The organism is Salinicola endophyticus, from assembly GCF_003206575.1.
In the GTDB taxonomy this organism is placed as follows: Bacteria; Pseudomonadota; Gammaproteobacteria; order Pseudomonadales; family Halomonadaceae; genus Salinicola; species Salinicola endophyticus.
Genome location: NZ_PZJO01000001.1, coordinates 452,301 through 563,446, shown reverse-complemented (window position 1 = coordinate 563,446; position 111,146 = coordinate 452,301). Strand labels below are relative to the sequence as shown.

Below are 111,146 nucleotides of genomic sequence, written 5' to 3'. Positions count from 1 at the left end.
CTGCCTTCATGCTCGCGAGTGCGGAAGTAGCTGCCCTCGGGGCCGAGCTTGATCACCACCGCCTGGGCACCGCTGTCGAGATAGACCCCGGCGATGTCATGGGCGCTGTCACGCCCGGTGAGCAGCCGTCCCTCGGCGAGCCCGGGCATCACGATGTCGGCCTTGGCCGCCAGCGCGTTGAGCGTCTGCTTCATCTCCGCCTCACTGGACCACAGGCTGGGGCGCAGGTTGGGATCGAAGGAGATCGACAGCCCCGCGGCGCGGGCGCGGGTGAGCAGCTCGAACGAGAGCTCGCGGGTGGTGGCGGAGAGCGCCGGGGGAATGCCGGTGGCGTGCAGATGGCGAGCGGTCTCCAGCGCTACCTCGCGGCAGTCGTCGAGGCACAGATGGCTGGCGGCGCTGCCGCGGCGGACATACTCCACGTGGGGGTCGGCGCCACCCTCGGCGCGTGCCTTGAACAGCAGCCCGGTGGCGTGCGCCGGGTCCTCGATCAGATGGCGGCAGTCGAGGCCCTCGGCTTCCAGTGCCCGGCGCAGGAAAGTGCCGTTGTGGTCGCGCCCGACCCGGGATAGCCAGCGCACGTCGAAGCCCAGCCGGGCCAGGCCGATGGCGACATTGGTGTCGGCCCCGGCGGTGCGCCGGTGGAAGCGGCCGACCGTATCCAGCGGCCCGGCCTCGTCGGCCACGAACATCGCCATGGCTTCGCCGAAGGTGAGAACATCGAAAGCGGATGCAGCGGGCATGACATCTCCTGAGTAACGGGCTGCCGTCAGCGTGCGGCCGCCTTGCGTTGACATTGTTGTTGGCGTCGGTCGAGCGACTCCACCAGGCGCTGGCGCTGCTCGTCGTCGATCTTTTCATCGCCGTCGATACCCAACTGGGCGGCGAGATCGGCGCCGTCGATCACCTGCACCTCGCGATCGCCGCCCAGGTGCTGGGTCTCGTCGTCGATGGTCCAGCCAGGCAGCACCAGCACGCCCTTCACCGGCACGTTCAACTGGGTATGACGGGTCAGCCACTGGCGCAGCCATACCGTGGCCATGCGCACCTTGCGCAGCATGCTGCGCTGGCTGCCATCGGGGAAGCGCAGTCGCTCTGACTCCACCGCCACGACCTGGTTGGGATGGCCCTCCAGATCGAGGGGGAAGTCCCGCGCCATGGTCTGAATCACGAACACGCCCTGGGGCGTGACCAGTACGTTATCAATGCTGTAGCTGTCGGCGGGGAAGTCGTGGAAGACGAAGAAGGGCTTCGCCACCGGGCGGATCAGATGATCCAGCGCCTGACCGATGGCCAGTTCCGAGGCCAGGCTGCGGGTGAGCCGGCGCACCCGCTGCACGTCGCGCAGGATCAGGAAGCCGAACAGCATCGCCAGCAGGGTGCTGAAGACGCCGTAGAGCGACCACTCGAGCCAGCTCTGCTCGTCGGCGAACAGCATGCGCCCCATGCCGTAGACCAGCGGCATCAGGGTCAGGGTCGGTGCCAGCGCGGCATCGAGAAAGAACGCCACCCGCGCACGCTCGAGGCGATCGCGGTGCAGTTGGGCGATTTCGCGGATCGGCTTGCCGTCATGGGGCGAGCGCAGGCCGACGTTCTGCAGATCCCGCAGGGTGATCGCCACCAGTGCGGCCGCCCCCAGCGGGGCGAGAAAGATCAGCGGTAGCAGGTACTCCAACCAGGCCATGGGCAGATGTCCTTGCGGCGGCGGCGAAAAGGCTATTCTAGCCGAGGTCGAGCAGGCTCTGCGATGCCGCACTGCGCGCCACCTCGAGGCGGTCACGGCCGGCGTCCTTGGCCGCGTAGAGTGCCTGGTCGGCTAGCAGTAGCCACTTTTCGTGGCTGATCATGTGGGGGGCCTTGGCGGCGAGGCCGATGCTGCAGGTTGGCATGCGCGCCAGCGGCGCCGGCGGAGCGTGTCGGTGCAGACGCTGCTGGAAGGCGTGCAGCGCGGCCTCGGCCTGCGCCAGCTTGGTCGCCGGCATCAGAACACCGAACTCCTCACCGCCATAACGCCCGAGCAGGAAGTGTGGCGGGAGCGACTGGCGCAGCAGTGTCGCCAGTTCGCGCAGCGTCTCGTCCCCGACGCCATGACCGTGCTCGTCATTGATGTGCTTGAACAGGTCGATATCGATCAGTGCGATCACGGCAGGCGATGAGGCCAGCAGCTCGGCGGCGATCTGGGCCTCCCAGAAGCGTCGATTGTAGAGCCCGGTCAGACCGTCGGTGCGACTCAGGTCGGTCAGGTTACGCTTCTGGCGGCTGAGCTGACGCGCCTGCAGGTAGGTGATATAGCCGATCGCCAGCGGGTAGGTGATCAGCATCGGTAGACTGCACAGCAGTACCCCGGTGGTGGGGATGATCGGCGGTGCGCCGGGCGCGATCAGCCACATGCCGAGCAGGCCGCCCAGTGCCAGCAGTCCGACACCACGCAACAACAAACGGGGGCCTCCGACGGCGATGTTGTTGAGGCTGATCATGGTCAGCACGATGATCGTCGGCAGCAGGTTGAAGTGCATGGCGGCGAGCCAGAAGCCCCCCAGCAGACTGTCGATGCCGAGGTTCTGGCGCTCGGCGTGGTAGGGTGAGGCGTGCCGCTTGGCGCGCCAGTAGGCGACGTGTGACCAGGTGGCGATCTGCAGCACCCACATCATCCAGACCCATCCCGGGGTCGCCAGCGTCAGTAGCGCACTGCCGATGCACAGGCCGCCGGCCGCCAGACCCAGCGTGCGTGGCGGATAGATGCGTCGCGCCAGGCGCAGGCCGCGCAGCCGCTGTTCGACCAGGGGATCCAGAAGCGTATTGGGCATCGGTCAGCCGTGCTGCGTCTCCGTGGGACACAGTTCATTAGAAATGGATTGTCTCCCTTTCTACCATCGATCGAGGAATAAAAGCATGCCCGACGCGTCGCCTGAAGGCATTGAGGCGCTGGGCGCCTTTCTCGCCCGCTATTCGGACCTGTTCGTGCTCACCGGCGCGGGGGTGAGCACCGCCAGCGGCATCCCCGACTATCGGGACGCCAGCGGGGCGTGGAAGCGACCGCCGCCGGTCAGCCATCAGGCGTTCATGGCCAGTCGGGCGGTGCGCCAGCGCTACTGGGCGCGCAGCCTGGTCGGGTTCCGCGCGCTCGCCGCGGCGCGACCGGGGGAGGCGCATCGTGCACTGGCGGCCCTGGAGGCCGGAGGCGGTATCTCGCAACTGGTGACCCAGAACGTCGATGGCCTGCATCAGCGCGCCGGCTCGCAGCGGGTGATCGATCTCCACGGTCAGGCCGATCTGGTGGTCTGCATGCAGTGCGGCGCGACGCTGATGCGCCATGCGCTGCACGATGAGCTGGCGCGGCGCAATCCGAGCTGGCTCGACCTGCCGGCGGCAGTGGCGCCGGATGGTGATGCCGATCTCGAGGGCGTCGATTTCACTGACTTCGTGCTACCCGACTGCCAACGCTGTGGCGTCGGCATCCTCAAACCGGACGTGGTGTTCTTCGGCGACAACGTACCCCGGGCGCGGGTGCAGGCCGCCTTCGACGCCCTCGAACGGGCGCCTGCCATGCTGGTGGTGGGGTCGTCGCTGATGGTCTATTCGGGCTACCGCTTCGCCCGCCATGCCGCGCAGCAGGGCAAGCCGATCGCCTGCCTCAACCTGGGGCGGACCCGGGCCGACGAGCTCTACGCGCTCAAGGTCTCGGCGCCGATCGGGCCCGCGTTGATCGCCGCGACGGCGGCCCTGAGGCCGCCCGCGGTCGCGTTCAGCGGCGCGTCGGCGGCGCCATGAACTCGGGGCCGACCGGGTCCTTGATGTGCTCGGCGAGCAGCGCATCGATATCCGCCAGGTCGCGATCGCTCAATTGCCAGCCGCTGATGTCGCCGACCGGGTCGACCTGGGCCGGCTTGCGCGCTCCCCACAGCGCCACGATATTGGGCGAACGGTCGAGAATCCAGCGCACCGCCAGTGCCAGCACCGACTTGTCGTGACGCTCGCGGGCCAGGGCTTCCAGGTCCTTCACCGCGGCCAGGTACTGCGCGAAGCGCGGCGACTGGAACTTGGGATCCTTGTTACGCAGGTCGTCGCCACCGAAGGTGGAGTCGCTGTGCATCTTGCCGCTGAGCAGGCCGCGGCAGAGCGCGCCATAGGTAAGCAGGGTCAGGTCGTTGTCTTCGGCGTAGGGCAGGATCTGATCGTCGATATCGCGTTCGAACAGGTTGTACGGGGGCTGCAGGGTGTGCAGCGGTGCGAACTCGCGGAAGGTCTCGCACTGCTCGGGGGAGAAGTTACTGACCCCGATGGCGCGGATCTTGCCCGCCTGATGAAAGCGTGCCATCGCCTCCGCGGTTTCGGCGATCTCCACCAGCGGATCGGGCCAGTGGATCTGGTAGATGTCGATGGTGTCGGTCTGGAGCCGCCGCAGCGAGTCGTCGAGCTCCTTCTCCAGCCGCTTGGCGGTGGCGTTACGGGCCAGGCTGTCGTCGTCGTACCACTCCAGCCCCGCCTTGGTCGCCAGTACCAGTCGCTCGCGCTGGCCGCTCTCGGCGACCGCCTTGCCCACCACCTCTTCGGAGTGACCGAAGCCGTAGGCCGGGGCGGTATCGATCAGGGTGATGCCCTTGTCGATGGCGGCATGAATGGTGCGGATGGCGTTGGGGTCGTCGGTGCCGCCCCACATGCGCCCGCCCATGGCCCAGGTGCCCAGCCCCACGCGGGACATCTCGATATCGGTACCGGGTAGCTTACGCGTTTCCATGCTCGTCTCCATGCGGGAATGACAGTCGAATCAGCGTGGTCGGTTTTCGCCCGGGCATCAAGCGGATGGCGGTATCACCCGCGTCATCGCGGCGGCGATCGGCCCGTTGTGCTGCCGGCGACGCGGGCCTTTCAGGGCGCTGCGGGGGCGAGCGCGTCGGCCCCGGTGGGCACCACGGGAATGTCGGGTTCCGCCGGGTCGTGGCGACCGAACACCGCCACCGGTGTCTGGCTCAAGTAGATGATGCGCCCATGGCTGCGAATCTGGGCACTGAGCTGGTAGATATCGTCACGCGCGATGGCGTCGGGCAGGTACTGCAGCGTGACCGGCAGCGGCAGCTGGCCGAGCTGCTCGTAACGGCTGCTGGCCACTACGTCGCCTTGGGTGACGTCTTCGAGCTGCACTTCCAGGGTGGCATCGGCGGGCAGGGTGACCGGGTTCTCGGAGACCACCCGGGCGGCGAGGGTCTCGAACTGCGGACCCCCGGCGCAGCCGGCGAGCGCGGCGACGGCGAGCAGGGCGGCGGCCAGACGGACGCGGCGCGAAAGGGCGGGCAACGGCATGGAACGCGATCTCCTGACGGGGCGAACGAACGGCTTGCGTTGAGACAGGCGCGGCGGCGATAAATTCCTCAGCCGCCGGCCAGCTTGACCGTATAGCCGCGGGTTTCGAGCTCGCGCTTGAGCACCTCGCGGTGGTCGCCCTGGATCTCGATCACGCCCGCCTTGAGCGCGCCGCCGGTGCCACAGCGCTTCTTCAACGCCTTGGCCAACGCCTTCAACTCCTCCTCGGCGAGGGGGACGCCTTCGATCGTGGTCACGCCCTTGCCCTTGCGGCCGCTGGTTTCGCGGCGGATGCGCACGATCCCGTCGAGCGCAGCAAGACGCTCGGCCTCGGCTTGCGCCTGACAGCGACACTCGGCGAGCGGTTGGCGGCACGCGGGGCAGGTCTCTCCATGCTCGGTGGAGTAGACCAGACCGCGCAACTGATCCTGTAGGGAGGGCATGAGGGGCTCCGCTGCAATGACTGAGGCGCCATGATAGCGCGCTCGGCCAGGGGCGGACGAGCGGCGCCCGCCGGCGCCTTGCCCGTGTCAGGAGTGGCTGGCGGCCAGCATGGGCAGCAACCGGTCGACGGCGCCGGGCAGCTCACGCATGTGGCCGATGGCGATGGCGCCTGCCGGCGTGGCTTCGCGCTCGGGGAAGCGGTTGATGTGTATCACCCGCATGCCGGCGGCCAGCGCGGCGCGAACGCCGACCTGGGCATCGTCGATCACCACGCAGTGTGCCGGGGCGAAGCCCATGTCGCGGCCGGCGTGCAGGAACAGGCCGGGGTCGGGCTTCCAGCTGCCCACGCTGTAGGCGCTGTAGATATGATCGCCGAAGAAGCCGCGCAGCCCGGTGCTGTCCAGCGCACGGCGAATCTTGTGCTCGGGGCCGTTGGAGGCGACACAGCGCGGCAGCCCGCCTAGCGCATCGAGGGCACCGGCGGCGCCCTCGATCGGCGCGAGCTCGGTGGCCATGCGTTCGTTCATTTCACGGCGCATGTCGCGCTCCGTCTCCTCGCGCAGCGTGGGGTCGATCTCGCCGTAGGCGCGTTCGAGATGCGCCACGATGCTCGCGAAACGCGTGCCGCGAAAATCGTTCATGTAGTCGAGGGGGCGAAACGGAAGGCCGGCCCGATTGAGGTACTTGGCCATGATCTCGGCCAGCAGCGGTTCGCTGTCGACCAGGGTGCCGTCGCAATCGAAGAGCAAGCAGAGCGGGTCGGGCATGATGGGTCGCCTCGAGGGCGCTGTCAGTGAAAGGGGGTGACCCGAGCGGCCGCGGCCGGTGAGTCGGTGGCTGTCGCGCCAATATCCCGGTTATCGGCACCGCAGCCTCATTGTTTAGATAAGGTTACGGAACACTGTTTTCAATGACGCTTCCCAACTCTAGTCGCCCCGATTCGGCTTGACAAGTCGGGGCGTGCCACGGGGCGTGAATTGCACACTTTTTGACCGGTGAAGTCGGTCCAGCCGGATGGCGTGCGCTTGCTCCTGCCTGGCCGCGGCTCTCAGCCAAGCCGCTCAGGCCACGCTTCGGGATTGAACGGGCTGAGCGGGCGCTCGCCATCCAGCGCCAGCAACAGATTGTCGACGGCGCGCTGGGCCATGGCGGTGCGCGTCTCGTGGGTCGCAGAGCCGATGTGCGGCAGGGCGACCACGTTGGCCATGCGCGGTAGCGGCGAGTCGGCCGGCAGCGGCTCCTGCGCGAACACGTCGAGACCGGCGCCGCGAATCTCGCCATGTTCGAGGGCATCGATCATCGCGGCTTCGTCGACCACTTCGCCGCGGGCCAGGTTGATGAAGATCGCGCTCGACTTCATGCGCGCGAACTCGGGAGCGCCGATCAGATGCCGGGTCTCGGCGTTGAGCGGCACGATGGCGCAGACGAAGTCGGACTCGCGCAGCAGTTCGTCCAGCTCGCAGTGGCGTGCGCCCAGCGCCTGCTCCAGCTCGGGTTTGGGCGAGGCCTTGGCGTAGAGCACGCGCATGCCGAAGCCCAGTGCACCGCGGCGGGCGATGGCCTGGCCGATGCGACCGAAGCCGATCATGCCCAGGGTCTTGCCGTGGACGTCGGTGCCGAACTGCTCCGCGCCGATACTCTCCTGCCACTCGCCCCGCTTGACGTACTCGGCCAGCTCCACCACGCGCCGGGCGCTCGCCATGATCAGCGCGAAGCCGGTGTCGGCAGTGGTCTCGGTGAGCACGTCCGGGGTGTGGCTGAGCAGGATGCCACGGCGGCTCAGCTCCGCCACCGGATAGCTGTCCACGCCCACCGAAATGCTCGAGATGGTCTCCAGCTGCGGCGCCGCGTCGAGCAGTTCGGGAGTGATCTTCAGCCCGGCGCCGATCAGCCCGTGGGCCTCGCCCAGCGCCTCCCGGAAGGCCGGATCGTCGGCGGAGGAGAGCTTGCCGAAGTAATCGACCTGATAGCGCTCGCGGAGCTGGTCGAGCTGCTGCTCGTCGAGACGGCGATAGGCCAGGATACGTTTGGGCATGGGGACTCTCCTGTTGACGACCTTGATGACGACAATGGCCAACTGACCACGTCTCGGAGTGGCCGAGGCACTGCCGGTGTGGCTGGCGAAAGACGCAAAAACCCGCATCGGCATGGCGCCGAGCGGTGGACCAACGACTACCGCATCATGGCGAGTCGGCCGGCCTAAAGTCCAGGCCGCGGCGCTTGGTTGCGCCGAGGTTACTGGTATCATCGCCTTTCAGGGGTGGCGCAGGGTTTGGCACAGAGTTTGACCCCTGGGCTGTCGCCGCCCGGTGCGGGGCCGCCCGCCATCGTCGATAGGGCCGCGTCGCGGGGGGAGCGTTCCCGTCGTGCCGGCGTGGCTGTTGCTGGTGTTCAAGGGCTGAGGAGTGGCTATGCAAGCGGATGTCGTGGTGCTGGGTGCCGGCATGATCGGAGTGTCGACCGCGCTGCAGTTGCAGCGGCGGGGGCGCAACGTGGTGCTGGTGGATCGCCGGGCCCCGGGAGAGGAGACCTCCTACGGCAACGCCGGCCTGATCCAGCGCGAGGCGGTGGAACCCTATCCCTTCCCGCATGACAGCCGCATGATCTTCAAGGTCGCGCGCAAGGGCGGCATCGACGTCAACTACCACCCCTCGGCACTGCCGCACCTGGCCTCGCCGCTGGCGCAGTACTGGTGGTGGTCCTCGCCGTCGCGTTACGCCCAGGTGGCGCGTGAGTACAGCCGGCTGATCGCCCACTGTCTGAGCGAGCACGACAGCCTGATCACCGAGGCCGGCGCCGAGGCGCTGGTACGCAAGAGCGGTTGGCGCACCGCCTACCGCAGCCAGGCGGCGCTGGAGAAGGGGGTGGCCAACGCCGAGCGGCTGGCCCAGGAGTACGGGGTCGAGCATGCACCGGTCAGCGGCGACGAGCTGGCGCGGCTGGAACCCGGGCTGACCCAGCGCATGGCGGGGGCGGTGCACTGGACCCAGCCGTGGTCGGTGCGCGACCCCGGCGCGCTGGTGGCGAGCTACGCCAGCCTGTTCCAGGCCCGCGGCGGCGCCTTCGTCAGCGGCGACGCCGCGACCCTCGAACGCCAGGGCGCCGGTTGGCGCGTGACCACCAGCGAAGGCCCGGTCGAGGCCGCCGAAGCGGTGGTGGCGCTGGGCCCGTGGTCCGACGAACTGCTGCGGCGTTTCGGCTACCACCTGCCGCTGTTCGTCAAACGTGGCTACCACCGCCACTATGTCATGCCGACGCCGCTGAGCATGGCAATGCTGGATGCCGAGAACGGCATCATGCTGGCGCCGATGAATCGCGGTCTGCGTATCACCACCGGCGCCGAATTCGCACGTCTCGACGCCCGCGCCACCCCGCTGCAGTCGAGCAAGGCCGAAAAGGTCGCACGCGAGCTGCTGGCGATCGGCGACGCGGTCGAGCAGACTCCGTGGCTGGGCGCGCGGCCGTGCACGCCGGACATGAAGCCGGTGATCGGCCCGGCACCCAAGCATGACGGGCTCTGGTTCCATTTCGGCCATGCCCATCAGGGCTTCACCCTGGGGCCGGCTTCGGGGCGGCTGCTGGCGGAGATGATGTGCGGCGAGACGCCCTATATCGAGCCGGCGCCCTATTCAGCCACCCGCTTCTGAGCCGACGCCCTATTCAGCCACCCGCTGCTGAGCCGGTGCCCTACTCAGCCACTCGCTGCTGAGCCGACGCCCTCAGTGCTCTGGGCGTCGAGACCCAGGGCGTGCATCACGCGCTGGCGTGATGCCGCCTCGCGCCGGGCGTAGAGCGCTAGCTCGTCGATGACCTCTGCCCCCAGCGCCTGCTCGAAGTCGTCACGATTGGCGTGGCCGGCGTAGCCGTCGCTGCGCGCATCGCCGAGGTTGGACTGGAAGATGCCGGCCGCACTCACCGGCAGGAAGTCCTCGTAGGTGATCGGCTGGGCGCTGACCCAGCCGCGGGCGATTGCTGCTTCCAGGTCCACTGTGGCCAGATCCACGGCTGCCAGGTCCGCTCTCTCCCCACTCACCGCCGCCTCTCTGACCGCCTCGCCTGCCGGGGTCAGCCGGTAATCGAAGTAGGCCAGGCCGTGGCGGCGTAGCTGAGCGGCATCATCGGGAAACGCCGAGAAGACGTCGTCGAGCACCTGCTGGTGGGCGGCGTTGTCGAGGCCCTGGCTGCGCTCGCGGGCGGTCGCCAGCAGGCGGTCGTAGCGCTCGCGGCCGGCCGGTGTCAGCGCCATGCCGCGCTGCTCGATCTCACCGAAGCGCGCGCTGTGCGAGCCCTGCTGGCGGTCGGCGAAACGAATCTCCTCCTCCAGCGCCTTGAAGCTGGTCTGACGCAGCAGAATCGGACAGGCGCGCCGGGGTGGACCCTCGATCACCGCCTTGGGCGTGATACCGGCCTGCGGCATGCGGCGCTGAACCGCGTCGATGTCGAGGGTGCGCGGGGTCAGGTGATTGATATGCGGGCCGCGGAAGCAGACCACGTCGGCGATCAGCCTGTGCTGGTCGTGCAGGGCGCAATAGGTGGGCCAGTCGACGGTCGCCTCGCGGTGCCAGCGGAAGGTCTCCAGCGCGGCGGCGACGAAGCGCTCGGCGTCCTCTTCGCTCAGCCCGCCCTGGGCTTCGTGGCGCTCGATCAGCGCCAGCGCCTCCGGGGTGAAGATCTGGCGTGACGCGAGGATATCTGCGGCGCGCTCGCGCAGCTGGGTATCCTCGATCAACTCCAGGCGCAACAACGAGGTGAAGACACGGAAGGGGTTGCGCGCCAGCGCGGCATCGTCCACCGGACGGAAGGCGGTGGAATGGACCGGCACCCCCGCTGCGGCGAGATCGTAGTAGCCCACCGGCTGCATGCCCATCACCGCGAACAGCCGGCGCAGGCCGGCCAGCTCTGCCGCTGTGCCCACGCGAATGGCGCCGTGGCGCTCGACACCGAGTCGCGCCAGGTCATCGTGGGCCTCGAGTCTGGCAGCCAGCTCGGGGTCGCCCTCGAGGGCCTCGCGGTTGACGGTCTCGACCAGTTCGAGAAGCGTGCCGTACTGGGGCACCTCGGCCTGGTACATCGCCGACATGGCGCGCGAGAAGCGGTCGCGGATCGCGTCGGGGGAGAGAAAAGACGGCATGGCAAGTCTCCTGCGTATGAGGGTGCGTCAAAGGGGGGCGGCGCGTCAGGGGATAACGGGGCGAAAACGTGGACGTGACGCGCTCAGGCGCGCAGCGTGGCCAGAGCCTCGCCGAGTCGTGTCAGGCCCTCATCGAGAATCTCGGGCTCGCTGGTCAGCGGCGGCAGCAGGCGCAGCACGTTACGTTTGCGCCCGCTGGGCATCAGCAGCAGGCCGCGCTCGCGCGCCGCGGCGAGCAGCGCGCTCAGGTGTTCAGCGCCACTGGCGTTGGGGGTGTCCTCGAGCACGATGCCGCGCATTGCGCCGATCCCGGTGAGTGCGCCGACCATGGGGTGGCGGCCGCTGGCTTGCCACTCGCGGTGATGGGCCAGCACGCGCGACTCGATCGCCTGTGACCAGCGCGCCAGATGGTTGTCGCTCATCTCCTCGATCACCGCCAGGGCTGCCGCGCAGGCCAGGGCGTTACCCGAGTAGGTGCCGCCCAGCCCGCCCCGGGGCAGGGCGTTCATCACCGCCGCGCGGCCCGCCACCGCCGCCAGCGGCAGCCCCGCGGCCATGCTCTTGCCCAGCAGCAGCAGGTCGGGTTCGACCTCCAGCTGCGAGAACGCGAAGCGCGCCCCGGTACGCCCGAAGCCGGACTGGATCTCGTCGAAGATCAGCAGGATGCCGAGAGCCTGGCAGCGCTCTCGCAGGCGGCGGGCGAACTCGGGGCAGAGCCGGCGGAAGCCGCCTTCGCCCTGTACCGGTTCGACGATGATCGCGGCGACCTCCTCGGCGTCGACCTCGACCGCGAACAGCCGCTCCAGGGCGGCCAGGGCGGTGGCGGCGTCGACCCCGCTGTCCGGCCCCGGGAACGGCAGGTGATGTACCGGGCCGGGCAGGCTGCCCAGACGCTGCTTGTAGGGGGCGACCTTGCCACCCAGGTTGAGCGCCGCCAGGGTGCGCCCGTGGAAGGCATCGTCGAAGGCGATCACCGCCGTGCGACCGGTATGGGCGCGGGCGAGCTTGAGCGCGTTCTCGGTCGCCTCGGCGCCGCTGTTGGTGAGCATGCAGCTGAGGGGATAGCTGACCGGCACGAACTCATCGAGCGCCTGGGCCAGATCGAGATAGCCGCGGTGGGGCAGGGCGTTGAAGGCCGAGTGGGTCAGCTTGCCCAACTGCGCCTGGATGGCCGTCAGGACGCGGGGGTGACCGTGACCCAGGTTGAGCACGCCGATGCCGGCGATGAAGTCGATATAGCGCTGGCCTTGCTCGTCCCAGACCTCGGCGTTGGCGCCGCGCTCCAGACAGATCGGGTGCACCACCCCGAGGGCGTGGCTGACGTGGGGAAACTCCATGGGCGGCTACCTGCGGTGGCGACGATGACGGTTCGGGGTCATCAAAGCAGCCCGGCAGGCGGCGCTTCAAACGAAAAAAAGCCGCGGTATCATTCCAAAAATTCTGGATTCGCCCAGCGTACATCGACTCAGCGCGGGGCGGGCGCCTAGCGCTCAGTTGGCGCGGACTCTTGAACCGGACCCAGCGTGGGGCGGTCGCGATGTTCGCGCATCCAGTCGAGAAAGCCGCGCACCTTGGCCACCTCACCCTTGTGTTCGGGATAGGCGAGGTAATAGGCATCGCGGCTCGCAAGCGCGTGGGGCCAGGCCTGCACCAGCAGCCCCTGATCGAGCTCCTCGGCGGCGAGCACCCGCGGCACCAGCGCTACCCCGCAGCCTACCCGCGCCGCGCGCAGCAGCATCTCGAAGGTATCGAAGCGCGGCCCGTGGTAGCTGTGCTGGGTGTAGAGCTTCTGATCGGCGAACCAGGCATGCCACGCCTCCGGGCGCGAGTCGCTCTGCAGCAGCACCTGACCGGTGAGCGCGAGCGGGTCGTCGAAGCCGCCGGTGGGCACCAGCGAGGGCGCGCATACCGCCACCATCTCCTCGTCGAGCATATGGATGCACTCCGCCTTGGGCCACACGCCGCGACCGTAGAAGAAGGCGGCGTCGACTCGCTCCTGTTCGAGATCGAACGGCTGCGTGCGGATACCGATGTTGAGATAGACGCTGGGTTGCCGCAGGCGGAAGCCGTTGAGACGCGGCACCAGCCAGCGCGCGCCGAAGGTCGGCAGGGTGGTGACGTTGAGCACCTCGCTCTCGCCGCCGTAGGACTGCATGTAGCGGGTCGACATCTCCACCTGGGCCAGTACCTTGCGTACCTCGGTGAGATAGAGCGACCCCTCCGGGGTGACCTGCAGTCGGCGCCGGACGCGGCGGAACAGCGGGTGCTCGAGAATCGCCTCGAGCTGGGCGACCTGCTTGCTCACGGCGCTCTGGGTCAGGCTCAGTTCGTCGGCGGCGCGGGTGAAGCTGAGATGGCGTGCCGCGGCCTCGAAGCACTGCATGGCGGTGAGGGTGGGGAGATGACGACGATTCATGACAGCCTGCTGGCAGGAAAAAAAGGAATGACGTTGGTATAAAACGTCGTTTGTGGCGCGTCAATGCCCGGCGCAATACTGCCGCGACACCTTATTTCGTTCCGGCAGCAGGAGAACAACATGATCGACGAGATCCTCGGACGCCTCGGCGTGGCGCCTTCGACCTACCGCGAGGGCGACTATGTGGTCACCTCGCCCACCGACGGTGGCGAGCTGGGCCGGGTCAGCAACGAATCCGCGGCGGCGGTGACCGCGCGCATCGATCGTGCCGAGCGCGCCTTTGCCGCCTGGCGTCAGGTGCCGGCGCCGCGGCGCGGCGAGCTGGTACGGCTGTTCGGCGAACAGCTGCGCCAGCACAAGGAGGATCTCGGGGCACTGGTCACGCTGGAGTGCGGCAAGATCCTGCAGGAGGGGCTGGGCGAGGTCCAGGAGATGATCGATATCTGCGATCTCGCCGTGGGCCAGTCGCGCCAGCTCTACGGTCTCACCATCGCCTCCGAGCGCCCCGGCCACCACATGCGCGAGAGCTGGCATCCGTTGGGGCCGATCGGTCTGATCACCGCCTTCAACTTCCCGGTCGCGCCCTGGGCCTGGAATGCCGCGCTGGCGCTGGTGTGCGGCAACAGCCTGCTGTGGAAGCCCTCCGAGAAGACGCCGCTGTGTGCACTTGCCTGTCAGGCGCTGCTGGAGCGTGCCATGCAGGCTTTCGGTGACGACGCCCCGCAGGATCTGAGCCAGGTGATCATCGGCGAGCGCGAGGCCGGTGAAGCCCTCACCGACGATCCGCGGGTGCCGCTGATCAGCGCCACCGGCAGCACCCGCATGGGGCGTGAAGTCGCGCCCCGGGTCGCCGCGCGCTTCGGCCGCAGCATTCTCGAACTGGGCGGCAACAACGCCATGATCCTGGCCCCCAGCGCCGATCTCGACATGGCCGTGCGTGGCATTCTGTTCTCGGCAGTCGGCACCGCTGGCCAGCGCTGCACCACCCTGCGTCGTCTGATCGTCCACGAGTCGGTGCGCGACGAGGTGGTCGAGCGGATCAAGAAGGCCTACGCCAACGTCACCATCGGCGATCCGATGCAGGGTCATCTGGTCGGCCCGCTGATCGATGCCCAGGCCTTCGATCAGATGCAGTCGGTGCTGGAGAAAGCACGCCAGCAGGGGGCCAAGGTCTTCGGCGGCGAGCGCCAACTGGCCGAGACCTACCCCAATGGCTACTACGTCTCGCCGGCGATCGTCGAGGTCGCCGAGCAGGACGAGCTGGTCAAGCACGAGACCTTCGCGCCGATCCTCTATGTGCTCACCTACCGCGACTTCGACCAGGCGCTGGCGCTCAACAACGACGTGCCGCAGGGACTGTCGTCGTGCATCTTCACCACCGACGTACGCGAGGCCGAAGCCTTCGTCTCCGACCAGGGCAGCGACTGTGGCATCGCCAACGTCAACATCGGCCCCAGCGGCGCCGAGATCGGCGGTGCCTTCGGCGGCGAGAAGGAGACCGGTGGCGGACGTGAGTCCGGCTCCGATGTCTGGAAGAGCTACATGCGCCGCCAGACCAATACCGTCAACTACTCGCGCGAGCTGCCGCTGGCCCAGGGCATCAAGTTCGACTGATGCCTCACCGGGGCGCGCGCCGCGCCCCGGCCCCACCCCTTCTGGCGCGTCTCCGACGCGATTCCCGATCCGTGCTCCAAGAATAACTCCGGGAGAAGGTCGATGAGTGACAATGTCCGCGTGGGCGGCATTCCCAGCCTGCCGCTGGCCCTGGCGCCGCTGCTGCTCACGGTGGCGCTGCTGATGACGCAGTTCTTCGTCTTCGGCGACTTCACGCCGCATATCCCGCTCGCCTGCGGCATCCTGATCTGCGCTCTCTTCGCGCGTCTGCGTGGCATCCCCTGGACGCGCATGGAGGCGTCGATGCTGCAGGTGATCAAGCTCGGCCTGCCGGCGATCCTGATCCTGCTCGCGGTGGGTATGCTGATCGGTACCTGGATTCTCTCGGGGACCGTGCCGACGCTGATCTATTACGGGATCAATCTGGTCTCGCCGGGAATGTTCCTGGTCGCCACCTGCCTGATCAGCTCGCTGATCTCGCTCGCCGTGGGGACCTCCTGGGGCACGGTGGGTACCGTCGGCCTGGCGCTGATGGGGATCGGCCACGGCCTCGGCATCCCGGTCTACCTGACCGCGGGCGCGCTGGTCTCCGGGGCCTTCTTCGGTGACAAGATGTCGCCGCTCTCCGATACCACCAACCTCACGCCGGCGGTCTGCGAGACCGACCTGTGGTCGCATATCAAGAGCATGATGGCGACCACGGTGCCGGCAATGACACTGGCACTGCTGATCTATGCCTGGCTCGGCGCCGGTTACGCCGATCAGCTGGTCGATGTCGGCAGTATCGACACGCTGCGCCGCACGCTGGCCGAGCACTTCACCCTGAGCTGGATCACGCTGATTCCGCCGCTGGTGGTGGTCTCGCTGTCGATGGCCAAGATGCCGCCGTTTCCCACCATCTTCGGCGGCGCCGCGCTCGGCGGGGTGATCGCGATACTGCTGCAGGGCAGCGATGTCCAGGCGGTCTTCGGCGTGATGCAGAACGGCTACGCCGCGGATACCGGCAATGCGGCGATGGATACGCTGCTTTCCAAAGGCGGCGTGATGTCGATGACCTGGGTGGTGACGCTGACCCTGTTCGCGCTCGGCTTCACCGGTATGCTCGAAGCCTACGGCACCATCGATGCGATCATGCTGCACCTGGCCAAGCTGATGCGCGGGCGCTTCAGCATGGTGCTGACCAGCTCGGTCACCACCGCTTCGGTGGGAACCGTGGTTGGCGACGTCTATACCACCCTGGTGCTGCCGGGGCGGCTACTGCACGGGCAGTACCGGCAGATGGGCTACCGCACCTCGGTGCTGTCACGCACCATCGAGGACAACGGCACGCTGCTGTCGCCGCTGATCCCGTGGAACATGGGCGGGAGTTTCGTCGCCGCCACCACCGGCGTGCCCACCCTGCTCTATGCGCCTTTCGCCTTTGCCTGCTGGCTGTCGCCGCTGTTCGGCCTGCTGTGGGCGCTGCTCGGCTGCTTTGTCCCGCGGGAGTCCGCGCCAGCGCGCCAGGCCACTCAGGCGGGCCGGGTAGCGTCGTCGTCCGGGAGTGCGGCGCCGGCGGACGCCTGAGCGGGCAAGGCGCGATCGGTGGTGGTCGAGAGAGGGGAAAAACGGGGCATGACCAGCGTGACAGTGGCCGTGTCCCCGTGAGTCAGGCGGAAAGCAGCGAGCGACAAGCGTTCAGGCGAGGAGCGGTCATGCAAGAGCAATGTCTATGGACCCAGGGTGCGCAGGAGCCGGCGCCCGTCACCGAGACGCTGGACACCGCGTTGCGCACCCGCGTGTGCGTCGTCGGCGGCGGGATCACCGGTCTCTCCACAGCGCTGCATCTGAGCGCCGGCGGCACCGAGGTGTGCGTGCTGGAGGCGGGGGATATTCCCACCGGGGGGTCCGGACGCAACGTCGGGTTGGTCAACGCCGGCCTGTGGGTGCCGCCGGACGATATCGTCAAGGCGCTCGGCGAGGCCGACGGCGAGCGCGCCAACCGGGTACTCGGCGGCGCCCCGGCCAAGGTGTTCGCACTGATCGAACGCCATGGTATCCAGTGTCATCCTACGCGCACCGGGACCCTGCACCTGGGTCACAACGCCAAGGGCTGCGACGAGCTGGCCCGGCGGCGGGACCAGCTCGTCGCACGCGGGGCACCGGTCGAGTTGATCGAAGGCGAGGCGTGCGAACGGCTCACCGGGACCCGGCGCATTCGCGCCGCGCTGTGCGACCGCCGTGCCGGTACGATCAACCCCGCCGAGTACACCCGTGGGCTGGCCCGCGTCGCCCAGGCCCAGGGCACCCGGCTATTTACCCACAGCCCGGTGTCGAGCATACAGCGCGAGGGTGACGGCTGGCGCCTGAGCACCCCCCGCGGCAGTGTCACCGCCGATCGGGTGGTGATCGCCACCAATGCCTACGCCCAGGACAGCTGGAACCAGACGCGCCAGCACTTCTTCGCCGGCCACTATATGCAGGTCGCCTCGCGCCCACTCTCCGGGGCCGCGGCGGATGCGATCCTGCCCGAGCGCCAGGGCGCCTGGGATACCCGCACGGTGCTCTCGAGCATTCGCCGCGATGCCGCCGGGCGGCTGGTGCTGGGCAGCCTGGGGCGTGGCGAAGGGCGGCCACGGGTCTACCTGAAGAGCTGGGCCGATCGCATCGCCGGCCACTACTTCCCCGAGCTGGGCCCGGTCGAGTGGGAGTGCACCTGGAGCGGCCGCGTCGCCTTCACCCCGGATCACACGCTGCGCCTGTTCGAACCGCTGCCCGGGATCGTCGCCGCCTGCGGCTACAACGGCCGTGGCAACACCACCGGCACGGTGGTGGGCGAGGGCTTCGCCGAGTATCTCAGCCGTGGCGACGACAGCATGCTGCCGCTACCACTCAAGTCCTACCGCGCCGTGCGCGGGCGCGGGCTATGGAGTGCGGCCTACGAAAGCGGCTTTTCGCTCTACCACCTGGGGCAGTGTCTGCGCCTGTTGGCCTGAGCGTGACTCGCTGCCAGCGCTCGCGTCAGCCGTCTGCGCGTCAGTCGTTGCCAGGTCAGGCCGCAGGCGGATACAGCGGCCAGTGGCGTGAGCGGATCAGCGTCAGACAGTGGCGCAGCTCGCCATCCAGGGCGCGATCCTCGCCCACCGGGGCGAAGTGCTCACGCAGGCGTTCGACCATCGCCGCCAGCGGCGCGGGCAGCGGATCGCCGCGCAGGTGCACGCCCTGCAGCGCCGCCAGCAGGGTGGCGGCGGCGACCTGCTCACTGAGTTCGAGCACGCGCAGGGCGTCACGGGCGGCGATGGTCCCCATGCTCACCTTGTCCTGATTGTGGCACTCGGTGGAGCGCGAGAAGACGCTGGCGGGCAGGGTGCCCTTGAGCGCCTCGGCGGCCCAGGCGGAGGCGCCGATCTGCACCGCCTTGAAGCCGTGATTGATCATCGCCTTCGCCGCCGGCGCGCCGGAGAGATTGCCCGGTAGCCCGTGGTTGTAGCGGCTGTCGACCAGCAGCGCGAGCTGGCGGTCGAGCAGGTCGGCGACATTGGCGGTGAGGGTCTTGAGGCTATCCATGGCGAAGGCGATATGGCCACCGTAGAAGTGGCCGCCGTGCATCACCTCGCCCGAGTCGGGGTCGATCAGCGGGTTGTCGTTGGCGCTGTTGAGTTCGGTCTCGATGAAACCGCGCAGCCAGCCGAGGCTGTCGGCCAGTACCCCCAGCACGTGGGGCGCGCAGCGCAGCGAGTAGCGATCCTGCAGGCGCTGCTGCGGTGCGGCGGACTCGCTCTCCAGATCCGCGCGCAGCCAGGCGGCGACCTGGCCCTGACCGGGGTGCGGCTTGGCCGCGAACAGGCGCGCGCCGAAATGGTCCGGATTGCCGCGCAGTGCGGCCACATTGAGGGCGGTGATGCGGGTGGCGAGCATCAGCAGGTACTCGGCGCGGACGAAGGCCTGGCACGCCAGCGCGGTCATCACCGCGGTGCCGTTCATCAGCGCCAGTGCCTCCTTGGGGCGCAGGGTCAGCGGTTCCCAGCCCAGCTCCGCGTGGACATCGGCCGCCATTCGGACGTCGCCGCGCCAGATCACCTCGCGCTCGCCGCAGAGCATGGCGGCGACGTAGGAGAGCGGTGTCAGGTCGCCGCTGGCTCCCACCGAGCCCTCTTCGGGGATTCTTGGCAGCAGATCTTCCTGTAGACAGGCGTGAAGCCGCTCGAGCAGCTCGAATCGCACCCCGGAGACGCCATGACACAGCGACTGCAGGCGTGCCGCGAGCACCGCCCGTGCCGCCTCGGGCTCGAGAAAGCGGCCCAGGCCGCAGCCGTGAAAGGTGTAGAGCTGACGCGGCAGCGCCGCCACCTGGGCCAGGGGAATCGCGGTGACGCAGGAGTCGCCGTAGCCGGTGGTGATGCCGTAGATCTGCCCCTCGCGGTCGAGCAGCCCCTCGACCGCCTGGGCGCCGCGGGCGATACGCGCGCGCCACGCCGGGTCGTCGTCCAGCCGTGAGGCGGCGCGGCGTTCGGCCAGCGCGACCACCGCCTCCAGGGTCAGCGGGGTGGGGCCGAAGGTGATCGGCGCAGGGGCATGAGGCATGGCTCGGCATCCACTGGGTTCGGGAAGGTGCCGAGTGTAGCCGGGCCATGCATTCGGCGGCCAGCGCCGCTGGGTGCGGGGAGTGAACCCTAGCGCTAAGGACTCAGGTCGATGGGCGTTCGGCGGTGAGGAAGAAGCGCACCTTGGGCTCGGCGGCCAGCAGCGGGGTCGAGCCCGCCTTGAACGGGGCGTAGTGCGGCATGGTGGTGTGGTGCTCGAAGGCGGCACGGTCGCGGTAGACCTCGTGCAGCACCACCAGATCCTCGCTGCCTTCCGGGGTCAGCACGTCGAAGGTGTAACAGCCCTCCTCGTTGGCCAGCGACTCGCTGGCATCGTTGTGCGCCAGCGCCAGAAAGGCCGGCACCTGGCCCGGTTTGATCTGAAATTCGGCAATGACCACGAAGTGGGTGTCAGCGGTCATGAAGACCTCCCTGTTGGATGAAAGAGTGGTGTCGTAAAAGCTAAGTGTAGGTGCAACGTCGGACGTCTGCTGACGGCTACGTCATAGCTCCCGAGAACCCCGGCGGAACCAGGCGTGGCAGGCGGCGCTCGAGCAGCCGGGCGGCATCCATCACCCGCATATCGTCGAAACGCGCCGCGACCAGGTGCAGGCCGACCGGCAGGCCGCCATCATCGAGGCCGCAGGGCAGCGACGCTGCCGGCTGCTGGGTGAGGTTGAACGGGTAGCTGAACGGGGTCCAGTCCATCCATTGCAGGTAGCGACCGCCCTCGGGCACGTTGCTGCCGACGGCAAAGGGGGCCAGCGGCAGCGTCGGCGTCACCAGCAGGTCGTAGTGGTGATGGAACTCGGCCATTTGCGCGGTCAGCGCGGCGCGCGCCTCGCCGGCACGCTGATAGTCGCCCAGCGAAATGCGCGCACCGCGCTCGGCGATGGCCCGCAGACCGGGGTCGAGGCGTTCGCGCTGGGCCTCGTTCAGACCGCCCACCAGTCGCGCGGCGCCTGCGAACCACAGGGTGTTGAAGGTTGCCTGGGGGTCGGTGAAACCGGGGTCGATCTCTTCGACCTCGGCGCCCAGCCCGCGCAGCACGGCGACGGCCTCATCCACCACCCGGGCGATGTCCGGCGCGACTTCGACATAGCCCAGGTCGCGGCTGTAGGCGATCCGCCAGCCCCGCAGGTCGTCCGGCGGTGAGCGGCGCCAGTCGAGCGGGCAGGGCGGGCCGGCGTAACCGTCACGCGGATCGGGCTGGGCGATCGCGCTCATCATCAGCGCGGCGTCCTCGGCGCTGCGGGTCATCGGGCCGAGGTGGGAGAGTGTGGTCATGGCGCTGGCCGGCCACTGGGGCACCCAGCCGAAGGTTGGCTTGAGCCCGAAGGTGCCGGTAAAGGCGCAGGGGATACGGATCGAGCCGCCGGCATCGCTGCCTTGATGCAGCAGGCCCAGATTGAGCGCCGCGGCGGCGCCGGCTCCACCGGACGAGCCGCCCGGGGTCAGGTTCGGATTCCAGGGGTTGCGGGTGATGCCGTGGAGGGGGTTGTCGGTCACCCCCTTCCAACCGAACTCGGGGGAGGTGGTCTTGCCGAGCAGCACGCTGCCGGCCTCGCGCAGGCGGGCGGCGAACGGGGCGTCGGTGTCCCATGGCCCGGCCGCCGAGGTGGTTGCCGAGCCCTTGCGGGTCGGCATGCCGCGGGTCGGGGTCAGGTCCTTGATGGTCACCGGGATGCCGTCGAGCGGCCCCAGCGCCGTGCCGCGGCGGTAGCGCGCTTCGGCGGCGCGGGCGGCCTCCAGCGCGCCTTCGGCGTCGACGTGACAGAAGGCGTTGACGGTGGGGTTGTGGTGCTCGATGCGGGCCAGGCAGTCTTGCGCCAGTTCCACCGGCGAGATCTCGCCGGCGGCCAGCAGGGCCCCGGCATCGACGGCGCTCAGGCTGGCCAGGTCGGTGTCGCTCTTTGTCATGATCAGGCTCCTTGTTGCGCCAGTTCTAGGGTGGCATGCAGCAGCACGTCGGCGCCGGCGGCCACGTCTGCGGGGCTGGCGTATTCGGCTTCGTTGTGGCTGATGCCCTTCTCGCAGGGAATGAAGATCATCGCGGTCGGTGCCACGCCGGCGACGAGCACCGCGTCGTGCCCGGCCCCGCTGACGATGTCGCGATGGGCATGGCCGCCCGCCTGCGCCGCCCGGCGCACCGCGGCGATACAGTCGGGATGGAAGTGCTGCGGCGGGTTGTTCGCCGTCTGGGTCACCGCGAGCGCCAGGTCGCTGGCGCTGGCGATCTTCTCCAGCGTCTGGCGGAACTCGGCGACCATGGCGTCGAGCACGTCGCCGTCGCTGTGGCGCAGGTCGACGCTGAGGGTGACCTCGCCGGGAATCACGTTGCGCGAGTTGGGCAGTACCTGGCAGGCGCCGACGGTGCCACGGCCGTCGGGCTGGTGAGCCATGGCGATGGCATCGACGGCCTCGATCACGCGGGTGGCGCCGAGCAGCGCATTGCGGCGCAGGTGCATCGGTGTGGAGCCGGAGTGGGCGGCCATGCCGGTCAAGGTGACATCGAACCACTGGATGCCCAGCGCGCCGGTGACCACGCCGATGGTGTCGCCCTCCTCCTCGAGGATCGGCCCCTGCTCGATGTGCGCCTCGAGATAGCCGGCGAAGCGGGCCGGGCGATGGGCGTCGTCACCGACGTAACCGATCGCCGCGAGTGCCTCGCCGGCGCTGATGCCTTCGGCATCGCGCCGCGACAGGGCGTCGTCGAGTGTCAGTTGGCCGACGAAGACACCGGAGCCCATCATGCAGGGGGCGAAGCGGCACCCCTCCTCGTTGGTCCAGGCCACCAGCTCCAGTGGCCGTTGGGTTTCGATGCCCTGGGCGTTCAGCGTGCGGATCACCTCCAGCGCGGCCAGCACGCCGAAGCAGCCGTCGAACTTGCCACCGGTGGGCTGGGTATCGATATGGCTGCCGATCACCACCGGGTCGGCGGTGTCGTCGCGCCCCGGACGGCGCGCGAAGAGGTTGCCGATGGCGTCGAAGCGCACCGTCAGACCTTCCGCCTCGCACCAGCGAGTCAGCAGATCGCGACCCTGCCGGTCGAGCTCGGTCAACGCCTGGCGGTTGCAGCCCCCCTTGGGGGTGGCGCCGATCTTGGCCAGTGTCATCAGGCTCTGCCATAGGCGCTCGCCGTCGATGGTCAGCCGGGTCGCGTGAGAAGAGGAAGTGGTGGTCATGGTGTTGTCCTTATCCTTGTCGAGGGCACCCTGATCGGCGCCGTTCAGGCACTCAGCGCCAGGAAGCGGTCGCGGATCGCGGGGTCGTCGCGGAACGCCTGGGCGCTACCGTGATAGACCACCCGGCCCTGTTCGAGCACATAGTGGCGGTCGGCGAGCTGTTCGCAGACCCGCAGGTTCTGTTCGACCAGCAGCACCGGCAGCCCCAGGCCGCGGATATCTTTGAGGATGCGCACGATCTCGTCGACGATCACCGGTGCGAGTCCTTCGGTGGGCTCGTCGAGCAGCAGGATGCGCGGATCGTTGATCAACGCCCGGGCGATGGCGAGCATCTGCTGTTCGCCCCCCGAGAGAGCGTTGCCGCCGTTGCGGCGACGCTCCTCGAGTCGCGGGAAGAGGCGGTAGATGTCGGCGAGTTGCCAGCGGCTGCGGCGCCGGGCGGCGATCTTGAGGTTCTCCTCGACGCTGAGCAGGCCGAAGATACCGCGATGCTCGGGTACCAGGGCGACCCCCTGGCGGGCGATGCGGAACGGCTCCTGACCGTTGATGACTCGCCCCTCGAAACGCACCGCTCCTTGCCGCGGCGGTACCAGTCCGACGATGCTCTTGAGGGTGGTGGTCTTGCCGGCGCCGTTGCGTCCCAGCAGGGTGACCAGCTCGCCGGCCTCGACGTGGAGCGAGACGCCTTCGAGCACATGGCTCTTGTCGTAGTAGCTGTGGATGTCGTCGACCTCGAGCATCAGGCGGCCTCCCCCAGATAGGCGGTGCGCACCCGCGCATCCTCGCGCACCGCTTGTGGCGTTCCCTCGACCAGGATCTGGCCGCGGTTCATGACGGTGATGGTGTCGCTGATCGACATCACGATGCTCATGTTGTGCTCGATCAACAGCACGGTGTGATCGCGCCCCAGCTCGGCGATCAGCCGGGTCATGGTGGGGATGTCGTCGACCCCCATGCCCGAGGTCGGCTCGTCGAGCAGCAGCAGGCGGGGCCTGGCGCATATCGCCATGCCCACTTCCAGAATGCGCTGCTGACCATGTGACAGGGTGCCGGCGGGCAGCTCGGCGCGCGCGGTGAGCGCCAGGCGTTCGAGCATCTCGTCGGCGGTGGCGGCATGGCGGCGGTGGCTGTCCAGGCGGCGCCAGAAGTCCAGCGCCCGCCAACCGGCCGTGCCCTGGGCGGCCAGACGGAGATTCTCGCGAACGCTCAGGTTCTGGAACAGGCTGGTGATCTGGAACGAGCGCGCCATGCCCAGCGCCACTCGCCCATGGGCGGGGCGGCGGGTGATATCGCGACCGTCGAACAGGATCTGCCCGCCACTGATACGGCGCTCGCCGGTCAGACAGTGGAACAGGCTGGTCTTGCCGGCGCCGTTGGGGCCGATGACGCTGTGGATGGTCCCGGGTTGGATACACAGGCCGACCCCGTCGACGGCGTGGAAGGCACCATAGGCCAGTGTCAGGTCGCGGGTTTCCAGCAGTGGCGAAGTCATGCGTCCTCCTGCGTCTTGCGCGCGGCGCCGGCGCGCCGGCGTCCCAGGGATTCGAGGCCGCCCCACAGGCCGCCGCGCATGAACATCACCACCGCGATCAAGGCCACCCCGAGCAGCAGCATCCAGCGCGGCCACAGGGCGGAGAGCAGGTCGCCGAGGATGACGATGGTACCGGCGCCCAGCAGCGAGCCGAACAGCGATCCGGTGCCGCCGATGATGGTCATGATCAGGATCTGCTCGGACATCGGTAGCTCGATGTTCGATAGCGGCGCGAAGTTGAGCAGCATGGCGTAGAGCGCCCCGGCGAGTCCGGTGACGGCGCCCGACAGCGCGAAGGCGAGAATCTTGAAGTGGCGGGTGTCGTAGCCCACGGCGGCGGCACGCGCCTCGTTCTCGCGAATGGCCAAGAGGGTACTGCCGAAAGCCGAGTCGATGACCCGACGCGCCCCCAGATATAGGAACACGAACAGCACCGCCACCAGGCCGTAGAAGGCCAGCGGCGACTCGAGATCGAACAGGGTGAAACCGCCGATGGCCACGGGAGGCCGCGGCACGTCGAGCAGACCGTTGTCGCCGCCCGTCCAGTCGCTCAGGGTATAGGCGATGAAGTAGGCCATCTGGGTCAGGGCCAGGGTCAGCATGACGAAGTAGATCCCCGTGCGGCGAATCGCCAGGGCGCCGACCAGCAGCGCCAGCAGGCCCCCGGCGGCGGCCGCCAGCAGCAGTGCCGTGAACAGCCCGACCTGCCAGTGGATCATGGCCAGGGCCGCCACGTAGGCACCGCTGCCGAAGAAGATCGCCTGGCCGAAGGAGAGCAGGCCGGTGTAACCGAGCAGCAGGTTGCAGCCCAGCACGGCCATGGCGAAGATCAGGATCTCGCAGGCCAGCGTGGCCGAAGGCACCACCAGGGGCAGGGCGATGACCACCGCCAGCATGGCCAGGGTCGTCGCCGCCGGCCGCCGCCGGAAGATGGCGTTGGCGGGGCGGCTGTCGCCGCGCGCCGGTGTCGTGAGCTTGGGGTTCATCTCAGGCCCTCCCGAACAGGCCGTAGGGCCGTAGCAGAATGACCACGGCCATCGCGGCATAAATCATCAGACTCGATCCCTGCGGCCACAGGCTGGCCATCAGGCTCTGCACCACGCCCACCATCAGGCCGGCGGCCAGGGCGCCGCCAAATGAGCCCATGCCGCCGATCACCACCACCACGAACGCCACACCGAGGATCTCCGGGCCGAGAAAGGGATTGGCACCGCGCAGCGGCGCGGAGAGCACCCCGGCCAGGCCGGCCAGTGCCACCCCCAGGGCAAAGGTGATCGAGAACAGGCGGAAGATATTAGTGCCGAGCAGCGATACCGTTTCGGTGGATTCGCTGCCGGCGCGTACCAGGGCGCCGAAGCGGGTGCGCTCCAGCAGTAGCCAGAGGGCCACGGCCACCAGGGCGGCGAAGCCGATCAGGAACAGCCGGTACTGCGGGTAGGCGAAGTGACCCAGTCGCACGATGCCGCGCAGCAGCTCCGGCGTCGGCACGCTCTTGCCCACCGGCCCCCAGAGCATGATCGAGACTTCCTGGATGATCAGCGCAATGCCCAGGGTGACCAGGATCTGGAAGGTGTGCGGCAGATGATAGATACGCCGAATCAGGCTGCGCTCCAGCAGCCACGCCAGCAGCCCCACCGCGAGTGGCGCCAGCAGCAGCGACAGCCAGAAGTTGCCGGTCAGGGTGACCGTGGTGTAGCAGAGGTACGAGCCGAGCAGGAAGAAGGCGCCGTGGGCGAAGTTGACGAAGTTGAGCAGACCGAAGATCAGAGTCAGACCGACCGAGATCAGGAAATAGATCATCCCCAGTCCCAGCCCGTTCAGGATCTGGAAGAGATAGACGTTGAGCATGATGGCACCTCGCCGGGAGCGGAAGTGGTTGATGCCAGGCCGCGGAGGTGACGCTCGTCGCCCCCGCGGCAACGGTCACAGGTGGCAGCCGCTCTGCGCCGGCGACAGGAAGGATTGGCCCGAACTGACGATGTCGGCGTAATCGCTGGCGTCGGTCATCTCGGCGGCACCCTTGCCCTCGAGCAGGTAGTAGTCCTTGAGCACCTGATGGTCGGCGGCGCGAATCGTCTCCTCGCCGGTGGGGCCCTGGTAGGTGCGCCCCTCGAGGGCGTGGATCAGTGTCTCGCCCTGGGTCGCGCCGCTGTCGGCCACCGCCTGCAGCAGCGTCTTGGTCATGGTGTAATCGGCGGCCAGCGGGTAGTTGGGGGTGACGCCGTAGGCTTCCTTGACCTTCTTCACCAGCTCACGGTTGGCGGGGGTGTCGACCTCATGCCAGTACTGGGCACCGAAATAGATGCCATCGATGTTGTCGTTGCCCAGCTCCTGCAGCTGCTCCAGGCCGGAGGACCACACCATGATGATATCCATCTGCTGGTTGAGCCCGAAGTTGACCGCCTGACGCAGGGCATTCGAGGATTGCGAGCCGAAGTTGAGCAGCACCAGAACGTCGGGGTTGGCGGCCATGGCATTGGTCAGATAGCCGGAGAACTCCTGCTCCTGCAGCGAGTGGTAGCTGTTGCCGACATGTTCCACACCCTTGTCCGCGAAGACCTTCTCGGCATTGCGCAGCAGCGCTTCGCCGAAGACGTACTGGGGGGTGATGGTATAGAAGCGCTTGGCGTCGGGGTGACTGTCGATATAGGGCACCAGGGTCTGCTGGATCGCCCCGTAGGTGGGCACCGACCAGCGGAAGGTGGCGGAGTTGCACTCGCTGCCGGTGATCTCGTCGGCGCCGGCCGGGGTCATGAAGACGCCGCCGGCCGAGTTGACCTCCTTGCCCACCGCCAGCGCGGTCGAGGAGAGCGTCGCGCCGTTGAACAGGCGCGCACCGTTCTGCGCGATCGCTTCCTGGACCTTGCGCACGGCACGCCCGGCATTGCCTTCGGTATCGATGGAGACATAGTCGATCTGGCGGCCCAGCGTGGCGGACATCTCGTCCACCGCCAGCTTGGAGCCCATCTCGGCGTACTTGCCGTAACTGGCATTACTGCCGGAGAGGGATTTGACACCGTAGACGGTGATCGGTGTCTCGTCCTGGGCCTGGCTCGGGCCCGCCGCCAGGCCGAGACCCAGGGTAGCGGCCAGCAGGGTGGCGGGAAGCAGCCGGGTGGAGACCCGCGGGGTGGTAAACCGGTTGGTGGAAGACAGCATGTCGCGTCGCATCATGAACCTCGCAATGATTGTCGTTGTTGTTGCAGAGATTGACCGGGGTGTCGGCCCCCTAGTCGGAGGCCGGAAACCCCTGGCGGGGGTTGACCAGAAACTGGTCGGCGACCTGGCCCTCGAGGGCCGTCATGTGGTGTTCGGCATCGCACATGTGGTCGTGCATCAACTCGCGTACCCGCAGCACGTCCCGCTCGCGCAGGGCCGCGACCAGCTCGACGTGATAGTCGATGTTGGCCTGGTCGAACTGCTTGCGCTCCGGCTTGTAGGCCTTCTTCAGCACCACCAGGTCGCGCAGCAGATCGTTGAGGAAACCGCACAAAAAGCGCAGCAGGGGATTGGGGCAGGCACGCGCCAGGATGTTGTGGAACTCGAGCTCCAGCATGCGGTGGTGGCGATGCCCTTCGTCGCCATCGTGAGGCTGGCGGCAGCGCTCGATGTTGGCCTCCAGAGCGACGAAGTCCTCGGGGGCTAGATGGTCGATGACCGAGACGGCCATCTCGACCTCGGCCAGACGTCGCAACTGATAGACCTGGCTGCCATCGAGGTGCTGGAAATGCAGGAAGTTGCGCAGGGCACGGCTGGCGGGGTCGGTGGTGGGGGCCTTGATCAGGGCGCCCCCGCCGGGGCCGGTCTTCAGCGTGATCAACCCCTCCACCTCGAGCACCTTGAGGGTCTCGCGAATGGTCGCCTTGGCGCAGCCATAGTGGGTCATCAGCGCCTTTTCGTTGGGCAGCTTGTCGCCCGGCTGCAACTGGGCGGTGACGATCTCACGCTTGATGTCCTCGCCGATGATGTCGGCCAGCTTGCGACGGCGCGTCGGTTCCGCGGTCATGGGGTGCCTGTCTTTGTATTTATGCGAATAAATATATTAATTCGCGCAAAAGGAGCGGCACGTCAAGACGTCGTTTCCCTGGGAGGCGGCGCACGAGTGCACGTGTCTTGCACCGGCGTGGTGCCGGTGGAGTCGTCGGCATGCTGAAGGCTGTCACTAATCGCTTGTTCGGTAACGGGAAGCGGGGTGCTACGTGGCAGTGCGAGGAGGGCGGGGGTGCACCAGAGGGATGAGTCGAGGGATTTTTCGATAGTCGAAAGTTTTCAGGGAGACGTGATCGATGAATATTTTTGTGGCCTGCGGATGCCGGGAGGTGACCCTGAGCCACCCCGCCTGCCATACACGTCATCTTCGCGACAGCGCCCCTGTTGCCGCCCCGCCAGCGCCAGGTCGTGGCATATCGACCGCACCCCCTCGCACCCGGTACCGCGAGCCCTGGCGATCGCCGCTAATGAATGCGGACGGCGCTAGTGAATGCGCGGTGCCTCGCCCATGCCCAGCCGCTCCTGGAACTCGGCCACCGCACTCTTGAGCAGCTCCATCAGTCCGGGGATCAGCGCCGCCCCCTGCTCGGGGCCGCTGACGAACTGCTCGACGCTGACATGTACCGCCTCCTGATGGACCACCAGTTTGGCCGCCTTGATCGTGTTCATCACGTCGTTGGCGGTCTCCAGCAGCCGCAGGCGGTTGCTCGCGGCGGCGGCCTGCCACACCCCGGGCAGCATCAGCTGGAAGAAGGCCGGCTCGTCGGCAGCCACGACCAGCACGAACTCCAGATGATCCTGACGCAGGCGTGCTGCCTGTTCGTCCATGGCTTCGATATCGATCTCTTGGGCGCGCAGCCGCTCGATGTAGTGCGCCAGTGGCGTCTGTTCGGATGACATGGTGGCGCTCCGCTAATGAAGTCAATCAGGCTTCGAACGGCAGGCGGCGACGCGCTCGGCGACGCGGCCCGGTTCGAATGCGATCCCCACAGTGTAAGCGAGATTGCCGGCCGGAACCTGACCGTATGCGTCGGTGACTTGCTGTCACGGCAGGCGTGGCTGCCCGGTGGCGGTGCGCATGCTACCCTCGCGCCATGTCTGCCAACGCCCCCCAACTCCGCCCCTATCAGACCCAGGCCGTCGACAACGTCATCGTCCACTTTCGCGGCAGTGACGACCCGGCGGTGGTGGTGCTGCCCACGGGGAGCGGCAAGTCGCTGGTGATCGCCGAGCTGGCGCGGCGTGCGCGGGGGCGCGTACTGGTGCTGGCGCACGTGCGTGAGCTGGTCGAGCAGAATCACGCCAAGTACCTCGCCTACGGGCTAGAGGCGGATATCTTCAGCGCTGGCCTCAAGCGCAAGGAGAGCGCACGCCAGGTGGTGTTCGGCTCGGTGCAGTCGGTGGTCAACGGCCTCGAGGCGTTTGCGGCCGGTGACTTCACCCTGCTGGTGATCGACGAGTGCCACCGGGTCGCGCTGCGCCACGGCGGGATAGAGAGCGAGGCGCAGACGAGCGCCGCGGCCCGGGCGCGGGCATCCTCGAGCTATGCCCAGGTGATCGCTCGGCTGCGCCAGGCACGGCCCAATCTCAAGATTCTGGGGCTGACCGCGACGCCCTACCGGCTGGGGGAGGGCTTTCTTTACTATCGCCACTACCACGGCATGGTGAAGGGGCCGGAGGACGCCTTCTTCCGCGACTGCGTGTTCGAGCAGCCGCTGCGGGTGATGGTGCGCCAGGGCTATCTCGCCGAACCCCGGCGCCTCGACGCCGCTCTGGCGTTCTACGACTTCTCGCACCTCGTGGCGCAGCGCAATGGCCAGTTCGCCGAGCGCGATCTGAACGGCGTGGTGCAGGGCAACCGCGCCACGCCGCAGATCGTGGCCGACGTGATCGAGCGGGCCCGCGATCGCGAGGGCGTGATGATCTTCGCCGCCACCGTGGCCCACGCCGAGGAGGTGCTGGGGCTGCTTCCGGCGGAGGCCAGCGCGCTGGTCACCGGGGCGACGCCGGGGCCGGAGCGCGAGCGTCTGATCGCCGCCTTCAAGGCGCGCGAGCTCAAGTACCTGGTCAACGTGGCGGTACTCACCACCGGTTTCGACGCCCCCCATGTCGATGTGATCGCGATCCTGCGGCCGACCGAGTCGGTGGGGCTCTATCAGCAGATCGTCGGCCGCGGCTTGCGGCTATCGCCCGGCAAGCGCGACTGTCTGGTGCTCGACTATGCCGGCAACCCATGGGATCTCTACGCCCCCGAGATCGACCAGGCGCGCCCGGACAGCGAGAGCGAGCCGGTCCAGGTCGAGTGCCCCGAGTGCGGCTTCGCCAACACCTTCTGGGGCAAGCGCGACGGTGATCTGGTGATCGAACACCACGGCCGCCGCTGCCAGGGGCTGCTATCCACACGCGACGCTGTCGATCGCGCCCAACCCGGCGCGCAAGACGACAGATCGAACCCGGAAACGTCAGCCAGTGCCGGCGTGGGGGCGGGCGCCAATGAAAGCCGAAGCGCGGCTTCGGGCGCCAATAAAGGCAAAGGCGCGGCTTCGGGCGCCAATAAAGGCAAAGGCACGGCTTCGGGCGCCAGTAATAAGGTGCAGTGCACCTTTCGCTTCCGCTTCAAGGTGTGCGAGCAGTGCGGCGGCGAGAACGACATCGCTGCACGCGCCTGTGGCCACTGCGGCGAGCGCCTGGTCGACCCCGACGACAAGCTGCGCGATGCGCTCAAGCTCAAGCACGCCAAGGTGCTGAGGGTCAGCGGCATGCAGTTGCAGGCGACCACCAACGGCCGCGGCGTGCCGCGTCTCAAGGTGACTTACCACGATGAGGATGGTGACACCCTGGACGAGTGGTTCGGCCTCGAGACCCGGGGGCAGCGCCATGTCTTCGCGCGGCTCTTCCTGCGCCAGCATCTGCGAGCTCCGGGCAGTGACTGGCAGCCCGCCTCGGCCGAGGAGGCCGCTGCCGAGGCGCATCGCCTGCGGGCACCTGACTTCGTCATCGCGCGCAAGAGCGGGCGCTACTGGCGTCTGGGCGAGAAGCTGTTCGACTATGCCGGGCGCTATCGCACCGCCGAGGCAGCGGATGGCTGAGTGGAGAGAACCGTTCACCGGCTAATTGTTTCACGGAGTCGGGTCGGATTGGCTAGAATGTACAGGCGTTCGTTGGAGCGCCACGCCACTCGATTCAAGGAGCTCGCCATGAGCTGGACGACCCCGGAAGTGAAGGAAATCTGCGTCGGCATGGAAATCAACGACTACATGCCCGCCGAGTTTTGAGCCCGGCAGCAGGTGCACGCGAAGCCGCAGGCCTGCGGCTTCGCGTGCTGGGGGCGGCCGCCGGAGGCGGCTCCCCGCAGTGGAACTGTCGTTGCGAGGTGTGCCGCCTGGCCTGGGCCGGTGACCCGCGCATCACCCCGCGCACGCAATCCTCGATTGCCATCAGTCGCGACGGCGAGCAGTGGGCGCTGATCAACTGCGCCCCCGAGATTCTCGCCCAGATTAGACAAAACCCGGTGCTGCAGCCGCAGCACGGTGACCGCCATACCCCGATTCGCAGCGTGCTGCTGACCAACGCCGACGTCGACCATATCGGCGGGCTGCTCAATCTGCGCGAGCGTTCGCCGTTCCGGCTCCTGGCCACACCGTCGATCCAGGCGGTGCTCAAGGCCAACCCGATCTTCGAGGTGCTCAACGCCGAGTGCGTGACGCGCGCGCCGGTGGCGCTCGAAACCGCCTTCGAACTGCTCGACGGCGTCAGCGCACGGCTGTTCGCGGTGCCGGGCAAGACCGCGCTCTACCTGGAAGGCGACACGGTCGAGATCGGCGTCGAGGGCGAGGATACCGTCGGCGTGGAGTTCATCGGCGCCGGCTCGCGGGTCTATTACATCCCCGGCTGCGCAGCGATGACGCCGAGCCTCGCCGCGCGTCTGCAGGGCGCCGATCTGGTGCTGTTCGATGGCACCCTGTGGCGCGACGACGAGATGATCACCGCCGGTGTCGGCGTCAAGACCGGGGCACGCATGGGGCATATGTCGATGTCGGGCGACGCGGGCAGTATTGCTGCCTTCGCCGAATTGGCGGTGCGGCGACGCGTCTTCGTGCATATCAACAACACCAACCCGGTGCTGATCGAGGGTTCGCTGGAGCGCGCCCAGGTCGAGCGCGCGGGTTGGGAAATCGCCTACGACGGCATGGAGCTTGCGTGTCGCAGCTGACGGTCGAAAACCATCCCGATCTGGTCGAACCCCTGAGCATGGCAGCGTTGGAAGCGCGCCTGCGCGAGGTGGGCGAGACCCGCTATCACCATCGTCATCCGTTCCAGCTGATGCTGCAGAACGGCGAGCTGGACAAGCGCCAGGTGCAGGCCTGGGCGCTCAACCGCTACTACTATCAGGCGATGATTCCGATCAAGGATGCCTCCTTGATCGCACGTCTCGACGATCCCGAGCTGCGTCGTATCTGGCGCGCCCGGCTGGTCGACCATGACGGAGAGGCGCCGGGCGAGGGCGGCATCGCGCGCTGGCTGAAGCTGACCGATGGCCTGGGACTGGGGCGTGAACTAGTGGTCTCGACCCGCGGCATCCTGCCGGCCACACGCTTCGCGGTGGAGGCTTACACCCACTTCGTGCGCGATCGCACGCTGCTGGAAGCGGTGGCCTCCTCGCTCACCGAGCTGTTTTCACCGATGGTGATCGGCCAGCGGGTGCGCGGCATGCTGGCGCACTACGATTTCGTCTCGGCCGAGACCCTGGCCTACTTCGAGCCGCGCCTGACCCAGGCCCCGCGGGATGCCGAGATGGCGCTGGATTACGTCAAGCGCCATGCCCAGCGGGCCGACCAGCAGCAGGCGGTGATCGATGCGCTGCGCTTCAAGTGCAGCGTGCTGTGGGCCATGCTCGATGCGCTCCAGCACGCCTACGTGACGCCAGGTCAAGTCCCGCCGGGCGCCTGGAACGGCGAGCCGGAAATGGGAGGGCAGCCGACATGAATCCATCAGCGCCAGCACTCGCGGAGGACGCGATCGTGCGTCTGCCGCGCGGCGTGAGACTGCGGGAAGACAAGGCCCGCGGCGGCTGGGTGCTGCTCGCCCCGGAGCGCGTGTTCCAGCTCGACCCGGTGGCCCGTGAAGTCCTCGCACGGGTCGACGGCGAGCGCGATATCGGCGCCATCGTCGATGATCTGGCCGCTGCCTTCGCGGCCCCGCGCGAACGCATTCTCGGCGACGTGCGTGCCATGCTCGCCGATCTGATCCTCAAGCAAGTGCTGGAAGTGGCATGAGCCATCTCGATGACCCGGCCCGTCCCGCGCCGCCGCTCGGCATGCTGGCGGAGCTGACCCATCGCTGCCCGCTGCAGTGTCCCTACTGCTCCAATCCGCTCGAGCTGACGCGCAAGCGCGACGAACTCGACACGGCGACCTGGCAGCGTGTCTTCGCCGAAGCCGCCGAGCTGGGTGTGCTGCAGGTGCATCTCTCCGGCGGCGAGCCGGCGGCACGGCCGGATCTCGAAGCGCTGGTGGCGAGCTGCGTCGAACACGGGCTCTACACCAATCTGATCACCGCCGGGGTCAATCTCCCGCGGGCGCGACTCGAGGCCCTGGCCGAGGCCGGGCTCGACCATGTGCAGCTCTCGATTCAGGGCGCCAGCGCCGAGGTCAACGACCGCATCGCCAATTTGCCCGGTGCCTTTGCCAAGAAGATGGCCTTCGCCCGCGATGTCACCGCGGTGGGCCTGCCGCTGACCCTCAACAGCGTGATCCACCGCCACAATCTGCACCAGTTGCCCGAGTTGGTGGAGCTCGCGCTCGACCTGGGGGCCCGGCGCCTGGAGATCGCCCACGCCCAGTACTATGGCTGGGCGCTGGAGAACCGCGCCGCGCTGATGCCGCCGCGGGAGCAGGTGATGGATGCGCTCGCGCTGGTCGAGGCGGCGCGTGAACGGCTCGCGGGCAAGCTGGTGATCGATGCCGTGGTGCCGGACTACTATGCGCGCCTGCCCAAGCCATGCATGAACGGCTGGGGGCGGCAGTCGCTCAACGTCACCCCGGCGGGCCGCGTGCTGCCGTGCCACGCGGCGGAGACGATTCCCGGCCTCGCGTTCTGGGACGTGCGCGAGCACGGTCTCGGCGAGATCTGGTACGACAGCCCGGCCTTCAATGCCTATCGCGGTACGGCGTGGATGCCGGATACCTGCCAGCGTTGCGAGCGGCACGAGATCGACTGGGGCGGCTGTCGCTGTCAGGCGCTCGCGCTCACCGGGGAGGCCAGCCAGATGGACCCGGTGTGCGAGCGTTCGCCCTATCACGACGAGGTCCAGACGCTGGCGATCGTCGATTCTAGCCGAGACGAAGAATTTACTTATCGGCGGTTTACCAACAATATCATCCGGGTGTAAAACTAGGGGCTGGTTTTTGCGCTCAGGAGGATAAAGTGAAAATAAGGCTTTATTTTTTATTTGTTCTTCTGTTGATTGTGTCTGTTGTGTTTTTGGTTGTGACGGCTTACATGTTGTGTGTTCCAGGCGGGTTGGTGCCAAATTCCGAGTCCTGGGCTCAGTTCGGGACTTATTTTAGCGGGGTTTTGACTCCGATCTTTTCATTGTTTACGCTTTTGGGACTCTTGCTAAATATTGCAATTCAGAGGAGGGAGCTTGGGAACTCGGAGCGGCAGCTTGAAGTTGTGAAAGCTGAATTAGAACGATCTCGAGAAGCGCAGGTAGAGTCCAGGAATGATCGACAGAGAGAACTAGAAAAAAGCGATCTTATTTCTATGATGCAGTTTGTTCACGGAGAAATTCAAAATCTTTATTCATGCGAAGTAGAGTTTGCGAGTGGGCAAGATCTTGGTTATTACTTTTCGAGTTCTGCCCCCAGCAAAGGAGAGGAGGTGATTCCATCGAATGGTGATGATGTGTCGCCTTCTGATCGTTCACTGTTGATTGACTTGATTGAACGTGTGGATGAGCTAAACGGGTATTTGGCAGAGTATGATGCTAAGTTTGGAATGTCAGTTGTGACATATTTTTATAAAAAGAGGCACGGAGTGGCTTACAGTAGGCTGGTGAAAAAAGGTTTTATGCTGCCAAGCCCTCCTCCAAATGATCCGTTTGAGAATGTCGGGTACATGTGGTCAGTGTCAGTGGGTCGGGAAAGTTCTCGTGGTTAAGGGTGGTTTTTAATGTGAGAGGTAAGCAGGCCTGCTAAATCAGGTTCTGCCGAATCTGCTCTGATAGACTTGCCACATTCCATTAACCAGCTTCAGAGAGGCGACATGGGCGTGATCGATTCCGAGCAGGAACCCGATGCCGCCGACGCGGCGTCACCCGAGCAGCTGCCGCTGGATTTCGTGGTACGGGTCAACGGCGAGACGCTGACCCAGCTGCCCGAGGATCTCTATATTCCCCCGGAGGCGCTCAAGGTCTTCCTCGAGACCTTCGAGGGGCCGCTGGATCTGCTGCTCTATCTGATCCGGCGCCATAACCTGGATATCCTGGCGATCAACGTCGCTGCGATCACCCATCAGTACGTCGAGTATGTCGAGCTGATGCAGGCGATGGAGATCGATCTCGCCGGCGAGTATCTGGTGATGGCGGCGATGCTCACCGAGATCAAATCGCGCAGCCTGTTGCCACGACCGCCCAGGGCGGACGCGGACGACGACGAGGAGGACCCCCGCGCCGAGCTGATCCGCCGGCTGCAGGAGTACGAGCAGCTCAAGCTCGCCGCCGAGGAACTCGACGCGCTGCCGCGCCTGGGGCGTGACTGGCATCCGGCCCAGGCGGCGCTGCCCACGCTCACGCCGCGGGTGGTGCATCCGGACGTCGAACTGGGCGAGCTGCTCGGCGCCCTGGGGCAGATGCTCAAGCGTGCCGACCTGCGCCAGTCGCACCGTATCAGCCGCGAGGCGCTGTCGACCCGCGATCGCATGCAGGCGATCATGCAGCGGCTCAGCGCCGATCAATTCACCCCGTTCGAGGCGCTGTTCACCCCCCGCGAAGGGCGCGCCGGGGTGATCGTCACCTTCATGGCGATTCTCGAATTAGCGCGTGAGTCGATGATCGAAATCGTGCAGAATGCGCCGCTCTCGCCGATCCACGTGCGTGCGCGGCTGGCGCTTGAGGCGGGGGTCGAGGCCGCCTTCGACGCCGACGGAATCACGGACGAGGCGGCGGACGAGCCGGTCTTCGCCACCGATACCGAGACGGGCGCGACTGATCCCGGCGCGCCGCCGGGCCGACAGCAGCGATAGCGAAGCGATACCATGAACCGTCTGACCGATCCCTACGTGACGCCGGCGCTCGACGAGATTCTCGAGGCCGTGCTGCTGGCCGCGGGCGAGCCGCTGTCGCTGGAGCGGATCGAAGCGGTGTTCGACGAGGGCAAGCCGCCCTCGCGGGCGGCGATTCGAGAGTCGCTCAACAAGCTCTCCGAGCGCCTGCTCGCGGGGAGTGCGCTGGAGCTGATGGAGTCCGCCTCCGGCTATCAGGTGCGTATTCGTCAGCGCTACTCGCCGTGGGTCTCGCGACTGTGGGACGAGCGTCCGCAGCGCTACTCGCGGGCGCTGCTGGAGACGCTGGCGCTGATCGCCTATCGTCAACCGGTGACCCGCGGCGACATCGAGGAGGTGCGCGGCGTGGCGGTGTCGAGCTCGATCATGCGGACCCTGGTCGAGCGCGGCTGGATTCGTGCCGTGGGCCAGCGTGACGTCCCCGGGCGCCCGGCAGTGTATGCCACCACCCGGGCGTTTCTCGATGCCCTGGGGCTTAAGAGTCTCGATGCGCTACCGCCGATGCACGAGCTGAAGCACTTCGAGACCTTCGAGACCGCGCTGTCCACGGAGGATGCCGCGAGCGCTGACAGCGCACCCGGAGCAGAGACCGAGAGCCCCGGGGCGGAGAGCGAGATGCCCGCGGTGGAGAGTGATACGCCGAGCGGCGATGAACAGACAGTATCTTCGGCAGCGTCGGCACTCTCCGACGCAGGCGAGCACGCCGAGACGGCGTCCCCCGGCCAGTCGTTGAGTTTTGCCGAGCTCGACGCACGACTGGCCGAACGCGCCCGCCAGCGCCAGGCCGCGGAGCCAGACTCCACGGCCGACGTCACGGACGCGGACACCCCGGAAGCCTCGGACGAACAGGATCCCTGAGCCTGGCTTCCCGCAGCCGATGAGGCATCGATAGACCCATGACAGACACCAATACCGAAAAACTGCAGAAAGTGCTGGCCCGGGCCGGCTACGGCTCGCGCCGTGAGATGGAGACCGCGATCGGCGCCGGGCGCGTCAAGGTCAATGGCAGTGTCGCCACCCTGGGCGACCGGGTCGGCGCGCGTGACCGGGTTACCCTCGACGACCGCCCGGTCAACCTGCGCGCCACCGACGAGGTGCCGCGCCGGGTGATCATGTACAACAAGCCGGAAGGCGAGCTGTGCACGCGCAAGGACCCGGAAGGGCGACGCACCGTGTTCGAGCGGCTGCCGCGTCTGAAGGGCGAGCGCTGGATCGCGATCGGTCGTCTCGACATCAACACCAGCGGGTTGCTGCTGTTCACCACCGACGGCGAGCTGGCCAACCGGCTGATGCACCCGTCGCACCAGATCGAGCGTGAGTACGCCGTGCGCGTCATGGGCGAGGTGCAGCGCGAGCACGTGGTCAACATGGTCGAGGGTGTGATGCTCGAGGATGGCCCGGCGCGCTTCACCGACGTTCAGGAGTTCGGCGGCGAAGGCATCAACACCTGGTTCCACGTGGTGATCCTCGAAGGGCGCAACCGAGAGGTGCGCCGGCTGTGGGAGTCCCAGGGGCTGACCGTGAGCCGGCTCAAGCGCGTGCGCTACGGCAATATCTTTCTCGACAAGCGCGCCAAGGCTGGCGAGTGGCTCGAACTCTCCCAGGACGAGATCGACGAACTCTCCAACATGGCCGGGCTGGAGCCGCGCAAGGTGCCGGAGCTGACCCCGGATGAGAAGAATCGCTGGAGCCGCGACAAGAACAAGCGGCGCCCGGTCACGGCGATGAAAAAACCGCGGCGGCCGCGGCGCGACGCCTGACGTCTTGGCGGCTTGACCGATGCCGGGCCAGCGTCTCCTCGACGCTGGTTCGTCTCGTCGCCTTGGCGTGTGCTTGGCATCAGCGGCGTGGTGCAGAGTCGGTGCAGGTGGGTGAGAAAAAACGCTTGCCTGCTCCGGGGCTTACCAGTAATATGTGCGCCCAGTCGGTAAGGGTCGTTAGCTCAGTTGGTAGAGCAGTTGGCTTTTAACCAATTGGTCGTAGGTTCGAATCCTACACGACCCACCACCGCCGACGGGTCGATGCAGTTTGCAAGTTTTGGGTCGTTAGCTCAGTTGGTAGAGCAGTTGGCTTTTAACCAATTGGTCGTAGGTTCGAATCCTACACGACCCACCATCGATCTCCCCCCTCGCCGTTTTTCGGCAAGCGACTCGACACCTTCGTCGGTCGTGTGCAATGGGTCGTTAGCTCAGTTGGTAGAGCAGTTGGCTTTTAACCAATTGGTCGTAGGTTCGAATCCTACACGACCCACCATTGCTTCTTTGTTTTCGCGCTCCCTCGCACGTCGTTCCGTTTCCAGTTGCCCACTTCCCATTGCCCGTTTCCTATTGACCCACGGCCTGCGGTGTCTGCGTTGTCGCTTCTGTCGATACGGCAGGTGAGCGCGCGGCGCCACGTGGCATGTAACTGTGATAGAGATGGGGGATTCGCCGAGGAGAATCGCCATGCCCCCAGGGTCACTCGACCACACCGCTTCCCGTGCCGCCGGCTACCGCCACGCCGAGGAGCCGATCGGTAGCGTCACCGATGCCTACTCGGGTCACCTGACTCCGGATCTGGCGGTGGCGACCTATCGCAATATCCAGCGGCTGTTTCCGTCGCGCACCATCGCCGCTGGCGGGCCGGTGCGTGAGTTGTCGCGCTCGCCCAGGGGGCTGGGCGAGATCAGCGTGGCGGTGGCCGATGAGCGCTACGACCTCTACGACTATCTGGCGCTGAACAGCGTCACCGGCCTGCTGGTGCTGCACCGTGGGCAGATCCGCTACGAGACCTATCAGCGTGGCAACGGCCCCGATACCCGCTGGATGTCGATGTCGGTGGCCAAGTCGGTGACGTCGACGCTCGCCGGTATGGCGATCCACGACGGTGCCATCGCCGAGGGGCTGGCTGCGCGGGTGGGCGACTACGTTCCGGCGCTGGCCGGCAGTGCCTATACCGAGGTGACCCTGCGCGAGCTGCTGATGATGGCTTCCGGGGTGGGCTGGAACGAGACCTACACCGACCCTGGCTCAGACCGTCGAGCGCTGCTGGCGGCCCAGCTCGAACAGCGCCCTGGAGCGGCGATGGCGGTAATGGCGAAGCTGCCGCGGGTGGCACCGCCGGGCACGCGGCACAACTACAGTACCGGCGAGACCCAGATCCTGGCGGAGATGGTCAGCCGCGCCGTGGGGTGCCCGCTGGCCGACTACCTGGCCCAGAAACTGTGGCAACCCTTCGGCATGGAGGCGGATGCCACCTGGTGGCTGGCATCGCCCCAGGGTATCGAGATCGGCGGCAGCGGTATCGCCGCGACCCTGCGCGACTACGCCCGCTTCGGCCAGTTCCTGCTCGAAGGCGGCTGCGTGGCGGGGACGTCTCTGCTGCCGGCGGGCTGGATCGCCGAAGCCACGCAACCGAGCGTTCTCGTCGGCGGCGAGTCGGTCGACTACGGCTACATGTGGTGGAGCGGCTGGACCGAGCCTTCGCGCCGCGACCGCGCCTTCGCCGCGCGCGGCATCCATGGTCAGTATCTCTACGTCAATCCGCGCCGCGAGCTGGTGATCGTGCAGCACGCCGCGGCCCCCAAGCCGATGGGGCGGATGGTGATCGAACCGATGCGGCTGTTCGATGCGGTCGCTGCCGCGCTGACGGATGGGTAGATCGAGCAGCGGCTGCTGATGGCACTGCGTCGAGGCGTTGTCAGAAGTTCTGCATCGCGTCGCGATAGTCGAGAAAATCCTTGCGACGCTGCTCGATCCGGCTCGCCATGGCGTAGTCGCCGCTGCGCTTGGCACTCTTGCTGGCCGAGTCGAGCTGGCGGATCGCGGTGTCGATCTGCCCCTCCAGCTGCAGCTGTTCGGCCCGTGCCAGCTGGCCCCAGACCTCGCGCCCGCTGCGACCGGCGGCTTCGGCCAGCAGGCCGAACACGTTGGGGTCTTCGGGGTACTGTTCGCTCATGCTGCGTAGCACGTCGAAGGCCTGGTCCGGCTGCATCTGCAAAAGCGCTTCCGCCTCGACCCACTGCGCCGGGAAGTAGCCTGGGGAGAGCCGCAGGATGCGCCGCGCGCGCGCCAGGGCGCCGGGGCGGTCGTTGGCCTCGAAGGCGATCTGTGCCGCGGTGGCGGGAATCATCGATAGATCCGGGTGGGTCTTGGCCAGTGCATCGAGTGTCGCCAGCGCTTCGCTGTAGTGGGCTTGCCGGGCCGCCAGCAGCGCCTTCAGGTAGCGCACCGCCGCCTCGGGCGGGTGATCCTGCTCGAGTTCGGTGAGCGCCTGGGAGGGCGTGTTCTGGTTGAGCAGCACCAGCGCGCGGGCGCGCACCATGGCGTAGGCCGTGTCGTCGTGGGCGGGCGGCGAGGGCAGTTGGTCGGCACGCGCCTGGGTGTCGCTGATGCGCGATTCGGTGACCGGGTGGGTGAGCAGAAACTCCGGTGGGTTGCCGCCCTGCAGCGTGGCCAGCTTCTGCAGCGAGCGGAACATCTTCGGCATCGCCTGCGGGTCGAAGCCGGCCTTGGCCATGGCGTTGAGCCCTACGCGGTCGGCCTCCTGCTCGAAGCGCCGCGAGTAGGCCAGCTGGTCCTGGGCGAAGGCGGCGGTGGAGCCGACCATGGTCGCCAGACCGGCGCCACCGCCGCCGCCAGCGGCGATGATCATCCCCGCGAGCATGGCGGCCATGGTCGGTAGCTGGGTCTGCTCGATGCGTGCCATGCGCCGGGCATAGTGGCGCTGGGCCAGGTGGCCCAGCTCGTGGGCCAGTACCGCGGCGAACTCGTCCTCGTCCGGGGCCGAGGCGAATAGGCCGGCGTTGACCCCGACGATACCGCCGGGCACGGCGAAGGCGTTGAGCAGGCGGCTATCGATCAGCGTGACAACCAGTTGGTCGTCGACGCCGCTGTAGGGCACCAGCCGAGCGAGTAGCGACTGGATGTAGGTCTGGGCGATGGGGTCCTGCCAGGGGTCGGTATGGGCGCGGAACTGGCGTAGCCAGGCGCGGCCGAGGCGATGCTCGTCGCTGGTGGTGACGGTGGCGCTGGTACTGCCCATGTCCGGCAGCTGATAGCTGCCCATGCCAGGCAGCTGAGGGTTCTGCTGTGCTTGGACTGGCGCCCCGGTGAGCCAGAGAGCGGCGGCGGCCAGCGAGCCCAGCAGCAGTCTGCGCGATGCGCGCGCATGCAATCTCTTGATCATCGACCTTCTCGTATGGACGTCGACGAAAGCGACGGAAGTCGTTGTCGGTTCTGCGCTATGATGCCTTCGACCGCAGCCTGTGGCAGACGTTGCCTGCAAACCCCAGGGTATGCAACTGTCGCCACGGTGCCCACTCAACCGATGCAGGAAGTGTCATGTCTCACGCCCCCGATCATCGGCTCGACGCCTCGGGTCTGAGCTGTCCGTTACCACTGCTCAAGGCCAAGCAGGCGCTTGCCGGCATGCAGCCGGGGGAGCTGCTCGAGGTGGTCGCGACCGACGCCGGCTCGTGGCAGGATTTTGCCAGTTTCGCCGCACACAGCCGACATACGCTGGTCGACCGCACGGCCGAGGCGGGCAGCTACCGTTACTGGCTGCGCAAGATGGGTAAGGATAGCGAGGCATGAGTTTGAAAGGCGTATTGCGGCAGTGGTTCGAGCGCTACCTCTCCGACGAACAGGCGATCGTCCTGCTGGCGCTGCTGATCGGCGGTTTCGCCGTGGTGATCTGGATGGGGCAGGCGCTGGCGCCCTTTTTCACCGCGCTGGTCGTGGCCTTTCTGCTGCAGGGGGTGGTGGGCTGGCTCGAACGTCGCGGGCTGCCGCGCCTGCTGGCGGTGGGGCTGGTGTTCCTGCTCTTCCTCGGTGCGCTGCTGGCGCTGGCGCTGGTCGTGCTGCCGCTGGTGTGGAATCAGCTGATGGAGCTTGTACAGGAGGCGCCGCGCATGTTCGCCAGCAGCCAGCTCTGGCTCGACGAGCTGCAGGCGCGCTATCCCACGGTGGTGACGCCGGATCAGATCCAGGGCTGGATCGCCTCCGCCGGGCGCCAGGCTTCCACCCTGGGCCAGCGTGCGCTGACCCTGTCGCTCGCCTCGCTGGGCAGTCTGATGGCGCTGATCATCTATCTGGTGCTGGTGCCGATCCTGGTCTTCTTCATGCTCAAGGATCGCGAACGCCTGGTCGCCTTCCTGCTTTCGCTGCTGCCGCGCCAGCGCACCCTGATGACCCGGGTGTGGCAGGAGATGGACGACCAGATCGCCAACTACGTGCGTGGCAAGACCATCGAGATCATCATCGTCGGCAGCGTTGCCTTCATCACCTTCTGGGCCTTCGGGCTGCCCTACGCGGCGCTGCTCGGGCTGATGGTGGGGCTATCGGTACTGGTGCCCTATATCGGCGCCGCGGTGGCCACGCTACCGGTCGCCGCGGTAGCGGGCTTTCACTTCGGCATGGGCGAGCAGTTCTTCTACGTGCTGCTGGCCTACGCCATTCTGCAGGCGCTGGACGGCAACGTGCTGGTGCCGATCCTGTTCTCGGAAGCGGTCGATCTGCACCCGGTCTCGATCATCCTGGCGGTGCTCTTCTTCGGCGGGCTGTGGGGCTTCTGGGGCATCTTCTTCGCCATCCCCCTGGCGACCTTGATCAAGGCGCTGGTCCAGGCCTGGCCGCGCGGTATCGCCAGCCAGGCCGAGATCAATTCCCAATGAGGGTGTTCAGCCGTTGAGTTCCTGGGCCGCGGCGAGCACCTCGTCGACGTGGCCCGGTACCTTGACCCCGCGCCACTCGCGGGCGAGCTTGCCCTCGGCGTCGATCAGGAAGGTGCTGCGCTCCACGCCCAGGTGCTCCTTGCCATACATCTTCTTGAGCTTGATCACGTCGAACTGACGGCACAGCGCTTCGTCGCGATCCGAGATCAGCTCGAACGGAAAGCCCTGCTTGGCCTTGAAGTTCTCGTGCGCCTTGAGACCGTCCCGGGAGACCCCGACCACTACGGTATTGGCGGCGCGGAAGGCGTCGATGTTGTCGCGGAAGTCGCCCCCTTCGGTGGTACAGCCGGGGGTGCTGTCCTTGGGATAGAAGTAGATCACCACCTGTTGGCCGCGATAGTCGCTGAGGCGGAAGGTGGTGTCGCTGGTGGCGTCGGCGGTGAAGTCCTCGACCGGTTGTCCGATGCTGAGTGTCATGCTGGCCTCCCATGAGCTGTGACGACGTGGAAACAGGGGCAGGCGTCGACCGGTCATGCGAGTCGGCGTGCCACTGGCATCGAACGATAGCCGATCTCGGCGGTCAATGCTCGGTGGCGCTGCCGTGGCATCGGCGCTGGCTCCGCAATGGGCAGCAGGGGCGGCGGCGCGGCTGTACAGGCCGCGGTAGCCTGAGTACCATTCGGTGTTTGCGAAATTTGCGTAGCGCGGGCAGTGCCGCGGGCGTCCGTAGCGGCCTATCGGGCCTGGCGATGGTCTCCATTCTCGGCCCGCGTCTTGGAATCCTGTGTCAGGCCCATGCGCCCGTCAGGTCATAAGGGAGAGAACCGCAACATGATCACAGGCAGCATCGTCGCCTTGGCGACACCGATGAAGGCCGGAGGCGAGATCGACTGGGAGGCGCTGCGTCGTCTGGTGAATTTCCATCTCGATCAGGGGACCGACGCCATCGTCGCCGCCGGCACCACCGGTGAGCCGACCACCATGTCGTTCGCCGAGCACTTCGACGTGATCCGCACCGTGGTGGAAGAGGTCGGCGGGCGCATTCCGGTGATCGCCGGGACCGGGGCCAACAACACCGCCGAGGCGGTGGAGCTGGCGCGCTACGCCAGCGAGGTCGGTGCCGACTGCTGCCTGTCCGTGGCGCCCTACTACAACAAGCCGACCCAGGAAGGTTTGTACCAGCACTTCAAGGCGGTCGCCGAGGCCAGCGAGCTGCCGATCATTCTCTACAACGTGCCGGGGCGCACCTGCTCGGATATCTACAACGAGACCGTCTTCCGTCTCGCCGAGCTGGAGCGCATCGTCGGGCTCAAGGATGCCACCGGCAACCTGGAGCGCGCCGAGGAGCTGATCGAGCGTCTCAAGGGCAGCGACTTCGCGCTCTACTCCGGCGATGATCCCACCGCCTGTGACTTCATGCTGATGGGCGGCCATGGCGACATCTCGGTGACCGCCAATGTCGCGCCCAAGGCGATGCACGAGCTGTGCGTGGCCGCCGCCGGCGGCAACCACGAGCGAGCCCACCAGATCAACGCGCGCCTGGCGCCGCTGCACACCGCGCTGGGAATCGAGTCCAACCCGATCCCGGTGAAGTGGGCGCTCAACCGCATGGGCTACGCCGACAAGGGCATTCGCCTGCCGCTGACCTGGCTCTCCGAGCGCTACCACGGCAGCGTCGGCGAGGCGCTGCAGCTGGCCGGGATCGAGACCGCGTGAGCCGGCCCGAGCCGCATGCCGGATGCCGAATAGACTTGCTTCGAACAAAGGTGGATGCATGAAGCCCATCCTCAAAGGGATGCCCCTGGTGCTGTGCGCGACGCTGACGCTGTCGGGCTGTGGCCTGTTCCAGGATGGTTACTACTACAATCGTGACGACGAGTATCGCGATGCCAAGATGAGCCAGCCGCTGCAGCTGCCGTCGTCGAGCAACCCGATCCGCTACCAGGACTCGATGCCGGTGCCCCAGGCGGACAGCGACTTCATGGCGTCCGAGGATAGCGATGCGCCGCGGCCGCAGCCGCTGGCCGCGGGGCCGAGCGAGGATCAGCCGTTCGTCGAGGCGCGCCAGGCGGGCAACGAGCGTTGGCTGCTGGTCAACGCCGCGCCGGCCAGCGTGTGGCCGCGTCTGCAGGGCTTCGCCGTCGACCATGGCGTGCGTGCCACCAACATCGACGCCGCCAAGGGCCGCATCCAGACCGAGCAGGGCGCGATCAGCCTGCGTCAGGGCTTGCGTAGCGGTACCAGTGAGGTGCGCTGTGACATCGGTGATGCCGGCCGCTGCCTGAGCGGGATCAAGGCCTATCTGGACGCCAGCGGCGCCAGCGACAGCGGCGTTTCCCTGGCGGCCCAACCGCTCGACCAGAGCGAGCGGGTCAAGCTGGTCAACCGTGACGGCACCTGGCAGCTCAATCTCGCCCTGGACACCAACCGCGCCTGGTCCGAGCTCTACTATCAGCTCCAGAACGGCTTCGACTCGCAGCGACTCAAGCTGGTCGACCAGAACCGCAGCGCCGGCGAATTCTTCGTCGACTATCGCCCTGCGGATCAGGGCGGCGGCTGGTTCGACTGGTTCGGCGGCGGTGGCGACGACTATCGCTCGTATCGCTTGAAACTGGTCTCCCAGGCGGCGCTCACCTCGGTGACCGTGACCGATCCCAAAGGCAAGCCGGTGCCGCCGGTCCAGGCGCGCGACCTGCTCGACGCCATCGCCGCGACCCTGCGCTGATGGCGGGCGAGTCGCCGCTGGCGCCGGGGGCTGCGCCCGGGCTCTACTTCGCCTCGCTGGGCAGTGGCAGCAAGGGCAACGCCACCCTGGTCAGCGACGGCGAGACGCTGATTCTGGTCGACTGCGGCTTCGGCATGCGCGAGGCCGAGCGGCGCATGGCGCGGCTCGGCGTGCATCCGCGCCAGCTCTCGGCGTTGCTGGTGACCCATGAGCACAGCGACCATATCACCGGTGTCGGGGCCCTGGCGCGGCGCTATCGCCTGCCGGTGCACCTCAGCGCCGGTAGCTGGCTCTCGGGCAAGCTCGGTGAGGTGCCCCAGCTCGATCTGCTCACGCCCCAGGCGCGCTTCGCCATCGGCGGGCTGGAGATCGATCCGGTGACCGTGCCCCACGACGCCCGCGAACCGATCCAGTTCCGGATCCGCGCCCAGGCGCGCAGCCTGGGGCTGCTGACCGATCTCGGCCACCCCACGGCCCATGTGGTCGAGGCGTTTCGCCACTGCGACGCGCTCTTTCTCGAATGCAACCATGACCCGCGCATGCTCGCCGAGGGGCCCTATCCGCCCCACCTGAAGCGCCGTGTCGCCGGGCGCTGGGGGCATCTGGCCAACGCCCAGGCGGCGACGCTGCTGCAGCGGCTGGGCCTGGATCGGCTGGAGCGGATTGTGTGCTCGCACCTCTCGGCGCAAAATAATCACCCCGAACGCGTCCTGGAAGCGCTGACGCCGCTGCTCGACGGCGACGAGTCGCGGCTGATGATCTCGACCCAGGACCACGGCACCGACTGGCAGCGGGTGGCCTGAACAGGCCGTCCGTTGCGGCGTTGCGCGACCCCAACCCCAAGACAGCCGCCCGACGGCGGCGACGCGGAGACAGCTCCATGCAAAAACGCGATCTTCTCTATGCCGGCAAGGCCAAGTCGGTCTATCTGAGCGACGACCCCCAGCGGCTGGTGCTGCACTTCCGCGACGACACCAGCGCCTTCGACGGCAAGAAGAAGGAAGCGCTGGCGCGCAAGGGCATGGTCAACAACCGTTTCAACGCCTTCATCATGGGCAAGCTGGCCGAGGCGGGCATTCCCACCCACTTCGATCAGCTGCTCTCCGATACCGAGTGCGTGGTCAAGAAACTCGAGATGATCCCGGTGGAGTGCGTGGTGCGCAATCTGGCCGCGGGTGGCCTGGTGCGGCGTCTCGGCGTCGAGGAAGGAATCGCCCTGGCGCCGCCCACCTTCGAACTGTTCCTCAAGAACGACGAGAAGGGCGACCCGATGATCAACGAGTCGCTGGCCGAGACCTTCGGCTGGGCGACGCCGGAGCAGCTGGCGACCATGAAGTCGCTCACCTTCCGCGTCAACGACGTGCTCAAGCAGCTGTTCCTGGATGGCGGCATGCTGCTGGTCGACTACAAGCTCGAGTTCGGCGTGTTCGACGGCGAGATCATGCTCGGTGACGAGTTCTCGCCCGATGGCTGCCGCCTGTGGGACGCCGAGACCCGTGAGAAGATGGACAAGGATCGCTTCCGCCAGGGTCTGGGCGGGGTGATCGAGGCCTACGAAGAGGTCGGCCGTCGTCTGGGCATGAGCTTCGACTGAGCGCGGCTGCCCGCCGCCAGCATAGCCCTGCGGCGCGATAGCCCAGATGGCCTGAATGAACAGAGCCCCGGCACCCAAGTGCCGGGGCTCTCGTCGTTATGAGCACTCATTGTCAAACCCGCTAACGATGGGCGCCGGGGGCAGGGCAAAGCGAGGGTCCTTTGCCATGGATGGCAAAGGTAGCGCCCAGGGAGGGGGTCATAGCGCCCTCGCGACGCCCTGCCGCTGGATAAGCCCACGTCGTCCGCTGGTTCGGAAGGTTCGCGCGGATGCGGTGTGAGAGCCGCGCGTCAGTCGATCCGCTCGGCGCCGACGATGGTGATCGGCTGGGTCGGTACATCGGCGTGCGGCCCGCGGCGGCCGGTGGGCGTCTCGGCGATCTTGTCGACGACGTTCATGCCCGAGACCACATGCCCGAACACGGTGTAGCCGGGGTTGTAGAGATCGCGATAGTTCAGCGCGTCGTTGTCGACCAGATTGATGAAGAACTGGCTGGTGGCAGAGTCCGGATTAGCGGTGCGCGCCATGGCGATGGTGCCACGGGTGTTCTTCAGGCCGCTCTTCTCCAGCGGGATCGGATCATGGGTCGGCTTGGGTTCGAGATCCGCATCCAGCCCGCCGCCCTGGATCATGAAGTCCGGTATGACCCGGTGGAACACCGTACCCTGGTAGTGACCCTCGTCGACATAGCGCAGGAAGTTGGCCACCGTGCGCGGCGCCGCCTTGGCGTCGAGTTCGAGCTCGATATTGCCCTGGCTGGTCTCCAGGCGCACGTGGGGATGATCGGCATCGGCCAGCGCCGAGGTCGAGAGCAGCGGCAGGGCGACGAGCCCGGCCGCCAGAATCGATTTCAACATGTAGAAGAGACTCCGGTATCACGGTGAAGTAAGCACCCTAGCGGGGGCGGCCCCACTAGGCCAGCCCAAAACGCTGGTGTCTCAGAGGGTGTTTACAAATTCGGCGAGCGAAGGCAAGACAAGGCAAAATCGGTCGAGAAAGCGGAGCTTACACGGGGGTAAATGAGCATTTTGAGGCCGATTTTAACGCCGTATTGTCGAGCGCAGGCATTTTGTAAACATCCTCCTCAGACCGCTCCGTCGGCGCGCGGTTCGATAGCGACCACCTGCAGGCTGTCGGCGCCATCGTCGGATGCCGCCCGGAAGCGCACATTGACGTCACGCAGGCAGACGCCGTACTCGCGCCCGGCCCCCGCGCCCGGTTTGGCGTGATAGGCCGGTCGCGGGTCCTGGGCCAGCACCTCTTCGATCAGCGCGGTCAGTCCGGCGCCGTCGGCATGCGCGGCGAGGGTGTGCCGGGCGCTGTCACTGAAGCGGACCGCCATGGGCGCGGGGGCAGCCGGGGCGAAGCCGGCCCGGGCCTGCGGTTGCGATTCCGCCCACGGCAGATAGGGCCGGATATCGACGATCGGGGTGGCGTCGCACAGGTCGTGGCCGCGCAGATGCAGTTTCACCCGGCTGCGCCGGGCGGCCAGCGGCGAGCCGGCGATGGGATGCGCGGCCGGCGTGGGGCGAGTGCTGAGTTCGACCTCCACCAGCTCCACCAGCGAGAGCCCCAGGCGGTTGGGGCGGTGGGTGCTGCGGCTGGCGAAGACCCCTACGCGCTGGTTGCCGCCCAGGCGCGGCGGACGCACCCGCGGCGACCAGGTGGTCGGGCTGCGGTCGAACACGAAACTCAGCCACAGGTGGCTGAAGGCCTCGAGTCCCTCCACCGCCAGCGGGTCGTCGAACGCTGCCTCCAGATAGAGGATGGCGCGAGCGCTGGGGGCCAGCCCCGGCTGGCGCGGAATGCCGAACTTGTCGGGGTAGTCGCTGGCGAGGGTGCCGATCGGGGTCAGCGAGAGCGGCCCTGGGCGATCGTCGAGTCTGGTGTCTGGGGTGGTCAAGGCGGGCATGTCCGAAGCCGATGGTAGCGCCACCCTGCGCGGCAACGGCAGCGTGGGGCAAGAAAGCGTCATGGTGGCGGCTGAGGCGGGCGCGCGCAATGCGTGGCTTGCCCGCCACTCAGCGCTGGCGCCGCGTGCCGAGCTGGCCGGATGCGCAGGCGGTGCCATACTGTCAGCGGAATAGGCCGGGCCTGCGATCATCATCGTGCCCGGCCCCGAGTGGTGGGGTACTTCCGCGAGTTGGCCTGACGGAACGGGCCACACGCGTATCGACGGCGCCGAGAGCGGTGCCATACCAGGGAGAGGTTCGATGAGTTTCCTACGCGTCTATCATGAGGCCGACGGCGAGCAGCCGCTGCTGACGACCCACGAGCCCGAGCGTCTGCGCCTCGAGCTGGAAGCCAACGCGATCCTCTATCGCCATCACCCACTGCCGGCGATGCCGGAGTGCGCGCCGAGCGAGGCGCTGCTGGCGCGCTACACGCCGATCATCGACGAGGTCGGTCAGCTCAGCGGCTGCCGTCGGGTCGAGCTGCGGGGGATGAGCCCGCGCTATCTGGATGACGGCGGCGCCGGCGCGCTCGAGCGCGAGCGTCTCTCCAACGAGTCGCGCAGCGACAGCGATAACTGGCACCTGCTGCTCCACGGGCAGGCGGTGTTCTATCTTCATCTCAACGGCCGGGTCTATGTCATCGGCTGCGAGCGTGGCGATCTGCTGATGATCCCGGCCGGTGTGCCGCACTGGTTCGACATGGGGCCCAGCCCCGACTTCGTGGCCTTGAGTTGGAGCGATGAGACGGCGCATCATCTGCTGGAAACCACCAGCGACATTGCGCTGCGTTTTCCGCGCTTCGAGGCGCTCTACGCCGAAGTCGCCTAGGCCCGACGTCGACCCGACCATGGCGCGGCTCGCAACCCATCCCGACCCTGGAGAGACCGTGATGCTGGAACGTACCCGCTTTCGAGAAGCGCTGCCGCGGGATGCGGCGGACCAGGCCGAGGTCTTCCATCATGCGGTCATGGAGGGGGCATCGAGCCGCTACACCCTGTCCCAGCGCGAGGCGTGGTCGGCGGCGCTGCCGCGTACCGCCGAAGCGTGGATGGCCCGCCAGACGCTCTATCCCACCCTGGTCGCCGAGTGCGACGGCCACTGTGTCGGTTTCTGCGAGCGCGACGCCAGCGACGGGCGCATCGAGACGCTCTATGTGTGGCCCGCGATCACCCGTCAGGGTGTCGGCTCGCGTCTGCTCGAACTGTCGCTGGAGGCGCTGCTCGCCGCCGGGCACAGCCGTGTGCTGATCGACGCCAGCCTGATGCTGGCACCGGCGCTGGAGGCGCGCGGCTGGACCCGTCTGGCCGAGGAGACGGTGGAGCGCTTTGGCGAAGCGTTGCCCCGGGTGCGGTTGGCCTTTAGCCGCTCGCAGGCGCTCTGACCCCCGTATCGGTGGTCGCCAGGTGCGGCGCGCGCACTCTCCAAGGCTTGCACGGCGATGATCCTGGGCCGCGGCCCCGTCTTTCCCTGTCGCAGGGAATCCGGTACAGTCGCTTGCATTATGAAAGTGAGCGAAGAGCCCGACCTCTGTCCCATTGCCCGCGCGCTGGCCTGCGTGGGCGATAGCTGGACGCTGCTGATCCTGCGCGACGCCTTCCAGGGGGCGACGCGCTTCGATCAGTTCCAGCGCGGTCTCGGCATTGCTTCCAACATGCTCACCCGGCGTCTCGAGCGCATGGTCGACAATGGCCTGCTCGAAAAGTACCGCTATCAGACTCGCCCGCCGCGCTTCGAGTACCGCCTGACCGACAAGGGGCGGGGCCTGGCGCCGGTGCTGTTGACGCTCTACGCCTGGGGCGAACACCACCTGCCGATTGCCGCCCGTGGTGTCGAACTGGTGCATCGCGATAGTGGCGAGCCGATCGTGCCGGTCATCTACGACCGCCACCAGGGTACGCCGCTGGTACCGCGCGATGTGGTGATGGTCGCCGGTCCCGACGCCACGCCGGCGATGCGTCAGCGCGCCGAACGGGCCCGGGCCCAGGGGGAGATCCTGTTGACCTCTGTCATGGAGGACACCGCCGCGGCGGATCCACTGGCCGAGGCCGCCGTCGCCCCATCCGCCGAGATCACCGGCCAGCGGCGGCGCTAGCGACATTCGATCAACGAACAGTAAGGACAACGTCATGCGACGTATCGTAGTGACAGGTATGGGCATTCTTTCGCCGCTGGGCTGCCAGCTGGAGACCGTCTGGCAGCGCCTGCTGTCCGGGGCTTCCGGGCTGCGTCGTTTGCCCGCGGAGACCGTCGAAGGTCTCGCCGTCGGCGTCGGCGGGCCGGTGCCCAGCATCGAAGAGGATAGCGCCGGGTTCGATCTCGACCGTGCCATCGACCCCAAGGAGCGGCGCAAGATGGACCGCTTCATCCAGATGGCGGTGGTCGCGGCCGACGATGCCCTCCGGCAGGCCAACTGGTACCCCCAGAGCGAAGATGAGAAGACCCGCACTGCGACCCTGATCGGCTCGGGGATCGGTGGCTTCCCGGCGATCGCCGATGCGGTACGCACCACCGACAGCCGCGGTCCGCGGCGGCTGTCGCCGTTCACCATTCCGTCGTTCCTGGCCAACCTGGCGTGCGGCCATATCTCGATCCGCCACGGCTTCAAGGGGCCGCTGGGCGCTCCGGTGACCGCCTGTGCGGCCGGCCTGCAGGCGATCGGCGACGCCGCGCGCATGATCCATGCCGGTGAGGCAGAGATCGCCGTGTGTGGCGGCAGTGAAGCGTGCATCGACCGCGTCAGCCTGGGTGGCTTCGCCGCGGCCAAGGCGCTCTCCAGCCACTACAACGAGACCCCCGAAGCGGCCTCGCGGCCGTTCGACCAGGGGCGTGATGGCTTCGTCATGGGTGAGGGCGCCGGGGTGATCGTGATCGAGACCCTGGAGCATGCCCAGGCCCGTGGCGCCACGCCGATCGCCGAGCTGGTCGGCTACGGCACCACCTCGGATGCCTACCATCTGACCGCTGGGCCGGAGGATGGCGAGGGTGCCGCGCGAGCGATGGCGATCGCACTGCGTCAGGCCGGCCTGGCGCCCAGCGATATCGCTCACCTCAACGCCCACGCGACCTCGACCCCGGTGGGTGATCGCGGCGAGCTGGCGGCGGTCAAGCGCGTCTTCGGCGAACACCGCCCGGCGATCAGCGCGACCAAGGCCGCCACTGGGCACCTGCTCGGCGCCGCCGGCGGGGTCGAGGCGATCTTCACCCTGCTGGCACTGCGCGATCAGATCGCGCCGGTGACGCGCAACTATCTCGATCCCGACCCGCTGGCAGCGGAGATGGACGTGGTCCACGGCGAGTCGCGCCCAATGGCGATGGAGCACGCGATCTGTAACGCCTTCGGCTTCGGCGGGGTGAATGCGAGCGTGATCTTCAAGCGCTTCGAGGGCTGAAACGGGCGGAGCTTGCCAGCGTGGAAGCGGGCTCGACGAAAGACGCGTGCCAGCGGTGATGCCGCTGGCACGCGTCGTTTGAGGTGCTCAGCTCAAGACGCCAAGCCTGCAACGCCAGAGCCGGCGCCGAGCGTCAGGCCATGGTATCGACGATACCGCCTTCGACCCGCATCGCTGCACCGGTGGTGGCGCTGGCCTGCTCGGAGGCCAGATAGACACTCAGGTTGGCGACCTCCTCGACTTCGGCCACCCGCTGGATGATCGAGGAGGGACGGTTGTCCTTGACGAAGTTGGCTTCCGCTTCGGCCTCGCTCACGCCCTGCTCAGCGGCCATCTTGGCGATCATCTTGCCCACGCCTTCCGATTTGGTCGGCCCCGGCAGCACCGCGTTGACGGTGACCCGGGTACCTGCCAGCACCTTGGCCAGCCCCCGCGAGATCGACTGCACCGCGCTCTTGGTCATGCCGTAGTGGACCATCTCGGCGGGAATATTGAGCGCCGATTCGCTGGAGAGGAACTGGATGCGGCCCCAGTCGCGCTGCTTCATGCCCTGGGCATAGTGGCGCGACAGGCGCACCGCGCTCATCACGTTGACGTCGAAGAACTGCTGCCACTCGGCGTCCTCGATCTCGAAAAAGTCCTTGGGCCCGAAGATGCCGACGTTGTTGATCAGGATGTCGCACTCGGGGCGCGCCGTGATCAGCGTCTGGCAGCCGTCGGCGCTGCCGAGATCGGCGGCCACGCCGTCGACGCTGGCGCCGGGCACCTCGCGGGTGAGAGTAGCGATCGCCTGGTCGACGCGCGCCTGGGTACGCCCGGTCACGGTGACGCTGGCGCCGGCCTGGGCCAGCCCCTTGGCGATGGCCAGGCCGATACCGGCGGTGGAGCCGGTGACGATGGCGTGCTTGGCAGTGAGATCGATCTGCATGCAAATCTCCTTGAGTCCGGATATCGAAGCCGGCGGCACGCGTGGCCCTGAGACAGGCGCCTGAGGCGGCTCTGACATGGCCCTGGGGGGCGCCGCGCAGGTAGACTGAAGGCTGGCAGGGGCGCGCCCTGGTGCCGCCGATCATCGCCTTGGGGCGCGTGCCGCGGTGGCTTCACGTGACTCTCAAGCGTAGGACGCTTTTCGCAATTTGCCGTCCCATCGCTGAAAGCCGCGGGCGAAGCGCCTGCTTATACTCGATTCCAGATCCTATCGGATGCCGGGCGCCAAGCGCCCGAGTCCGGCCTGGCCCGGCGTGTACGCCCGCCCGCCGCCAGGGATGCCGCGTCCAACCTTGAGGAGACCACGATGGCCGCAAGCCCGACGAGAGACGATTTCGACAGCTACATGACGCCCAACTACTCGCCGCAGCAGGCGATTCCGGTGCGTGGCGAGGGCAGCCGCCTGTGGGATCAGGCGGGCAAGGAGTACATCGACTTCGCCGGGGGCATTGCGGTCAACGCGCTGGGCCACTGCCACCCCAAGCTGGTCGATGCCCTGACCACCCAGGGCAACAAGCTGTGGCACCTCTCCAACGTCTATACCAACGAGCCGGCGCTGGCACTGGCGCGCGAGCTGGTCACGCGGACCTTCGCCGACAAGGTCTACTTCTGCTCCTCCGGCGGCGAGGCCAATGAGGCGGCGTTCAAGCTGGCGCGGCGCTGGGCGTTCGACAACTTCGGCGAGCGCAAGCACAAGATCATCTCGTTCAAGCAGGCGTTCCACGGGCGCACTCTGTTCACCGTCAGCGTTGGCGGTCAGCCCAAGTACTCCGAAGGCTTCGGCCCGGTGCCCGGTGGCATTCAGCACGCCCGCTTCAACGATCTCGACAGCGTGCGCGAGCTGATCGACGACGACACCTGCGCGGTGGTGGTCGAGCCGATCCAGGGCGAGGGCGGCGTGATGCCGGCCACGCCTGAGTTCCTGCAGGGGCTGCGCGAGCTGTGCGATCGTCACCAGGCGCTGCTGGTGGTCGACGAGGTGCAGTCGGGCGTCGGCCGTAGCGGCAAGCTCTACGCCTACATGCACTACGGTGTGACCCCGGACATCCTGACCTCGGCCAAGGCCCTGGGCGGTGGCTTCCCGATCGGCGCCATGCTCACCACCGACCGCGTCGCACCGTCGCTGGCGGTGGGCACCCACGGTTCCACCTATGGCGGCAACGCGCTGGCCTGCGCGGTGGGGCTGGCGGCACTGACCACCATCGATACCCCCGAGGTGCTCGAAGGCGTCGAGCGCCGGCATGCGCTGTTCCGCGAGCATCTCGAAGTGATCAACCGCAAGTACGGCGTGTTCAAGGAGATCCGCGGCATGGGGCTGCTGATCGGCGCCGAGATGAGCGATGCCTACGAGGGCAAGGCGCGGGACATCCTGCCGCTGGCGCTCGAACAGGGGCTGATGGCGCTGGTCGCCGGGCCCGGCGTGCTGCGCATGGCACCCTCGCTGGTGATTCCCGAGGCGGATATCCAGGAGGGCATGGCGCGCCTGGAACTGGCCATCGAACGTCTCGTCTCAGCCAGTGAGTGAGTCGACCGGCATGCGTGGCATCGACCACTCTTCCCGCGTGGCCGAGAGTGTGCGGGAAGCTGGTCAGCTGCTGGTGCGTCCGGCCCAGGCTGCCGATATTGGCGCCATCGAGCGCCTGGCCAGCAGTGCCACGCCGCGGCTGACCAACCTGCCGGCCCACCGTGATCGTCTCGAGGAGCGCATTGCGCGCTCCTGCCGGGCGCTCTCCCACAACGTCGACTTCCCCGGTGACGAGGTCTACACCTTCGTGCTCGAGGACCGCGAGATCGGCGAGATCGTGGGGACCGCGAGCATTCGTGCCCAGGCCGGGGCCCAGGACGTCTACTACACCTATCGACAGGAAACCCTGATCCACGCCTCGCAGCAGCTCAACCTGCGTCACGAGGTGCAGACGCTGTCGCTCTCCCACGAGATGTCCGAAGTGTCGCTGCTGTGTGCGCTATCGCTGGACGCGCGCTATCGCGGCACCAGCGCCGCCTCGCTGCTGCGTCGCGCACGGCTGATGTTCATCGCCCAGTACCCGGAGCGCTTCGCCGACACCCTGGGGGTGGCCTTCCCCGGCTATCTCGACGAGAGCGGGGCGTCGCCGTTCTGGGATAGCGTCGGGCGCCACTTCTTCAACCGCGGCTACCACGAGATCAATCAGCTCGCCGGGGTGCGCTCGAAGAGCTTCATCGCCGAGGTGATGCCGCAGTTCCCGCTATACCTGCCGCTGCTGACGCCCCAGGCGCGTTCGGCGATCGGGCGTGAGCATCCCGCCCATGAGCCGGCGCTGGGCGAGATGCTGGCAGAGGGCTTCGTGCGCTCGCGTCACGTGGATATCTTCGATGCCGGGCCGGTTCTACGTGGTGAACGCGCACGCCTGCGTACGCTCAACCACTGCGGCTGGCATCCGGTGCGTATTCGCCCGGCGGCCTCGCTGCCGGACGCCGAGCCGGCGATGGTGGCCAACCAGCGTCTGGCCGATTTTCGCTGCACCGTGGCCCGCTACGCGCTGACCCCGACCGGTCAGCTACTGCTCTCCGAGGCTCAGGCCGAGCTGCTCGGCGTGGAGGAGGGGCGGGCGGTTCTGGTCGCGCCGCTGGCGCTGCCGGACGTCGAGGATGCATTGGACGAGGGAGACCTGTAATGCGTCTGAGACCCATCAGCCATCACGATATCGACGAACTCAAGTCGCTGGCCCAGGAGACCGGGGTCGGGTTCACCTCGCTGCCCAACGATCACGACTTCCTCGTCGCCAAGATCGACAAGGCGGTAGCGGCCTTCGAGGGCCGTGTACCCGCCTGCGAGCGGCTCTACTTCTTCGTGCTCGAAGACGAGCAGAGCGGCGAGTTGGCCGGCTGCTGCGCCATCGAAGCGGAGGTCGGGCGCGAGACGCCCTTCTATCACTACCGGGTGGGCAAGCTCGCCCACTCCTCGGTCCAGCTCGATCTGCATCGCACCATCGATACGCTGTTCTTGAGCTCCGACCATACCGGCGATGCCGAGGTCGCCTCGCTGTTCCTGCGCCCGGCCTATCGTCGCGACCGCAACGGTACGCTGCTCTCCAAGGCGCGCTGGCTGTTCATGGCGGAGTTCCGCGACGGTTTCCCGGACAAGGTGCTGGCGGAGATGCGCGGGGTGATCGATGCCGACGGCATCAGCCCGTTCTGGCAGTGTCTGGGTAGCCACTTCTTTCCCATGGAGTTCAAGCAGGCGGATCAGCTCACCGGGCTGGGCCAGAAGAGCTTCATCGGCGAACTGATGCCCAAGTATCCGATCTACACCCCGTTTCTGCCCGAGGCGGCGCGGGCGTGCATCGGCCAGGTCCATGAGCAGACTCGTCCGGCGCTGGAGATGCTCAAGAAAGAGGGGCTGCGCTGGGAAGGCTATATCGACATCTTCGATGGCGGCCCCACCGTGGAGGCCTATATCGATGACGTGGGCGCCATTCGCCACTCCCAGCGGGTACAGGTCGAGGTGAGCGGCGACGCGCTCGCCCAGGCCGAACGCCCCAGCTGGCTGGCGGCGACCACCGGCATGGCGGATTTCCGCTGCAGCTTCATCGGTCGCGGTCCCGACGCCGACGGCGTGGTCCACCTGAGTGAGGCGGAGGCGCGGCGCCTGAACGTGACCAGCGGCGACACTCTGCGCCTGCTGCAGACCTGAGCTGCTCTGAGCACCGGGCCCTGAACACCGAGCCCAGGGCATCGAGTTCGGGGCTCCGAGCTCGATGCCGGGCCCGAATCAGAGCGCCGGCGCGGCGGCCACCTCAGGCGCCCGCGCTGCAGCGAGCCGGGCCGACTTTTCAGAACCCAATCGGAGGGAAGCATGGACGCCACACAACAACTGCTGATCGACGGCCAGTGGCAAGCGGGCGAGGCGGCGGCCTTCACCAAGCACGACCCGGTCTCTGGCGCTCGTCTATGGCAGGCCAACGCCGCCTCCGCGGACCAGGTCGGTGCGGCGGTGAGCGCGGCGCGACACGCTTTTGCTGGCTGGGCGCGGTTGCCGCTGGCCGAGCGTCAGGCGGTGGTCGAGCGCTTCCGCGACCAGCTCGAGGCGCAGCGCGAGCCGCTGGCCGAGAGCATCGCCCGTGAGACCGGCAAGCCGCTGTGGGAAGCCCGCACCGAGGTCGGGGCGATGATCGGCAAGATTGCCATCTCGGTGAACGCCTACCATGAGCGCACCGGCGAGCGCGCCCGCGATGCCAACGGCACCCGCGCGGTGCTGCGCCATCGCCCCCACGGCGTGCTGGCGGTGTTCGGCCCCTACAACTTCCCCGGCCATCTGCCCAACGGGCATATGGTGCCGGCGCTGCTGGCGGGCAACTGCGTGGTGTTCAAGCCCAGCGAGCAGACCCCGATGAGCGCCGATCTGACCCTTCAGTGCTGGGTCGCGGCCGGCTTGCCCCCCGGGGTGATCAATCTCGTCCAGGGCGCCGCCGAAGTGGGCCAGGCGCTGGCCGGCCACGCCGATATCGACGGCCTGCTGTTCACCGGCAGCGCCAAGATCGGCGGCCTGCTGCACCGCCAGTTCGGTGGCCAGGTCGGCAAGATCCTGGCGCTCGAACTGGGCGGCAACAACCCGCTGGTGGTGCGTGACGTGCGCGACCCGGCGGCGGTGGTGCTGACCATCCTGCAGTCGGCGTTCCTCTCCGGCGGCCAGCGCTGCACCTGCGCCCGCCGCCTGATCGTGCCCGAGGGCGAGCGTGGCGATCAGTTGCTCGAGCAGCTGGCCGAGGCGATGCAGCAGCTGCGCGTGGCGGCGCCGTTCAGCGAACCGGCGCCGTTCTACTCAGGGCTCGTCAGCCCTGCGGCGGCGGAGGGGCTGCTCGCCGCCCAGGCCGATCTCGAGGCGCGCGGCGGCCGGGTGATCGTGCGCATGGCCTCGCTCGAAGCCGGCACCAGCCTGCTCTCGCCGGGGCTGGTGGACGTCACCGGCTGCGAGGTACCCGACGAGGAGCACTTCGGCCCGCTGCTCAAGGTCTACCGCTACCGCGACTGGGACCACGCTATCGAACTGGCCAACGATACCCGCTACGGCCTCGCCGCCGGGCTGATCGGCGGCGATCAGCCGGAGTGGGACGACTTCCTGCTGCGCATTCGCGCTGGCATCGTCAACTGGAACCGCCAAACCACCGGTGCCTCCGGTGATGCGCCCTTCGGGGGGATCGGCGATAGCGGCAATCATCGCCCCAGTGCCTACTACGCCGCCGACTACTGCGCCTACCCGGTGGCCTCGATGGAGTCCGAGACTCTGACGCTGCCCGGCGAACTGCCGCCTGGGGTCACGTTATGAGCGACGCGATGAGCGACGTGCGCGAGGTCAATTTCGATGGCCTGGTCGGGCCGACCCACAACTACGCCGGTCTGGCCCACGGCAACGTGGCCTCGATGCGCCACGGCGGTCTCGCCTCCAATCCGCGCGAGGCGGCGCTGCAGGGGCTGGCCAAGATGAAGTCGCTGATGGACGCCGGCTACGCCCAGGGCGTACTGCCGCCGCAGCAGCGCCCCGATCTCGGTGCGCTGCGTGCGCTGGGCTTCACCGGCAGCAATGCCGAGGTGCTGGCCCGGGCCGCCGGTGAGGCACCTCAGCTGCTGCGCGCGGTCTGTTCGGCCTCGAGCATGTGGACCGCTAACGCCGCCACGGTGACACCCAGCCGTGATGCGCCGGATGGTCGGGTGCACTTCACCCCGGCCAATCTGCAGTCGAGCTTTCACCGCTATCTGGAGCCGGAGACCACCGCCCGCGTGCTGGCGGCGATCTTCCGCGAGCCGGCGCATTTCGCCCACCATCCGGCGCTGCCGGCGACCCCGGCGTTCTCCGACGAGGGCGCGGCCAACCACACCCGGCTTTGCGGCGACCACGGCGAGTCGGGGGTGCACCTCTACGTCTACGGGCGCCAGGCGTTCGGCGGCGAGCGCGGCCCACAGCGTTACCCCGCCCGTCAGACCCTCGAGGCCAGTCAGGCGGTGGCGCGTCAGCACGGCCTGGGTGAGGCGCAGACCGTGTTCGCCCAGCAGCACCCCGAGGCGATCGATGCCGGGGTGTTCCACAACGACGTGATCGCGGTGGGCAACGGCCCGGTGCTGCTCTATCACGAGATGGCGTTCCTCGACGAGGAGGAGACCCTGGATGCGCTGCGCAGCCGGATGGCCACGCCGCTGATCCCGGTGCGCGTCCCCGGCGAGGCGATCAGTCTGGCGGAGGCCGTCTCGACCTATCTGTTCAACTCCCAGCTGCTCACCAATCCCGGCGGCGACATGACGCTGGTGGTACCGGGCGAGTGCCAGGAGAACGAGACCGTGTGGCGGGCGATCCAGGATCTGCTGCTGGCGGGGCACAACCCGATCGGTGAGATTCTGGTCAAGGACGTCAAGCAGAGCATGCGTAACGGCGGCGGGCCGGCGTGTCTGCGCCTGCGGGTGGCGCTCTCCGCGCAGGAGCGCGGCGCGCTGGGTGGGCGTGTGCTGCTCGATGAGCGTCTGCACGCCGACCTGGTGGGGTGGGTCGAGCGTCACTACCGTGACCGGCTGACGCCCGACGATCTGGCCGATCCCCAGCTGGCGGAGGAGACGCTCGGTGCGCTCGACGAGCTCACGCGGCTGCTCGGCATCGGCAATGTCTATCCGTTCCAGCTCGGCTGAGATGGGCCGGTTCAATCTGTCTGATTAGCGGCCCGGGCGCCCGCCCGGGCCCGTCTCTCAACTCTGACTGGCGGCGCCACCGACCATGCCGCGCTGCAGGTCGTTGTCGCGCAGGTGCTTGGCGACGGTATCTTCCGGAGAGCCGGCCATCTCGCGGAACATGCCCATCGAGCCCAGCAGGGCGGAGGACTCGTAGGGCACGAACACGCGCTCGCCATCCTTGGCCATGGTCGGCAGGATCTTGATGTAGCTCTGGCCGAGCAGATAACCCACCACGGTGCGCTTGTTCTCTTCCGTCTCGCCGATGGCGTTGAGCACCAGTTTGATCGACTCCTGCTCACCCTGGGCACGCAGAATGGCGGACTGTTTGTCGCCTTCGGCATTGAGGATCGATGATTCTCGCTGACCCTGGGCCATGGCGATGGCGGCGGACTTCTCGCCCTCGGCTTCGGTCACCGTGGCGCGGCGTTTACGCTCGGCGGCCATCTGCAGGCGCATGGCGCTCTCCACCTCTTCCGGCATGGCGATGTCCTGCACCTCCACGCGCGAGATCTTGACCCCCCACTTCGAGGCCGGCTCCTCCATGGCGGACTGAATGGCGTTGTTGACCTCGGCGCGGGATTCGAACAGCTTGTCCAGCTCCATCTTGCCCACCACCGAACGCAGCGTGGTCTTGGCCAGTACCTCGACCGCCTGGCTCATGTTGGCGACTTCATACACCGCCCGCTTGGGATCGATGATCTGGTAGTAGAGCGCGCCGTTGATGGTGACGGTGACGTTGTCGGTGGTCACCACCGGCTGGCCCGGAAAGTCCATCACCGTCTCGCGGCGGTCGATGCGCACCTCCTCGGTGGCGATCGGATAGTACTCCTCGCCCTGCTTTCGGTAGCGGATCATGCTGATCGCCCGCGGCTGCTCGATGAACGGTATGATCACGTTGATGCCGCTTTCCAGCAGCCGATTGAAGGAGCCGAGACGCTCGACCACCATCACCTCCGACTGGCGCACGATGACCAGTCCCTTGATGATGAGGATCACGCCCAGCGCGACGATGATCAGGCTGATCAGCAGCCCGGGCCCGATGAAATTCATGATGATGACTCCGTGTGGTGGGGAAGCGTGACGATGGCGACGGTGCCATCGAAGCGCTGGAAGATGACCTCGCTGTTGGCGGGCAGCTCGGTCGTGTCGCTGTCGGCGACGCGTAGCCGATAGAAGTCGCCGTTGATCTTGAGGCCGCTGGCGCCATCGAAGTCGCGCTTCAGCGTGCGGTAGTGCTTGCCACGTTCGGTGCCGGTGCCGGTGGTGCCATAGGCAACACCGCGTGGCGAGAAGCGTGGGCGGATCACCTTGATCACCAGCGGCAGCATCACCCCGGCGGCCAGGCCCAGCCCCAGCAGCTGCCAGCTGAACGAGGCGCCGAGCGCGGCCAGCAGCACCGCGGCCAGGGTCGCCACCGCCAGCCCCAGTAGCACCAGCGCGCCGGAGAGCAGCTCGGCCAGCCCCAGCAGCAGGGCCGCCACCAGCCAGACATAGGCCATGTTCCAGTCCATCGTGTCTCCACCGATCGGGTCACAAGAAAGAGGGGCGCCGGGGGCGCTGTCTGAAAAGTCGACGCGCGCAGTACTTTTCGGAAAGTGCCTAGTGTGCCCGTTGGTACGACGGCTGGATATCAGCGATTGCCGTCACCTCGTGTAAGCCTTCGACCATGATCGAGGCCGCGCAGGTCAGGCTAGTCATCACCGAGTCTGACCATCTTCGGCCGCCCCAACAGCATCCCGGCCACGCACTGGCCGGCCAGCAGCACCAGCAGGAAGCCCAGCGAGAGCTGCCAGCTGCCGCTCAGGCCGTGCAGGGCGCCGAACAGCAGCGGGCCACAGGCGGCCAGCAGATAGCCCAGGCTCTGCGACATGCCGGAGAGCATGGCGGCGTGCTGCGGTTGGCGCGTGCGCAGCACGATCATGGTCAGGGCGAAGCTGAAGCAGCCGCCCTGGCCGGCGCCGAGCAGCAGCGCCCAGCCGATCGGCGCCGCGGTGGGGGCCAGTATCAGCCCCAGCAGGGCGACCGCGATCAGCGCACACAGGCCGAGTACCAGCAGGCTGTGGTGGGTCAGGCGCGAGGCCAGGCGGGCGATGAAGTAGCTGGCGGGGATGCTGGTGAGGTTGATCATCGACAGCATCAGCCCGGCGGTGGCTTCGGGAACGCCGGCCTGGATCGCCACCGCCGGTACCCAGGTCTGCAGGGTATAGAAGCCCAGCGACTGGGCGCCCATGAACAGGGTCAGGGTCCAGGCCACCGGGCTGCGGAACAGGCGCGACATCGGCGGGCGTTTGGCAGCGGCGCCGTCGCCCGCGGGCAGACGCAGCGCCAGACGCCACCACAACAGCGCCGAGAGCACGCCGACACCCGCCCACAGCCAGATCGGGGTCGACCAGCTGCCCGAGGCGCGCATCAGCGGGACCGCGCTGCCGGCGCTGATCGTCGCCCCCACGCCCATCATCACCGTGTAGAGACCCATGGTGCGGCCCAGACGGTCGCCGCGGTCGCGCTTGACCAGGCTCGGCATGAAGACGTTGCCGAAGGCGATGCCCAGGCCCGCGCAGAGCGTGCCCGCCAGCATCAGGGTCACACTCTCCATGCCCCGCAGCAGCCCACCGAGGGCGATCAGGCTGAGCGCCCAGGCGATCGCACGGTCGAGCCCGACGCGTGCGGCGAAGCCCGGCGCCAGCGGCGACAGCAGCCCGAAGCAGAGGATCATGCCGGTGGTGAACAGGCTTGCGGTGCCGGCGCCGATGGAGAGCGTCGACATGATCGGTTCGAGCACCGGCCCCACCACCACGATCGGCGCGCGCAGATTGATTGCGGCGAGGCCGAAGGCCACGAGCCACAGCCAGGCAGGCAGCGGAGCGCGGTTGAGCGATGTCGACATGGCAAAAGTCCGGGAAAATCGAGGCGCTAGCTTAACATCGATAAGCGATGACCTGGCGCGGCAACGGACGATTGGCGCCGAGATGTCGCCTCGACGTCGGCTGGTGTCGATCGCATCCCGGTGCGGGGCCGGGTTGGCGCACGCCGCCGAGCCAACGAGGAGGAAGCGCGGCCAGGAGGAGCGCTGGCCAGGGTCACAATGTCTGGGCAAGCACGGTACGATTTAGACATTGCTTAACGATCCGCTGGCCTGCGCTACGCTGAGAGTCGAGGTGCGAACGATACGAGGAGCCCCCGTTGGCGACACCCCCAGATGAAGTATCCGCCAAGGAGCAGGTCGCGCGTCTGACACGCCGGCTGAAGCGTTCCGAAAAGGCGCGAGAAGAGGCGGAGGCGATTCTCGAGCGACGCAGCCGGGAGCTGCTGCAGGCCAACGAACAGCTGATGGAGCGCGAGTCCGAGCTGCGCGCAAGGCTCGAGCGCGAGACTCAGCATCTGATCCGCGCGCAGCGCACGGCAAGAATGGCGACCTTTCATCGCTATCGCGGCAGCCGGATGGCGGCGTCGCCCGCCTTCAACAGTCTCCTGGGGATCGATACGCAGGCCAAGGCCAGCGAGCAGGCGCTATGGGAGTCCATCCATCCGTTCGATCGCGACAAGATACAGCGCGCGGAAACGGCGTTCTATCAATCCGCGGAAGCGGGGATAGACCACGAGTACGACTGCCGGATTCTGCGTGACGGCGAGATCCGCTGGATCCGCTGGATCATTCGCAAGGAGGTTGACGAGCAGGGCCGTTTCGTCTCGTTCATCGGTGCCATACAGGACATCACAGAGCAGCGCGCCTCCGAGCGCAGGGCACGGGCCCTGGCGCTGGTCGCCGAGCGGCGGGTGAAGCAGTTGACCCGGCTCAGCGAGGCGCTGCGCGAGAGCCGCCATGCCGCCGAAGCGGCGCTGCGGGTCAAGGCCGACTTCCTCGCCGCCGTCAGTCATGACATCCGCACGCCGTTGAACGGCATCATGGGCATGCTGCACCTGCTCTCTCTGGATACCTTGCGTGTCGACCAGCACGAACGGCTCGGGATTGCGCAGGATGCCGCCAACCAGTTGCATCGCTATATCGAAGATGTCATCGACATGGCGCAGACCGACGAAGGTGCCCTGGAGTACTGGCCGCAGGCGGTGGACATCCGTGTGCAACTCGAAGCGGTCATCCGCTTCTGGCAGGGGGGCGGGCGCCAGGAGCCGACGCCATCGCTCGATCTGGACATCGACCCGTCACTGGGGGGCACGCTGGTCACCGATCCGGTGCGCTTGCGACAGATCCTCAATGTCTGTATCGAGCGGTTGGCGGAACGGGGCGTGCCGATCCGGCTCCGCGTCGAGCGGCAACCGGAGGGGATCGACATCCTCCTCTCCTGCCGCGGTGAGGAACAGGCCCGCCTGGTGGCGGATCCGCGTCAGCGTGCACTGCTGAAGCGCTTGGCGGCGACGATCGGCGCGCAGATACGGCCGCTGAACGCGAAGGCGCGGGTAGGCATCGTGCTCTCGCTGGCGGCCGCCGAGGCGTCCCCAGGGGTCCAGCCCGAGTTCTCTGCGCCGGAAGAGACGCCACACCCCTGGCCCGAAGGCGACACGCTTCGCGTACTCGTTGTCGACGACATCGAGACCAATCGTGTCGTGTTGACGCAACTGCTGCAGGTCATGGGCTACGCCAGCGATGTCGCCTGTGATGGTGATGAAGCCGTGGAGAAGGTGCTACACGGGGGAGAGGCGTACGCTGTCGTGCTGATGGATCTGCGTATGCCACGCATGTCCGGGGAGGAGGCGGTGGCGTGCATTCGGGCAGCGGCGGATCCGAAATGTCAGCGCCTGCCCATTGTCGCGGTGACGGCGCATGCCGGCCGGGAAGGGTTGGCGGCCTTGAGTGCACAGGGTTTCACCGAGGCGATGACCAAACCGGTCGATCATCAGCGGCTCTCGGCGGTGCTGCGGCGGGTACTCGATGCAGGCGCCCTCGACGATGCCACTCTCGACGTACCCGACGACGATGCGCTGAGCGACGAGACGACACTGGCGCCGGACCTTTCACCGTCGATGCCCATCGAGCCTGACTATTTCCGCACGCTCTTCAAACCGTTGGCCGCGTCGCGGCGGGAGTTGCTGCTGAAAGTGGCAATCGATGATCTCGACAGGCTGATCCAGGAATTGGAGGCAGGTCACGCGCGCAATAGCGCCGAGGATATCGAGCGCGCTGCGCATAGTCTCAAGGGGGTATCGGGCAACTTCGGCGCCTTCTCGTTGATGGCGGCAGTCGAGGCCTATCGGGCACTGCCGACAGACGAGGCCGCGGCACGCCTGCCGGCCCTGCGCAAACAGGTCGCGGNNCCGCGACCTGTTTGCCGATCTGGATTCGAAGTGAGCCCCTGCGACTCCGGCCGGCGCGTCAGTAGGCGCCGCGACGGCTGAGGACAGCGGGGACCGTGCGCAGCATCAGCGCGAAGTCGCGGAGGATACTGCGGCTGTTCAGGTAATCGATGTCCATGACGACCTGCTGTTCGAAGGGGATGTCGGCGCGGCCCGAGACCTGCCAGGTGCAGGTGATGCCGGGTTTGCCACCCAGACGCTGCCAGCTGGCATCGCGGTAGGTGATGACTTCGTCCGGCAGGGCGGGGCGCGGTCCGACGATCGACATGTCACCGCGCAGCACGTTGATCAGCTGGGGCAGCTCGTCGAGTGACGTCTTGCGCAGCCAGGCCCCCACACGGGTGATGCGCGGGTCACGCTTCATCTTGAAACAGACGCCATCCCGCTCGCTGCTGGCGAGCAGCTCGGCGCGACGGGCTTCGGCATCCCGCACCATGGAGCGGAACTTCAGCATCATGAAGGGTTTGCCGTTGGCGCCGATGCGGCGTTGGCGAAACAGTGCCGGGCCCCGGTCCTCGGTGCGGATGGCCAGTGAGATGAGCGCGAACAGCGGGGCGAGGACCAGCAGCGCGGAACCGGCGATCGTCACATCCACCAGGCGCTTGAGCGCCGCGTGATAAGGGGTTCGGTCCAGGCGTGCCTTCAGTCCCGCCAGCGTGGCGTGTGCCAGGAAGGTCACGTTGCCGATGAGATAGCGCTGGGCCAGACGCCGGGGTTCCTGGGCCAGACGCCACATCCACTCGCAGCCGCAGCGTCGCACCCAGGCCGGGGCGCGGCTGACATTGTCGGCGTAGTAGTCGAACAGGCCCCCGACACCCAGCACCACAGGCACCTGCAGGCGATGACGGTTCTCGGCGATCCAGTTCTCCTGGATCGGCACGCCGAAGCCCACGAACAGCAGATCCGGTTTTGCCCGGTTGATGCGCGAGATCAGCAGCTCCGTCTCCTCCGCGGCGAAGAAACCGTGTTGGGTACCGGCGATGTCCAGGGTCGGATAGCGCTGCTGCATGGCGTCGGCGGCTTTGGCCGCGGTGCCCGGGCTGCCGCCCAGCAGGTAGATCGAGAGTCCTCGGGTGGCGGCGCGGTCGCACAGAGCCGGGAACAGATCGGTGCCGTTGAGATTGTCGCCCAGCGGCGAGCCGGCCAGCTTGGAGGCGATGCGAATGCCCGACCCATCCGGGAGCAGCAGGTCGGTTTGCGCCAGGCTCTGGCGATATTGCGCATCGCGGCGGGTCACATTCACACAGTGTGCGTTGATGAAGTTGATCGTCGTCGGCGTGCGCTGAGCGGCGCGTTCGGTGATGGCGTCAACGGCCGCCTCAAGCGTGGCCGACACCAGAGAAAGGCCGAACAGGGGAACCGTGGCCAGCGCCTGTTCAGGTGCCGGTGAGACGAAGGCAGTCGAGGTGTGGGTGTCGAGATGGGCAGTGTTCATGGTGACTCTCCAGTGGCGATCGAATGAGCTGTCTGGAGAAGGTGTTTCATAAATCGTGCCAACTTTTATTTTTTTTTAATAAACAATTATCTATGTTTATTTTTGCGGAGGAGAATGGCGTTGGGACAAGGCTTGGCAGGCGCTCGGGTTGCAGCCTGCATCGTCGAATGCAAATGGCATTTCAATTTGCGACTAAGTCGCTGGAAAGCGCCCTGTGGCGGTGGAGATATCTAGCTAATTGATTGTCATGTAAAAGGTTTTTGGAGTTGGCCCGATTATTGAATGATATGGGCAAATACTATTGACCGGTGCCGGACATGAACCCATTCGCTTTTCGCTTTCGCCATGCCCGCCAGGACGTCAGCCCACTGATGCGTGGCCTGGTCGCCTTCGGCAGTGCCGAGATGATCAATCGTGTCGTGCGTATCCTGGCGATCGTGGTGATCGCCCGGCAGGTGTCCCCCACCATCATGGGCGTGGCGGCGCTGGCCCTGAGCCTGTTCGAAGTGGTCAGAGCCTTGGCCAATGCCGGGATCGGCCAGCGGATCATCGCTGCCGACGTGGATGCATTGGCGGCGACCTGCAACACAGCCCTCAGGCTGTTCTGGTGCTGGTGCCTCGGCGTGGCTGCGATTCAACTCGTCCTGGCCGCTGGGCTGCATCTCTTCGGCATGCAAGAGATTCCGCTGATGCTGGCCCTGCTCTCCGGTGTCTATCTGTTCATGCCGGCGGGGCTGGTGCAGGTGTTTCTGCTCATGCGCGAGGAGCGCTTCGGTACGATCGCGCGGATCGCGACCGTGCAGAACGTCAGCGATCATCTGCTGACCCTGCTCTTCGTGCTGCTGTGGCCGAGTGCCTGGGCCATCGTGCTGCCCAAGCTGGTCACTGCGCCGGTGTGGCTGGTACTGGTGCGTCGGGCCAAGCGGTGGGTGCCGCAGCACGAGGCGGGGTATGTGCCCTGGCGTACCTTCATGGGCTTCGCCGTCGGTGTCCTGATCACCGAAATGGTCAATGTCGCGCGCACGCAACTCGATAAGCTGATCGTCGGGGCCGTCTTTGGTGTCAAGGCGCTGGGTATCTACTATTTTGCGTTCAACGCAGGCCTTGGTATCACCACCTCCTTCGTGATGGCGCTGGGTCAGATACTGTTCCCCTACATCTGCCGCGCGGACGGCTTGGCCGATCGCCGACGCCGGTGTCGCAAGGGGCTGATGCTGGCGTTGGTGGTGTTCATGCCGGTGTTGCTGCTGCAGGTCTGCCTGGCGCCCTGGTACGTACCGTTCATCTTCGGTGCCCAGTGGACGCCGTCGGCCCCGCTGGTCTCGATTCTGGGGCTCGGGGCGATGCCGATGATCTTCGCCGCGGTGGCCAGCGCCTGGTTGCGAGCACTCGACCAGCCGGGCGTCGAAGCCATGATGAGCAGCATGGCGACGGCGGCGGCCCTGGGTGGCCTGGCGGCCTTTGCCGGCTGGGGGCTGCTGGTGGCTGCGGGTGCCTACGTGGCGGGGCTCGCGCTGATCCTGATTCCCGGCTCGATCTGGTGCCTGAGGCAAGATGCTGGCATCGTCCAACGGATGCCGTTCAAGAGGGCCTGTGCATGACTCGACCGAGGTTTTCCGTCGTGATTCCGGTATACAACGCCGCGGACAGTATCGAGGAGACGGTCGCGAGCGTGCTGCGACAGACGGAGCCTCACTTCGAACTCTGGCTCATCGACGATGGCTCCACCGATGACTCTCTGGCGCGTCTACACGCCCTGGAGGCGCGCGATGCGCGTATTCGCGTGGTCTCCATGGCCAATGGCGGTGTCGCCGCAGCGCGCAACGCTGGGGCGGACCGTGCCGAAGGGGAGTGGATCGCGTTTCTCGACGCCGATGACGTATGGCATCCCACCAAGCTCGAGCGACATTGGCAGCATCATGGCCAGGATCCACTGCTCGACATGAGTTTCGCCAAGATCGCCTTTCTGCTCGGCGAGGGGGACGACCTGGCACGCGCGCAGACAATCTCCACCGTTCCGCCGGACGCGCTGACGCTCGGGGATGTGCTGGGGGAGAATCCGGTCTGCACCAGCTCCAATCTGGTCGTCAGTCGCGAATGCTGGCAGGCCAGTGGCGGATTTCGTCGAGGCATGCAGTACGCCGAGGATCAGGAGTGGCTGGCGCGTGCCGTCAACCAGGGGCGGCGTATTCGCGGCATGGATGTGCTGCTGGTCGGATATCGACTGTCGGCCGACGGGCTGTCGGCCAATCTGCGCGCCATGTATGACGGCTGGCAGACGCTGACACAGGACTACGCGGCGGATTTCGATGCCTCCTCCGCGCGGGCGCTGTATTGCCGTTACCTGGCGCGCCGGGCGCTTCGCGCGGGCAGTTCGCCATGGCTGGCACCGCGCTTCGCGCTGGTCGGGGTGGCCAGTTCGCCACGGGCGTTCTTCCGCGATCGACGCCGGGGCCTGATGACCCTGGCGGGAGCGATGGTCAGCCCGCTGCTGCCTCGCACCCTGCGTATGCGGCTATTCGCCTAGTCTCTGCAATACAGCCCCTTCAAGACACTCCTTCGTCAAGTGCTTGTCACGATCCCTTTCTCGAGACGGTTTCCACGACAGCATGTCGTCGTCTGGCCGCTCCGCACGCTCTTGTTCCGCTGTTCTTTATCTCGCTGTTCCGTATGTCGCTGGTTCTTCTCGCCGCCGTCGCTCCCGAGCAAATTGCGAAACCGCAAAAGGCGCGCGTTGCAATTTGCGGTCATTGGCATAAAACATCGACATGATGACAGCGGATTTTTTACAAGTCTTTGATTTATATTGTAAATAAAAGTTGGCATGGTTTTTGATACTCAAAGGGCAGGACACCATCTTCTGACCACGCTTGGAGTAACCGCCATGACCCTGCCCATCTTCTCCGTCATCATGCCCGTCTACAATGTGGAAGCTTTCGTCGGTGAGGCGATCCAGTCCGTGCTCGATCAGACGTTCCAGGATTTCGAGCTCATCATCGTCGACGATGGCTCCCTCGATCACAGCATGCAGGTATGCCGAGCGTTTTCGGATGAGCGCATTCGCATCGTGACCCAGCGCAATCGGGGGCTCGCGGGAGCCCGTAACAGTGGCATCGCGGTGGCACGCGGGCGCTATATCGCGCTGCTGGACTCCGATGATCGTTGGGACCCGACCAAGCTCGCGCTGCACTTCATCCATCTCAATGCCGATGAGTCGGTCGACGTCAGTTATTCCGGCTCCCGCCTGATCGACGCCCAGGGGCGTCCGCTCGGCGTCAGCCAGCAGCCCCGGTTGACCGGTGTCGAGGCCCGTCACGTCCTCACGCGTAACCCGGTGGGCAATGGGTCAGCGCCAGTGATTCGGCGCCGTGCCCTGGATCGCGTCGCCTTCGTACATCCGCAGGAGCCCGGACGCCTGTGCTGGTTCGACGAGAGCTTCCGCCAGTCAGAGGACATCGAACTGTGGTTGCGCATGATCGCGGGGTACGGCTGCCGTTTCGAGGGCATCGAAGGCCTGCTCACCGACTATCGCATCGTCATCGGCGGGCTCTCCTCCAATGTGATCCGCCAGTACGAGAGCTGGGAGCGGGCGATCTCCAAGGCACAGGATTACGCGCCTGCGCTGCTGGCCCGTCACGGGGCGCGTGCCCGGGCCTATCAACTTCGCTATCTGGCCAGACGGGCGGTGCAACTGGGGGATGGCTCCTTCGCCGTGGCGCTGATGCGTCAGGCGCTGGCGGCCAGCCCGTGGATCGCGCTGCAGGAGCCCTTCAAGACGCTCGAGACCAGCCTCGGCGCGATGGCAGCACGCTGGCTGTCACGTGAACGCTTTGCCATGCTGTTGAGTCGTCGTCTGGGTACCGAGGTCGCCGCATGAAAACGCTCAAGATCGTTCATCTGGTGGACGATGTGTCACCCGGTGGCGTCATGCAGGCTCTGGCCATCTTCGAGCATCCTGCCTGGGTCGGTCGTCTGCGCTGCCGGGTGGTGACGGTGAAACCGGATCATGAGCTGGCGCCGAGGCTGGATGCGGATGTGATCATGACGCATTTTCCGCCGCGCTGGCGGGCGCTGCCCTTCCTGGCGTCACTGCGACTGCGCCATCGTCACGCCCGTCTGATCCATATCGAACACAGCTATACACGTGCCTGGGCGGCGCATCACGTCGCGCACGCCGGCCGGTTTCGGATGATGTTGAACATCGCCTCTCGCCTGTTCGACAAGATCGTCTCGGTGTCGCAGGGGCAGTCGCAGTGGTTGACCGAAGCTGTTGGGATCGCGCCGCAGCGAGTGCAGGTGGTATCGCCCTGGAGCGATGTGCCCGCGCTACAGGAGATACCGCCCTCGGACTGGCAGGGGCAGCGCCCGCTGGTGGTGGGAGCCTATGGCCGATTCGTCTGGCTGAAAGGATTCGATCGGTTGATCGCCCGGTTCCTGGCCCTGGACCCCGAGCGCTATCAGCTGCGGCTGGGCGGTAGCGGGCCGGAGGAGCAGGCGCTGCGCGCGTTGGCGGGAGATGCCCCGCATATCCATTTCGTTGGTCAGGTCGATGACCGCGCCGATTTTCTGGCCGCGTGTGATCTCATCGCCGTGCCGTCGCGCTGGGAGTCCTTCGGCCTGGTGGCGACCGAGGCTCGACAGGCGGCCAGGCCGGTCCTGGTCGCGGGCGTGGATGGCCTGCCCGAGCAGGCGGCCAAGGCCGGGTGGGAAGTGGATTTCGATAGCGAACAGGGGCTGAGCACCTGTCTTCACGATCTGACGCCGCCGGGGCTGGTGGCCATGGGGTTGTCTGCGCGGGCCTCCACGCAGAGTCTCGTCGATGATCGACTGCTGCGCTGGCGTGAGTTACTGCCTCTCGACTGAGTCCCCCTCCGGCGTGGGCACATCGCGTTGCCGTCGTTTTTCTGGCGTCTCCTCCCCAGTCGTCGCCACACCGGTGCCTTGCTGGCTCCGCCAGGCAGCCTGTCTGGCCGCGATACCGACGATGACCAGGGCCGGCCAGTAGAGATAGCTCAGGATCTCCAGGTTTTCACCGAAGCTGTAGAGGGTGAGCAGCAGCAACATGGCCAGGGCGACGCGACCGATGGGTTGGTAGAGTGCCAGCCGGCCCGCCATCCAGAAGCTCGCCGCCAGCGGAATGGCCAGGGCGATCGCCCCCAGTAAGCCTTTGACGAACAGCAGACCATACCAGCTATGGTGGCTCCCGATCGGCATGTACTCGACCAGGTGGGGGCCGTTTTCCACGATGCCATGGCCGAACCAGGGCGCCTCGTTGTGCCAGCGTTCGACGGCGATGCGGCCCAGGGCGGCGCGTACCCGGCTGGAGTCGGCGCGAGCGCTGGTGAAGCGCTGCACGGCTTGATCCAGCAAGCCCTGTATCTGGGGCGACAGCAGTCCCAGGAGCAAGATGGCGGGGGCCGCGGTGAACCAGGTCCAGGGTTGGCGCAGGCGGCTGACACCGAACGACACCGGCCAGACGATCGCCAGTGCCACCAGCGCCAGTCGCGACTGGCAAAGTAGCGCGATCAGCAGGCCCGCCGACACCCCGATGACTTTCCAGCCAAGCTGCTTCTCCTCCAGCGCGCAGAGGATGTGCACGACCGCGATCATCCCGGCCGCCGGCGACCAGGGTGCGAAGAACTGCCAGCGCGGCACGCCGGTCCCCGGTTCCAGCGTATATAGAATCACCGCAAAGTACTCCGGCCCCGACCCGCCGACGATCTTGAGTGGCGAGACATACAGCTGGCTCGGTAGCCCCACGAACGGCGCGACCAGAAAGAGAGGGATCAAGATCAGCGTCTGCAGCCCCAGGCGACAGACGGCTCGATAGATCACTTCAGGGCGCACGGGCAGCAAGGCGCCGGCCAGTGGGAACAGCGCCAGCAGTGCCCAGCCCTTGGCCCAGCCGATCGAGGACTTGATGGTCTTGCCCATGCCCAGTTCATTGAGCAGATGCCCGACGATCAAAATCACCAGCATCGCCAGCATCCCCAGCATCCAGATGAGGATCACCGGATGGGGCGGTGGTGGGCGCCATGACGCGGAGTCTGCCGGCGTCAGGTACAACGTGACTGCTGCCATCGCCGTCAGAATCCAGGCCATGGCTGGCCCGGCGATGTATAAACCGCCGAGCAGCCAGAGCAGCCAGGTGCTCTGAATGGCGACCGATATCAGCCTTTCGGCAGTAGTAGTTTGATGATCGGCTGGCGTAGCCATAGCAGCAGGAAGCCCATGATGACGAAGATGCTGGCGACCACGCCGCCAGCCACCGCGAGGACCGTCGAGGGTGATGACGGGGCGTTGGGCAGCGAGGGCGACTCGAAGGTCTGGACGAGTGGGTAGGAGGCGAAGGGGTCCGACTTGTTGGTATCCAGCCGCGCCAGAGCCGAGGAGAACACCGCTTCGGAGATACGCTGCTCCCTGAGTCGATCCGACAGTTCGGCGGCCATCTGCACCAGTTCACCATGCTCCTGGTTCTGGCGCCGAATCTGGTGGCGAATCTCGGCCAGTTCCGCGTCTAGCCCGGCCACCGTGCCTTCCGCGCCCAACAACTCGTCGAACAGTCGGGCGCGACCTTCGCTCACCGAGAGGTCGATGAAGCGCTGCAGGGTCCGGGGCGGTAATCCCGTGAGCGTCGCGCCGCGTGCCAGCATCGCCTGTTGCAGGGTGTCTTTCTGGGCCTTGAGCTCGGTCAAGCGCAGATGGCGGTCGCCCAGGGTGGCACGATCCTGATTCCAGTCGGTCAGCGCAATGGCGTAGCGCGACAGCAGCGATTGAAAGATCGGATCGGCTTTCAACAGCAGTGCGCTGCGAGCCTCTGCCAGGGACACCTGCAATAATTGACTCAGGCGCTTGGCCGTTGCCTTGTATCGCTCCAGGTCGAGCTGAACGCTGCGCTGCTGTCCTTCCAGATCGTCGACGACCCCCAGGCGCTGATTGAACTGATCCAGCGTGGCCAGTCTCGCCTCCCCCTGGAACTCGAGCACCCGCCGCTGGGCTTGCTGCAACTTCTGCTCCAGCTCCTGAAGCCTGCCGAGGTCGGCGTTCTCGCGCTTCTCCGCTTCGTCCTGTCGCAGGCGCTCCAGGCTGGCCAGGAAGCTCTGGCGCAGTGCTTCGAGACGTGCCTGTGCCTGCTCGGGCGTCGGACCGGCCATGGCGACCATGATCAGGTTGGTCTGATCGACCAGTTTCACACTCGGGTTGGGGAGCCTGTCCCCGCCATCGTCGAGGCGCTTGGCGCCGCGTTGGAGCACGAGGTCCGAACCCAGCAGACGCTTGTAATTCTCCGTTGGGCTCAGCGAGGGCGTGGCAAAGGCGGAGCTGGTCTGTGATGACGCCTGGCCGATGGACTCCAGGTTGATCGAACCGCCGACACCCGAGCCGGGCAGAATCAGGGTCATCGAACTCTTGTAGCTGACCGGTGCCAGCAGCAGATAGGCTGCCAGCAATCCCCATATCATCAGCATGAAGGGGGCGATGGCAAAGATATAGCGGCGATAGCGACCCGCCGACGGTAGCCCATCTCGGACGAGCCACCAGAGACGCAGTAACCGGCGTGGTGGGGTTGAGTTGTTATCGGTCATGGTGCGGCATCATGAATGAGGATAACGGTGGCTGCTGGCCCCAGGGCCTCGCCTACCATCGACACGGCGTCCCTGACGTTCATCCAGCGGCTGTCGTAACAGGCGAGGGCGTCACCGGGCATCAGGTAGGGATTGATACGATCCCGGTCCTGGCGCTCCAGCATGTTCTCGATATCGCGGTCGATGACCACGGTGGTGTCATCGAACGGATTGGTGGAGATCAGAATGGCCTGGCGATGCGCATTCATCGCCGAGCCACCGACGCAGTTCGCGGTGACCAAGCCCTGCAGCAGACGAGTGCCATAGGGCAGGCTGGTCGACTCCTTGCCGATCGCCGAGGTGGCATTGCTGGGGGCGGGCCGCGACAGGTTGGACATGAATACGCGTATCCCGGGGGGCGTGACCGGCGTCGGGCGCACGAGCGCTGCATCGAAGCAGTGTGTGCTGGGCACCTCGACGCGATCTCCGGGCGCCAGTCGCATGTTAGTGGCGCTCGTGCCCTGGATCAGCCCGGAGAGATCGACGCTCGTCCATTGGTCGCCACGAATGACTCGGACGTCGCCCAGGTTGGCATCCGGTCGCGCGCCGGCGGCAGCCATGATCGCCGACGACAGGTTGCGTCCCAGATTGGCATCCCCCGCTGTCGGGCCGTCGCGCTGGCCGATTCGACTCTCGACCGGGCGCTCCCCGATGCGAACGGTGCCCTCGTTGAAAATCGCCCCCCTGACCGAAATCGAGATACCGGCGCGCTCCACCAACGAGACCGCGGCGACACGCGGTAGCGGCCTGACCAGCTGCTCCGCGACGAGCACATCGCTCAAGCGTGCCTCGACCTCGGCGATGGAGCGTCCCGTCGTGTCGATCACCGGGAGGCCTGGCAGTGCCAGGCGACCGAGTTCATCGATGACGTACATCCTGGAGAGGTCGCCCGGGTCACCCAGCACGTCGACACTGAGGCGGTCCCCGGGCGCGAGACTGGCGGGTTCGGCGCGCATTTGCGCCATCGGCACATACGTTTTGCCCTCGGGAGGCGGCGGCGTCATGTCAGGCGTACATTGGCGCTGGTAGGACTCGGCGTCCCACTGTTGTGGCATCCACAAGGCTCCATCCCGATTTTCGGGCGTGGGGGCGGAGGCGCAGCCTCCCAGTGCCATTGCGGCGGTGATGATCCACGCCGTGGTGCGTGTACGGTAAGGGGCTTTCTGCATGCGCACCTCTCTACATGATCAATCATTGTAGAGAAGTCGGTGCGTAAGGGAATCGATGTTTTGTTATGTGTGGGACGATAACCCAACGGAATATTCGCAAGTTGCAAAGTCATCACTGCCATTTGCCACTGGCCCTCTCCCAAATTGCAAAAGAGAAGGTGTTTTTTGTCGCTATTCTCGCGCCTGAACGTTGGCATCGATATTGCAATGCTTCTGATAACAGCGTCGGCTCAAAGTCTACTTAGCGTGCAAGAGGGCCCATCATGAAGGGATTGATCTTTGTCGAGCTGATGAACTTTCTCGACGAACAGTTGGGAGAGGACATCACCGAGAGGGTAGTGGCAGCGGCATCGCTACCCAACGAGGCTGCATTCACGGCGGTCGGTAATTACCCCAGTCACTATGCCTCGGCCCTCGTCGCTGCAGCGGCCAGGCTGACCGGTTCCGACGCCACGACGATGTGCGAAGATTTCGGCCGTTTTATCTTTCTACGTTTCGAGAAGCGATTTCCGCATCTGCTGGAGCGTTACCGCAGCGCGCGCGAGCTTCTCGAACACGTGCAGGGGCATATCCACGAGGAGGTCAAGGTCATTTACCCTGATGCTTCGCCACCGCAGGTGGAAACGCATAGTGATATAGAGGGCTATACCGTGACTTATCGTTCACATCGCGGCTTTGCCCATATTGCCTATGGTCTGGTCGCGCAGTGCATCTCATTCTATAGTGAAGAGAGCGACGTTTATTGGAAGTCCGATAGCACTGCGCATGACGCGTGTTTCATCATCCGGCCCAGAAAAGGTATCTATCCCCTATGACGGAAAGCACTCGGGTCTTGATCGTCGAAGACATCGTGTCTCTTGCGCTTACCTATGCCAGTCAGCTGGAGGCCGCCGGGTGCCAGGTCGAAATCGCCGACAATGGAGAGAAAGCCCGATACTACATCGAGGCTGGCCAGCGCGAGCAGCAGGCATTCGATGTCATTCTGCTCGACCTGAAATTGCCGGATGTCGACGGTCTGGACTTTCTGGAGGCTGCCCCGGAGCTGACCAAGAGCGCCAGCGTCGTCGTCATCACCGCGGATGGCTCCATCAACCGCGCCATTCAGGCCATGCGTCTGGGCGCATACGACTTTCTGGTCAAACCGGTCTCGGTCGAACGGTTGACCACGACCGTGAAACGCGCCGGCGAGCGACTGCGCCTGGAGCAGGAAGTGCAGGTGGCGAGAAGTCTGCAGCGACGTGAGCAGTTCCAGGGGTTCATTGGCGGCTCCGATGTCATGCAGGTCGTGTATCGCGCCATCGAGAACGTCGCCAACTCCAAAGCCACCGTGTTCATCACTGGCGAGAGCGGGACGGGCAAGGAAGTGGCGGCCGAGGCCATTCATGAACTCAGTCAACGGCGATCGGGACGTTTCGTCGCGATCAACTGCGGTGCCATACCGGAAAATCTGCTCGAGTCCGAACTCTTCGGTCATGTCAAAGGCGCCTTTACCGGTGCCTTGGAGAACCGCACGGGCGCTGCCAGAGAGGCCAGTGGCGGTACGCTGTTTCTGGATGAAATCTGCGAGATGGAGCTGAAGCTGCAGGTCAAATTATTGCGCTTTCTGCAGACCGGCATGGTGCAGCCGGTCGGGAGCAATCGTGCCGTGCCGGTGGATGTACGCGTGGTCTGTGCCACCAACCGTGATCCCTTGACAGAAATGAGCGAGGGGCGTTTCCGCGAGGATCTCTTCTATCGGCTCTCGGTGCTGCCCATCGATCTGCCACCGCTACGCCAGCGCGGTGACGATGTGGTGCTGCTGGCTCAGGCGTTCATGGCGCGTTTCTCTGCTGAGGAGGGCAAGGCGTTCGAGGGTCTCGATGATGAGACGCAGCAAACGCTGCATCGCTATAATTGGCCGGGTAATGTCCGAGAGCTGCAAAACGAAATTCGCAGGGCCGTGGTGATGAGCGCCGGCAACAAGCTCTCTCTGGCGCATCTGGGAGCTGTCGCCACGGTCCCGACAGCCAGCGCGGAGCCGACGGAAAGAGAGTCCAGCCGGACAGATCTTTCGCTAGACGCTGACGAGGCTCTGCCGGGACTCTCTTTCCAGGGGCTGACGCTCGAGCAGATCGAAAAAATGGCCATCGAAAAGGCCATCGCCAACAATGGCGGCAGTGTTCCCGGTGCCGCACGTGATCTCGCCGTCAGTCCCTCCACGATCTACCGCAAGCTGGAAAAATGGTCGTTGACCGGAGCCTCCTCCTAGGCTGGGTCTGAAATATCGAAGAAGTCAGCCCAGATCGAGGCGCGAGGTGTAAATGTCGAAGGGTGAGATTCTGGTCGTTGGTGGCGCCGGTTATATCGGCTCGCATATGGTCGAGCATCTGCATCGCTCGGGATATCGGGTGACTGTCCTGGACAATCTCTCCACGGGACATGCCGATGCCGTCGTCAACGCTGAGCTGGTCGTCGGTGACCTGGGCGATAGAGAGGTGCTGGGGCGCCTCTTTCGGTCGCGTGCCTTCGATGCCGTCATGCATTTCGCTGCTCTGAGTGAAGTCGGTGCTTCCATGACGCAGCCCGAGGCCTATTATCAGAACAATGTGGCCAAGACCATGTCGCTGCTGGCGGAGATGCGTTCTCAGGGCGTGGATAAGTTCGTTTTCTCGTCGACGGCTGCGGTCTACGGTGATGCTCAAGAGAGCGCCATCGGGGAATCGAGCGATACCTCGCCGATCAATCCGTATGGATGGACGAAGCGCTTCGTCGAGCAGGTTCTACGTGACTACGCTCACAGCTACGCTTTTCGCTCCATGATCTTTCGCTATTTCAATGCAGCCGGTGCCGATCCCGGGGGGCGGTTGGGCGAACGTCACGATCCCGAGACACACCTCATTCCCCTGCTGCTCCAGGCCGCTTCCGGCCGTCGAGCGGACTTTACGCTGTTCGGCCGAGACTACCTTACGCCGGATGGCTCCTGCGTCAGGGACTTCATCCATGTCGACGATCTGTGTCGCGCACACCGTCTGGGGCTGGAGGCGCTGTTGCGGGGAGAGCAGGGCGACGTCTTCAATCTGGGTAGCGGTGTCGGCTACAGCGTTCTGCAGGTCATTGAATCGGTCAGGCGCGTGACCGGGTGTGAGGTTTCCGTCAAGACAGCTGACCGCCGTGCTGGTGACCCGGGGTATCTCGTCGCCGACGTGGCGAAGGTCGAGCGCGCGCTTGGGTGGCGGCCACACTACTCCTTGGACGAGATGGTGGCACACGCCTGGCACTTCGAAACCGGCCGGCGATGAGGTAGCGACGGCGGTTGTCGGCTGGCACCTTAGGCAAGCGCGACACGACGGCGGGGCTCGATGAGCCCCGCCGTCTTGCGTCTGGGGCTCTGTTCGACGGGGGAGGGGCCATTGGCTCTGCCGCCACCTTTACCAGTCGCGACGCGCAGCTCAACGGCGCGATGAGGGAGAGCGGAGATGGACGACATCCGCTAAATCGGAGCTTGCACAAGTAAAGTGATCGTTTTACATTGAGGTCATGGATATTCGCACACGACTGATCGACACCGCCGAGCAGCTTTTCGATCGCCATGGCTTCACCGCCACGGGAATGGATCGGCTGACCCACAGTGCCGGTATTTCCAGCCGCACGCTCTACAAGCATGTCGGCAGCAAGAACCGCCTGCTGGCGATCGTCCTCGACGAGCGCGACCGCCGTTTCATGCGCTCGCTGGCGAGCGCTGTCAGCGTGGATGAGCTGTTCGGGGCGCTGGGCGTGTGGTTCGCCGATCAGGGCGCGCGGGGCTGTCTGTTTCTGCGCAGCTGGGCCGAGACCGGCGGCGACGTACCGGAAGTCGTCGAGGCCATGGAGCGTCACAAGGCACGACTGCGGCAGCGCATCGAAGAGATCGTCGAAGCGGAGACCGGGCGTCGCGACGATGAGCTGGCCGACTCGATTCTGCTGCTGGTCGAAGGCGCGACGCACGCCGCGACCTACCGGGGTAGAGCGACCGTAGACGTGGCCCTCCGAGCGGCGCGGCGGTTGATCGACGGCGCGCGCGGCTAGGTGCTGCCTGACACGTCGACGAGCGATGGCCGGATCGGGACATGTCGCTAGGCCAAAAAACGGCGACAGATCGTCAGGATTGACGATGTGAACAGCGCTGCTGCACGGAGTGCGAGCGACAAGGGTCTCGCGATTCAGAAGCGGACCGGACTGGCGCACGGATTGACGCGGTAGCGACACGCCTGTGACTCGTTCCGCTCACCCATCGTGCTGTTCCGAACGCCGTTCAATGAGCCGATTGGCCACGCTGTATTGCCGAGCCCAGTACTTCTCAGGAGGTGCCTCTCGGGCGGGACTTCTCAGGCAGCACTTTTCATTCAGGACTTTTCGTTCAGGACTTTTCATTCAGGACTTTGTAGCCAGGCAGTACTCCCTGGAGAGTGAACAGGGCTGAACTAGAGAGTGACCCGGGCTCCAACGATCACTGCCTAGCGGGTGGTCGAGGACGCTTTCCTCTGACGGCAGGAGATTGCCCTCTCCGGCGCTATGTCGGCGGATGTGTCAGGCACGTAAGGAAAACGATCACTTTACATCAGTGGCGTCGTCTCAAGGTCGTCACTCTAGCCCGATTCGGTAGCCAGGGAGGATTGCAGCATGACTCACCAGGAACGTCGACTCATCGTCGCGGGAACGCTATTGATCGGCGTGAGCTACGGCTTGGCACGCTTTGCCTACGGCCTGTTCTTGCCCAGCATGCGCGAGGATGTCGGGTTGAATTCGACGATGGCGGGGGCCATCGGCAGCGGTGCCTACGTGGGCTACTGCTTCGCTATCGTGATCAGTGCGCTACTGGTGGAGCGACTCGGTGCTCGATCCATGGCCGTTGCCGCGGCCCTGGTCGCCGCGACGGGTATGGCGATCATCTCCGCCAGCACCAGCGCGCTGTGGCTTGCCGGCGCCATCTTGCTGGCGGGGGCCAGCACCGGGCTGGCCTCGCCCCCCATGGCCGAGGCCGTCTCGAGGGCGATCGCAACCGAGCGCCAGGGCCGTGCCAATACCGTCGTCAATGCCGGCACCAGTCTCGGCGTCGCCATCTCCGGTCCGGTGGCGTTCATCGCCACGGGGCAGTGGCGAATCGCCTATGCCGCTTTTGCGGTGATCGCTCTGCTCAACGCTGTGCTGCTGTTCGTCAGCGTACCGCGTGCCGGGACGAGCGAAGCGTGTGGCGACACTGCCTCGGAGACAGCCGGCCGGCGGAACCTGGGCGGACTGTGGCGGGCTTCGGCCTGGCGAGTGATGGTGGCCTCGGTGGGCATGGGCATTGCCAGCGCCGCCTACTGGACGTTTTCGAGCGAGGCGCTACTCACGCAAGGGCAGTTATCCCAGGCGTTGGCCAACAGCGTCTGGATTCTGATTGGCATCTCCGGCCTGGTCGGCGGCCTTGCCGGGGATCTCGTCAACCGCTTCGGCATCAACGGGGTGCATCGGGCAACGCTGGCCGCGCTGGCACTTGCACTGCTGCTGCTCGCGCTGATGCCCTCGAGCCTGTCAGCCGCCCTGGGTTCAGGCGCTCTGTTCGGGGCGAGCTATATCATGCTCACGGGTATCTATCTGGTCTGGGGCGTGCGCCTCTACAGTGACCGTCCCGCCATCGGGCTCGGTTTACCGTTCTTGATGATCGCGGCAGGCCAGATCGTCGGTTCGCCACTGGCGGGCTATCTGATCGGCCACCACGGCTACGCCTTCTGTTTCATCGCCTTTGCTTCGATCGCGTTGGTGACGATGCTGATCGGTTACATGCCCGCCCGCGGCGAGCAGGCCGATGTCGGGTCGAAAACGACGGTATCGAGCCAGTCGGCCACGCCGCTGCAACGCTTCTATCTGCCCGCCATGCCGCCGCTCGGGTTGATCGACAAGATCGGCCGTCTCGCTCGTCGTAGGTCCGGACGTTGATGACGTGATTGAGGCCGAGTCCCGAGAATGCGAACTTGCTCATGTTGATGTGCCCTGTCAGCAGCTCCCCCGGCAGGGCGCGCCCAGAATGCGCGTGCGGCATCCTGTGGCGTCTCTGGCGAACTCATTGCGCGACCTCGAGCTCGATGATGGTGTAGCGGTGGCTCAGGCGACGGTTCAGCACGGGGTCGGTGAGCGTCATCGAGAAGCGCGGGCTGGGCCGGATACCGCCGATGGCCGGCACCGTGCCGCACAGCAGCAGCGTGTTGGGGGCCAGCGATTCGCCCTGCTTGAGTGCGTCCGGCAGCTTGGCCAGCAGCGTCTCGATATCCAGCAGCTCGGCCAGCGTGCCCTGCTGATAGGAGACGACCTGGCCGTTCTCTGCGATCTCACTGGCCAGTGCCAGCGCATCCCAATGCTCGCGTACGGCTTCTAGTGGCCAGGCATGTCGGGCGACCGGCTTGGCGCAGATCTGCTTGGACTCGGCAACCCCCACGACTTCCAGCTTGCGGTCGGTATGGTCGGAGGCGAGCGTCACCCACAGTCGGCCATTTTCGTCGCTGACAAGGCAGACCTCGGCTTCGCCGGAGCCTTCGCCACCGAGCATCTCGACGTGCTCCGCCTGGGTCAGCAGCTGCGCACTGGCGCGATAGAACAGCGGCACGCGGGAGGGCGGCTTGACCCCGATGGCGACCAGCTCGTCGATATGGTGTTGCACGCCCGCCTGATCGCGGCCGGCCCAGCCGGCGATCGCCAGCCGTTGCGGTGTGACGGTGAGCGTGCCTCCGGGGGTATCGAAAGTCAGCATTGGCGGTTCCTGAGTTGTCTTTGTCGATGACGCGGCGGATCAGAGCGAGTTCGGCAGCCACAGGGCGATGCCGGGGAACAGGATCAGCAGTACGGCCATCACCACCATGGCGGCGATGAACGGCAGCGTGCCGATCACCACGTCGGAGAACGGCTTGCCGCGCCGGGCTGCCTGCACGATGTAGAGATTGAGCCCGACCGGTGGGGTGATCAGCGCCATCTCGACGAACAGGATCATCACCACGCCGAACCACACCTTGTCGAAGCCCGCGGCGAACAGCAGGGGCGCGATGATCGGCAGCGTGATCACCATCATCGACAGCGTCTCGATGAAGAAGCCGAGGATCACCAGCAGGGCCAGCACGCAGAGCAGCAGCGCCATCGGCGACAGCTCCAGCTGTGTCAGCAGCTGCGTCAGCTGGCCGGAGAGGCCCGCCGAGGCGAGCGCGAAGTTGAGAAACGAGGCCGCCAGCATGATGAACAGGATCATCGAGGTGGTGCGCACGGTGTTGTCGAGCGCTTGGGTCAACATGCGCCAGTCCAGGCGCCGGTTGAACGCGGCGAGTATCAGCGCGACCAGCACGCCGATGGCGGCGGCTTCGGTGGGCGTCGCCCAGCCGGTGTAGATCGAACCGACGATGGCGATGAACAGGACCAGCAGCGGCAGCAGGAACTTCAGATGACGCAACCGCTCCGGCCAGCTCGAGCGACGGCGTGGCCCTCCCAGCGACGGCTTGACAGTACAGAACAGGATCGCCGTCAGCATGAACAGCCCGGTCAGCAGCAGCCCCGGGAGAAGTCCGGCCACGAACAGCTTGGGGATCGAGGTCTCGGTGAGGAAACCGTAGACGATCAGGTTGATCGACGGCGGAATCAGGATGCCCAGGGTACCGCCAGCGGCGATGCTGCCGCAGAAGAGCCGCGGATGATAGCCGAGTTTGTCGCCCTGCGGCAGCGCCACGGTGGAGATCGTGGCTGCGGTGGCCACGGAGGACCCCGAGGTCGCGGAGAACAGCATCGAGGTCATCACGTTAGCGTGCAGCAGGCCGCCGGGCAGCCAGGAGAGCCAGTGATCCATGGCGCGGTAGGCGCGCTCGGCGATCCCCGCGCGCACGATGATCTCGCCCATCAGCACGAACAGCGGAATCGCGATCAGCAGAAAGGAGTCCGCCGCTGACCACAGGTTCTGGCCGAGCGCCCGCATCAGCGGAAAGAACGAGAAGAATTGATCGACACCGAAGGCGAGCAGGAACAGCACGATGGCGACCGGGATACCGGTCAGCAGCAGTGCCAGAATCCCGATAGCGAGATAGGCAAGCATCAGGACGTTCCTCCTGTCGCGGTGTCGCGCGCGCGGGCCTCGAGCGGGTCGGCGTCGTGGCCCATGCCGATCAGTGTGCGAATCGTGGCGCTATCGCCGCCGACCGCTGCCAGCAGAGCGCGAAGCGCGAGCACCGCCGCCGCCAGGGCAAACCAAGTGTAGCCCGCGACCCAGACCAGCTGCGGTATCCACAGTGGCGTCGACAGCGGCGTATTGGCGGTGGTGTGGTTGGCGAGTGACCCCGAGAACACCGGCCAGGCGTGGATGACGATCATCCAGCCGACCAGATTGACGGCGAGTATCGAGAGCAGATCGAGCGCTGCACGGGCGGCGCTCGGCAGCTTCGAGTAGCCGACATCGATACGGATATGGGCACGTTCGACCAGCGTGTGCGAGAGCCCCCAGGCCGAGAGAATGGCGAGGACATAGCCGGCGTACTCCTGGACGCCTTCGAAGGAGTAGCCCAGCAGCTTGCGGCCGATCACTTCCAGGATGACCATGACCACGACGGCCAGCAGCAGCAGGCCGATGAGTCGAGCGGCCCAGCGCGAGACGAGACGGACGGCGCCCACGAGGGCGTCGATCAGAGAAACGAGAGCGAGCATGTTGAGTACCTGCCGACGGGCAAGGACCGAGCAGTGGCGTGCCCGGCCCTTCGACCGGTTTACTTGACGATGGGGAGGGCGACGAGCGGTGCGACGTCCTCGTTCCACAGCGAGATCGTCTCGTCATCGATCCGCGAGGCCCAGCTCGGCAGGACCGCGCTGACCAGCGCCTGATGGGCGCGTTCGCGGTCGGCATCGGTCACTGCGACCAGCGTCATGTCGCCCGGCTTGCCGTGTTCGCACTCGCCATGGCCAGTCAGGCAGGCAATACCCTGCTGCTCGTCCTTGGGCAGATTGTTCCACACCGGATCGATGAAGCCGGTGACGATGTCACGCTCGATCAACTGGCGGGTGGCGTCGTCCAGTGACTGCCAGGTGGTATCGCTGATGGCGGTGATGACGGTATCCCAGCCACCCACCGGGAGGGGCAGCAGATAGTCCGCCACATCCTGCCAGCCGGAGTTGTAGCCTGAGAGCGAGCCGGTGACCGCGCAGTCGATCACCCCGCGCTCCAGCGCCCCCGGCACCTCGTTGAATGCCATGACCGTGCTCTGGGCGCCGAGCGCCGAGAGGAACTCCGCCGTGGTGCGGCCGCTGGCGCGTATCTTCTTGCCCTGCAGATCGCCGAGGCCCTTGATCGGGGTGTTGCAGAACACCACCTGCGGCGTGTTGGGCGCGATCGCCAGCACGTGCGCATCGTAGTGAGACTGCATTGCCCTTTCGGCGATCGGCATGAACGCCTCGCTGACCTCGCGGGCCTTCGCGGGGTCGGTGGTCATCATCGGCAGGTCGAGCCCTTCGAGTGCCGGCGCCTGGCCGCCGACGTAGTCGGAGAAGGTCATGCCGACATTGAACAGGCCGTTCTTCAGATAGGTGAAGACATCGCCACCGGAGATACCCATCTGATCGAAGGTGGTCATCTGGACCTGAATCCGACCGTCGCTCGCCTTGGGCAGCGTCTCGGTCCAGAACGGCTTCTCGAAGTTCTTGTGGAGCGATACGGCACTCCAGGTGCCGACGACGTTGAGGCTGGTTTCCGCACTTGCCTGTTGAGCGAGGCCGGCGGCCAGGGCGGTCAGGGTGAGACCAAACAGCATCTTTTTCATGGGGCTCTCTCGCGTATTGAGGTTGTTGTACGAGGGTGGCTCATCGCCTGATGCCAGCGCGTTTCGCGCGACGTCGTCAGCGATACTTCAAACGATGGTTGGGAATGTCGGTGATCAGCATATGGCCCGGGGCGTGGGCCATGGCGAAGGGCAGCCTCGCATTCATCAGCGCGATCTGCGGCGTCACCCCGCAGGCCCAGAACACGGGAATGTCGCCGGCTTCCATCACGGGGGCATCGCCGAAGTCCGGCTGGTGGATATCGTCGATACCGATCAGTTCCGGTCGCGCCAGGTGCAGGGGCGCACCGTGAACGCTGGGCATGTCGGTGGTGATCTGGATGGCGCGGATGGCATCGGCCGGAGACATGGCGCGCATCGACACGACATAGCTGCCATGGAACGGACCGGCGGGGATCAGCGGAATAGTGGTCCGGTACATCGGCACGATGGTGCGTGCGGCCATGTGGCGAACCGGCACGCCCTCGGCGAGCAGCGACTCCTCGAACGAGAACGAGCAGCCGAGCGAGAAGGTGACCAGATCCTGGCGCCAGCGGGAGACGAGGTCGGCCGGCTCGTCGACCAGTTCTCCATCCTCGTAGACGCGGTAGCGCGGGACGTCGGTGCGCAGGTCGATCGCCTCTCCCAGTACCTGCGGATGAAAGCTGCCCGGCTCGCTGACGTCGAGCACCGGGCAGGCGGCGCGATTGGCCAGGCAGAAGCGCAGGAAATCGGCGGCATGGTTTTCGGGGATGATGACCAGGTTGGCCTGGGCGTAGCCGTTGGCGATACCGGTGGTGGTGGTGGGCCAGTCGCCGCGACGGATGGCGGTGCGCGCCTCGGCCGGAGAGACGGTGGCGTCGAGAGAGGTCATGTCGTCGATCCTGATTGTCATTGTCGTGGCAGTTGCGACCGCCAGGGCCGGACGCCACCTTATGCAATCCAACGCTATGGGTTCACAGCGCATCAATCCAATCGATTTTTATGATTCCCTTTCATCGACAAAACCTTTCGATGTCAGGCACATCGGCAACGCCTTGCGCCATAGCCCCCGTCGGTAACGCCTTGTTCGGCGTCAGGCATGTTCGCGCTGGTCCCGTTGACCGAGTTCGATCGCCAGGTCGATGACGCCATCAGCCAGCGCCTTGTCGATGTGCTGCGGCCAGGAGGCCGCGAAGTCGAGCCGGGGCAGGTCGCAGGGCAGCGTGATGAGCTCGCCGCGGGCGATCTCCTGCTCGACGATGCGCGGTGGGATGGCGCCGACGCCGATACCATCCAGCGCCAGGCGCACGATGGTCCACACCGAGCCGGAGCAGTGCAGCTTGATCCGCTCGAGGCGCTCCTGATGGAGCAGTGACTGCAGCGCGCGATAGGGGCGGCTGTCACTGGCGAAGGTGATCAGGGGCGTCCCGGTACGCGCCAGCGCTTCCAGGGTGAACGTCTGGGCCGAGAAGCCCAGCTGCGGGGTGGCGATCAGACCCGTGGCATAGTGGCAGAGCGGCCGGCTGAGGATGTCCTTGGCGTCCACCGGCCCCAGCGTGAAGGCCATGTCTACCTGGCGATTGAGCAGCCGGTTGGCGAGCCCCGGCGTACCATCCACCTCGAGTTGCAGCGTCATGTCGGGAAAGCGGTTGGCGAGTTCGGCAATGAACGCCGGCAGCCAGCTGTGGGCGATGGTCTCGACCACGCCGAGACGCAGCACCCCCTGGAATGGGTTGCTGGCCTCGAGCATCGCCATCGCCTCCTGGCGCGTCTCCAGCAGCAGCTCGGCATGGCGATAGAACTGCCGCCCCTTGAGGGTCGGCTGAATCGGACGCTGGGCGCGATCCAGCAGCGCGCCACCGACGATCTCCTCCAGCCGCGCGACACGGTCCGAGATCGAGGGCTGGGTCAGATGCAGGTGCTGGGCCGCCAGCCGGAAGGAGCCGAGGCGCACGATCCAGACGAAGGCTTCGATTTCCTTGAAGTCGAACATGACGAGCCGCCGCGAAGTGAGAGAGGATGAGGGCAGTAGCGCCGCGCCAGTATGACATGGACAGGGGGTCGCCCGACCTCCGTCGGTTCCATCGGTCGCAGGCGAAAGCCCGACGCGGCAGTCGGACACGATGTCGAGACCACACGCCGGCATCACACGCCAAAACCACAAGACCCAGCATCACAAGCGAGAAGAGGAGCGCCCGATGAGCGAGCACGATTCCCCCCACGAGAATGACCCGCGGCGGCGCCATTCGGCCAAGGTGGTCGATGGTCCTGGCAAGGCGGCCAGCCGCGCCATGCTGCGCGCCGTCGGTTTCAACGACGACGACTTCAAGAAGCCGCAGATCGGGGTCGCCTCGACCTGGAGCCGGGTCACGCCGTGCAACAGCCATATCGACGTGCTCGCCGACGCGGCCAGCGACGGCGCCGATGCCGCCGGCGGCAAGGGCGTGGTGTTCAACACCATCACCATCTCCGACGGCATCGCCAACGGCACCGAGGGCATGAAGTACTCGATGGTCTCGCGCGAGATCATCGCCGACTCCATCGAAGCGGTGGCGGGCTGCGAGGGCTTCGACGGCGTGGTCGCCATCGGCGGCTGCGACAAGAACATGCCGGGCTGCATGATCGGCCTGGCGCGTCTCGATCGTCCGGGTATCTTCGTCTACGGCGGGACCATCCAGCCCGGCGCCGGGCACACCGATATCGTCTCGGTGTTCGAGGCGATGGGCGCCTACTCCCAGGGCAACAAGTCGCTGATCGAGGTCAAGCAGATCGAGGAGACGGCGATCCCCGGCCCGGGCTCCTGCGGCGGCATGTACACCGCCAATACCATGGCCTCGGCGATCGAGGCGCTGGGCATGAGCCTGCCCAACTCCTCGGCCCAGGAAGCCGTGTCGCAGACCAAGCGCGACGACAGCCACGCCGCCGGTGCCGCGGTGCTCAATCTGCTGGCGCTGGATCTGAAACCGTCGGACATCATGACCCGCCAGGCATTCGAGAACGCCATCACCGTGGTCATCGCCCTCGGCGGCTCCACCAACGCGGTGCTGCACCTGCTGGCGATCGCCAATACCGTCGGGGTCGAACTCACGCTGGATGACTTCACCGCCATCGGCAAGCGTGCGCCGGTGCTGGCCGACCTGCGCCCCAGCGGCCACTACATGATGAGCGAGCTGGTGGCGATCGGCGGCATCCAGCCGCTGATGAAGATTCTGCTCGACGCCGGACTGCTCCATGGCGACTGCGTCACTGTCACCGGCAAGACGCTGGCGGAGAACCTCGCCGAGGTCGCGCCCTATCCGCTCGATCAGCAGATCATCAAGCCGCTGGAGGCGCCGGTGAAGGCGACCAGCCATCTGCGCATTCTCTACGGCAACCTGGCGCCGGAGGGGGCGGTGGCCAAGATCAGTGGCAAGGAGGGTACCCGCTTCACCGGCCGCGCGCGGGTGTTCGATTCGGAAGAGGAGGCGCAGGCGCGCATCAACGATTTGACGGTGGTCGCCGGCGACGTCGTCGTCATTCGCTACGAAGGGCCCAAGGGCGGGCCGGGCATGCGCGAGATGCTCACTCCCACCTCGGCGATCATGGGTCGCGGCCTGGGCGACCAGGTGGCGCTGATCACCGATGGCCGCTTCTCCGGCGGCAGCCACGGCTTCGTGGTCGGCCACATCACCCCGGAGGCGTTCGTCGGCGGGCCGATCGGCCTGATCGAGGATGGCGATGAGATCACCATCGACGCTGAGAACGACGTGATGACACTGCACGTCGACGATGCCGAGCTGCAGCGCCGGCGCGAGGCGTGGCGTCGGCCGACACCGCGCTACGCCCGTGGCGCCCTGGCCAAGTACGCCAAGACCGTCAGCTCGGCCTCGCGCGGCGCGGTGACCGACCTGCCCGACGTGCTGGACGACTGAGGCGGCCAGCAGCGCGCCTCAGCGCGGCGTGAACTGCCGTGTGGAGGCGCGCGGGATCAGGCTCGGCATGGCGCGTCGAGTGGGGCGCGTGGTCAGCGCCTCTTCGCTCAGCAGCAGGTCGACGGCCTGTCGGGCGACATAGTCGAAGGGCGTATGCACCGAGGTGAGCGGCACCGGCAGCCGGCTCGCCAGTGGAATGTCGTTGTAACCGACCAGCGACAGCGCGCGCCCGATCTCGATCTCCAGGCGGTGTGCGGCGGCCATGACACCGATGGCCAGATTGTCGTTGACCGCAAACAGCGCCGATGGGCGGGCGGCGCCGGAGAGCAGCGCCAGGCCCGCCGTCTCGCCCGACTCGATACCGAAGCCGGATTCGATCACCCATGCCTCGTTGACCGCGACCCCGGCCTCCTGCATCGCCTGGCGAAAGCCGCTCTGGCGATCGCGGGCACTGGAGGTGAAGCTCGGCCCCGCGACCAGACCGATGTCGCGATGGCCGAGGTCGAGTAGATGTCGTGTGGCCAGATAACCGCCCTGGATGTCATCGCCGAGCGAGGCGGGGCTGGTGCCGTCGGTGCGTAGTATCAGGGTGTGGGGCACGCCGCGTTCGCGCAGGCGGGAGGGCAGCTCGTCGTCCAGTCGGCTGGTGGCCAGGATCAAGCCGTCGACGCGACGATCGAGCAGCGACTCCACCGCCTGCTGTTCGTCGACCGGGTCATCGCCGCTGGTGGCCACGATGGCGAAATAGTGGCGCTCCTGCGCGGCCCGTGAGATGGCCTCGTAGGTCAGGGCCATCACCGTGTCGCTCAGGCGGGGTACCAGTACACCGATGGTGCCGCTACCCCCGCGGCGCAGGCTCGACGCCATGATGTCGCGCTTGTAGCCGAGCGCCTTGGCGGCGTCGCGAACCCGCTGTGCGGCGGGGCTGCGCGAGGGCGGTAGGCGTTCGTCGAGCACGCGGGAAACGGTCGATGTACTGACGCCGGCCGCTCTGGCGACGTCATGCATGGTGATCGGTTTGTCGTTCATCAACGCCCTTGTGACTGGTTCGAAAAAGCGAGTCCACGACTGACGGCCCTGGCCGCCGTGGCCGTCGCCCTGCCCACTATCGCATATCTGCCAGCGGGTGGCGGGGTGCCGTCTCGCCTCGGCATGGTGCCTCAGCGGTGACCGCCTGTGGGGGTAGACCATGGTGGCATAGGCAGACGCGGGTCTCGTCGACATCATATGCAAACGTTCCCGTTAACGTTACCAATCACTGCCAAGAGGCTTTTCCCATGACGCTCAATCTCCGCGGTCTCACCCCGGCGCCGGTCACCCCCTTCACCCGTGATGGTGAGGTCGACTATGCCGCCATCCATCGTCTCGGCGCCTGGCTGGGCGGCATCGACGGCATCACCGGGCTGGTGGTGCTGGGGCATGCCGGCGAGGGCACCTTCCTCACCTCCGACGAGCAGTGCAAGGTCATCGAGGCGTTCGTCGAAGCGGTCAAGGGCGAGATTCCGATCATCGCCGGGATCACCCGCGAGGGGGATTACGTGGCGGCCGAGGAGGCCAAGCGAGCGATGGCAGCGGGGGCCTCCGCCGGGCTGGTCTACCCCTCCCACGGCTGGCTGCGCTTCGGTTACCAGGAGGGCGCACCGCAGGAGCGCTACCGGCGCATCCACGCAGAGAGCGGCCTGCCGCTGATCCTGTTCCAGTACCCGGACAACACCAAGGCGACCTACAACCTGCAGACCCAGCTCGATATCGCCGCCCAGCCGGGGGTCTTCGCGATGAAGAACGGCGTGCGCAACATGAAGCGCTGGGACACCGAGATCCCGGTGATCCGCGAGCAGCGCCCCGATCTGCAGATTCTGACCTGCCACGATGAGTACCTGCTGCACACCATGTTCGATGTCGATGGAGCGCTGGTCGGCTACGGCGGTATCGCCCCCGAGCCGCTGATCGAACTGATCCAGGCCGGTAAGGCAAAGGATTATGCCAAGGCGCGTGAGCTCCACGATCGCCTGCTGCCGGTCACCAAGAGCGTCTATCACCGCGGCTCGCACATGGAGGGAACTGTGGCGCTGAAGTGGGCGCTGGTGGCCCGCGGGGTGCTCGAGCACGCGACCGTGCGGGCGCCGCTGCGGCCGCTGGTGGAGGGGGCCGATCGCGAGATCGCCAATGCCATGCAGCAGGCCGGCCTGGCCTGAGCGTGTGACGTCGCCCGGGGTTCGGCCGGGCGGCACCGGGCGGCGCGCCGCCGCCCGGGATGACTGTCGGCGAACGTTCACGCCTACAAGAAAAACGAACTGGAGCACGTGATGACTATTCGCACGAAGCGATCTTCCTCCGCCATGTCACCGCCCGCTGCGCGCGGGCTGTCACCCACGCTGCCGCAGATGCTGGCACTGATGGGGCCGGCGTTCGTCGCGGGCGCCTGGCGTTTCGGCCCCGGCGCGCTGACCTCCGCGGTGCAGGCGGGCAGCCGCTATGGCTACACGCTGCTGTGGGTGATTCTGATCTCCGCCGTACTGATGTTCGTGTTCAACGACATGGCGGTCAGGCTCGGCCTCGCCAGTACCGACTCCATCGTCGCCACCACCAAGCGCAAGCTCGGGCGGCCGGTCGGCGTGCTGGCGGGGTGTGGGGTATTTGCGATCACGCTGATGTTTGCGGTGGGTAACGCCGTCGGTTCCGGCCTGGCCTTGAGCCTGCTGCTGGACGGTTCGGTGGTGGGTTGGACGCTCGCCTGCACCGTGGCGGTGGGCGCACTGGTGGCGATGCGCAACGCCTATAAAGCGATGGAGCGGCTCCTGGTGGCACTGGTGGGGCTGATGTCGGTGGGGTTTCTCGCCTCCACGCTGCTCAGCGACCCTGACTGGGCCGCGGCCGCCAAGGGGCTGGTGCCGCACTTTCCCGCCGAGGCGGGCGTGCTGCTGATCGCCATGATCGGCACCAATTTCTCGATCAACTCGGCGTTCTATACCGGTTATGCGATCCACGAGCGCCAGCTCAAGCGTGAGCAGTATCGTGCCATCACCCTGATGGACACGCTGCCGGGCAATATCGCCACCGCGCTCATGGCGATGCTCATCATCATCGTCTCCGCGGCGGTGCTCCACGCGACCGGTACCGTGGCCAACACCTTCCCGCAGCTGGCCGGCGTGCTCGAGCCGCTGGCGGGGCGTCTGGGGGCGGTGCTGTTCGGACTCGGTTTCTTCGCTGCGGCGTTCTCGTCCATGGCCGCCAACGCCTCGGCCGGTGGCACTCTGCTTGCCGACGCCCTGGGCTGGAGCGGCAGCCTGTCGTCGCCGCGGGTCAAGGTGCTGGTCTATGGCGTGCTGGTGTGGGGGGCTCTGGTGACGCTGCTGGCCAAGGGCTCGCCGATCGAACTGATCATCGTGGCCCAAGCCCTCACCGTACTGGTGGCGCCATTCCTCGGCATCATCCTGTTCCTGCTCACGCGTCGCGAGGATGTGATGGGCGATCTCAAGAACGGGCCCTGGCAGACCCTGTTCGCGCTGCTGGGTCTGGTAGCGATCCTGGCCATCTCCGGCCGCCTGCTGTTCAAGCTGTTCGGCTGACCGCCTCTCGCCGACGCCGGTCACCTCGACGTTTCGACACCAATTCCAATAACAGTCAATGGAGATCCCGCCATGCATGCGCGTTTCTCACGCTTGCGCTCGCCCCTGATGCTGGCCGCGGCAGCGCTGCTGCCACTCTCGGCCCAGGCCGTCGACTTCACGGTCGAGAAGACCCGGGTATCGGTCTACGGCTACGCCAAGCTCGACATCATGTACGACACCGGTGACGTCAAGTCCGGCAGCCGCGGACTGGGCGACAGTGTCAACTTCAGCAAGATCGCGGTAGATGGCCAGCGCCACACCAGCGGCCACAGCAACCTCACCGCGGGCGAGTCGCGGCTCGGTTTCAAGACCGCGACGCCAACCTCTCAGGGCGATCTGGTCACCGTCATCGAGGGCGACTTCTTCACTGGCGACCTGCGTCTGCGCCAGGCGTACGGCGCCTGGAACGGGGTGCTCGCTGGCCAGACCTGGAGCAACTTCCACACCTTCATCGGCACCACGCCGACGCTGGATTTCACGGGTCCGGCGGGGCGTGACGCCTTTCTGCGCCAGGCCCAGTTGCGCTACTCGTACGGCGATGTCCATATTGCGCTGGAGGACCCCAGCGGGGCCATGTCGGGGCGCTCGTTCGATGGCGGTTACGACGCCGCCACCGGTGGCAAGTCGATCGCCGGCACCGATGTGGACCGCAAGGATAGCCTGCCGGATCTCACTCTGCGCTACGAGTCGGGGCGTGGGCCGGCCAAGTGGGCACTGGCTGCGCTGGTGCGGGAGATCGCGTTCGACGATGGCGCGCAGCACGATTCGGCCGTCGGCTGGGGCCTGCTGGCCGCCGGCAGCTATGCGCTGACGCCTTCGACCACGCTGCGGGCCCAGGTGACCGGCGGCGACGGTATCGGCGCCTACATGAAGGTCAATCCGGCGCCGGCCGCCTATCGGGTCGGTGACCGCCTGGAGACGATCACCGCCTGGGGCGGCACCCTGGGCGTGAGCCAGGCGGTGGGGCCGGGCACCCTCAATCTCTCCTACTCCCGGGTCGAAGCGGACTGGGACGCCGCCGAGCGCGATGGCGTCACGCTGATCAGGACCGATACCGCGGGCGGCTTTGTCGATGCCTACGATGAGGTCCATCAGGTGATCCACCTCAACTATCAGTGGCACCCGATCGAGCACGTGACCTACGGTATCGAGCTGGCCCACGCCACGCGCGAGACGGTGGATCATCGCAGCGGCAGCGTGAACCGTGTCCAGGGCAGCGTGATCTACGCCTTCTGAGGCAGTATCACTACGACTACGCTGTTTCGCACCTTCGCCATGAGTCCGGCTCATGGCGAAGGTGCGTAAATTTCATGCGTGTACGCCGGTTTCCGCGCCACGCCTTGCGTATCCTTGGCGGCTGATCCATTGCCCCGATGTCCGCCGAGGAGCCCCCATGCAGACCAGCCGAGACCGCATCATCACCACCCACACCGGCAGCCTGCCGCGCACGCCGGCGCTGTCGCGCATGCTGGTCCTGCGCGAGCAGGGCAAGCCGGTCGAGAGTTCGGCGTTCGACGCCGAGGTCGCGCGCTGTCTGGATGGCGTGATCGGCGCCCAGCTCGAGGCGGGGCTCGACAGCATCAACAACGGCGAGGCGCCGCGGGTGGGCTTCTCGACCTATGTCACTGAGCGCATGAGCGGTTTCGGCGGCGAGGGGCGACGCAAGCCGACGCTGGATATCCAGAAGTTCCCAGGCTATGCCGAGCACATGGCGCGCCAGATCGGTGTCTCCGAGGACCTGGCCAAGGTGTGGAACACGCCGCTGGCCCAGCGTGCGGTGCGCTACGACCCGACGCTGGCCGGGGTCAAGGCGGAGCTGGCCTCGTTCGAGGCTGCGCTGGCGGGACGTGCGGCGCCGCGGGAGACTTTCATGACCGCGGCTTCCCCTGGCGTGGTCACCACCACCATGCTGCGCGCTCAGGACAATCCTGATTACCCGACCGACCGCGACTACGTGCTTGCCGTTGCCCGCGAGCTGAAGCAGGAGTACGAGGCGATCGTGGCGGCCGGCCACGTGCTGCAGCTGGACGCCCCGGACCTGGCCATGGAGCGCGTGATCCTGTTCGGCGATGCCGATCTGGGCACTTTCCTCGAGCGTGTCGAGCTGCACGTGGAGGCGATCAATCTGGCGCTGGAGAACATTCCGGCGGACAAGGTGCGCCTGCACGTCTGCTGGGGCAACTGGCAGGGGCCGCACCAGGATGATGTGCCGGTGGCCGAGCTGCTGCCGATCCTCTATCGGGCCAAGGTGGGAGCGCTCAGCATCCCGCTGGGCAACCCGCGCCACGAGCACGAGACGGTCTCGTTCAAGACCCATCCGCTGCCGGATCATATGCTGCTGATGCCGGGGGTGATCGATGTCACCACCAACTATCTCGAACACCCCGAAGTGGTGGCCAATCGTATCTGCGCCTCGGTAGCGGCCATTGGCGATCGCGAGCGCGTGGTGGCGGGGACCGACTGCGGCTTCGGTACCTTCGCCAGCTACGAGTTCGTCGCTCAGGATGTGGCCTGGGCCAAGCTCCAGGCGCTGAGCGAGGGCGCGGCGATCGCCACCCGGCGGCTGTGGGGCTGAAAGCGCGGCGCCCCGGCCTCTTCTATACTGCGAACGTCAGCGGCTCGACCGAGCGCAGTGTGATGACAAGGAGAAGTGGGATGATCAGGAGAGGTGCGATGAACGTGATGAGAACGATGGCCGTTGGCGTCGGGGCGTCGCTATGGCTGGCGAGCGTCGGGGCGATGGCCCAGGAGCCGGGGGCCAGCCAGCCGCAGCACGCCAAGGAGACTCGGGTGCTGGAAGAGGGCGCGCCCAAGATCGCCAAGCAGTGCCTGTCGCTGGCGCTCGACAGCGGTGAGAACCGCGATATCCAGGGCAAGGCGATCTACGACACCAACGCCTGGGACTATACCGCCGACGACCTCGAGGGCGACGATACCTTCGAACTGCTGGTCGATCTGTTGGGACCGGGCAATACCAAGTACAACCTCACCTGCCAGGTGGACGCCGACGGCCAGGTGACGTTCGAGAGCGTCGAGGCCTCATCCACCGTCAAGTCCAATCCGGGCGGTGCATGAGACGCGGCCACGCCCTGCCACGACGGCCTCTTCGGGGCCGTCTTGCCCAGTGTCGCCAGGATTGAGTGCCGCTAGAATTCAGTGGCGCTAGGATTGAGTGCTTCTAGGATTCATGGCTTCTGACATTCGGTGCCGCGAAGGCCACGCGGGGCCGCCGCAGGGGCGACACGGCCGGGGGTAAGCCATGAGTGACGTCGGTAGCGGTGACGAGCCGCGGGGCGAGATGCCCACCCTGCGCCTCGATAGCGCGGCGCCGCTCGGTGTCATTGCCGATACTCACGGCCTGCTGCGCGACGAGGCGCTGGCGCTGCTCACCGACTGCCCGCAGCTGATTCACCTTGGTGACGTGGGCGATCCCGAGATTCTGACGCGATTGGCCGCCCGCGGACCGCTCCATGCGGTGCGTGGCAATATCGACCGCGAAGGCGTCTGCGCGGCGCTGCCCACGCACCTTCAGCTGATCGTCAACGGCCAGCCGCTGCAGCTGGTGCACGACATCGCCGACTGCGACGAGCGGCTTGCCTGTGCCGCGATCCTGCACGCCCACTCCCACAAGCCGCGCCAGACCTGGCGTGATGTCGAGGGCCGGCGCCAGCTGCTGTTCAATCCGGGGGCGGCAGGGCGGCGGCGCTTCCGCCTGCCGCTGACCTTGGGCAAGCTGTGGGTCACCCCTGAGGGGCTGCGCTCGGCCATCATCCATCTGCCGCTGTAAGACGCGCTGGGCGAAGTCACTCCATGCCGGGTAGCAGCCGCACCAGAGCGCCGTCGCGGGCATCGGTCAGCGCCCACAGCGCGCCATCGGGCCCCTCGGCCACGTCGCGCACCCGCCCCAGTCCAGATGCCAGACGCTGCTCGCCGCTCACCCGTTCGCCATCCAGCGTCAGCCGTACCAGGCCGCCGGGGGAGAGCGAGGCGATGATCAGGTCGCCATGCCAGTCTGGGAAGCGTGCGCCCTGATAGAAGGTCATGTCGCCCGGGGCGATCACCGGGTCCCAGTAGTAGATCGGCTGCTCCATTCCCGCCCTGGCGGTCACGCCTTCGCCGATCGGCGCGCCGCTGTAGTCCTCGCCGTAGGTGATCACCGGCCAGCCGTAGTTTCGCCCGGCCAGCGGCACGTTGAGTTCGTCACCGCCGCGGGGTCCATGTTCCACGGTCCACAGCTTGCCGCTCTCGGGATGCAGTGCCGCGCCCTGAATGTTGCGGTGGCCGTAGGACCACACTGCCGGTGCCCCCGCCTGGCCCGCCGCGAACGGGTTGTCCGCGGGGATGCTGCCGTCGGGATCGATACGCACCACCTTGCCCAGATGAGTGTGAGGGTCCTGCGCCAGCTGGCGCGGCTCGGGAAGTGAGCGTTCACCGAGGGTGACGTAGAGATGGCCCTGGGTGTCCCAGACCAGCCGCGAACCGAAGTGCTTGGTCGATACCCAGGCCGGCGTCTGGCGGAAGATCACCGTCAACTCCTCGAGCCGTTGCCCCCCGGCGGCCAGGGTGGCCCGTGCCACGGTGGTGCCGTTCTTGCCCCCTTCGCGGGGCTCGGCGTAGCTCAGGTAGAGCCGGCGATTGCGTTCGAAATCCGGATCGAGGGTGATATCGAGCAGACCGCCCTGGCCACGGGCGTCGATCTCGGGCAGTCCGGTGATCGGCGCTGAGAGGGTGCCGCTGCGCAGATCGACCCGGCGCAGTCGCCCCGGTCGCTCGGTGACCAAGGCGGTATCGTTGTCGACAAAGGCCAGGCCCCAGGGGAACTCCAGCCCTTCGGCCACGCGCTCGCTGCGCAGCGGCGCGCTCGCCGGCAGTGCCGGGGCACGGGTCTGAGCGGCGAAGGCGGGGCGCTGCTCGGGGGCGTTGGGCGGGCCCGTGGGGACCGGCGCCTGGGCCAGTGCATCGCCGCCCAGCGCGAGCAGGGCGACGCCGGCGACGCGGGAGGCCAGTCGAGGCGCTGCGGCTCTTGCCCAGTGCGGGGCCTGGCATGGGGCCAGTTGAGCGGCCATGTTCGGGGCCGAGTGAAGGGGCACGGATGGTGGCATGGGGGCTCTCCTGAAGCGAACAGGGGGGCCGGCTGGCGAGCGCCGGCAGGATCGGTACGAGGCGAATCCTCAAGAGTATGGACCATGGGTAGCGGGCCGAGCGCCGAGATCGTCTCGAGCCACCTCGCCAGATTGTCGACAAAAACTGACGCCATTAGTGATGCCTGATAAAGTTAGCCTTTTCACGGAATTCGGCCTCTCCCTACGTGCCTCGCTCTCTCCCTTCTCTCTCCAAGGCATGGCGCTGGCTGCTGCTGGCGCTGGCCTGTGTCGCCGCCAGCCAGCTGCTAGCGCTGGTGCACATGCCGGCCGGCGGGTTCATCGGGCCGATGGCGGTCGCCATCGTCTACGGGGTCACGATCGGCGGGCTCGGTCTGCCGCGCAGTGCCTTCAAGTTGAGCCAGGGCGTGGTCGGCGTGCTGATCGCCCAGACGCTAACCCTGACGGTGCTGCGTCAGATCCTGGACGCCTGGCCGGTGATGCTGCTGGCCACGGCGATCACCCTGCTGCTGAGTCTGGTGGTGGGCATCGTGCTGGTGCGACATGGCGGCCTGCCGGGCACCACGGCGGCCTGGGGTACTACCCCCGGGGCCGCCGCGGCGATGGTGGCGATGGCCGAGGAGAGCGATGCCGACCCGCGAATCGTGGCCGCGATGCAGTATGTACGCGTGGTCTGCGTCGTACTGCTCGGCGCGCTGGTCAGCCACTACCTGGGGGTGACCGATACCGGCAGCAGCCACGCCGCGCCGCTGCCGGCCTCGGCCCGTGACTGGTGGGATCTGCTGGTGACCCTGGCGGTGGTCGTCGCCGGCGTGTGGCTGTGCCATCGCCGCCTGCCGGCCGGCGCGCTGCTGGGGCCCGTAGCGCTGGGCACGCTGCTGCATCTCGGCGGAGTCGTGACGCTGACCCTGCCGCAGCCGCTGCTGGAACTGGCTTACGGGGTGATCGGTGCCTACGTGGGGCTGCGCTTCGACCGGGCGACGCTGCACACCATCGCCCGCGCGCTGAGCAAGATGATCCTGGCCTCACTGGTGCTGATCGCGCTGTGTGCGCTATCGGCGTGGCTGGTGACGCTGCTGATGCATACCACTTTCATCAGTGCCTATCTGGCGACCAGCCCGGGTGGGCTGGACTCGATGACCATCATCGCCATCGATACCCACGCCGATGTCGGCCTGGTGGTGGCACTGCAGACCCTGCGTCTGTTCACGGTGGTGCTGGTGGGTCCGGGGATGGCGCGCCTGGTGGCGCGTTTTGCGCGGCCGAGCTGAGGCAGGGGCTGAGACCGTATTTACTCGGTACGCCAGTGCCAACGGCGGCTGGGTGTCTCCGGCGGGGTATGGCTGCGCACGCGGCTGACCCACGCCTGGCGGGTGCCGTGGCGGATCAGATAGACCGTCTCGCCCTCATGCAGCGGCGGATTGGCGGGGTCTATCAGGATCGCTTCGAACCAGCGCGAGAGATAGAACACCTGCAGCGTGCCGCGGACCGGATGCGCGGTGACCTGTACCGCTGCCTCGGCGCCATTGCCGGGGGAGGGCAGCGAACTCGCCAGCCAGGCGGGCATCAGTCCCGGGCGCAGCAGCACGCTGACGACCAGCAGCAGAACCAGGCTCAGGCTGAGACTCAGGGTAGGGGTGAGCAGCGGAGACTTGATCGCCACCGCCAGCATGAGTGCGGCGGGTACGGCGGCCGGTGGGAAGGCGTTACCGCGGCAGAGCAGCAGCAGGGCGTAGAGACCCACACACAGTGCGGCCGCTTCCTGCAGATGATCTAACCATGGCGCCATACGTCACCCTGCTGCTTGAGTCACGCTCGCCTCTCGAGTGGGCAAGTCGTCGTTCTTCGGTAGAGACCCTGGCGACGTCGCGGCAGTAGCCGCTGGCCGGCTCACAGGGTACTCGCACTCTCACGTCAAAGGATAAAGATCGCCAGTAGTGGGCTCCATACGAGAACGGTAAACAATTGAAGCTCAACGTAGCGGTTGAGAGGGATTGTCGCCGTCGTTGTGGGACAATGGCGACTTGATAGTATCGGTCCTCAGCCCCGGTCTGCTGCGCCTCGCATGACTCGTGACTTGGGTCGCGGTGCGCGACGGGAGCCACTGTCCGGCGATGTCAGCAGACGTAAGCGGGACGTCGCCAGCGTATTGAAGTCATGGCACTGAGATCACAGCACTGAGGGCGAGCGCTGAGGTCAGAACTCAGAGCAGAGCACTGAGATCACAGTGCCAGGGTGGGCAGAGTACCGAGTTCAGAGCAGCAAAAGACCAGAGTACCAAAAGGCCAGAGAACGAAGAGAGGAGAGCTCCATGCGCATTGGCATCCTGCAATGCGACGATGTCGCCGAGCCGCTGCGCGAGACGCATCGCAACTACCCCGAGCAGTTCGCCCGCCTGCTCGATCCGCAGGACCCCGGGCTCGAGTGGCGCACCTGGCGCTGTCTCGATGGCGAGATCCCCACCCAGGCGGATATCGCCGAGATCGATGCCTGGTTGATCACGGGTTCCAAGTATGGCGTCAACGATGGTGATGCCTGGATCGAACGGCTGTGCGAGTTCGTGCGTCTGCTGTGGGCACAGCATCGGCCGCTGATCGGTGTCTGCTTCGGCCATCAGCTGATCGCCAAGGCGCTCGGCGGCGAGGTCGAGCGCAGCCCGCGCGGCTGGGGCGTGGGGGTGTCGTACAACCGCATCACCGGCCAGGCGCCGTGGATGACGCCGCCGCGGGAGGCACTCAATCTGCTGGTCAGCCATCAGGATCAGGTCGCCCGGCTGCCGGCCGAGACCCGGGTGCTGGCGGCGAGCGACTTCTGCCCGTTCTATCTGATTCAGATCGGAGAGTGTTTCCTCGGCATACAGGGGCACCCCGAGTTCACCAAGGCGTACTCAGCGGATCTGATGGCGCTGCGTGGCGATCGCATGCCGGCAGCCAGGGTGCGCGAAGGACAGGCATCGCTCGCCGACGAGGTCGACAGCGAGACCATGGCGCGCTGGATGCTCGCGTTCTGGCGTCAGGCCGGGGCGCAGGCTTGAGCGAGGGCGCGTCGGTACGTATCGGCTGACTTCCTGCCCAATGAAAAGCCCCGATCCAGGATCGGGGCTTTTTTCTTGCCGGGCCGCCTCAGCCGGAGGCCGATGCGGCGTCGGTGACAGCGATCACTGACCGGTCTTGAAGTACTTGTCGTAGATCTTGTCGTAGGTGCCGTCCTGCTTCAGCGTGGCCAGCGCCTCGTTGAAGCGCTCGGCGAGCTCCTTGTCGCGCGGGCGGAAGGCGACACCGAAGCCCTCACCGAAGTATTTCTCCGGCTCGGTGATCATGCCACCGATGGTCTTGTAGTGGCCTTCCTTGCTGTCGAGCAGGGTCGACTTGCCCACCGGGAAGTCGAGGAAGGCGATATCGACGCGACCCGCGTCCATGTCCAGCACCAGGTCATCGGCGGTGGTGTAGCGGCTGATCTTGGCCACGTCGCCGTACATGTCGGTGACGTAGTTGTCCTGCAGCGTGCCGCGCTGGACGCCGATGGTCTTGCCCTTCAGCGATTGGGGATAGATCGTCTCGATGCTGCTGTCGGCCGGCACGAACCAGGCGGAGGGCGGCTTGATGTACGGGTCGGAGAAGAGCACGGTGTTGCGGCGCTCGTCGTTGATCGTCATCGACGACATGATGGCGTCGTACTTGCGCGCCAGCAGACCCGGAATGATGCCATCCCATGCCTGCACGACCCATTCGCAGTCGGCCTTGATCTGCTTGCACATGGCGTTGCCGAGATCGATGTCGAAGCCGGTCAGTTCGCCGTCGGCGGTGCGGTACTCCATCGGCTCGTAGGGCACATCGACGCCGATGCGCAGATGCTCCTTGTCCTGGGCGTGGGCCGCGCCGGCGATCAGCGCGGCGCCGAGCAGACTGGTGGTCAGCAGTTTTTTCATGAATCGCGTCTCTCTATATCATCATGCGTGCATTGTTGTTCAGTGATCGCCTGGTCAGCGATGGCGTCCCGGCGTCGTCAGCCTCGTGAGCGATGCCGCGCCGGTCATACGGGCCTGACGCTGGCAGCATAACCAATGCGCATACGCTTGAATATCGCCAGCGCCCGGCGAGCCGTGCAGCCTCACGGCGCCAGCAGATAGCCGCTGCGATGGCTCTGGTGGCCGGCGATATCGGCCACGATCATCCCGGCGGTGGCCATGCGGCGCTGGGTTCGAGCATAGAACATGCCGCGCTGAGGCGCGCGGATCGCTTCGATGCGGTCGCTGATCGGGTCGATGATCTCGGCGATCAGCTGCCCCGCCTCCACCTCGACGCCCGGTGCCAGATGAAACACCACCAGGCCGCCGATCGGCGCGTGCAGGAAATCCATCGCCGCCAGCTCAGTGGCCGGATAGGCCAGCCCCGGCAGCGCTGGCGCTTCGCCCACGATCAGGCCGAGATGGGTCAGCCAGTCGATGATCGCCTGGCTGTCCTGCGCCGCCAGCTCGTGGGAGACGTCCTGCTGCCCGCGCAGTTCGACGGTGACCGACTGGGTGCCGTAATCGATCGGGAAGCGCTCGCCGAAGCGCTGGCGCAGGGCCTCCCACACCAGGGTGAAACACTCATCGAACGACTGTCCGCCGGAGTCGGTGGCCAGCATGCTCGCCTTGGCGCCGAAGTAGCGTGCGAAGGGTTCGAACACCGGCCATGCCGCCGGCGTGGTGTAGAGGTGCTCGACCGCGTTGAAGTCGCAGTGCAGATCGAGCACGAAGTCCGCCTCGCAGGCCAGGCGCTGCAGCGTCAGGCGCAGCGAGTCGAGGCTGGTCGTCGCCACCTGGGCCGCCAGAGCGGCGCTGAAGCGCGCTCGGATCAGGCGCCGATTGGCGGCGATATCGTCGCAGAGCTCGGCCTCGAGGCCGTCGGCCACCTGCTCGACTACATCGACGTAGTGGCGATTGAAGTTCTTGAGCGTCTCGAAGTCATAGCGGCCCAGGGCGGTATCCATCAGTTGCTGGTCGAGACCGATCGGGTTGGCTATTGGCACGACGCTCACCCGGCAGGCGAGGCGGCCGTCGCGTTCGAGCTCGGCCAGGCGCTGCTTGAGCGTCCAGGCGACCATCATGCCCGGCAGCTCGTCGGCGTGCAGCGAGCCCTGCACGTAGACGTGGCGCTCGGCGTCGGCGGGGCCGAAGTGGAAGCTGTCGAGCGCGCGCTCAGTGCCCGGAACCGGGCCGATCAGGGGGTGTCTGCGGTGTTCCACGGGAAGTCCTCGGCACGGAGTGGCGGCGTGCGGCGCACCACCGGGAAGGGCGGCGCGCCGGCGCATCGGGGGGCGCTTACTGGGCGCAATCCTGCTGGCTGGGGCGCACGGACAGGTCGTAGTCGAAGTACTGGTGCATCAGCTTGTCGAAGGTGCCATCGGCGTAGACCGCGCAGATCGCCTGGTCGAACTTCGCTGCCAGCGCCTTGTCACGCTTGCGGAAGGCCATCGCAGCACCCTTGCCGAAGATCGAGGTCGGCGTCTTGATGCTCGGCCCGATCTGCTTGTAGGGGCTGTTGTCGCCCCGGAAATCGATGGCATCGACGGCGATCGGGAAGTCTTCGAAGGTCAGGTCGAGACGCCCGGCCTTGAGGTCGTTGACCACGTCCTGGGACGAGCCGTAGCGATGGATGTCGAGCACGTCGCCATACTCCTGGGTGACATAGACATCGCGGATGGTGCCGCGCTGTACGCCCACCGAAAGACCCTTGAGCGACGCCTTGTCGTCGATGTCGATGTCGCGATCACGCGCGGTGATCCAGACGCTCGGGGTGTTGTAGTAGGGCAGCGAGAACAGCACTTGGCGTTCGCGCTCCGGGGTGATCGCCATCGACGACAGGATGGCGTCGTACTTGCGTGCCAGCAGGCCGGGGATGATGCCGTCCCAGGGTTGTTCGACCCAGGTGCAGTCGAGCTTGGCACGTTTGCAAAGCGCGTTGCCGAGATCGATCTCGAAGCCTTCGAGCTGGCCGTCGGCGTTGCGCATCACGAACGGCTCGTAGGGTACGTCGATGCCGAGGCGGACTGTCTGGTTATCGTCGGCCAGCGCCGGGGTGGCGGCCAGTGGCGCGATGATCAGGGTGGCGGCGATCAGGGATTGGGTGATCCAGTTTGTCATGGCGTCGGTTCTCATTGTGATCATGGGTGTCGTTGTCGTGGCTGCCACCGCGCTCAGGCGCCGCGCGGTCGCAGGTGGGCCAGCAGGCGTTTTTCCATCTGGCGGAAGACGAACATGATGCTGAAGGTCAGGCAGAGGTAGATCAGGGCGACGAAGATGAAGGCCGGGAAGGGCGCATAGAAGCGCGCGTAGACGTAATAGGCCGCCCCGGTCAGATCCATGATCGTCACCACACTGGCCACGGCACTGGCGTGGAGCATGAAGATCACTTCGTTGCCGTAGGCGGGCAGCGCGCGGCGGAAGGCGCTGGGCAGGATGATACGGCGCATCATCAGGCCCTTGGACATGCCGTAGGCGCGGGCCGCCTCGATCTCGCCCTTGGCGGTGTTCTTGATCGCGCCACGGAAGATCTCGGTGGTGTAGGCCGCGGTATTCAGCGTGAACGCGATCAGCGCCGGGTAGAAGGCATCCTTGAACACCTCCCAGAAGATGGTGTCCTGGATGCCATTGAAGAACACCACGCCGTAGTAGACCAGATAGAGCTGGATCAGCAGCGGGGTCCCGCGGAAGACATAGGTGTAGGCGTAGATCGGCCACTTGATCCACGGCCGCTTGGAGCCGCGACCGATCGCCAACGGCACCGCCAGCACGATGCCCAGCAGTAGACACAGGAAGACCAGCTGCACCGTGGTGACCAGGCCGTTCCAGTAGAAGCCGAGGGTATTGGCGGTGAAGATCGCATTGCCCGCGAGCAGTTGGGTGAACCAGGCATTCAGTTGGTCCATTCGCTGGCCTCCCCGAAACCGGTGCTGTAGCGCTTGCTGAGCTTGGCGAAGCCCCACTCCGACAGTGAGGCGATGAGCAGATAGATCCCCGCCACCGGCAGCATGAACAGGAACGGCTCATGGGTCGCCTTGGTGGCCTCGGCGGCGACCCGCACCATGTCGGTCAGACCGATGATCGAGACCAGCGCAGTGGTCTTCAGCAGTACCATCCAGTTGTTGCCGATCCCCGGCAGCGCATGGCGCATCATCAGCGGAAAGCGCACGCGGCGAAACGCCAGCCATGGGCTCATGCCGTAGGCGCGGGCGGCCTCCATCTGGCCCTCTTCGACCGACTGGAAGGCGCCGCGGAAAGTCTCGCCCATGTAGGCACCGAAGATCAGCCCGATGGTGATGACGCCGGCGATGAAGGCATCGACGTTGATGAAGATGTCGATATCGAAGGCGTCGTAGAGCTGGTCGGTGAGCATGTTGATGCCGATCTGGCCGCCGTAGAACAGCAGCATCATCAGCACCAGGTCGGGCACGCCGCGAATCAGCGTGGTGTAGAGGGTGCCGATGGCGTGGATGGCGCGGTTACGCGAGAGCTTGGCGCTGGCGGTCAATAGCCCCAGGACCACCGCCAGCACCAGCGACAGCAGCGCCAGCTCCAGCGTGACCATGGCGCCTTCCAGCAGCCGCGGGCCGTAGCCTTGCAGGTCGATCATGATGGCCGCCTCAGTGCTTGGGTGCCAGGAACTGGCGCAGGCGCTCGGAGCGCGGGTTGTCGAGAACCTCGGCTGGCGTGCCGGACTCTTCGATCACGCCCTGGTGCAGGTAGATCACCTGGCTCGAGACATCGCGGGCGAAGGCGATCTCGTGGGTCACCAGGATCATGGTGCGGCCCTCGTCGGCGAGCCCGCGCATGACCTTGAGCACGTCGCCCACCAGCTCCGGGTCGAGCGCCGAGGTGGGCTCGTCGAACAGCATCACTTCGGGGTCCATCGCCAGCGCACGGGCGATCGCGCCGCGCTGCTGCTGGCCCCCCGACATCTGGGTCGGATAGTAGTCGGCGCGCTCCAGCAGGCCGACCCGGTCGAGCAGTGCCCGGGCTTCGTCGATGGCCTGCTTGCGTGGCTTCTTGAGCACATGCACCGGCGCCTCGATGACGTTCTCGAGCAGCGTCATGTGCGACCACAGGTTGAAGTTCTGGAACACCATCGAGAGCTTGGCACGCAGACGCTCGACCTGCTTCCAGTCGGCGGGCTCGCGGCCGTGCTTGGTGGGCCGGAAGTGAATCGGTTCGTTGTGCACGATCAGCTCGCCTTCGTCGGGCTGTTCGAGCAGGTTCATGCAGCGCAGGAAGGTGCTCTTGCCCGAGCCGGAGGCCCCGATCAGGGTGATGACATCGCCCTTGTGAGCTTCGAGAGAGAGGCCCTTGAGCACCTCGTGGGAGCCGAAACGCTTCTTGATGTCGCGCGCCTCGAGCGGGATGGGGGTCGTGGCCATGTGGTCGTCCACCGAATGAGTTGGCTGGCAGGAGTCGTGTCGGCGTGCTCGGGCATCCGGCTCGCGAAAGTCGGGGTGAGCGGCGCGGCTCCTTGCCGGGCTGAGAAACGAAATCCCGGAATGGGCGCTAGGAAAAATGCGGCGATTCTATCAGCTTCGGCGCCGGGTGCCAGAGACCTCTGGCGGCGACGACGATGGCGGCCGGCCGTTGAGGGGGGGAAATAGGGTAGACATGTGACATGGCAGAGTGCTCCTGCTCGGGCGTTGTCGTTGTTGGATAGCGTCGCTGTAGATCGTGGTTGTAGAGCGTAGTCTTGGGTCGTAGCTGTGGATCGTAGTCGGAGATCGCCGTCGAAGATAATGGCTGGCGCGCGTCGTCGGTGAGCGCAGTCTCAACCGTCGCCAGGGGCGGCGCAGGGTCGTACCAGCAGCGCGGCGCGGGCGTTGAGTTCGACTCGGGCGTTGGGGAAGACCACTGCCAGCGGCTCGGGTCCGACCACGAAGCCGCCACCGCTGTCATCCTCGCTGAGTCGCGTCCCCGGTGCGAATTCGGTGAAGTTGGCGACGTCCTCGGCGAAGGTGAGCCGGAACGAGGGGTGGTCGCGCATCAGCTCGACCGCGACCTGAAAGAAGTGCAGCGCCTCGACCTGGCCCGCTGAGGGCGCCTGGCCCGCGGCCAGCTGCGCCAGACAGCGGCGCATGCCGCCAAGGGCGTCGAGATCGTTGGCGCCGAAAGGGCGCACCTTGCCCAGTTCCAGGGTATAGGCCTCGGCGGCGTGATAGTGACGCGAATAGTGCGAAAAGGTCCAGCTGTGCTGATGCTGCAGCAGCACAGCCTGCATCTCTGCGCCAGCCAGCGCCGCCCAGTGCGAGCTGGGCTGGTGCTCGGTGAACGGCACCACGGCGAAGCGGGGATAGCGGCTGTCGCGGATGGCGGTGTGCATGTCGAGATGCAGTGGGCGCGTCGGGTAGCGCGTATAGAAGTCGTCGACCTGCTGCATCAGTTGGCGCGCGCGCTCGGGTTCGTCGCCGCTGGCGTCCAGATCGCGCCGGAACAGGCGGTTGAGGTTGGTCTCGACGAAGCGCGTACCGGCGCGGATCGCTGGCAGGTTGCCGAGAATCACCAGCAGCGGTGCGCCCAGCGTCACCACGCCCGCCTCGAGCGCGGCGAGCAGCTCGCCCACCAGCTCGATCGGTGCCGTCTCGTTGCCATGGATACCCGCCGAGATCACCACGCTGCGCGCCTGATCCGCGGGCCGTGTCGGGGTCAGTTCGAGCACTCCGGGGGCGAGCGTCCGATAGTGCCCGCCGGCGAGCCGGCCCTGGTGGGCGCGGTCGGCTCCGTCGAGGGTCAGCGCCAGCCAGTCATCGAGCAGGGACATGGGCGTTACGCGCGCGCAAGGAAAGGTTACCGGGTTCGATCACTCGTGGCCTCGGTGTGACAGGGTGTTTACTCAGATTACCCGCTTGCCCGGCCGCGACAAGCGCGGCCGTCGACAGGCTGAAAAAGCGTGGCCGCATCTTGAAAGCGCCGCAGCCATCAGCATGGTGGAGTCTCACCCGCGCTGGCTCCCGCTTCAGACGCCGCGGGCATTGGTATAAAGGGTGTAGATCGAGCGGCTGGCGGTCATCAGCAGGCGATTGCGCTGCGCGCCGACGAAGCAGAGATTGGCGCACACTTCCGGCAGGCGGATACGGCCGATACGCTCACCCCCGGGGGCGAAGATGGAGACGCCGTCGCGCCCCTCACCGCCGGAGACGCTCGCCCACAGATTGCCATCCACATCCAAGGCGATGCCGTCGTAGGTCTCGTCGTGGCTGGAGACGATCATCTCGCGCGCGCCCAGCGCGCGGCCGGCATCGGACAGGGCGAAACGCGACACCGAGGCGGGCAGCTCGGGGAAGTGCGAGGGGGCGGTGTCGCTGGCATAGAGATAGCGGCCGTCGGCGGAGAGCGCCAGGCCATTGGGCTTGGCCAGCTCGTCGCTGAGCCGCTGCGGCTCGTCGAGCGTATCGTCGACGTAGTAGATCGCCGGCGTCAGCTGCAGCGCGCGCTTGCTGCCCTCGTAATCGACATGGGCGCCATAGCCGGGGTCGCTGAAGATCACACCGTCGTTGGGCAGGACCACCAGATCGTTGGGCGCGTTGAGCGGTTTGCCCTGGAACTCGCTGGCGAGCACGCGCACGCTGCCGTCCCATTCGTAGCGCACCACCCGCGCTGGCGAGTGTTCGCAGACGACCAGGCGCCCATGGTGGTCGAAGGCGTTGCCGTTGGCATGGCCGACACCTTCGCGCAGCACGCTGACAGTACCGCTGGCTTCGTCCCAGCGCATCTGTCGGGCGCGCGGAATATCGCTGAACACCGCGTAACGCCCGACCGCATTCCACGCAGGCCCTTCCAGCCACAGGCCGTCCGACCAGTGCCGTTCGAGCGGGGTGTTGAATAGATAGTAGGGCTCGAAACGCGCATCCAGCACCTCCCAGGCGGGATCGGGATAGCGGCTCGGCGTCGGGCCGGCGTCCTGCGCCCAGGCCGTGGGCGCAAGCGCGGCGGTGGCAGCGACCGCTGCGCTGGTGCCGAGGAAGTGGCGACGGTTCATGTCCATATGGCGAAGCTCCTTGGCGGCAAGAGAACGGGGCCGGGGCTGGGTAGGCGAGCGTCAGCCCGCCGAGGGGGTATCGGGCTGGGGCGGGCAGTGCGCCGGGTCCTGCTCGACGCTGATCAACTCGTCGACGGGAAAATCCAGTGCCTGGGCGCGATCGAGATAGGCGGAATAGGTAGCCGCAGGCATGGTCGGCTGGCGCGAGAGTATCCACAGGTAGTCGCGGTCGGGGCCTGCCACCAGCGCATGCTGGTAGTCCGGGTCGAGCGCTAGCACGCTGTAACCGGCATAGAAGGGGCCGAAGAAGCTGACCTTGAGATGCCCGACATCGGGTTCGCCGGCGAAGCTGGCGCGCCCCTCGGCGCTCTCCCAGCGCTGCTCCTTGGGGTCGTAACCGCGGTTGATGACACGAATGTCGCCGTCGTCGCGCAGGCTGTAGTTGGCGGTGACGCACTCCAGACCCGACTCGAAGCCGTGATCGAGGCGGGCGATCTCGTACCACTGACCGAGATAGTGGTCGATGCGGAAATCGGTGACCGGCTGAGTACCTTCCGGCACGCCGGTACAGCCGGCCAGCAGCGTGAAGGGGGCGAGCCAGGTCAGGCGCGGATAACGGGGTAGACTCGAAGGCAACAGCACAGGATCCATCCTTGTTGAGCGGTAGCGGCGCCACGGCAAGGCGCGACGGAGGTTCGCCAGATCCTGATAGATTGCCCAAATGAGAAAAATTTGCAATACCGACTGACGGCTCTGGCACCGCCAGGGATGCAGGCGGGAGGCGCCGAACGATCCCGGTGCCGCGCCAATGGCATATCGCGTCAAGAGTAGGGAGAAAAGAGGCTTGGCAGAGTGACCTATAGGCGTGGCGAAAGCGGTCCAGGTCGGCAGCGGGAGATTGGCGCCAAGCGGGGGGACGAGAGGGGCGTCGCCGCGCCAGGGGTAGGGCGGCGACGCCTGCTGGAGCGAAGGCTCAACTGGCGCGACGCGTCTCCATCTCCTGCTGATAGGTCTCGGCCAGCGAGGTCTTGTGGGCATCGTCGAGCACACGGCCCGCGAGCTGGAACACCTCCTGCTCCTCCTCTTCCAGATGGTGCGTCACCAGGTGCTGCAGCTTCTTGGCGCTCGCCAGCCAGCCCGGAGAGTCGTATTCGGTGCTCTCCAGGGTCTCGATCAGCTCATCGATCTCATGATGCTCGGCGACGCTATGACGCGCTTTTTCCTGCGTCATGTCGTACTCCATCATCGGGATATAGAGCGCACGCTCCTCGGCGGCGGCGTGATTCTCCAGCTCGGCGCGCAGGCGCTTGAACAGCTCGTCGCGGCCTTCGCTGTCGCCGTGGGTCTTCACCAGCAATTCCAGCAGCTGGCGCTGTTTGTCGTGACTTTCACGCAGGGCTTCGAAAATGGTCATGGTCTTCCTCATCCTTGGGGTCGTCCGGGGGCAGTATGATGGGCCGCGGTGCCAAAGCCGCTGCCACGTATCGCCGGGCCTGGTGTGGCCCGAAGCGTTGACGCGACGTGCCGCATCACACCTCTAGGTTAGGTCATGGTCGGGCGACCCGCACGCCCTTGCCGCCAGCCGCGTCGCGCAGAGAGATACCCTGCACTTGTGTGTCTTCATCCCGCGCGTCGCGGCGCGGTGTCACACAGACCTTTTTCATTTTTCTCCGCCGGTCTCCACCGAACCTGAGGTTGCGCTGTCTGCCGCGGACAGCGTTGCCATTTCCCATGACGCTTTGATGACTATCTTTTGCAGGTCACTCGATGAGATAA

Annotated in this window: 103 protein-coding genes and 3 tRNA genes (1 of these 106 only partly in view); 53 read left to right on the top strand and 53 right to left on the bottom strand. The window is 66.5% G+C overall.

The genetic code is table 11. The annotated features are described in order from the left end of the window. The 3 genes in view from DOM66_RS02515 to DOM66_RS02505 are tightly spaced (at most 37 nt apart) and all read right to left on the bottom strand, a layout consistent with a single transcriptional unit that may run on beyond the window. Positions 1 to 743: the 5' portion of a sugar kinase gene (locus DOM66_RS02515; protein WP_110689141.1), read on the bottom strand. 229 nt of this gene lie to the left of the window's left edge; only the first 743 of its 972 coding nucleotides appear in the window; it begins with the start codon at positions 741 to 743; the stop codon falls past the left edge of the window. A 26-nt stretch (positions 744 to 769) separates the two neighbouring features. Continuing rightward, positions 770 to 1,684: a nuclease-related domain-containing protein gene (locus DOM66_RS02510; protein ID WP_110675866.1), complete on the bottom strand. Its 915-nt coding sequence runs from the start codon at positions 1,682 to 1,684 to the stop codon at positions 770 to 772. 37 nt (positions 1,685 to 1,721) lie between these two features. After that, positions 1,722 to 2,807 (bottom strand): diguanylate cyclase, encoded by a 1,086-nt coding sequence (locus tag DOM66_RS02505; RefSeq protein ID WP_110689140.1) that lies wholly within the window; start codon positions 2,805 to 2,807, stop codon positions 1,722 to 1,724. A gap of 85 nt (positions 2,808 to 2,892) precedes the next feature. Here DOM66_RS02505 and DOM66_RS02500 point away from each other — a divergent pair, with 85 nt between their 5' ends. Then, a complete protein-coding gene (locus tag DOM66_RS02500; protein WP_110689139.1) occupies positions 2,893 to 3,771 on the top strand; it encodes an NAD-dependent protein deacetylase in 879 nt (292 codons plus the stop codon). Here DOM66_RS02500 and DOM66_RS02495 read toward each other — a convergent pair. The 5 genes from DOM66_RS02495 to DOM66_RS02475 form a co-directional block, all read right to left on the bottom strand. Further along, complete coding sequence (locus DOM66_RS02495; protein ID WP_110689138.1) at positions 3,746 to 4,738, bottom strand: aldo/keto reductase; 993 nt, start codon at positions 4,736 to 4,738, stop codon at positions 3,746 to 3,748. The two genes, DOM66_RS02500 and DOM66_RS02495, sit on opposite strands and share 26 nt — an antisense overlap. Positions 4,739 to 4,869: 131 nt before the next feature. Further along, the gene (locus DOM66_RS02490; RefSeq protein WP_110675857.1) at positions 4,870 to 5,301 is read right to left on the bottom strand and encodes a YbaY family lipoprotein; all 432 of its coding nucleotides are present in this window, start codon (positions 5,299 to 5,301) and stop codon (positions 4,870 to 4,872) included. A 68-nt stretch (positions 5,302 to 5,369) separates the two neighbouring features. After that, entirely contained in the window at positions 5,370 to 5,744 is a 375-nt protein-coding gene (locus tag DOM66_RS02485; RefSeq protein WP_110675855.1) for a translation initiation factor Sui1, read from the bottom strand. Positions 5,745 to 5,831: 87 nt separating this feature from the next. Next, a complete protein-coding gene (locus DOM66_RS02480) occupies positions 5,832 to 6,512 on the bottom strand; it encodes an HAD family hydrolase (RefSeq protein WP_110689137.1) in 681 nt (226 codons plus the stop codon). A gap of 281 nt (positions 6,513 to 6,793) precedes the next feature. Next, positions 6,794 to 7,780 carry a 2-hydroxyacid dehydrogenase gene (locus DOM66_RS02475; RefSeq protein ID WP_110689136.1) on the bottom strand — a complete coding sequence of 329 codons (987 nt, stop codon included), beginning with the start codon at positions 7,778 to 7,780 and terminating at the stop codon, positions 6,794 to 6,796. Positions 7,781 to 8,156: 376 nt separating this feature from the next. Here DOM66_RS02475 and DOM66_RS02470 point away from each other — a divergent pair, with 376 nt between their 5' ends. Further along, complete coding sequence (locus DOM66_RS02470; protein WP_110689135.1) at positions 8,157 to 9,392, top strand: NAD(P)/FAD-dependent oxidoreductase; 1,236 nt, start codon at positions 8,157 to 8,159, stop codon at positions 9,390 to 9,392. Positions 9,393 to 9,436: 44 nt separating this feature from the next. Here DOM66_RS02470 and hglS read toward each other — a convergent pair whose 3' ends face one another. The 3 genes from hglS to DOM66_RS02455 all read right to left on the bottom strand — a co-directional run bounded on the left by hglS (position 9,437) and on the right by DOM66_RS02455 (position 13,292). Continuing rightward, complete coding sequence (hglS, locus tag DOM66_RS02465; protein WP_110689134.1) at positions 9,437 to 10,876, bottom strand: 2-oxoadipate dioxygenase/decarboxylase HglS; 1,440 nt, start codon at positions 10,874 to 10,876, stop codon at positions 9,437 to 9,439. A gap of 83 nt (positions 10,877 to 10,959) precedes the next feature. Then, positions 10,960 to 12,213 carry a 2-aminoadipate transaminase gene (locus DOM66_RS02460; protein WP_110675844.1) on the bottom strand — a complete coding sequence of 418 codons (1,254 nt, stop codon included), beginning with the start codon at positions 12,211 to 12,213 and terminating at the stop codon, positions 10,960 to 10,962. A gap of 146 nt (positions 12,214 to 12,359) precedes the next feature. Then, a complete protein-coding gene (locus DOM66_RS02455; protein ID WP_110675842.1) occupies positions 12,360 to 13,292 on the bottom strand; it encodes a LysR substrate-binding domain-containing protein in 933 nt (310 codons plus the stop codon). Positions 13,293 to 13,412: 120 nt separating this feature from the next. Between DOM66_RS02455 and amaB the strand changes: the two genes are divergently transcribed. The 3 genes from amaB to amaA all read left to right on the top strand — a co-directional run bounded on the left by amaB (position 13,413) and on the right by amaA (position 17,881). Beyond that, positions 13,413 to 14,906, top strand: a complete 1,494-nt coding sequence (gene amaB, locus DOM66_RS02450; protein ID WP_110675841.1) for an L-piperidine-6-carboxylate dehydrogenase — start codon at positions 13,413 to 13,415, stop codon at positions 14,904 to 14,906. Positions 14,907 to 15,008: 102 nt separating this feature from the next. Beyond that, positions 15,009 to 16,472, top strand: coding sequence for a Na+/H+ antiporter NhaC (nhaC, locus tag DOM66_RS02445; RefSeq protein WP_110689133.1), 1,464 nt, complete (start codon positions 15,009 to 15,011; stop codon positions 16,470 to 16,472). A gap of 128 nt (positions 16,473 to 16,600) precedes the next feature. Further along, positions 16,601 to 17,881 (top strand): L-pipecolate oxidase, encoded by a 1,281-nt coding sequence (gene amaA / locus DOM66_RS02440; RefSeq protein WP_110689132.1) that lies wholly within the window; start codon positions 16,601 to 16,603, stop codon positions 17,879 to 17,881. Positions 17,882 to 17,936: 55 nt separating this feature from the next. Here the strand turns inward: amaA and DOM66_RS02435 are convergent, their stop codons facing one another. The 11 genes from DOM66_RS02435 to DOM66_RS02385 all read right to left on the bottom strand — a co-directional run bounded on the left by DOM66_RS02435 (position 17,937) and on the right by DOM66_RS02385 (position 29,074). Further along, positions 17,937 to 19,469 (bottom strand): HAL/PAL/TAL family ammonia-lyase, encoded by a 1,533-nt coding sequence (locus DOM66_RS02435; RefSeq protein ID WP_110689131.1) that lies wholly within the window; start codon positions 19,467 to 19,469, stop codon positions 17,937 to 17,939. A gap of 103 nt (positions 19,470 to 19,572) precedes the next feature. Then, positions 19,573 to 19,890 carry a putative quinol monooxygenase gene (locus DOM66_RS02430; RefSeq protein WP_110675832.1) on the bottom strand — a complete coding sequence of 106 codons (318 nt, stop codon included), beginning with the start codon at positions 19,888 to 19,890 and terminating at the stop codon, positions 19,573 to 19,575. A gap of 76 nt (positions 19,891 to 19,966) precedes the next feature. Then, on the bottom strand, positions 19,967 to 21,388 hold the full coding sequence (locus DOM66_RS02425; RefSeq protein ID WP_110689130.1) for an amidase: 1,422 nt from the start codon (positions 21,386 to 21,388) through the stop codon (positions 19,967 to 19,969). Positions 21,389 to 21,390: 2 nt separating this feature from the next. Next, a complete protein-coding gene (locus DOM66_RS02420; RefSeq protein ID WP_110689129.1) occupies positions 21,391 to 22,653 on the bottom strand; it encodes a Zn-dependent hydrolase in 1,263 nt (420 codons plus the stop codon). A 44-nt stretch (positions 22,654 to 22,697) separates the two neighbouring features. Continuing rightward, on the bottom strand, positions 22,698 to 23,393 hold the full coding sequence (locus tag DOM66_RS02415; protein ID WP_110675826.1) for an ABC transporter ATP-binding protein: 696 nt from the start codon (positions 23,391 to 23,393) through the stop codon (positions 22,698 to 22,700). Then, positions 23,393 to 24,145, bottom strand: a complete 753-nt coding sequence (locus DOM66_RS02410; RefSeq protein WP_110675824.1) for an ABC transporter ATP-binding protein — start codon at positions 24,143 to 24,145, stop codon at positions 23,393 to 23,395. The genes DOM66_RS02415 and DOM66_RS02410 overlap by 1 nt, the downstream gene beginning before the upstream one ends. After that, positions 24,142 to 25,170, bottom strand: coding sequence for a branched-chain amino acid ABC transporter permease (locus tag DOM66_RS02405; RefSeq protein WP_198651792.1), 1,029 nt, complete (start codon positions 25,168 to 25,170; stop codon positions 24,142 to 24,144). The genes DOM66_RS02410 and DOM66_RS02405 overlap by 4 nt, the downstream gene beginning before the upstream one ends. 1 nt (position 25,171) lies before the next feature. Beyond that, positions 25,172 to 26,032, bottom strand: coding sequence for a branched-chain amino acid ABC transporter permease (locus tag DOM66_RS02400; RefSeq protein ID WP_110675822.1), 861 nt, complete (start codon positions 26,030 to 26,032; stop codon positions 25,172 to 25,174). A gap of 75 nt (positions 26,033 to 26,107) precedes the next feature. Then, a complete protein-coding gene (locus tag DOM66_RS02395; RefSeq protein WP_110675908.1) occupies positions 26,108 to 27,343 on the bottom strand; it encodes an ABC transporter substrate-binding protein in 1,236 nt (411 codons plus the stop codon). A 70-nt stretch (positions 27,344 to 27,413) separates the two neighbouring features. After that, on the bottom strand, positions 27,414 to 28,190 hold the full coding sequence (locus DOM66_RS02390) for a FadR/GntR family transcriptional regulator (RefSeq protein ID WP_110675820.1): 777 nt from the start codon (positions 28,188 to 28,190) through the stop codon (positions 27,414 to 27,416). A 467-nt stretch (positions 28,191 to 28,657) separates the two neighbouring features. Beyond that, positions 28,658 to 29,074 carry a hypothetical protein gene (locus tag DOM66_RS02385; RefSeq protein ID WP_110689128.1) on the bottom strand — a complete coding sequence of 139 codons (417 nt, stop codon included), beginning with the start codon at positions 29,072 to 29,074 and terminating at the stop codon, positions 28,658 to 28,660. Between the two features lie 194 nt (positions 29,075 to 29,268). On the opposite strand from DOM66_RS02385, the gene DOM66_RS02380 reads away from it, so the two are divergent. From DOM66_RS02380 to DOM66_RS02320, 14 genes are all read left to right on the top strand, one after another. Further along, positions 29,269 to 31,263, top strand: coding sequence for a DEAD/DEAH box helicase (locus DOM66_RS02380; protein WP_110689127.1), 1,995 nt, complete (start codon positions 29,269 to 29,271; stop codon positions 31,261 to 31,263). A 57-nt stretch (positions 31,264 to 31,320) separates the two neighbouring features. Then, positions 31,321 to 31,449: a pyrroloquinoline quinone precursor peptide PqqA gene (gene pqqA / locus DOM66_RS19785; RefSeq protein WP_198651791.1), complete on the top strand. Its 129-nt coding sequence runs from the start codon at positions 31,321 to 31,323 to the stop codon at positions 31,447 to 31,449. A 44-nt stretch (positions 31,450 to 31,493) separates the two neighbouring features. Next, positions 31,494 to 32,387, top strand: a complete 894-nt coding sequence (gene pqqB, locus DOM66_RS02370; RefSeq protein WP_245392346.1) for a pyrroloquinoline quinone biosynthesis protein PqqB — start codon at positions 31,494 to 31,496, stop codon at positions 32,385 to 32,387. Beyond that, the gene (pqqC, locus tag DOM66_RS02365; RefSeq protein ID WP_245392345.1) at positions 32,375 to 33,160 is read left to right on the top strand and encodes a pyrroloquinoline-quinone synthase PqqC; all 786 of its coding nucleotides are present in this window, start codon (positions 32,375 to 32,377) and stop codon (positions 33,158 to 33,160) included. Before pqqB ends, pqqC begins: the two co-directional genes overlap by 13 nt. Further along, entirely contained in the window at positions 33,157 to 33,450 is a 294-nt protein-coding gene (gene pqqD / locus DOM66_RS02360; protein ID WP_110675814.1) for a pyrroloquinoline quinone biosynthesis peptide chaperone PqqD, read from the top strand. Before pqqC ends, pqqD begins: the two co-directional genes overlap by 4 nt. Next, positions 33,447 to 34,565, top strand: coding sequence for a pyrroloquinoline quinone biosynthesis protein PqqE (gene pqqE / locus DOM66_RS02355; protein WP_110689126.1), 1,119 nt, complete (start codon positions 33,447 to 33,449; stop codon positions 34,563 to 34,565). Before pqqD ends, pqqE begins: the two co-directional genes overlap by 4 nt. A 35-nt stretch (positions 34,566 to 34,600) precedes the next feature. Then, positions 34,601 to 35,335, top strand: a complete 735-nt coding sequence (locus DOM66_RS19430) for a hypothetical protein (RefSeq protein WP_157958963.1) — start codon at positions 34,601 to 34,603, stop codon at positions 35,333 to 35,335. A 105-nt stretch (positions 35,336 to 35,440) separates the two neighbouring features. Continuing rightward, entirely contained in the window at positions 35,441 to 36,418 is a 978-nt protein-coding gene (locus DOM66_RS02350; RefSeq protein WP_110675810.1) for a segregation and condensation protein A, read from the top strand. Between the two features lie 12 nt (positions 36,419 to 36,430). Then, positions 36,431 to 37,315, top strand: a complete 885-nt coding sequence (gene scpB / locus DOM66_RS02345) for an SMC-Scp complex subunit ScpB (RefSeq protein WP_110675808.1) — start codon at positions 36,431 to 36,433, stop codon at positions 37,313 to 37,315. A gap of 38 nt (positions 37,316 to 37,353) precedes the next feature. Next, a complete protein-coding gene (rluB, locus tag DOM66_RS02340; RefSeq protein WP_110675805.1) occupies positions 37,354 to 38,217 on the top strand; it encodes a 23S rRNA pseudouridine(2605) synthase RluB in 864 nt (287 codons plus the stop codon). Positions 38,218 to 38,388: 171 nt separating this feature from the next. Then, positions 38,389 to 38,464 (top strand) — tRNA-Lys (locus tag DOM66_RS02335). Between the two features lie 32 nt (positions 38,465 to 38,496). Further along, positions 38,497 to 38,572: transfer RNA gene (locus DOM66_RS02330), tRNA-Lys, on the top strand. 62 nt (positions 38,573 to 38,634) lie between these two features. Next, positions 38,635 to 38,710, top strand: a tRNA-Lys gene (locus DOM66_RS02325). A gap of 191 nt (positions 38,711 to 38,901) precedes the next feature. Then, complete coding sequence (locus DOM66_RS02320; RefSeq protein ID WP_110675804.1) at positions 38,902 to 40,095, top strand: serine hydrolase domain-containing protein; 1,194 nt, start codon at positions 38,902 to 38,904, stop codon at positions 40,093 to 40,095. A 40-nt stretch (positions 40,096 to 40,135) separates the two neighbouring features. Here the strand turns inward: DOM66_RS02320 and DOM66_RS02315 are convergent, their stop codons facing one another. Beyond that, the gene (locus tag DOM66_RS02315; RefSeq protein WP_245392344.1) at positions 40,136 to 41,623 is read right to left on the bottom strand and encodes a M48 family metalloprotease; all 1,488 of its coding nucleotides are present in this window, start codon (positions 41,621 to 41,623) and stop codon (positions 40,136 to 40,138) included. Positions 41,624 to 41,778: 155 nt separating this feature from the next. Here DOM66_RS02315 and DOM66_RS02310 point away from each other — a divergent pair, with 155 nt between their 5' ends. Together DOM66_RS02310 and DOM66_RS02305 are read left to right on the top strand one after the other, a co-directional pair. Beyond that, positions 41,779 to 42,030: a sulfurtransferase TusA family protein gene (locus tag DOM66_RS02310; RefSeq protein ID WP_110689125.1), complete on the top strand. Its 252-nt coding sequence runs from the start codon at positions 41,779 to 41,781 to the stop codon at positions 42,028 to 42,030. Further along, positions 42,027 to 43,109, top strand: a complete 1,083-nt coding sequence (locus DOM66_RS02305) for an AI-2E family transporter (RefSeq protein WP_110675800.1) — start codon at positions 42,027 to 42,029, stop codon at positions 43,107 to 43,109. The genes DOM66_RS02310 and DOM66_RS02305 overlap by 4 nt, the downstream gene beginning before the upstream one ends. A 6-nt stretch (positions 43,110 to 43,115) precedes the next feature. Here the strand turns inward: DOM66_RS02305 and DOM66_RS02300 are convergent, their stop codons facing one another. Next, a complete protein-coding gene (locus tag DOM66_RS02300) occupies positions 43,116 to 43,586 on the bottom strand; it encodes a peroxiredoxin (RefSeq protein ID WP_110675798.1) in 471 nt (156 codons plus the stop codon). A gap of 354 nt (positions 43,587 to 43,940) precedes the next feature. Here DOM66_RS02300 and dapA point away from each other — a divergent pair, with 354 nt between their 5' ends. The 4 genes from dapA to purC all read left to right on the top strand — a co-directional run bounded on the left by dapA (position 43,941) and on the right by purC (position 47,428). Further along, positions 43,941 to 44,825 (top strand): 4-hydroxy-tetrahydrodipicolinate synthase, encoded by an 885-nt coding sequence (dapA, locus tag DOM66_RS02295; protein ID WP_110675796.1) that lies wholly within the window; start codon positions 43,941 to 43,943, stop codon positions 44,823 to 44,825. Between the two features lie 58 nt (positions 44,826 to 44,883). Beyond that, on the top strand, positions 44,884 to 45,834 hold the full coding sequence (gene bamC / locus DOM66_RS02290; protein ID WP_110689124.1) for an outer membrane protein assembly factor BamC: 951 nt from the start codon (positions 44,884 to 44,886) through the stop codon (positions 45,832 to 45,834). Then, positions 45,834 to 46,637, top strand: coding sequence for an MBL fold metallo-hydrolase (locus DOM66_RS02285; RefSeq protein ID WP_110675792.1), 804 nt, complete (start codon positions 45,834 to 45,836; stop codon positions 46,635 to 46,637). Before bamC ends, DOM66_RS02285 begins: the two co-directional genes overlap by 1 nt. 77 nt (positions 46,638 to 46,714) lie before the next feature. Beyond that, entirely contained in the window at positions 46,715 to 47,428 is a 714-nt protein-coding gene (gene purC / locus DOM66_RS02280; RefSeq protein WP_110675790.1) for a phosphoribosylaminoimidazolesuccinocarboxamide synthase, read from the top strand. 290 nt (positions 47,429 to 47,718) lie between these two features. On the opposite strand, the gene DOM66_RS02275 is transcribed toward purC, so the two are convergent. Both DOM66_RS02275 and tsaA read right to left on the bottom strand, forming a co-directional pair. Continuing rightward, on the bottom strand, positions 47,719 to 48,285 hold the full coding sequence (locus tag DOM66_RS02275; RefSeq protein WP_110689123.1) for a peptidylprolyl isomerase: 567 nt from the start codon (positions 48,283 to 48,285) through the stop codon (positions 47,719 to 47,721). 227 nt (positions 48,286 to 48,512) lie between these two features. Further along, positions 48,513 to 49,331 (bottom strand): tRNA (N6-threonylcarbamoyladenosine(37)-N6)-methyltransferase TrmO, encoded by an 819-nt coding sequence (gene tsaA, locus DOM66_RS02270; protein ID WP_232825222.1) that lies wholly within the window; start codon positions 49,329 to 49,331, stop codon positions 48,513 to 48,515. A gap of 310 nt (positions 49,332 to 49,641) precedes the next feature. Here tsaA and DOM66_RS02265 point away from each other — a divergent pair, with 310 nt between their 5' ends. From DOM66_RS02265 to fabF, 4 genes are all read left to right on the top strand, one after another. Further along, positions 49,642 to 50,211, top strand: a complete 570-nt coding sequence (locus DOM66_RS02265) for a cupin domain-containing protein (RefSeq protein ID WP_110689122.1) — start codon at positions 49,642 to 49,644, stop codon at positions 50,209 to 50,211. 61 nt (positions 50,212 to 50,272) lie between these two features. Continuing rightward, on the top strand, positions 50,273 to 50,764 hold the full coding sequence (locus DOM66_RS02260) for a GNAT family N-acetyltransferase (protein ID WP_110675782.1): 492 nt from the start codon (positions 50,273 to 50,275) through the stop codon (positions 50,762 to 50,764). 120 nt (positions 50,765 to 50,884) lie between these two features. Beyond that, the gene (locus DOM66_RS02255; RefSeq protein WP_110689121.1) at positions 50,885 to 51,475 is read left to right on the top strand and encodes a winged helix-turn-helix transcriptional regulator; all 591 of its coding nucleotides are present in this window, start codon (positions 50,885 to 50,887) and stop codon (positions 51,473 to 51,475) included. Between the two features lie 34 nt (positions 51,476 to 51,509). Continuing rightward, positions 51,510 to 52,772 carry a beta-ketoacyl-ACP synthase II gene (gene fabF / locus DOM66_RS02250; RefSeq protein WP_110689120.1) on the top strand — a complete coding sequence of 421 codons (1,263 nt, stop codon included), beginning with the start codon at positions 51,510 to 51,512 and terminating at the stop codon, positions 52,770 to 52,772. 133 nt (positions 52,773 to 52,905) lie between these two features. Here fabF and DOM66_RS02245 read toward each other — a convergent pair whose 3' ends face one another. Then, positions 52,906 to 53,700, bottom strand: coding sequence for an SDR family NAD(P)-dependent oxidoreductase (locus DOM66_RS02245; protein WP_110689119.1), 795 nt, complete (start codon positions 53,698 to 53,700; stop codon positions 52,906 to 52,908). Positions 53,701 to 54,066: 366 nt separating this feature from the next. On the opposite strand from DOM66_RS02245, the gene DOM66_RS02240 reads away from it, so the two are divergent. The 5 genes from DOM66_RS02240 to astB all read left to right on the top strand — a co-directional run bounded on the left by DOM66_RS02240 (position 54,067) and on the right by astB (position 60,413). After that, positions 54,067 to 55,284 (top strand): aspartate aminotransferase family protein, encoded by a 1,218-nt coding sequence (locus tag DOM66_RS02240; protein ID WP_110689118.1) that lies wholly within the window; start codon positions 54,067 to 54,069, stop codon positions 55,282 to 55,284. 10 nt (positions 55,285 to 55,294) lie between these two features. Then, positions 55,295 to 56,413 carry an arginine N-succinyltransferase gene (locus DOM66_RS02235; protein ID WP_110689117.1) on the top strand — a complete coding sequence of 373 codons (1,119 nt, stop codon included), beginning with the start codon at positions 55,295 to 55,297 and terminating at the stop codon, positions 56,411 to 56,413. Next, entirely contained in the window at positions 56,413 to 57,432 is a 1,020-nt protein-coding gene (gene astA / locus DOM66_RS02230) for an arginine N-succinyltransferase (protein WP_110689116.1), read from the top strand. The genes DOM66_RS02235 and astA overlap by 1 nt, the downstream gene beginning before the upstream one ends. A 162-nt stretch (positions 57,433 to 57,594) precedes the next feature. After that, positions 57,595 to 59,064, top strand: coding sequence for a succinylglutamate-semialdehyde dehydrogenase (astD, locus tag DOM66_RS02225; protein WP_110675768.1), 1,470 nt, complete (start codon positions 57,595 to 57,597; stop codon positions 59,062 to 59,064). Beyond that, positions 59,061 to 60,413 (top strand): N-succinylarginine dihydrolase, encoded by a 1,353-nt coding sequence (astB, locus tag DOM66_RS02220; protein WP_110689115.1) that lies wholly within the window; start codon positions 59,061 to 59,063, stop codon positions 60,411 to 60,413. The genes astD and astB overlap by 4 nt, the downstream gene beginning before the upstream one ends. Before the next feature lie 57 nt (positions 60,414 to 60,470). On the opposite strand, the gene DOM66_RS02215 is transcribed toward astB, so the two are convergent. The 3 genes from DOM66_RS02215 to DOM66_RS02205 form a co-directional block, all read right to left on the bottom strand. Next, the gene (locus tag DOM66_RS02215) at positions 60,471 to 61,505 is read right to left on the bottom strand and encodes an SPFH domain-containing protein (protein WP_188115123.1); all 1,035 of its coding nucleotides are present in this window, start codon (positions 61,503 to 61,505) and stop codon (positions 60,471 to 60,473) included. Further along, positions 61,502 to 61,966 carry a nodulation efficiency, NfeD-like protein gene (locus tag DOM66_RS02210; RefSeq protein WP_110675761.1) on the bottom strand — a complete coding sequence of 155 codons (465 nt, stop codon included), beginning with the start codon at positions 61,964 to 61,966 and terminating at the stop codon, positions 61,502 to 61,504. Before DOM66_RS02210 ends, DOM66_RS02215 begins: the two co-directional genes overlap by 4 nt. Before the next feature lie 179 nt (positions 61,967 to 62,145). After that, positions 62,146 to 63,342, bottom strand: coding sequence for a CynX/NimT family MFS transporter (locus DOM66_RS02205; protein ID WP_110689114.1), 1,197 nt, complete (start codon positions 63,340 to 63,342; stop codon positions 62,146 to 62,148). 443 nt (positions 63,343 to 63,785) lie between these two features. Here DOM66_RS02205 and DOM66_RS02200 point away from each other — a divergent pair, with 443 nt between their 5' ends. Then, a complete protein-coding gene (locus DOM66_RS02200) occupies positions 63,786 to 65,810 on the top strand; it encodes a PAS domain-containing hybrid sensor histidine kinase/response regulator (protein ID WP_157958962.1) in 2,025 nt (674 codons plus the stop codon). Here the strand turns inward: DOM66_RS02200 and DOM66_RS02195 are convergent. Continuing rightward, entirely contained in the window at positions 65,788 to 67,203 is a 1,416-nt protein-coding gene (locus tag DOM66_RS02195; RefSeq protein ID WP_110689112.1) for a WecB/TagA/CpsF family glycosyltransferase, read from the bottom strand. The two genes, DOM66_RS02200 and DOM66_RS02195, sit on opposite strands and share 23 nt — an antisense overlap. A 317-nt stretch (positions 67,204 to 67,520) precedes the next feature. On the opposite strand from DOM66_RS02195, the gene DOM66_RS02190 reads away from it, so the two are divergent. From DOM66_RS02190 to DOM66_RS02175, 4 genes are all read left to right on the top strand, one after another. Continuing rightward, positions 67,521 to 68,804, top strand: a complete 1,284-nt coding sequence (locus DOM66_RS02190) for an oligosaccharide flippase family protein (RefSeq protein WP_110689111.1) — start codon at positions 67,521 to 67,523, stop codon at positions 68,802 to 68,804. Continuing rightward, the gene (locus DOM66_RS02185; RefSeq protein ID WP_110675752.1) at positions 68,801 to 69,730 is read left to right on the top strand and encodes a glycosyltransferase family 2 protein; all 930 of its coding nucleotides are present in this window, start codon (positions 68,801 to 68,803) and stop codon (positions 69,728 to 69,730) included. The genes DOM66_RS02190 and DOM66_RS02185 overlap by 4 nt, the downstream gene beginning before the upstream one ends. Before the next feature lie 357 nt (positions 69,731 to 70,087). Beyond that, a complete protein-coding gene (locus DOM66_RS02180; protein WP_188115122.1) occupies positions 70,088 to 71,080 on the top strand; it encodes a glycosyltransferase family 2 protein in 993 nt (330 codons plus the stop codon). Then, positions 71,077 to 72,066 (top strand): glycosyltransferase family 4 protein, encoded by a 990-nt coding sequence (locus DOM66_RS02175; protein WP_110675750.1) that lies wholly within the window; start codon positions 71,077 to 71,079, stop codon positions 72,064 to 72,066. Before DOM66_RS02180 ends, DOM66_RS02175 begins: the two co-directional genes overlap by 4 nt. On the opposite strand, the gene DOM66_RS02170 is transcribed toward DOM66_RS02175, so the two are convergent. From DOM66_RS02170 to DOM66_RS02160, 3 genes are all read right to left on the bottom strand, one after another. Continuing rightward, a complete protein-coding gene (locus DOM66_RS02170) occupies positions 72,049 to 73,284 on the bottom strand; it encodes an O-antigen ligase domain-containing protein (RefSeq protein ID WP_223161869.1) in 1,236 nt (411 codons plus the stop codon). The genes DOM66_RS02175 and DOM66_RS02170 overlap by 18 nt on opposite strands. An 89-nt stretch (positions 73,285 to 73,373) precedes the next feature. Beyond that, positions 73,374 to 74,786 (bottom strand): GumC family protein, encoded by a 1,413-nt coding sequence (locus DOM66_RS02165; RefSeq protein WP_110675748.1) that lies wholly within the window; start codon positions 74,784 to 74,786, stop codon positions 73,374 to 73,376. Beyond that, on the bottom strand, positions 74,783 to 75,994 hold the full coding sequence (locus DOM66_RS02160; protein ID WP_342588179.1) for a polysaccharide biosynthesis/export family protein: 1,212 nt from the start codon (positions 75,992 to 75,994) through the stop codon (positions 74,783 to 74,785). Before DOM66_RS02160 ends, DOM66_RS02165 begins: the two co-directional genes overlap by 4 nt. A gap of 263 nt (positions 75,995 to 76,257) precedes the next feature. Here DOM66_RS02160 and DOM66_RS02155 point away from each other — a divergent pair, with 263 nt between their 5' ends. The 5 genes from DOM66_RS02155 to DOM66_RS02135 all read left to right on the top strand — a co-directional run bounded on the left by DOM66_RS02155 (position 76,258) and on the right by DOM66_RS02135 (position 81,931). Beyond that, the gene (locus DOM66_RS02155; RefSeq protein WP_110689110.1) at positions 76,258 to 76,809 is read left to right on the top strand and encodes a heme NO-binding domain-containing protein; all 552 of its coding nucleotides are present in this window, start codon (positions 76,258 to 76,260) and stop codon (positions 76,807 to 76,809) included. 17 nt (positions 76,810 to 76,826) lie between these two features. Continuing rightward, positions 76,827 to 78,242: a sigma-54-dependent transcriptional regulator gene (locus DOM66_RS02150; RefSeq protein ID WP_110689109.1), complete on the top strand. Its 1,416-nt coding sequence runs from the start codon at positions 76,827 to 76,829 to the stop codon at positions 78,240 to 78,242. Between the two features lie 52 nt (positions 78,243 to 78,294). Further along, entirely contained in the window at positions 78,295 to 79,272 is a 978-nt protein-coding gene (gene galE, locus DOM66_RS02145; protein WP_110675740.1) for a UDP-glucose 4-epimerase GalE, read from the top strand. 238 nt (positions 79,273 to 79,510) lie between these two features. Then, a complete protein-coding gene (locus DOM66_RS02140) occupies positions 79,511 to 80,038 on the top strand; it encodes a TetR/AcrR family transcriptional regulator (RefSeq protein ID WP_110689108.1) in 528 nt (175 codons plus the stop codon). Between the two features lie 594 nt (positions 80,039 to 80,632). Next, positions 80,633 to 81,931, top strand: coding sequence for an MFS transporter (locus DOM66_RS02135; RefSeq protein WP_110689107.1), 1,299 nt, complete (start codon positions 80,633 to 80,635; stop codon positions 81,929 to 81,931). Between the two features lie 124 nt (positions 81,932 to 82,055). On the opposite strand, the gene DOM66_RS02130 is transcribed toward DOM66_RS02135, so the two are convergent. The 6 genes from DOM66_RS02130 to DOM66_RS02105 form a co-directional block, all read right to left on the bottom strand. After that, positions 82,056 to 82,739, bottom strand: a complete 684-nt coding sequence (locus tag DOM66_RS02130; RefSeq protein ID WP_110689106.1) for a DUF2848 domain-containing protein — start codon at positions 82,737 to 82,739, stop codon at positions 82,056 to 82,058. A 39-nt stretch (positions 82,740 to 82,778) separates the two neighbouring features. Further along, positions 82,779 to 84,059: a TRAP transporter large permease gene (locus DOM66_RS02125; protein ID WP_110675732.1), complete on the bottom strand. Its 1,281-nt coding sequence runs from the start codon at positions 84,057 to 84,059 to the stop codon at positions 82,779 to 82,781. After that, positions 84,059 to 84,664, bottom strand: a complete 606-nt coding sequence (locus DOM66_RS02120) for a TRAP transporter small permease subunit (RefSeq protein WP_110689105.1) — start codon at positions 84,662 to 84,664, stop codon at positions 84,059 to 84,061. Before DOM66_RS02120 ends, DOM66_RS02125 begins: the two co-directional genes overlap by 1 nt. Before the next feature lie 59 nt (positions 84,665 to 84,723). Continuing rightward, complete coding sequence (locus DOM66_RS02115; RefSeq protein ID WP_110689104.1) at positions 84,724 to 85,770, bottom strand: TRAP transporter substrate-binding protein; 1,047 nt, start codon at positions 85,768 to 85,770, stop codon at positions 84,724 to 84,726. A 76-nt stretch (positions 85,771 to 85,846) separates the two neighbouring features. Next, positions 85,847 to 86,641, bottom strand: coding sequence for a putative hydro-lyase (locus DOM66_RS02110; RefSeq protein WP_110675727.1), 795 nt, complete (start codon positions 86,639 to 86,641; stop codon positions 85,847 to 85,849). Positions 86,642 to 86,842: 201 nt separating this feature from the next. After that, on the bottom strand, positions 86,843 to 87,742 hold the full coding sequence (locus tag DOM66_RS02105; RefSeq protein ID WP_188115120.1) for a LysR family transcriptional regulator: 900 nt from the start codon (positions 87,740 to 87,742) through the stop codon (positions 86,843 to 86,845). A gap of 205 nt (positions 87,743 to 87,947) precedes the next feature. On the opposite strand from DOM66_RS02105, the gene ilvD reads away from it, so the two are divergent. Then, positions 87,948 to 89,660 (top strand): dihydroxy-acid dehydratase, encoded by a 1,713-nt coding sequence (ilvD, locus tag DOM66_RS02100; RefSeq protein ID WP_110689102.1) that lies wholly within the window; start codon positions 87,948 to 87,950, stop codon positions 89,658 to 89,660. An 18-nt stretch (positions 89,661 to 89,678) separates the two neighbouring features. Here the strand turns inward: ilvD and DOM66_RS02095 are convergent, their stop codons facing one another. Further along, the gene (locus tag DOM66_RS02095) at positions 89,679 to 90,689 is read right to left on the bottom strand and encodes a LacI family DNA-binding transcriptional regulator (protein ID WP_110675721.1); all 1,011 of its coding nucleotides are present in this window, start codon (positions 90,687 to 90,689) and stop codon (positions 89,679 to 89,681) included. A gap of 248 nt (positions 90,690 to 90,937) precedes the next feature. Between DOM66_RS02095 and DOM66_RS02090 the strand changes: the two genes are divergently transcribed. The 6 genes from DOM66_RS02090 (at position 90,938) to DOM66_RS02065 (ending at position 97,058) form a co-directional block, all read left to right on the top strand. Then, positions 90,938 to 91,855 carry a dihydrodipicolinate synthase family protein gene (locus DOM66_RS02090; RefSeq protein WP_110675719.1) on the top strand — a complete coding sequence of 306 codons (918 nt, stop codon included), beginning with the start codon at positions 90,938 to 90,940 and terminating at the stop codon, positions 91,853 to 91,855. Positions 91,856 to 91,966: 111 nt separating this feature from the next. Next, entirely contained in the window at positions 91,967 to 93,229 is a 1,263-nt protein-coding gene (locus DOM66_RS02085; protein WP_110689101.1) for an Nramp family divalent metal transporter, read from the top strand. A gap of 72 nt (positions 93,230 to 93,301) precedes the next feature. After that, positions 93,302 to 94,507 carry a DcaP family trimeric outer membrane transporter gene (locus DOM66_RS02080; protein ID WP_110689100.1) on the top strand — a complete coding sequence of 402 codons (1,206 nt, stop codon included), beginning with the start codon at positions 93,302 to 93,304 and terminating at the stop codon, positions 94,505 to 94,507. Positions 94,508 to 94,664: 157 nt separating this feature from the next. Further along, positions 94,665 to 95,846, top strand: coding sequence for a cobalamin-independent methionine synthase II family protein (locus tag DOM66_RS02075; RefSeq protein WP_110689099.1), 1,182 nt, complete (start codon positions 94,665 to 94,667; stop codon positions 95,844 to 95,846). A 98-nt stretch (positions 95,847 to 95,944) separates the two neighbouring features. Continuing rightward, the gene (locus DOM66_RS02070; protein ID WP_110689098.1) at positions 95,945 to 96,346 is read left to right on the top strand and encodes a hypothetical protein; all 402 of its coding nucleotides are present in this window, start codon (positions 95,945 to 95,947) and stop codon (positions 96,344 to 96,346) included. A 184-nt stretch (positions 96,347 to 96,530) separates the two neighbouring features. Then, positions 96,531 to 97,058 (top strand): metallophosphoesterase family protein, encoded by a 528-nt coding sequence (locus tag DOM66_RS02065; protein WP_245392343.1) that lies wholly within the window; start codon positions 96,531 to 96,533, stop codon positions 97,056 to 97,058. A gap of 16 nt (positions 97,059 to 97,074) precedes the next feature. Here the strand turns inward: DOM66_RS02065 and DOM66_RS02060 are convergent, their stop codons facing one another. After that, positions 97,075 to 98,373: a PQQ-dependent sugar dehydrogenase gene (locus DOM66_RS02060; RefSeq protein ID WP_245392342.1), complete on the bottom strand. Its 1,299-nt coding sequence runs from the start codon at positions 98,371 to 98,373 to the stop codon at positions 97,075 to 97,077. 206 nt (positions 98,374 to 98,579) lie between these two features. Between DOM66_RS02060 and DOM66_RS02055 the strand changes: the two genes are divergently transcribed. Then, complete coding sequence (locus DOM66_RS02055) at positions 98,580 to 99,644, top strand: AbrB family transcriptional regulator (RefSeq protein WP_110689096.1); 1,065 nt, start codon at positions 98,580 to 98,582, stop codon at positions 99,642 to 99,644. A 20-nt stretch (positions 99,645 to 99,664) separates the two neighbouring features. On the opposite strand, the gene DOM66_RS02050 is transcribed toward DOM66_RS02055, so the two are convergent. Further along, positions 99,665 to 100,162 (bottom strand): hypothetical protein, encoded by a 498-nt coding sequence (locus DOM66_RS02050; protein WP_157958959.1) that lies wholly within the window; start codon positions 100,160 to 100,162, stop codon positions 99,665 to 99,667. Between the two features lie 522 nt (positions 100,163 to 100,684). On the opposite strand from DOM66_RS02050, the gene DOM66_RS02045 reads away from it, so the two are divergent. Next, positions 100,685 to 101,407 (top strand): glutamine amidotransferase-related protein, encoded by a 723-nt coding sequence (locus DOM66_RS02045; protein ID WP_110689094.1) that lies wholly within the window; start codon positions 100,685 to 100,687, stop codon positions 101,405 to 101,407. A gap of 123 nt (positions 101,408 to 101,530) precedes the next feature. Here DOM66_RS02045 and DOM66_RS02040 read toward each other — a convergent pair whose 3' ends face one another. From DOM66_RS02040 to DOM66_RS01995, 10 genes are all read right to left on the bottom strand, one after another. Further along, positions 101,531 to 102,301 (bottom strand): ABC transporter substrate-binding protein, encoded by a 771-nt coding sequence (locus DOM66_RS02040; RefSeq protein ID WP_110689093.1) that lies wholly within the window; start codon positions 102,299 to 102,301, stop codon positions 101,531 to 101,533. A gap of 182 nt (positions 102,302 to 102,483) precedes the next feature. Continuing rightward, positions 102,484 to 103,602 carry a succinylglutamate desuccinylase/aspartoacylase family protein gene (locus tag DOM66_RS02035; protein WP_110675699.1) on the bottom strand — a complete coding sequence of 373 codons (1,119 nt, stop codon included), beginning with the start codon at positions 103,600 to 103,602 and terminating at the stop codon, positions 102,484 to 102,486. Positions 103,603 to 103,678: 76 nt separating this feature from the next. Further along, complete coding sequence (locus DOM66_RS02030) at positions 103,679 to 104,500, bottom strand: transporter substrate-binding domain-containing protein (RefSeq protein WP_110689092.1); 822 nt, start codon at positions 104,498 to 104,500, stop codon at positions 103,679 to 103,681. A 53-nt stretch (positions 104,501 to 104,553) separates the two neighbouring features. Beyond that, positions 104,554 to 105,285 carry an ABC transporter permease gene (locus DOM66_RS02025; RefSeq protein ID WP_110675695.1) on the bottom strand — a complete coding sequence of 244 codons (732 nt, stop codon included), beginning with the start codon at positions 105,283 to 105,285 and terminating at the stop codon, positions 104,554 to 104,556. Continuing rightward, positions 105,273 to 105,989, bottom strand: a complete 717-nt coding sequence (locus DOM66_RS02020) for an ABC transporter permease (protein ID WP_110675694.1) — start codon at positions 105,987 to 105,989, stop codon at positions 105,273 to 105,275. The genes DOM66_RS02025 and DOM66_RS02020 overlap by 13 nt, the downstream gene beginning before the upstream one ends. A gap of 10 nt (positions 105,990 to 105,999) precedes the next feature. Beyond that, the gene (locus DOM66_RS02015) at positions 106,000 to 106,770 is read right to left on the bottom strand and encodes an ABC transporter ATP-binding protein (RefSeq protein WP_110675691.1); all 771 of its coding nucleotides are present in this window, start codon (positions 106,768 to 106,770) and stop codon (positions 106,000 to 106,002) included. Positions 106,771 to 107,162: 392 nt separating this feature from the next. Next, positions 107,163 to 108,152: a succinylglutamate desuccinylase gene (locus DOM66_RS02010; RefSeq protein ID WP_342588175.1), complete on the bottom strand. Its 990-nt coding sequence runs from the start codon at positions 108,150 to 108,152 to the stop codon at positions 107,163 to 107,165. Positions 108,153 to 108,347: 195 nt separating this feature from the next. Next, the gene (locus DOM66_RS02005) at positions 108,348 to 109,376 is read right to left on the bottom strand and encodes an SMP-30/gluconolactonase/LRE family protein (RefSeq protein ID WP_110689091.1); all 1,029 of its coding nucleotides are present in this window, start codon (positions 109,374 to 109,376) and stop codon (positions 108,348 to 108,350) included. Positions 109,377 to 109,430: 54 nt separating this feature from the next. After that, positions 109,431 to 110,021 carry a lipocalin family protein gene (locus DOM66_RS02000; protein WP_110689090.1) on the bottom strand — a complete coding sequence of 197 codons (591 nt, stop codon included), beginning with the start codon at positions 110,019 to 110,021 and terminating at the stop codon, positions 109,431 to 109,433. A 322-nt stretch (positions 110,022 to 110,343) separates the two neighbouring features. Further along, complete coding sequence (locus DOM66_RS01995) at positions 110,344 to 110,784, bottom strand: hemerythrin domain-containing protein (RefSeq protein WP_110675685.1); 441 nt, start codon at positions 110,782 to 110,784, stop codon at positions 110,344 to 110,346. Positions 110,785 to 111,146: the final 362 nt, after the last annotated feature.

What these genes read in the sequence shown, in the direction of transcription:
- DOM66_RS02510 (WP_110675866.1), bottom strand. Translation starts at nt 1,684, where the DNA reads ATGGCCTGGTTGGAGTACCTGCTACCGCTGATCTTTCTCGCCCCGCTG.
- DOM66_RS02505 (WP_110689140.1), bottom strand. Translation starts at nt 2,807, where the DNA reads ATGCCCAATACGCTTCTGGATCCCCTGGTCGAACAGCGGCTGCGCGGC.
- DOM66_RS02500 (WP_110689139.1), top strand. Translation starts at nt 2,893, where the DNA reads ATGCCCGACGCGTCGCCTGAAGGCATTGAGGCGCTGGGCGCCTTTCTC.
- DOM66_RS02495 (WP_110689138.1), bottom strand. Translation starts at nt 4,738, where the DNA reads ATGGAAACGCGTAAGCTACCCGGTACCGATATCGAGATGTCCCGCGTG.
- DOM66_RS02490 (WP_110675857.1), bottom strand. Translation starts at nt 5,301, where the DNA reads ATGCCGTTGCCCGCCCTTTCGCGCCGCGTCCGTCTGGCCGCCGCCCTG.
- DOM66_RS02485 (WP_110675855.1), bottom strand. Translation starts at nt 5,744, where the DNA reads ATGCCCTCCCTACAGGATCAGTTGCGCGGTCTGGTCTACTCCACCGAG.
- DOM66_RS02480 (WP_110689137.1), bottom strand. Translation starts at nt 6,512, where the DNA reads ATGCCCGACCCGCTCTGCTTGCTCTTCGATTGCGACGGCACCCTGGTC.
- DOM66_RS02475 (WP_110689136.1), bottom strand. Translation starts at nt 7,780, where the DNA reads ATGCCCAAACGTATCCTGGCCTATCGCCGTCTCGACGAGCAGCAGCTC.
- DOM66_RS02470 (WP_110689135.1), top strand. Translation starts at nt 8,157, where the DNA reads ATGCAAGCGGATGTCGTGGTGCTGGGTGCCGGCATGATCGGAGTGTCG.
- hglS (WP_110689134.1), bottom strand. Translation starts at nt 10,876, where the DNA reads ATGCCGTCTTTTCTCTCCCCCGACGCGATCCGCGACCGCTTCTCGCGC.
- DOM66_RS02460 (WP_110675844.1), bottom strand. Translation starts at nt 12,213, where the DNA reads ATGGAGTTTCCCCACGTCAGCCACGCCCTCGGGGTGGTGCACCCGATC.
- DOM66_RS02455 (WP_110675842.1), bottom strand. Translation starts at nt 13,292, where the DNA reads ATGAATCGTCGTCATCTCCCCACCCTCACCGCCATGCAGTGCTTCGAG.
- amaB (WP_110675841.1), top strand. Translation starts at nt 13,413, where the DNA reads ATGATCGACGAGATCCTCGGACGCCTCGGCGTGGCGCCTTCGACCTAC.
- nhaC (WP_110689133.1), top strand. Translation starts at nt 15,009, where the DNA reads ATGAGTGACAATGTCCGCGTGGGCGGCATTCCCAGCCTGCCGCTGGCC.
- amaA (WP_110689132.1), top strand. Translation starts at nt 16,601, where the DNA reads ATGCAAGAGCAATGTCTATGGACCCAGGGTGCGCAGGAGCCGGCGCCC.
- DOM66_RS02435 (WP_110689131.1), bottom strand. Translation starts at nt 19,469, where the DNA reads ATGCCTCATGCCCCTGCGCCGATCACCTTCGGCCCCACCCCGCTGACC.
- DOM66_RS02430 (WP_110675832.1), bottom strand. Translation starts at nt 19,890, where the DNA reads ATGACCGCTGACACCCACTTCGTGGTCATTGCCGAATTTCAGATCAAA.
- DOM66_RS02425 (WP_110689130.1), bottom strand. Translation starts at nt 21,388, where the DNA reads ATGACAAAGAGCGACACCGACCTGGCCAGCCTGAGCGCCGTCGATGCC.
- DOM66_RS02420 (WP_110689129.1), bottom strand. Translation starts at nt 22,653, where the DNA reads ATGACCACCACTTCCTCTTCTCACGCGACCCGGCTGACCATCGACGGC.
- DOM66_RS02415 (WP_110675826.1), bottom strand. Translation starts at nt 23,393, where the DNA reads ATGCTCGAGGTCGACGACATCCACAGCTACTACGACAAGAGCCATGTG.
- DOM66_RS02410 (WP_110675824.1), bottom strand. Translation starts at nt 24,145, where the DNA reads ATGACTTCGCCACTGCTGGAAACCCGCGACCTGACACTGGCCTATGGT.
- DOM66_RS02405 (WP_198651792.1), bottom strand. Translation starts at nt 25,170, where the DNA reads ATGAACCCCAAGCTCACGACACCGGCGCGCGGCGACAGCCGCCCCGCC.
- DOM66_RS02400 (WP_110675822.1), bottom strand. Translation starts at nt 26,032, where the DNA reads ATGCTCAACGTCTATCTCTTCCAGATCCTGAACGGGCTGGGACTGGGG.
- DOM66_RS02395 (WP_110675908.1), bottom strand. Translation starts at nt 27,343, where the DNA reads ATGCTGTCTTCCACCAACCGGTTTACCACCCCGCGGGTCTCCACCCGG.
- DOM66_RS02390 (WP_110675820.1), bottom strand. Translation starts at nt 28,190, where the DNA reads ATGACCGCGGAACCGACGCGCCGTCGCAAGCTGGCCGACATCATCGGC.
- DOM66_RS02385 (WP_110689128.1), bottom strand. Translation starts at nt 29,074, where the DNA reads ATGTCATCCGAACAGACGCCACTGGCGCACTACATCGAGCGGCTGCGC.
- DOM66_RS02380 (WP_110689127.1), top strand. Translation starts at nt 29,269, where the DNA reads ATGTCTGCCAACGCCCCCCAACTCCGCCCCTATCAGACCCAGGCCGTC.
- pqqA (WP_198651791.1), top strand. Translation starts at nt 31,321, where the DNA reads ATGTACAGGCGTTCGTTGGAGCGCCACGCCACTCGATTCAAGGAGCTC.
- pqqD (WP_110675814.1), top strand. Translation starts at nt 33,157, where the DNA reads ATGAATCCATCAGCGCCAGCACTCGCGGAGGACGCGATCGTGCGTCTG.
- pqqE (WP_110689126.1), top strand. Translation starts at nt 33,447, where the DNA reads ATGAGCCATCTCGATGACCCGGCCCGTCCCGCGCCGCCGCTCGGCATG.
- DOM66_RS02350 (WP_110675810.1), top strand. Translation starts at nt 35,441, where the DNA reads ATGGGCGTGATCGATTCCGAGCAGGAACCCGATGCCGCCGACGCGGCG.
- scpB (WP_110675808.1), top strand. Translation starts at nt 36,431, where the DNA reads ATGAACCGTCTGACCGATCCCTACGTGACGCCGGCGCTCGACGAGATT.
- rluB (WP_110675805.1), top strand. Translation starts at nt 37,354, where the DNA reads ATGACAGACACCAATACCGAAAAACTGCAGAAAGTGCTGGCCCGGGCC.
- DOM66_RS02320 (WP_110675804.1), top strand. Translation starts at nt 38,902, where the DNA reads ATGCCCCCAGGGTCACTCGACCACACCGCTTCCCGTGCCGCCGGCTAC.
- DOM66_RS02315 (WP_245392344.1), bottom strand. Translation starts at nt 41,623, where the DNA reads ATGATCAAGAGATTGCATGCGCGCGCATCGCGCAGACTGCTGCTGGGC.
- DOM66_RS02310 (WP_110689125.1), top strand. Translation starts at nt 41,779, where the DNA reads ATGTCTCACGCCCCCGATCATCGGCTCGACGCCTCGGGTCTGAGCTGT.
- DOM66_RS02305 (WP_110675800.1), top strand. Translation starts at nt 42,027, where the DNA reads ATGAGTTTGAAAGGCGTATTGCGGCAGTGGTTCGAGCGCTACCTCTCC.
- DOM66_RS02300 (WP_110675798.1), bottom strand. Translation starts at nt 43,586, where the DNA reads ATGACACTCAGCATCGGACAACCGGTCGAGGACTTCACCGCCGACGCC.
- dapA (WP_110675796.1), top strand. Translation starts at nt 43,941, where the DNA reads ATGATCACAGGCAGCATCGTCGCCTTGGCGACACCGATGAAGGCCGGA.
- bamC (WP_110689124.1), top strand. Translation starts at nt 44,884, where the DNA reads ATGAAGCCCATCCTCAAAGGGATGCCCCTGGTGCTGTGCGCGACGCTG.
- DOM66_RS02285 (WP_110675792.1), top strand. Translation starts at nt 45,834, where the DNA reads ATGGCGGGCGAGTCGCCGCTGGCGCCGGGGGCTGCGCCCGGGCTCTAC.
- purC (WP_110675790.1), top strand. Translation starts at nt 46,715, where the DNA reads ATGCAAAAACGCGATCTTCTCTATGCCGGCAAGGCCAAGTCGGTCTAT.
- DOM66_RS02275 (WP_110689123.1), bottom strand. Translation starts at nt 48,285, where the DNA reads ATGTTGAAATCGATTCTGGCGGCCGGGCTCGTCGCCCTGCCGCTGCTC.
- DOM66_RS02265 (WP_110689122.1), top strand. Translation starts at nt 49,642, where the DNA reads ATGAGTTTCCTACGCGTCTATCATGAGGCCGACGGCGAGCAGCCGCTG.
- DOM66_RS02260 (WP_110675782.1), top strand. Translation starts at nt 50,273, where the DNA reads ATGCTGGAACGTACCCGCTTTCGAGAAGCGCTGCCGCGGGATGCGGCG.
- DOM66_RS02255 (WP_110689121.1), top strand. Translation starts at nt 50,885, where the DNA reads ATGAAAGTGAGCGAAGAGCCCGACCTCTGTCCCATTGCCCGCGCGCTG.
- fabF (WP_110689120.1), top strand. Translation starts at nt 51,510, where the DNA reads ATGCGACGTATCGTAGTGACAGGTATGGGCATTCTTTCGCCGCTGGGC.
- DOM66_RS02245 (WP_110689119.1), bottom strand. Translation starts at nt 53,700, where the DNA reads ATGCAGATCGATCTCACTGCCAAGCACGCCATCGTCACCGGCTCCACC.
- DOM66_RS02240 (WP_110689118.1), top strand. Translation starts at nt 54,067, where the DNA reads ATGGCCGCAAGCCCGACGAGAGACGATTTCGACAGCTACATGACGCCC.
- DOM66_RS02235 (WP_110689117.1), top strand. Translation starts at nt 55,295, where the DNA reads ATGCGTGGCATCGACCACTCTTCCCGCGTGGCCGAGAGTGTGCGGGAA.
- astA (WP_110689116.1), top strand. Translation starts at nt 56,413, where the DNA reads ATGCGTCTGAGACCCATCAGCCATCACGATATCGACGAACTCAAGTCG.
- astD (WP_110675768.1), top strand. Translation starts at nt 57,595, where the DNA reads ATGGACGCCACACAACAACTGCTGATCGACGGCCAGTGGCAAGCGGGC.
- astB (WP_110689115.1), top strand. Translation starts at nt 59,061, where the DNA reads ATGAGCGACGCGATGAGCGACGTGCGCGAGGTCAATTTCGATGGCCTG.
- DOM66_RS02215 (WP_188115123.1), bottom strand. Translation starts at nt 61,505, where the DNA reads ATGAATTTCATCGGGCCCGGGCTGCTGATCAGCCTGATCATCGTCGCG.
- DOM66_RS02210 (WP_110675761.1), bottom strand. Translation starts at nt 61,966, where the DNA reads ATGGACTGGAACATGGCCTATGTCTGGCTGGTGGCGGCCCTGCTGCTG.
- DOM66_RS02205 (WP_110689114.1), bottom strand. Translation starts at nt 63,342, where the DNA reads ATGTCGACATCGCTCAACCGCGCTCCGCTGCCTGCCTGGCTGTGGCTC.
- DOM66_RS02195 (WP_110689112.1), bottom strand. Translation starts at nt 67,203, where the DNA reads ATGAACACTGCCCATCTCGACACCCACACCTCGACTGCCTTCGTCTCA.
- DOM66_RS02190 (WP_110689111.1), top strand. Translation starts at nt 67,521, where the DNA reads ATGAACCCATTCGCTTTTCGCTTTCGCCATGCCCGCCAGGACGTCAGC.
- DOM66_RS02185 (WP_110675752.1), top strand. Translation starts at nt 68,801, where the DNA reads ATGACTCGACCGAGGTTTTCCGTCGTGATTCCGGTATACAACGCCGCG.
- DOM66_RS02180 (WP_188115122.1), top strand. Translation starts at nt 70,088, where the DNA reads ATGACCCTGCCCATCTTCTCCGTCATCATGCCCGTCTACAATGTGGAA.
- DOM66_RS02175 (WP_110675750.1), top strand. Translation starts at nt 71,077, where the DNA reads ATGAAAACGCTCAAGATCGTTCATCTGGTGGACGATGTGTCACCCGGT.
- DOM66_RS02170 (WP_223161869.1), bottom strand. Translation starts at nt 73,284, where the DNA reads ATGGCAGCAGTCACGTTGTACCTGACGCCGGCAGACTCCGCGTCATGG.
- DOM66_RS02165 (WP_110675748.1), bottom strand. Translation starts at nt 74,786, where the DNA reads ATGACCGATAACAACTCAACCCCACCACGCCGGTTACTGCGTCTCTGG.
- DOM66_RS02160 (WP_342588179.1), bottom strand. Translation starts at nt 75,994, where the DNA reads ATGCAGAAAGCCCCTTACCGTACACGCACCACGGCGTGGATCATCACC.
- DOM66_RS02155 (WP_110689110.1), top strand. Translation starts at nt 76,258, where the DNA reads ATGAAGGGATTGATCTTTGTCGAGCTGATGAACTTTCTCGACGAACAG.
- galE (WP_110675740.1), top strand. Translation starts at nt 78,295, where the DNA reads ATGTCGAAGGGTGAGATTCTGGTCGTTGGTGGCGCCGGTTATATCGGC.
- DOM66_RS02140 (WP_110689108.1), top strand. Translation starts at nt 79,511, where the DNA reads ATGGATATTCGCACACGACTGATCGACACCGCCGAGCAGCTTTTCGAT.
- DOM66_RS02135 (WP_110689107.1), top strand. Translation starts at nt 80,633, where the DNA reads ATGACTCACCAGGAACGTCGACTCATCGTCGCGGGAACGCTATTGATC.
- DOM66_RS02130 (WP_110689106.1), bottom strand. Translation starts at nt 82,739, where the DNA reads ATGCTGACTTTCGATACCCCCGGAGGCACGCTCACCGTCACACCGCAA.
- DOM66_RS02125 (WP_110675732.1), bottom strand. Translation starts at nt 84,059, where the DNA reads ATGCTTGCCTATCTCGCTATCGGGATTCTGGCACTGCTGCTGACCGGT.
- DOM66_RS02120 (WP_110689105.1), bottom strand. Translation starts at nt 84,664, where the DNA reads ATGCTCGCTCTCGTTTCTCTGATCGACGCCCTCGTGGGCGCCGTCCGT.
- DOM66_RS02115 (WP_110689104.1), bottom strand. Translation starts at nt 85,770, where the DNA reads ATGAAAAAGATGCTGTTTGGTCTCACCCTGACCGCCCTGGCCGCCGGC.
- DOM66_RS02110 (WP_110675727.1), bottom strand. Translation starts at nt 86,641, where the DNA reads ATGACCTCTCTCGACGCCACCGTCTCTCCGGCCGAGGCGCGCACCGCC.
- DOM66_RS02105 (WP_188115120.1), bottom strand. Translation starts at nt 87,742, where the DNA reads ATGTTCGACTTCAAGGAAATCGAAGCCTTCGTCTGGATCGTGCGCCTC.
- ilvD (WP_110689102.1), top strand. Translation starts at nt 87,948, where the DNA reads ATGAGCGAGCACGATTCCCCCCACGAGAATGACCCGCGGCGGCGCCAT.
- DOM66_RS02095 (WP_110675721.1), bottom strand. Translation starts at nt 90,689, where the DNA reads ATGAACGACAAACCGATCACCATGCATGACGTCGCCAGAGCGGCCGGC.
- DOM66_RS02090 (WP_110675719.1), top strand. Translation starts at nt 90,938, where the DNA reads ATGACGCTCAATCTCCGCGGTCTCACCCCGGCGCCGGTCACCCCCTTC.
- DOM66_RS02085 (WP_110689101.1), top strand. Translation starts at nt 91,967, where the DNA reads ATGACTATTCGCACGAAGCGATCTTCCTCCGCCATGTCACCGCCCGCT.
- DOM66_RS02080 (WP_110689100.1), top strand. Translation starts at nt 93,302, where the DNA reads ATGCATGCGCGTTTCTCACGCTTGCGCTCGCCCCTGATGCTGGCCGCG.
- DOM66_RS02075 (WP_110689099.1), top strand. Translation starts at nt 94,665, where the DNA reads ATGCAGACCAGCCGAGACCGCATCATCACCACCCACACCGGCAGCCTG.
- DOM66_RS02070 (WP_110689098.1), top strand. Translation starts at nt 95,945, where the DNA reads ATGAACGTGATGAGAACGATGGCCGTTGGCGTCGGGGCGTCGCTATGG.
- DOM66_RS02065 (WP_245392343.1), top strand. Translation starts at nt 96,531, where the DNA reads ATGAGTGACGTCGGTAGCGGTGACGAGCCGCGGGGCGAGATGCCCACC.
- DOM66_RS02060 (WP_245392342.1), bottom strand. Translation starts at nt 98,373, where the DNA reads ATGCCACCATCCGTGCCCCTTCACTCGGCCCCGAACATGGCCGCTCAA.
- DOM66_RS02050 (WP_157958959.1), bottom strand. Translation starts at nt 100,162, where the DNA reads ATGGCGCCATGGTTAGATCATCTGCAGGAAGCGGCCGCACTGTGTGTG.
- DOM66_RS02045 (WP_110689094.1), top strand. Translation starts at nt 100,685, where the DNA reads ATGCGCATTGGCATCCTGCAATGCGACGATGTCGCCGAGCCGCTGCGC.
- DOM66_RS02040 (WP_110689093.1), bottom strand. Translation starts at nt 102,301, where the DNA reads ATGAAAAAACTGCTGACCACCAGTCTGCTCGGCGCCGCGCTGATCGCC.
- DOM66_RS02030 (WP_110689092.1), bottom strand. Translation starts at nt 104,500, where the DNA reads ATGACAAACTGGATCACCCAATCCCTGATCGCCGCCACCCTGATCATC.
- DOM66_RS02025 (WP_110675695.1), bottom strand. Translation starts at nt 105,285, where the DNA reads ATGGACCAACTGAATGCCTGGTTCACCCAACTGCTCGCGGGCAATGCG.
- DOM66_RS02020 (WP_110675694.1), bottom strand. Translation starts at nt 105,989, where the DNA reads ATGATCGACCTGCAAGGCTACGGCCCGCGGCTGCTGGAAGGCGCCATG.
- DOM66_RS02015 (WP_110675691.1), bottom strand. Translation starts at nt 106,770, where the DNA reads ATGGCCACGACCCCCATCCCGCTCGAGGCGCGCGACATCAAGAAGCGT.
- DOM66_RS02010 (WP_342588175.1), bottom strand. Translation starts at nt 108,152, where the DNA reads ATGTCCCTGCTCGATGACTGGCTGGCGCTGACCCTCGACGGAGCCGAC.
- DOM66_RS02005 (WP_110689091.1), bottom strand. Translation starts at nt 109,376, where the DNA reads ATGGACATGAACCGTCGCCACTTCCTCGGCACCAGCGCAGCGGTCGCT.
- DOM66_RS02000 (WP_110689090.1), bottom strand. Translation starts at nt 110,021, where the DNA reads ATGGATCCTGTGCTGTTGCCTTCGAGTCTACCCCGTTATCCGCGCCTG.
- DOM66_RS01995 (WP_110675685.1), bottom strand. Translation starts at nt 110,784, where the DNA reads ATGACCATTTTCGAAGCCCTGCGTGAAAGTCACGACAAACAGCGCCAG.